Annotated in this window: 102 protein-coding genes, 3 tRNA genes, 1 other RNA gene, 1 pseudogene and 1 riboswitch (1 of these 108 cut by a window edge); of the genes and pseudogenes, 74 read left to right on the top strand and 33 right to left on the bottom strand. The window is 72.5% G+C overall.

Annotation, left to right across the window (positions count from 1 at the left end; all coding sequences use genetic code 11):
- From F0U47_RS04400 to F0U47_RS04410, 3 genes and pseudogenes are all read right to left on the bottom strand, one after another.
- Positions 1-376, bottom strand: a pseudogene (locus F0U47_RS04400) (hypothetical protein); the annotation flags it as partial.
- Positions 373-789 carry a 6-pyruvoyl trahydropterin synthase family protein gene (locus F0U47_RS04405; protein ID WP_246159444.1) on the bottom strand — a complete coding sequence of 139 codons (417 nt, stop codon included), beginning with the start codon at positions 787-789 and terminating at the stop codon, positions 373-375. The pseudogene F0U47_RS04400 and the gene F0U47_RS04405, both read right to left, overlap by 4 nt.
- Entirely contained in the window at positions 786-1,772 is a 987-nt protein-coding gene (locus F0U47_RS04410; RefSeq protein ID WP_149749134.1) for a zinc-dependent alcohol dehydrogenase, read from the bottom strand. The genes F0U47_RS04405 and F0U47_RS04410 overlap by 4 nt, the downstream gene beginning before the upstream one ends.
- Positions 1,773-1,869: 97 nt before the next feature.
- Here F0U47_RS04410 and F0U47_RS04415 point away from each other — a divergent pair, with 97 nt between their 5' ends.
- The gene (locus tag F0U47_RS04415) at positions 1,870-4,143 is read left to right on the top strand and encodes a CDP-alcohol phosphatidyltransferase family protein (protein ID WP_246159445.1); all 2,274 of its coding nucleotides are present in this window, start codon (positions 1,870-1,872) and stop codon (positions 4,141-4,143) included.
- Positions 4,144-4,147: 4 nt separating this feature from the next.
- Here the strand turns inward: F0U47_RS04415 and F0U47_RS04420 are convergent, their stop codons facing one another.
- From F0U47_RS04420 to F0U47_RS04440, 5 genes are all read right to left on the bottom strand, one after another.
- On the bottom strand, positions 4,148-4,858 hold the full coding sequence (locus F0U47_RS04420) for an anti-sigma factor family protein (RefSeq protein ID WP_149749136.1): 711 nt from the start codon (positions 4,856-4,858) through the stop codon (positions 4,148-4,150).
- Positions 4,855-5,367, bottom strand: coding sequence for a sigma-70 family RNA polymerase sigma factor (locus F0U47_RS04425; protein WP_149749137.1), 513 nt, complete (start codon positions 5,365-5,367; stop codon positions 4,855-4,857). The genes F0U47_RS04420 and F0U47_RS04425 overlap by 4 nt, the downstream gene beginning before the upstream one ends.
- 41 nt (positions 5,368-5,408) lie before the next feature.
- On the bottom strand, positions 5,409-7,391 hold the full coding sequence (gene acs / locus F0U47_RS04430) for an acetate--CoA ligase (protein WP_149749138.1): 1,983 nt from the start codon (positions 7,389-7,391) through the stop codon (positions 5,409-5,411).
- 152 nt (positions 7,392-7,543) lie between these two features.
- Positions 7,544-9,166, bottom strand: a complete 1,623-nt coding sequence (locus tag F0U47_RS04435) for a monocarboxylic acid transporter (RefSeq protein WP_149749139.1) — start codon at positions 9,164-9,166, stop codon at positions 7,544-7,546.
- Positions 9,166-9,543, bottom strand: coding sequence for a DUF485 domain-containing protein (locus F0U47_RS04440; protein ID WP_188111169.1), 378 nt, complete (start codon positions 9,541-9,543; stop codon positions 9,166-9,168). Before F0U47_RS04440 ends, F0U47_RS04435 begins: the two co-directional genes overlap by 1 nt.
- A gap of 252 nt (positions 9,544-9,795) precedes the next feature.
- Here F0U47_RS04440 and F0U47_RS04445 point away from each other — a divergent pair, with 252 nt between their 5' ends.
- From F0U47_RS04445 to F0U47_RS04515, 15 genes are all read left to right on the top strand, one after another.
- Positions 9,796-11,076: an alanine racemase gene (locus F0U47_RS04445; RefSeq protein WP_223162660.1), complete on the top strand. Its 1,281-nt coding sequence runs from the start codon at positions 9,796-9,798 to the stop codon at positions 11,074-11,076.
- A complete protein-coding gene (locus F0U47_RS04450; RefSeq protein WP_149749140.1) occupies positions 11,073-12,443 on the top strand; it encodes a diaminobutyrate--2-oxoglutarate transaminase family protein in 1,371 nt (456 codons plus the stop codon). Before F0U47_RS04445 ends, F0U47_RS04450 begins: the two co-directional genes overlap by 4 nt.
- A complete protein-coding gene (locus tag F0U47_RS04455; protein ID WP_149749141.1) occupies positions 12,440-13,816 on the top strand; it encodes a pyridoxal phosphate-dependent decarboxylase family protein in 1,377 nt (458 codons plus the stop codon). The genes F0U47_RS04450 and F0U47_RS04455 overlap by 4 nt, the downstream gene beginning before the upstream one ends.
- Positions 13,813-15,525 (top strand): IucA/IucC family protein, encoded by a 1,713-nt coding sequence (locus tag F0U47_RS04460; protein ID WP_149749142.1) that lies wholly within the window; start codon positions 13,813-13,815, stop codon positions 15,523-15,525. Before F0U47_RS04455 ends, F0U47_RS04460 begins: the two co-directional genes overlap by 4 nt.
- Positions 15,522-16,814 carry a lysine N(6)-hydroxylase/L-ornithine N(5)-oxygenase family protein gene (locus F0U47_RS04465; RefSeq protein WP_149749143.1) on the top strand — a complete coding sequence of 431 codons (1,293 nt, stop codon included), beginning with the start codon at positions 15,522-15,524 and terminating at the stop codon, positions 16,812-16,814. Before F0U47_RS04460 ends, F0U47_RS04465 begins: the two co-directional genes overlap by 4 nt.
- Positions 16,811-18,040 (top strand): MFS transporter, encoded by a 1,230-nt coding sequence (locus F0U47_RS04470; protein ID WP_149749144.1) that lies wholly within the window; start codon positions 16,811-16,813, stop codon positions 18,038-18,040. Before F0U47_RS04465 ends, F0U47_RS04470 begins: the two co-directional genes overlap by 4 nt.
- Positions 18,018-19,799: an IucA/IucC family protein gene (locus tag F0U47_RS04475; protein WP_149749145.1), complete on the top strand. Its 1,782-nt coding sequence runs from the start codon at positions 18,018-18,020 to the stop codon at positions 19,797-19,799. Before F0U47_RS04470 ends, F0U47_RS04475 begins: the two co-directional genes overlap by 23 nt.
- Positions 19,796-21,139: a glutamine synthetase family protein gene (locus F0U47_RS04480; protein ID WP_149749146.1), complete on the top strand. Its 1,344-nt coding sequence runs from the start codon at positions 19,796-19,798 to the stop codon at positions 21,137-21,139. The genes F0U47_RS04475 and F0U47_RS04480 overlap by 4 nt, the downstream gene beginning before the upstream one ends.
- Positions 21,140-21,382: 243 nt before the next feature.
- A complete protein-coding gene (locus F0U47_RS04485; RefSeq protein ID WP_149749147.1) occupies positions 21,383-22,939 on the top strand; it encodes an MFS transporter in 1,557 nt (518 codons plus the stop codon).
- A 115-nt stretch (positions 22,940-23,054) separates the two neighbouring features.
- Entirely contained in the window at positions 23,055-25,160 is a 2,106-nt protein-coding gene (locus F0U47_RS04490; protein WP_149749148.1) for a molybdopterin oxidoreductase family protein, read from the top strand.
- Positions 25,157-26,710 (top strand): FAD-dependent oxidoreductase, encoded by a 1,554-nt coding sequence (locus F0U47_RS04495; RefSeq protein WP_149749149.1) that lies wholly within the window; start codon positions 25,157-25,159, stop codon positions 26,708-26,710. Before F0U47_RS04490 ends, F0U47_RS04495 begins: the two co-directional genes overlap by 4 nt.
- Positions 26,710-29,298 (top strand): nitrite reductase large subunit NirB, encoded by a 2,589-nt coding sequence (gene nirB, locus F0U47_RS04500; RefSeq protein ID WP_149749150.1) that lies wholly within the window; start codon positions 26,710-26,712, stop codon positions 29,296-29,298. The genes F0U47_RS04495 and nirB overlap by 1 nt, the downstream gene beginning before the upstream one ends.
- Positions 29,295-29,654: a nitrite reductase small subunit NirD gene (gene nirD / locus F0U47_RS04505; protein WP_149749151.1), complete on the top strand. Its 360-nt coding sequence runs from the start codon at positions 29,295-29,297 to the stop codon at positions 29,652-29,654. The genes nirB and nirD overlap by 4 nt, the downstream gene beginning before the upstream one ends.
- Positions 29,655-29,665: 11 nt before the next feature.
- Positions 29,666-30,787 (top strand): uroporphyrinogen-III synthase, encoded by a 1,122-nt coding sequence (locus F0U47_RS04510; RefSeq protein ID WP_246159446.1) that lies wholly within the window; start codon positions 29,666-29,668, stop codon positions 30,785-30,787.
- Positions 30,784-31,485 carry a sirohydrochlorin chelatase gene (locus F0U47_RS04515; RefSeq protein ID WP_149749153.1) on the top strand — a complete coding sequence of 234 codons (702 nt, stop codon included), beginning with the start codon at positions 30,784-30,786 and terminating at the stop codon, positions 31,483-31,485. Before F0U47_RS04510 ends, F0U47_RS04515 begins: the two co-directional genes overlap by 4 nt.
- A gap of 63 nt (positions 31,486-31,548) precedes the next feature.
- Here F0U47_RS04515 and F0U47_RS04520 read toward each other — a convergent pair whose 3' ends face one another.
- The 5 genes from F0U47_RS04520 to F0U47_RS04540 are packed head-to-tail and all read right to left on the bottom strand — an operon-like array spanning position 31,549 to position 36,255.
- Positions 31,549-33,072, bottom strand: coding sequence for a sodium/solute symporter (locus tag F0U47_RS04520; RefSeq protein WP_149749154.1), 1,524 nt, complete (start codon positions 33,070-33,072; stop codon positions 31,549-31,551).
- Positions 33,069-33,452 carry a hypothetical protein gene (locus tag F0U47_RS04525; protein WP_149749155.1) on the bottom strand — a complete coding sequence of 128 codons (384 nt, stop codon included), beginning with the start codon at positions 33,450-33,452 and terminating at the stop codon, positions 33,069-33,071. The genes F0U47_RS04520 and F0U47_RS04525 overlap by 4 nt, the downstream gene beginning before the upstream one ends.
- Entirely contained in the window at positions 33,449-34,177 is a 729-nt protein-coding gene (locus F0U47_RS04530) for a LytR/AlgR family response regulator transcription factor (RefSeq protein WP_149749156.1), read from the bottom strand. Before F0U47_RS04530 ends, F0U47_RS04525 begins: the two co-directional genes overlap by 4 nt.
- The gene (locus tag F0U47_RS04535; protein ID WP_149749157.1) at positions 34,174-35,304 is read right to left on the bottom strand and encodes a sensor histidine kinase; all 1,131 of its coding nucleotides are present in this window, start codon (positions 35,302-35,304) and stop codon (positions 34,174-34,176) included. Before F0U47_RS04535 ends, F0U47_RS04530 begins: the two co-directional genes overlap by 4 nt.
- 9 nt (positions 35,305-35,313) lie before the next feature.
- A complete protein-coding gene (locus F0U47_RS04540; protein ID WP_149749158.1) occupies positions 35,314-36,255 on the bottom strand; it encodes a class I SAM-dependent methyltransferase in 942 nt (313 codons plus the stop codon).
- A gap of 36 nt (positions 36,256-36,291) precedes the next feature.
- On the opposite strand from F0U47_RS04540, the gene F0U47_RS04545 reads away from it, so the two are divergent.
- Positions 36,292-37,020, top strand: coding sequence for an oxidoreductase (locus F0U47_RS04545; RefSeq protein WP_149749159.1), 729 nt, complete (start codon positions 36,292-36,294; stop codon positions 37,018-37,020).
- Between the two features lie 275 nt (positions 37,021-37,295).
- On the opposite strand, the gene F0U47_RS04550 is transcribed toward F0U47_RS04545, so the two are convergent.
- The gene (locus F0U47_RS04550) at positions 37,296-38,090 is read right to left on the bottom strand and encodes an HAD family hydrolase (RefSeq protein ID WP_149749160.1); all 795 of its coding nucleotides are present in this window, start codon (positions 38,088-38,090) and stop codon (positions 37,296-37,298) included.
- Positions 38,091-38,247: 157 nt separating this feature from the next.
- Here F0U47_RS04550 and ssd point away from each other — a divergent pair, with 157 nt between their 5' ends.
- The 7 genes from ssd to F0U47_RS04585 all read left to right on the top strand — a co-directional run bounded on the left by ssd (position 38,248) and on the right by F0U47_RS04585 (position 43,077).
- Positions 38,248-39,324 carry a septum site-determining protein Ssd gene (ssd, locus tag F0U47_RS04555; protein WP_149749161.1) on the top strand — a complete coding sequence of 359 codons (1,077 nt, stop codon included), beginning with the start codon at positions 38,248-38,250 and terminating at the stop codon, positions 39,322-39,324.
- Complete coding sequence (locus tag F0U47_RS04560; RefSeq protein ID WP_149749162.1) at positions 39,321-40,499, top strand: TadA family conjugal transfer-associated ATPase; 1,179 nt, start codon at positions 39,321-39,323, stop codon at positions 40,497-40,499. Before ssd ends, F0U47_RS04560 begins: the two co-directional genes overlap by 4 nt.
- Positions 40,496-41,278, top strand: coding sequence for a type II secretion system F family protein (locus tag F0U47_RS04565; RefSeq protein WP_149749163.1), 783 nt, complete (start codon positions 40,496-40,498; stop codon positions 41,276-41,278). The genes F0U47_RS04560 and F0U47_RS04565 overlap by 4 nt, the downstream gene beginning before the upstream one ends.
- A 2-nt stretch (positions 41,279-41,280) precedes the next feature.
- Positions 41,281-42,009: a type II secretion system F family protein gene (locus F0U47_RS04570; RefSeq protein WP_149749433.1), complete on the top strand. Its 729-nt coding sequence runs from the start codon at positions 41,281-41,283 to the stop codon at positions 42,007-42,009.
- Positions 42,010-42,173: 164 nt separating this feature from the next.
- Positions 42,174-42,365 carry a DUF4244 domain-containing protein gene (locus F0U47_RS04575; protein WP_149749164.1) on the top strand — a complete coding sequence of 64 codons (192 nt, stop codon included), beginning with the start codon at positions 42,174-42,176 and terminating at the stop codon, positions 42,363-42,365.
- A gap of 2 nt (positions 42,366-42,367) precedes the next feature.
- Positions 42,368-42,727 carry a TadE family type IV pilus minor pilin gene (locus F0U47_RS04580; RefSeq protein ID WP_246159447.1) on the top strand — a complete coding sequence of 120 codons (360 nt, stop codon included), beginning with the start codon at positions 42,368-42,370 and terminating at the stop codon, positions 42,725-42,727.
- Positions 42,724-43,077, top strand: coding sequence for an Rv3654c family TadE-like protein (locus tag F0U47_RS04585; protein ID WP_149749166.1), 354 nt, complete (start codon positions 42,724-42,726; stop codon positions 43,075-43,077). Before F0U47_RS04580 ends, F0U47_RS04585 begins: the two co-directional genes overlap by 4 nt.
- A gap of 24 nt (positions 43,078-43,101) precedes the next feature.
- On the opposite strand, the gene F0U47_RS04590 is transcribed toward F0U47_RS04585, so the two are convergent.
- From F0U47_RS04590 to F0U47_RS04600, 3 genes are read right to left on the bottom strand one after another with little or no spacing between them, the layout of a single operon-like run.
- Positions 43,102-43,419 carry a hypothetical protein gene (locus tag F0U47_RS04590; protein WP_149749167.1) on the bottom strand — a complete coding sequence of 106 codons (318 nt, stop codon included), beginning with the start codon at positions 43,417-43,419 and terminating at the stop codon, positions 43,102-43,104.
- A 33-nt stretch (positions 43,420-43,452) separates the two neighbouring features.
- The gene (locus F0U47_RS04595; RefSeq protein WP_149749168.1) at positions 43,453-44,229 is read right to left on the bottom strand and encodes a class I SAM-dependent methyltransferase; all 777 of its coding nucleotides are present in this window, start codon (positions 44,227-44,229) and stop codon (positions 43,453-43,455) included.
- 9 nt (positions 44,230-44,238) lie between these two features.
- Entirely contained in the window at positions 44,239-46,581 is a 2,343-nt protein-coding gene (locus tag F0U47_RS04600) for a DEAD/DEAH box helicase (protein WP_149749169.1), read from the bottom strand.
- A gap of 296 nt (positions 46,582-46,877) precedes the next feature.
- Between F0U47_RS04600 and F0U47_RS04605 the strand changes: the two genes are divergently transcribed.
- The 14 genes from F0U47_RS04605 to F0U47_RS04670 all read left to right on the top strand — a co-directional run bounded on the left by F0U47_RS04605 (position 46,878) and on the right by F0U47_RS04670 (position 63,743).
- On the top strand, positions 46,878-47,210 hold the full coding sequence (locus tag F0U47_RS04605) for an STAS domain-containing protein (RefSeq protein WP_149749170.1): 333 nt from the start codon (positions 46,878-46,880) through the stop codon (positions 47,208-47,210).
- Between the two features lie 139 nt (positions 47,211-47,349).
- Positions 47,350-49,635 (top strand): sodium-translocating pyrophosphatase, encoded by a 2,286-nt coding sequence (locus F0U47_RS04610; protein WP_149749171.1) that lies wholly within the window; start codon positions 47,350-47,352, stop codon positions 49,633-49,635.
- A gap of 171 nt (positions 49,636-49,806) precedes the next feature.
- The gene (locus F0U47_RS22585) at positions 49,807-51,084 is read left to right on the top strand and encodes a thrombospondin type 3 repeat-containing protein (protein WP_149749172.1); all 1,278 of its coding nucleotides are present in this window, start codon (positions 49,807-49,809) and stop codon (positions 51,082-51,084) included.
- A 32-nt stretch (positions 51,085-51,116) separates the two neighbouring features.
- Positions 51,117-52,628 (top strand): DUF7059 domain-containing protein, encoded by a 1,512-nt coding sequence (locus F0U47_RS04620; protein WP_149749173.1) that lies wholly within the window; start codon positions 51,117-51,119, stop codon positions 52,626-52,628.
- A gap of 30 nt (positions 52,629-52,658) precedes the next feature.
- Positions 52,659-53,228, top strand: coding sequence for a hypothetical protein (locus tag F0U47_RS04625; protein WP_149749174.1), 570 nt, complete (start codon positions 52,659-52,661; stop codon positions 53,226-53,228).
- 51 nt (positions 53,229-53,279) lie between these two features.
- Positions 53,280-54,371: a DUF2510 domain-containing protein gene (locus F0U47_RS04630; protein WP_149749175.1), complete on the top strand. Its 1,092-nt coding sequence runs from the start codon at positions 53,280-53,282 to the stop codon at positions 54,369-54,371.
- A gap of 150 nt (positions 54,372-54,521) precedes the next feature.
- Positions 54,522-57,245 (top strand): type I DNA topoisomerase, encoded by a 2,724-nt coding sequence (topA, locus tag F0U47_RS04635; RefSeq protein WP_149749176.1) that lies wholly within the window; start codon positions 54,522-54,524, stop codon positions 57,243-57,245.
- A gap of 79 nt (positions 57,246-57,324) precedes the next feature.
- On the top strand, positions 57,325-57,990 hold the full coding sequence (tmk, locus tag F0U47_RS04640) for a dTMP kinase (RefSeq protein ID WP_149749177.1): 666 nt from the start codon (positions 57,325-57,327) through the stop codon (positions 57,988-57,990).
- Entirely contained in the window at positions 57,987-59,159 is a 1,173-nt protein-coding gene (locus tag F0U47_RS04645; RefSeq protein WP_149749178.1) for a DNA polymerase III subunit delta', read from the top strand. The genes tmk and F0U47_RS04645 overlap by 4 nt, the downstream gene beginning before the upstream one ends.
- A gap of 8 nt (positions 59,160-59,167) precedes the next feature.
- A complete protein-coding gene (locus tag F0U47_RS04650; RefSeq protein WP_246159448.1) occupies positions 59,168-60,733 on the top strand; it encodes an alpha/beta hydrolase in 1,566 nt (521 codons plus the stop codon).
- Between the two features lie 75 nt (positions 60,734-60,808).
- Positions 60,809-60,881: transfer RNA gene (locus F0U47_RS04655), tRNA-Thr, on the top strand.
- Between the two features lie 471 nt (positions 60,882-61,352).
- Positions 61,353-61,670 (top strand): hypothetical protein, encoded by a 318-nt coding sequence (locus F0U47_RS04660; protein ID WP_149749179.1) that lies wholly within the window; start codon positions 61,353-61,355, stop codon positions 61,668-61,670.
- A 444-nt stretch (positions 61,671-62,114) separates the two neighbouring features.
- On the top strand, positions 62,115-63,011 hold the full coding sequence (locus F0U47_RS04665) for a glycoside hydrolase family 16 protein (RefSeq protein ID WP_149749180.1): 897 nt from the start codon (positions 62,115-62,117) through the stop codon (positions 63,009-63,011).
- A 270-nt stretch (positions 63,012-63,281) separates the two neighbouring features.
- Positions 63,282-63,743, top strand: coding sequence for a MarR family winged helix-turn-helix transcriptional regulator (locus tag F0U47_RS04670; RefSeq protein ID WP_149749181.1), 462 nt, complete (start codon positions 63,282-63,284; stop codon positions 63,741-63,743).
- Positions 63,744-63,761: 18 nt separating this feature from the next.
- On the opposite strand, the gene F0U47_RS04675 is transcribed toward F0U47_RS04670, so the two are convergent.
- Positions 63,762-65,300: an FAD-dependent oxidoreductase gene (locus tag F0U47_RS04675; RefSeq protein ID WP_149749182.1), complete on the bottom strand. Its 1,539-nt coding sequence runs from the start codon at positions 65,298-65,300 to the stop codon at positions 63,762-63,764.
- A 27-nt stretch (positions 65,301-65,327) separates the two neighbouring features.
- Positions 65,328-66,392, bottom strand: a complete 1,065-nt coding sequence (locus tag F0U47_RS04680) for a GTP-binding protein (RefSeq protein ID WP_149749183.1) — start codon at positions 66,390-66,392, stop codon at positions 65,328-65,330.
- A 53-nt stretch (positions 66,393-66,445) separates the two neighbouring features.
- On the opposite strand from F0U47_RS04680, the gene F0U47_RS04685 reads away from it, so the two are divergent.
- Positions 66,446-67,636: a YibE/F family protein gene (locus tag F0U47_RS04685; protein WP_149749184.1), complete on the top strand. Its 1,191-nt coding sequence runs from the start codon at positions 66,446-66,448 to the stop codon at positions 67,634-67,636.
- A 1-nt stretch (position 67,637) separates the two neighbouring features.
- Here F0U47_RS04685 and eccCa read toward each other — a convergent pair whose 3' ends face one another.
- Positions 67,638-71,384 (bottom strand): type VII secretion protein EccCa, encoded by a 3,747-nt coding sequence (gene eccCa / locus F0U47_RS04690; protein WP_149749185.1) that lies wholly within the window; start codon positions 71,382-71,384, stop codon positions 67,638-67,640.
- 152 nt (positions 71,385-71,536) lie between these two features.
- On the opposite strand from eccCa, the gene F0U47_RS04695 reads away from it, so the two are divergent.
- Genes F0U47_RS04695 through F0U47_RS04710 form a run of 4 tightly spaced genes read left to right on the top strand, consistent with a single transcriptional unit; the run spans position 71,537 to position 73,384 of the window.
- Entirely contained in the window at positions 71,537-71,854 is a 318-nt protein-coding gene (locus F0U47_RS04695) for a WXG100 family type VII secretion target (protein WP_149749186.1), read from the top strand.
- 18 nt (positions 71,855-71,872) lie between these two features.
- Positions 71,873-72,175, top strand: a complete 303-nt coding sequence (locus tag F0U47_RS04700) for a WXG100 family type VII secretion target (protein ID WP_149749187.1) — start codon at positions 71,873-71,875, stop codon at positions 72,173-72,175.
- Positions 72,176-72,186: 11 nt separating this feature from the next.
- Positions 72,187-73,194: an EsaB/YukD family protein gene (locus F0U47_RS04705; protein WP_188111170.1), complete on the top strand. Its 1,008-nt coding sequence runs from the start codon at positions 72,187-72,189 to the stop codon at positions 73,192-73,194.
- A 1-nt stretch (position 73,195) separates the two neighbouring features.
- Positions 73,196-73,384, top strand: coding sequence for a hypothetical protein (locus tag F0U47_RS04710; RefSeq protein ID WP_149749189.1), 189 nt, complete (start codon positions 73,196-73,198; stop codon positions 73,382-73,384).
- Here F0U47_RS04710 and F0U47_RS04715 read toward each other — a convergent pair.
- Entirely contained in the window at positions 73,381-74,757 is a 1,377-nt protein-coding gene (locus F0U47_RS04715; protein WP_149749190.1) for a phospholipase D-like domain-containing protein, read from the bottom strand. The two genes, F0U47_RS04710 and F0U47_RS04715, sit on opposite strands and share 4 nt — an antisense overlap.
- Positions 74,758-74,983: 226 nt before the next feature.
- A tRNA-Ser gene (locus F0U47_RS04720) sits at positions 74,984-75,071 on the bottom strand.
- A 71-nt stretch (positions 75,072-75,142) separates the two neighbouring features.
- Here F0U47_RS04720 and ffs point away from each other — a divergent pair.
- The 7 genes from ffs to F0U47_RS04755 all read left to right on the top strand — a co-directional run bounded on the left by ffs (position 75,143) and on the right by F0U47_RS04755 (position 81,339).
- An RNA gene (gene ffs / locus F0U47_RS04725) (signal recognition particle sRNA small type) lies at positions 75,143-75,233 on the top strand.
- Positions 75,234-75,312: 79 nt separating this feature from the next.
- Positions 75,313-77,274 carry a DNA polymerase III subunit gamma and tau gene (locus F0U47_RS04730; protein ID WP_149749191.1) on the top strand — a complete coding sequence of 654 codons (1,962 nt, stop codon included), beginning with the start codon at positions 75,313-75,315 and terminating at the stop codon, positions 77,272-77,274.
- A gap of 22 nt (positions 77,275-77,296) precedes the next feature.
- Complete coding sequence (locus F0U47_RS04735) at positions 77,297-77,692, top strand: YbaB/EbfC family nucleoid-associated protein (RefSeq protein ID WP_149749192.1); 396 nt, start codon at positions 77,297-77,299, stop codon at positions 77,690-77,692.
- Between the two features lie 9 nt (positions 77,693-77,701).
- Entirely contained in the window at positions 77,702-78,298 is a 597-nt protein-coding gene (recR, locus tag F0U47_RS04740; protein WP_149749193.1) for a recombination mediator RecR, read from the top strand.
- The gene (locus tag F0U47_RS04745) at positions 78,295-78,912 is read left to right on the top strand and encodes a DUF5063 domain-containing protein (RefSeq protein ID WP_246159449.1); all 618 of its coding nucleotides are present in this window, start codon (positions 78,295-78,297) and stop codon (positions 78,910-78,912) included. Before recR ends, F0U47_RS04745 begins: the two co-directional genes overlap by 4 nt.
- A 58-nt stretch (positions 78,913-78,970) precedes the next feature.
- Positions 78,971-80,260 carry an aspartate kinase gene (locus F0U47_RS04750; protein WP_149749194.1) on the top strand — a complete coding sequence of 430 codons (1,290 nt, stop codon included), beginning with the start codon at positions 78,971-78,973 and terminating at the stop codon, positions 80,258-80,260.
- A 41-nt stretch (positions 80,261-80,301) separates the two neighbouring features.
- Positions 80,302-81,339, top strand: a complete 1,038-nt coding sequence (locus F0U47_RS04755) for an aspartate-semialdehyde dehydrogenase (RefSeq protein WP_149749195.1) — start codon at positions 80,302-80,304, stop codon at positions 81,337-81,339.
- 8 nt (positions 81,340-81,347) lie between these two features.
- On the opposite strand, the gene F0U47_RS20985 is transcribed toward F0U47_RS04755, so the two are convergent.
- The 3 genes from F0U47_RS20985 to F0U47_RS04775 all read right to left on the bottom strand — a co-directional run bounded on the left by F0U47_RS20985 (position 81,348) and on the right by F0U47_RS04775 (position 83,657).
- Complete coding sequence (locus F0U47_RS20985) at positions 81,348-82,367, bottom strand: hypothetical protein (protein ID WP_188111171.1); 1,020 nt, start codon at positions 82,365-82,367, stop codon at positions 81,348-81,350.
- 131 nt (positions 82,368-82,498) lie between these two features.
- A tRNA-Pro gene (locus F0U47_RS04770) sits at positions 82,499-82,572 on the bottom strand.
- Positions 82,573-82,715: 143 nt separating this feature from the next.
- Positions 82,716-83,657: a metallophosphoesterase gene (locus F0U47_RS04775; protein WP_149749197.1), complete on the bottom strand. Its 942-nt coding sequence runs from the start codon at positions 83,655-83,657 to the stop codon at positions 82,716-82,718.
- 26 nt (positions 83,658-83,683) lie between these two features.
- On the opposite strand from F0U47_RS04775, the gene F0U47_RS04780 reads away from it, so the two are divergent.
- The gene (locus F0U47_RS04780) at positions 83,684-84,142 is read left to right on the top strand and encodes a GatB/YqeY domain-containing protein (RefSeq protein WP_149749198.1); all 459 of its coding nucleotides are present in this window, start codon (positions 83,684-83,686) and stop codon (positions 84,140-84,142) included.
- 17 nt (positions 84,143-84,159) lie between these two features.
- Here the strand turns inward: F0U47_RS04780 and F0U47_RS04785 are convergent, their stop codons facing one another.
- Positions 84,160-86,589 (bottom strand): penicillin-binding protein, encoded by a 2,430-nt coding sequence (locus tag F0U47_RS04785; protein WP_149749199.1) that lies wholly within the window; start codon positions 86,587-86,589, stop codon positions 84,160-84,162.
- Between the two features lie 227 nt (positions 86,590-86,816).
- On the opposite strand from F0U47_RS04785, the gene F0U47_RS04790 reads away from it, so the two are divergent.
- Positions 86,817-87,113 carry a WhiB family transcriptional regulator gene (locus F0U47_RS04790; RefSeq protein ID WP_188111172.1) on the top strand — a complete coding sequence of 99 codons (297 nt, stop codon included), beginning with the start codon at positions 86,817-86,819 and terminating at the stop codon, positions 87,111-87,113.
- Positions 87,114-87,128: 15 nt separating this feature from the next.
- On the opposite strand, the gene bagB is transcribed toward F0U47_RS04790, so the two are convergent.
- The 3 genes from bagB to F0U47_RS04805 are packed head-to-tail and all read right to left on the bottom strand — an operon-like array spanning position 87,129 to position 89,785.
- Positions 87,129-88,319, bottom strand: coding sequence for an ArsA family ATPase (gene bagB, locus F0U47_RS04795; RefSeq protein ID WP_149749201.1), 1,191 nt, complete (start codon positions 88,317-88,319; stop codon positions 87,129-87,131).
- 25 nt (positions 88,320-88,344) lie between these two features.
- On the bottom strand, positions 88,345-89,343 hold the full coding sequence (gene bagA / locus F0U47_RS04800; protein WP_149749202.1) for an ATPase BagA: 999 nt from the start codon (positions 89,341-89,343) through the stop codon (positions 88,345-88,347).
- 28 nt (positions 89,344-89,371) lie between these two features.
- Positions 89,372-89,785, bottom strand: a complete 414-nt coding sequence (locus tag F0U47_RS04805; RefSeq protein ID WP_188111173.1) for a hypothetical protein — start codon at positions 89,783-89,785, stop codon at positions 89,372-89,374.
- A gap of 75 nt (positions 89,786-89,860) precedes the next feature.
- Here F0U47_RS04805 and sp36 point away from each other — a divergent pair, with 75 nt between their 5' ends.
- The 4 genes from sp36 to F0U47_RS04820 are packed head-to-tail and all read left to right on the top strand — an operon-like array spanning position 89,861 to position 92,177.
- The gene (gene sp36 / locus F0U47_RS20990) at positions 89,861-90,016 is read left to right on the top strand and encodes a Sp36 family protein (protein WP_162851546.1); all 156 of its coding nucleotides are present in this window, start codon (positions 89,861-89,863) and stop codon (positions 90,014-90,016) included.
- Between the two features lie 3 nt (positions 90,017-90,019).
- Positions 90,020-90,481 (top strand): RidA family protein, encoded by a 462-nt coding sequence (locus F0U47_RS04810; protein WP_149749204.1) that lies wholly within the window; start codon positions 90,020-90,022, stop codon positions 90,479-90,481.
- The gene (locus tag F0U47_RS04815; protein WP_246159450.1) at positions 90,478-91,359 is read left to right on the top strand and encodes an NUDIX hydrolase; all 882 of its coding nucleotides are present in this window, start codon (positions 90,478-90,480) and stop codon (positions 91,357-91,359) included. The genes F0U47_RS04810 and F0U47_RS04815 overlap by 4 nt, the downstream gene beginning before the upstream one ends.
- Complete coding sequence (locus tag F0U47_RS04820) at positions 91,356-92,177, top strand: MBL fold metallo-hydrolase (protein WP_246159451.1); 822 nt, start codon at positions 91,356-91,358, stop codon at positions 92,175-92,177. Before F0U47_RS04815 ends, F0U47_RS04820 begins: the two co-directional genes overlap by 4 nt.
- Positions 92,178-92,236: 59 nt before the next feature.
- Here F0U47_RS04820 and F0U47_RS04825 read toward each other — a convergent pair whose 3' ends face one another.
- Entirely contained in the window at positions 92,237-92,596 is a 360-nt protein-coding gene (locus F0U47_RS04825; protein WP_149749205.1) for a DUF1330 domain-containing protein, read from the bottom strand.
- 114 nt (positions 92,597-92,710) lie between these two features.
- On the opposite strand from F0U47_RS04825, the gene F0U47_RS04830 reads away from it, so the two are divergent.
- Together F0U47_RS04830 and F0U47_RS04835 are read left to right on the top strand one after the other, a co-directional pair.
- Positions 92,711-93,481, top strand: coding sequence for a helix-turn-helix domain-containing protein (locus F0U47_RS04830; RefSeq protein WP_149749206.1), 771 nt, complete (start codon positions 92,711-92,713; stop codon positions 93,479-93,481).
- A gap of 75 nt (positions 93,482-93,556) precedes the next feature.
- Positions 93,557-95,047 carry an NAD(P)-binding protein gene (locus F0U47_RS04835; protein WP_223162661.1) on the top strand — a complete coding sequence of 497 codons (1,491 nt, stop codon included), beginning with the start codon at positions 93,557-93,559 and terminating at the stop codon, positions 95,045-95,047.
- Between the two features lie 15 nt (positions 95,048-95,062).
- Here the strand turns inward: F0U47_RS04835 and F0U47_RS04840 are convergent, their stop codons facing one another.
- A complete protein-coding gene (locus tag F0U47_RS04840; protein WP_149749208.1) occupies positions 95,063-95,443 on the bottom strand; it encodes a YdeI/OmpD-associated family protein in 381 nt (126 codons plus the stop codon).
- A gap of 11 nt (positions 95,444-95,454) precedes the next feature.
- The gene (locus F0U47_RS04845; protein ID WP_149749209.1) at positions 95,455-96,132 is read right to left on the bottom strand and encodes a Crp/Fnr family transcriptional regulator; all 678 of its coding nucleotides are present in this window, start codon (positions 96,130-96,132) and stop codon (positions 95,455-95,457) included.
- Positions 96,133-96,297: 165 nt separating this feature from the next.
- Here F0U47_RS04845 and nth point away from each other — a divergent pair, with 165 nt between their 5' ends.
- Genes nth through F0U47_RS04870 form a run of 5 tightly spaced genes read left to right on the top strand, consistent with a single transcriptional unit; the run spans position 96,298 to position 100,343 of the window.
- On the top strand, positions 96,298-97,014 hold the full coding sequence (gene nth / locus F0U47_RS04850; protein ID WP_149749210.1) for an endonuclease III: 717 nt from the start codon (positions 96,298-96,300) through the stop codon (positions 97,012-97,014).
- Positions 97,014-97,604, top strand: coding sequence for a TlpA family protein disulfide reductase (locus F0U47_RS04855; RefSeq protein WP_149749211.1), 591 nt, complete (start codon positions 97,014-97,016; stop codon positions 97,602-97,604). The genes nth and F0U47_RS04855 overlap by 1 nt, the downstream gene beginning before the upstream one ends.
- Positions 97,601-98,362, top strand: a complete 762-nt coding sequence (locus tag F0U47_RS04860; RefSeq protein WP_246159452.1) for an NUDIX hydrolase — start codon at positions 97,601-97,603, stop codon at positions 98,360-98,362. Before F0U47_RS04855 ends, F0U47_RS04860 begins: the two co-directional genes overlap by 4 nt.
- Positions 98,362-99,543, top strand: a complete 1,182-nt coding sequence (locus tag F0U47_RS04865; protein ID WP_149749212.1) for a MarP family serine protease — start codon at positions 98,362-98,364, stop codon at positions 99,541-99,543. Before F0U47_RS04860 ends, F0U47_RS04865 begins: the two co-directional genes overlap by 1 nt.
- A 26-nt stretch (positions 99,544-99,569) precedes the next feature.
- Positions 99,570-100,343, top strand: coding sequence for an enoyl-CoA hydratase/isomerase family protein (locus F0U47_RS04870; protein ID WP_149749213.1), 774 nt, complete (start codon positions 99,570-99,572; stop codon positions 100,341-100,343).
- A gap of 6 nt (positions 100,344-100,349) precedes the next feature.
- Here the strand turns inward: F0U47_RS04870 and F0U47_RS04875 are convergent, their stop codons facing one another.
- Entirely contained in the window at positions 100,350-101,114 is a 765-nt protein-coding gene (locus tag F0U47_RS04875) for a hypothetical protein (protein ID WP_188111199.1), read from the bottom strand.
- A 70-nt stretch (positions 101,115-101,184) separates the two neighbouring features.
- Here F0U47_RS04875 and F0U47_RS04880 point away from each other — a divergent pair, with 70 nt between their 5' ends.
- The 11 genes from F0U47_RS04880 to F0U47_RS04930 all read left to right on the top strand — a co-directional run.
- Complete coding sequence (locus tag F0U47_RS04880; protein WP_246159453.1) at positions 101,185-102,375, top strand: oxidoreductase; 1,191 nt, start codon at positions 101,185-101,187, stop codon at positions 102,373-102,375.
- 160 nt (positions 102,376-102,535) lie between these two features.
- Positions 102,536-103,633, top strand: a complete 1,098-nt coding sequence (locus F0U47_RS04885; protein WP_149749216.1) for an NAD(P)H-dependent amine dehydrogenase family protein — start codon at positions 102,536-102,538, stop codon at positions 103,631-103,633.
- Positions 103,630-104,469 carry an SDR family oxidoreductase gene (locus F0U47_RS04890; RefSeq protein ID WP_149749217.1) on the top strand — a complete coding sequence of 280 codons (840 nt, stop codon included), beginning with the start codon at positions 103,630-103,632 and terminating at the stop codon, positions 104,467-104,469. Before F0U47_RS04885 ends, F0U47_RS04890 begins: the two co-directional genes overlap by 4 nt.
- 9 nt (positions 104,470-104,478) lie before the next feature.
- Positions 104,479-105,561 carry an MBL fold metallo-hydrolase gene (locus tag F0U47_RS04895; protein WP_149749218.1) on the top strand — a complete coding sequence of 361 codons (1,083 nt, stop codon included), beginning with the start codon at positions 104,479-104,481 and terminating at the stop codon, positions 105,559-105,561.
- Positions 105,562-105,568: 7 nt separating this feature from the next.
- A riboswitch (TPP riboswitch) is annotated at positions 105,569-105,677 on the top strand.
- Positions 105,671-106,720 (top strand): thiamine ABC transporter substrate-binding protein, encoded by a 1,050-nt coding sequence (locus F0U47_RS04900; RefSeq protein WP_149749219.1) that lies wholly within the window; start codon positions 105,671-105,673, stop codon positions 106,718-106,720. (Overlaps the previous riboswitch by 7 nt.)
- Positions 106,721-106,724: 4 nt before the next feature.
- On the top strand, positions 106,725-108,392 hold the full coding sequence (locus F0U47_RS04905; RefSeq protein WP_149749220.1) for an ABC transporter permease: 1,668 nt from the start codon (positions 106,725-106,727) through the stop codon (positions 108,390-108,392).
- Positions 108,392-109,408: an ABC transporter ATP-binding protein gene (locus tag F0U47_RS04910; protein WP_188111174.1), complete on the top strand. Its 1,017-nt coding sequence runs from the start codon at positions 108,392-108,394 to the stop codon at positions 109,406-109,408. Before F0U47_RS04905 ends, F0U47_RS04910 begins: the two co-directional genes overlap by 1 nt.
- Positions 109,409-109,418: 10 nt before the next feature.
- Entirely contained in the window at positions 109,419-110,615 is a 1,197-nt protein-coding gene (locus tag F0U47_RS04915; protein ID WP_246159454.1) for a phosphatase PAP2 family protein, read from the top strand.
- A 191-nt stretch (positions 110,616-110,806) separates the two neighbouring features.
- Entirely contained in the window at positions 110,807-112,060 is a 1,254-nt protein-coding gene (locus F0U47_RS04920) for a C40 family peptidase (protein ID WP_149749221.1), read from the top strand.
- A gap of 33 nt (positions 112,061-112,093) precedes the next feature.
- The gene (locus tag F0U47_RS04925; RefSeq protein ID WP_149749222.1) at positions 112,094-114,094 is read left to right on the top strand and encodes an acyl-CoA dehydrogenase family protein; all 2,001 of its coding nucleotides are present in this window, start codon (positions 112,094-112,096) and stop codon (positions 114,092-114,094) included.
- On the top strand, positions 114,087-114,703 hold the 5' portion of the coding sequence (locus F0U47_RS04930) for a class I SAM-dependent methyltransferase (RefSeq protein WP_188111175.1). 64 nt of this gene lie beyond the right edge of the window; the window shows 617 of its 681 coding nt (coding positions 1-617); its start codon is at positions 114,087-114,089; the stop codon falls past the right edge of the window. The genes F0U47_RS04925 and F0U47_RS04930 overlap by 8 nt, the downstream gene beginning before the upstream one ends.

Raw genomic sequence — 114,703 nt, forward strand, 5'->3', positions numbered from 1 at the left:
CAACCGCGGCGGCGCGTCGCGGGCGACGGGGGCGGAGCTCTTCGCGCCCGCCCGCGGGGGGGGGCGGGGGGAGGCGCACGGCGCCCCGCAGCCGCGCGGCCGGGGGGCCCAGCACGGCGGCGGCCGCCGAGCCGATGAGGCCGTCCACGAGCACCGGCGCACCGTCGGGCAGCTCGGCGAGCGCCTGGTCGAGGGCGGCGACGTCGGCCGGCGAGGGATCGGGCCAGGTCCCGGGGATCCGGTGCTGCTGCACCTGCCAGCCGAGCCCGGCCAGCTCGTCCAGCACCCGGCGGTCGTAGCGGTTGCCGCCGCTCGGCCGGGACGGGTCGTCGATCCCGGCCGGGACCACGGCGTGGACCACCTGGAACGGGCTCACAGCGGTCTCTCGTAGCTCGCCCACGCGATGTGGGACTCCCGCAGCGTGACCTCGATGCCGGCCAGCTCGTCCGCGGGCCGGCCGAGCAGCCCGTCGTGCACCTTCTCCGCGAGCCGGTCGGCGACCAGCCGGGCGAGCACCTCGGTCGTCGTGTTGACGCCGGCCAGGCCGACGGTGTCGGCCACGTCGTCGAGGTTCCGGTAGGTGAGGTCCGCCAGCACGGCCTTGAGCTGCTCGGTGGCCTGCCCGATGTCGACGACGATCCCCGCCGCGTCCACGTCGTCGGCGACAAAGGTGGCGTCCACGACGAAGGTGGCCCCGTGCAGCTGCTGCGCCGGCCCGAACACCTCCCCGCGGAGGCTGTGGGCCACCATCATGTGGTCGCGGACAGTGACACGGAACCGAGGGCTCAACGTTCCTCCTGGTAGTCGATGGTGTGGCACAGCGCGGTCCGGTCGCCGTCGGCGAGCCGGGCGAGGACGGTCGGCAGCTCGGGGAACGGCGAGCTGCCGGTGAGGAGCGCGTCGAAGGCCGGATCGGCCAGCAGGTCCAGGGCGAGCGCGAGCCGGTCCGCGGTGGTACGCCGCCCGCTCCGGGCGGGGGACACGGTGCCGACCTGGCTGGCCCGGATCGACAGCCGTGCGGAGTGGAAGGCTCCGCCGAGCGGCAGGGTGACCGACCGGTCGCCGTACCAGCTGACGTCGAGGACGCTGCCGTCCCGCGCCAGCAGCTCCAGGGAGCGCTGCAGCCCCTCCGACGTCGCGCTGGCGTGGACGACGAGGTCGCAGCCGCCCGGCGCGTCCTCGGGAGCGGCGAAGGTGACGCCGAGGGCATCGGCGACCGCCGCCCGTGTCGGCTCGGTGTCGACCAGCGTCACCCGGGTGCCGGGGATCCGCGTCAGCAGCCGGGCGACGCAGCAGCCCACCATGCCCGCGCCCACCACGGTGACCCGGTCGCCGACCAGCGGCGCGGCGTCCCAGAGCGCGTTCACCGCGGTCTCGACGGTGCCGGCGAGCACCGCCCGGTCCGAGGGGACGTCGTCGGGGACCTCGGCCACGGCGGAGGCGGGCACGACGTACGCCGTCTGGTGGGGGTAGAGGCAGAACACCCGGCGGTCCTGCAGCGCGGAGGGGCCGTCCTCGACGACGCCGACGCTGAGGTAGCCGTACTTCACCGGGCCGGGGAAGTCGCCCTCCTGGAACGGCGCCCGCATCTGCTGGTGCTGGTCGGGCGGGACGCCGCCACGGAACACCAGCGTCTCCGTGCCGCGACTGATGCCGGACCGGAGGGCACGGACCAGCACCTCGCCCGGACCTGGCGTCCGCAGGGGCTCGCTGCGGATCTCGCCGCGGCCCGGTTCGGCCAACCAGAACGCGCGTGCCTCGCGTTCGCCCACAGTGGCGTCTCCTCTCGCCCGCTCCGTCCAGGTGAACCGGAAGGGGTCCCGTCCCGTAGTACCCCGTATCCCGGTTATCCCTACACACGGAGGCGCGGTGGATTGGGTTCAGCTCGGGCCCGTCGGGTGGTCCGCCGCGGTGCTGTGCGGTGTCTCCCTCGCCGTGCTCCTCGACGGCGCCCTGGCGCGGCACGGCGTGTCCCTCGGCCCGGCCGGCTGGATCACCCTGACCCGGGGCGTGCTCGCCTGCGGTGTGGCCGGCCTGACCGCGGAGTCGTACGTCGGGGGCGACCACGTCGCACTCGTGGTCGCGGCCGCCACGATCGGCCTGTGCCTCGACGCCGTCGACGGCCGGGTGGCCCGACGGACCGGCACGGAGACCCCGCTCGGCGCGCGCTTCGACATGGAGGTCGACGCGTTCCTCATCGCCGTCCTCAGCGTGTACGTCGCTCCGACCGTCGGCTGGTGGGTGCTCGCGATCGGCGCTCTCCGCTACGCCTACGTCGCCGTCACCTGGGTCGTCCGCTGGCTGCGCCGGCCGCTGCCGCCCCGGTACTCCGCGAAGGTCGTCGCCGCGATCCAGGGGATCGTCCTGACCGTCGCCGCGTCCGGCCTGCCGCCCCCGGCCCTCACCCGGCTCGCCCTCGCGGTCGCGCTGGCCCTCCTCGTCGAGTCGTTCGCCCGGGACGTGCGAACGCTGTGGCGGCTGCGCGCGGAGGGCCTCCCGTCCGTCGGCAGGGCCCCGGCCGGTGCACTCGTCACTCCCGGTGCCCTCACCGCCGTCGCCGTCGCCGGCCTCTGGCTGGCGCTCGTGATGCCCGACCCGGCCGACGGGTTGGCCGCGGACGACCTGCTGCGGATCCCGCTGGAAGGGCTGGTCCTCGTCGCGGCCGCGCTGGTGCTGCCACCACGCCCGGGCCGGTGGGCGGCCGCCGGCTTCGGCGCGCTCGCCGGCGCGCTCGTCGTGCTGCGGGTGCTCGACAGCGGCTTCGCCGTCGTGCTGGACCGGCCGTTCGACCCGCTCGGCGACTGGTCCTACCTGGGCTCCGGAGTCGGCGTGCTCGGCGACTCGATCGGCGACCTCGGCGCCCGGGTCGCGGCGGTCGCCGCGGTGCTGCTGGTCGGCCTCGTGGTCGTCGGGCTCGCCCTCGCTGCGGCACGGGTCGCGCGGGTGGCGGCCGACCACCGGCGCGGGGCGGTCCGGGGCGTCGTCGCGCTCGGCACGGCGTGGGCGGTGTGCGCGGTCGCGAGCATCCACGTCGGTGGGGGCGCGCCGGTCGCCGCTGCCGGAGCGACCGGGCTCGCGGTCGACACCGTCGACCGGGTGCGGACCGGGTTCGCCGACCGGGAGGACTTCGCCGAGGAGATCGAGGCCGACCCGTTCGCCGACGTCCCGGCCGAGGACCTGCTGACCGGGCTGCGCGGCCGGGACGTGCTGCTGGTCTTCGTCGAGAGCTACGGGCGCACGGCGACCCGCGGGTCGTCGTACGCACCGGGGGTGCAGGACGTCCTGACCGACGGCACCCGCCGTCTTGCGGCCGCGGGCTACGCCACCCGGAGCGCCTACCTGACCTCGCCGACGTACGGCGCCGGGAGCTGGCTGGCCCACGGGACCGCCCAGTCGGGGCTGTGGGTCGACAGCGAGCGGCGCTACGGGCAGCTCCTCGACAGCGACCGGCTGACGCTCACGAGCGCGTTCGAGCGGGCCGGCTGGCGCACCGTCTTCGACGTGCCGGCCAACACCGAGGACTGGCCGGAGGGCGCGGCGTTCTACGGCTTCGACACGATCTACGACTCGCGCAACGTCGGCTATGCGGGACCGGAGTTCGGCTACGCCCCGGTGCCGGACCAGTACACGCTGGAGCACTTCCGGCGCGAGGAGCTGGCCCCGGCCGACCGGCCGCCGGTGTTCGCGGAGATCGACCTGATCTCCAGCCACCACCCCTGGACGCCACCGCCGCCGCTGGTGCCGTGGGACGAGGTCGGCGACGGCTCGGTCTTCCACGGGACCACCGAGGACGCCGAGCCCGTCGACCAGGAGGCGGACCCGACGCGCGCCCAGGACCTCTACGGCCGGTCGATCCAGTACTCCTGGGAGACCCTGGTCTCCTTCCTGGAGACCTACCCCGATCCGGACCGGGTGCTGATCGTGCTGGGCGACCACGAGCCGTGGTCCTACGTCAGCGGTGACCCTGATGACGGGGCCGGCCGCGACGTGCCGGTCACCGTGATCAGCCAGGACCGGGGCGTCGTACGCCGCATCGCCGACTGGGGCTGGCACCCGGGCCTGCTGCCGCCGGACGGCGCGCCGGTCTGGCCGATGTCCGACCTGCGCGACCGGGTGCTGGCGACGTTCGGCGCCGGCGGCTGAGCCGTCACTGGTCGAGGCGGAGGACGGCGTCCCCGTCGGAGGTGCGCACCTCGACCGCAGCGATCGCGTCCGGGCCGACGGCCGTCGCGCCGGTGACGTGCATCTCCTCGCCGGGCAGCGCCTGGAAGCTGGCGACCTTCTCGACCCGACCGTCGGTCGTCTCGACCACCAGGGTGTAGACCCGGTCCTCGGCGTAGCCGTAGGGCGCGTCGTAGACACAGGTCAGGTCGAGCCGGGTGCCCCACGGCACCTCGGTCAGGGACACCCACCCGGTCGACCTGCTCGAGCCGACCGGGTCGAGCTGCTCCGAGGGCGCTGTGCTGGGGGCGGTGGTCGGTGCGGTGACCGTGACGGGCGGGGACGCCGCCGGGGTCTCGTCGCCGTCGAGCGCGACGAGCGCCGCGACGGATCCTCCGGCGATGACCGCGACGGCGGCCGCGGCGCCGAGCGCGGCGCGCGTCGTACGCCACCGCTGGTCGCGGCGGACGGCGGCGACCAGGCGGGGGAGCAGGGTCTCCGGGACGGGTACGGCGTCGGAGGGCTCCAGGACCTCGGCCGGCACCTTGGCCAGGAGCCCCGGCATGCCGGCGAGCTCGCGCACGGCCCGGGCGCACTCCTCGCAGTCCGCGAGGTGGCGCTCGTAGTCGGCGCGCTCGGTGGGCGAGAGCGACCCGAGGACGTAGGCGGCGTCGAGGGTGGCGTAGGGACAGCTCATGCGCCCACCCCCAGCTCCTCGAGCGCGAGCCGCAGCGAGCGCAGCGCGTAGTGGGTGCGGGACTTCACGGTGCCCTCGGGGATCCCGAGCCTGCGGGCGACCTCCGCGACCGAGCGGCCGCGGTAGTAGCACTCCAGCAGCACCGACCGGTGGTCGTCGGACAGGTGGCTGAGGGCCTCCGCGACCACCCACGACAGCAGCAGCTCGTCGGTCCGGTCGTCGACGGCAGGCAGCTCGCCGAGGTCGTCGGTCGGGAACTCGCTCCGCGCCCGCCTCGACCGCCACTCGTCGATGACGATGTTGCGGGCCACGGTGAACAGCCAGGACCGCACCGACCCGCGCGACTCCTCCAGGACCGCCGCGTTGCGCCAGGCCCGGAGCAGCGTCTCCTGCGCGACGTCCTCCGCGTGCGCCCGGTCGTTGCCCGTGAGGTGCAGGCAGAACGCCCACAGCGCGGCGGCATGCTCGTCGTGCAGCTGTCGCATCACCGCGGCGGGGCTCTCGGCCATGACACCTCCCACCTCTCACACGTAGGCGGGGTGGGAGAGGTTCAGTCCTCGGAGCTGGAGCTCATCCCCTGGGAGATCAGGTCCATCACCGAGCTGTCGGCGAGGGTCGTGACGTCCCCGACCTCCCGGTGCTCGGCCACGTCACGGAGCAGGCGCCGCATGATCTTGCCCGAGCGGGTCTTGGGCAGCTCGGGAACGATCATGATCTGGCGCGGGGTGGCGATCGGACCGATCTCCTTGCGGACGTGGCCGCGCAGCTCCTGGACGATGTCGGCGCCACCGTCACCGGCGTTCTCTCTGAGGATGACGAACGCGCACACGGCCTGGCCGGTGTCCTCGTCCTTGGCGCCGACCACGGCGGCCTCGGCGACCTTGGGGTGGGAGACCAGGGCGGACTCGATCTCGGTGGTCGAGAGCCGGTGGCCGGAGACGTTCATGACGTCGTCGACCCGGCCCAGCACCCAGATGTCGCCGTCGGTGTCCTTCTTCGCGCCGTCGCCGGCGAAGTAGTAGCCCTGCTTCTTGAAGCGGGACCAGTAGGTGTCGACGTAGCGGTCGTCGTCGCCCCACAGCGTGCGCAGCATCGAGGGCCACGGCGCGGTCACCACGAGGTAGCCACCCGAGCCGTTCGGGACCGGGTTGCCGTCGTCGTCGACGACGTCGGCCGCGACGCCGGGGATCGGGGTCATCGCGGAGCCCGGCTTGCCGTGGGTGACACCCGGCAGCGGACTGATCATGATCATCCCGGTCTCGGTCTGCCACCAGGTGTCGACCACCGGGGTGCGGTCGCCGCCGATGACGTTGCGGTACCAGATGTAGGCCTCCGGGTTGATCGGCTCACCCACCGAGCCGAGGATCCGCACCGACGACATGTCGCGCTGGTCGGGGATCTCGCGGCCCTGCTTCATGAACGAGCGGATCGCGGTGGGGGCGGTGTAGAAGACCGTGACGCCGTACTGCTCGATGATCTGCCACCACCGACCGCGCTCGGGGCTGTCGGGGGTGCCTTCGTAGAGCACCTGGGTCACGCCGTTGGCCAGCGGCCCGTAGACGATGTAGCTGTGCCCCGTCACCCAGCCGATGTCGGCGGTGCACCAGTAGACGTCCTCGTCGGGCTTGAGGTCGAAGACCGCGTGGTGGGTGTAGGACGTGCCGACCAGGTAGCCACCGGTCGTGTGCAGGATGCCCTTCGGCTTGCCCGTGGTGCCGGAGGTGTACATGACGTAGAGCGGGTGCTCGGCGTCGAACGCCTCCGGGGTGTGCTCGGTCGACGCGTTCGCCACGACGTCGTCCCACCACACGTCCACGTCGTCGTCCCAGCCGTCCGGACCCAGGTCCTGGCCGGTACGACGCACGACCAGCACCTTCTCCACGACGTCGGTCTTGGTGCGGGCCTCGTCCACCGCCGGCTTGAGCGCCGACGGCGCACCTCGGCGGTAGCCGCCGTCGGAGGTGATGACGACCTTCGCCTGGCAGTCGTCCAGACGCGAGGCCAGTGCATCGGCGGAGAAGCCGCCGAAGACCACCGTGTGCGGGGCGCCGATCCGCGCGCAGGCGAGCATCGCGACGATCGCCTCCGGGATCATCGGCATGTAGATCGCCACCCGGTCACCGGTCGCCACACCCAGCGAGGTCAGCGCGTTGGCCGCCTGCGACACCTCGTCCTTGAGCTGGGCGTAGGTGATGTCGCGGGTGTCGTCCACCGGCTCGCCCACCCAGTGGATCGCGACCTTGTCGCCCCGCCCGGCCTCGACGTGGCGGTCCACGCAGTTGTAGGCAGCATTGAGCTTTCCGCCGGTGAACCACTTGAAGAACGGCGGGTTGGAGTCGTCGAGGACGGTGTTCCACCGCTCGGCCCAGGTGAGCCGCTCGGCCTGCTCGGCCCAGAACGCCTGCCGGTCCTTGGCGGCGTGCTCGTAGGCGTCTGCGGTGACGTTCGCGTTGGCCGCGAGCTCCGCCGGGGGCTCGAAGCGCCGGTCCTCCTGGAGCAGGTTGGCAAGGGTCTCGTGGTCGGTCACGGTCATCTCCTGAAGATCCTCCGGGTGTCTCGCCTCACACTAGGCCGGTTGCGCCGAGTGTGACCACGGACGGGTTGCTGACGGGTTGCATCGGTCGCTGGTCGAGGTGCGAGCGCAGCGAGCCTCGAGACCGAGGCCCGCTGCGCCCCCGTGGATCGCTAGTGCTCGATGGCCTGCTCGGACCCCGCGCCGGTGAGCGCGCGGACCTCGAGCTCGGTGAACCGCTCCTCGGCCTCCGGCTCCCGGGACGTGATCGTGCCGAGCCAGCCGAGCACGAAGCCCAGCGGGATCGAGACGATGCCGGGGTTGCTGAGCGGGAACCAGGACCAGTCGGAACCGGTGACCAGCGAGGTCGGCTCGCCGGAGACCGTCGGTGAGAAGAACACCAGGCCGACGCAGGAGACCAAGCCTCCGTAGATGCTCCAGACCGCGCCACGGGTGTTGAAGCGGCGCCAGAACATGTTGTAGACGATCGCCGGCAGGTTGGCCGACGCCGCGACCGCGAAGGCCAGCGCCACCAGGAACGCGATGTTGAGCTCCTGAGCCGGGATCGAGAGCCCGATGGCGACCGCGCCGATGCCGACCGCGGCGAGCTTGGCCATCCGGACCTCCTCCCGCTCGGTCGCCTGTCCACGACGGATGACGCTGTTGTAGATGTCGTGCGCCACCGAGGTCGAGGACGCCAGGGTGAGGCCGGCAACCACCGCAAGGATCGTTGCGAACGCGACCGCAGCGATGAGAGCGAGCAGGATCGCGCCGCCGTTCGAGCCCTCGCCACCGCCGACCGCCTCGGCCAGGAGCGGCGAGGCGAGGTTCCCGCCGGAGGCGGCGACGTCGGCGAACTTGTCGCCCGTGAGCAGTGCGGCCGCGCCGAAGCCCAGGACCAGGGTGAACAGGTAGAACACGCCGATCAGGACGATGGCCCAGAGCACCGACTTCCGGGCGTCGCGCGACGTCGGGACGGTGTAGAAGCGGATCAGGATGTGCGGCAGGCCCGCGGTGCCCAGCACCAGGGCGAGGCCGAGGGACAGGAAGTTGATCTTCGAGGTGAGGTCCGCGCCGTACTGCAGGCCGGGCTCGAGGAACGCCGCGGAGTCCTTGGCGTCGGGACGCTCGCCGTAGTTGCCTGCGGCGGTGCCGAGCAGCTCGGAGAGGTTGAAGCCGAACTCACCGAGCACCAGCACGACGATCAGCGCGGAGCCTGCCATGAGCAGGACGGCCTTCACGATCTGCACCCAGGTCGTGCCCTTCATGCCGCCGAAGGTCACGTAGAAGATCATCAGCGCGCCGACGCCGAGGATGGTCAGGTTCTTCAGCCACTGGTCGTCGACGCCGAGCAGCAGCGCCACCAGGGCACCGGCACCGACCATCTGGGCCAGCAGGTAGAAGATCGACACGACCACCGTCGAGGTGGCCGCAGCGGTGCGGACCGGCCGCTGCCGCATCCGGTACGCGAGCTGGTCGGCCATGGTGAAGCGACCGGAGTTGCGCAGCATCTCGGCGACGAGCAGCAGCGCGACCAGCCACGCGACGAGGAACCCGATCGAGTACAGGAATCCGTCGTAGCCGTAGATCGCGATCGCGCCCGAGATCCCGAGGAACGACGCGGCGGACATGTAGTCGCCGCCGATGGCGAGACCGTTCTGGATGCCGGAGAACGAGCGGCCGCCGGCGTAGTAGTCGGCGGCGTCCTTGGTCTGGCGGCTGGCCCAGATCGTGATGCCGAGGGTCAGCGCGACGACCGCGAGGAACAGGATCGCGGTGAGTGCCTGGTGATCCATCAGTGGTCACCCCTTCCGCGGGAGGACCTGCCGTTGAGCGCGATGAACCGTTCGTCGAGCTCGCGGGCCAGCGGGTCCAGCTTGCTGGCCGAGAACCGGCTGTAGAGCCAGGCGAGCAGGAAGGTCGTGAGGAACTGCAGCAGCCCGAAGACGAGGGCGACGTTGATGTTCCCGACGACCTTGGTGCTCATCAGGTCACCGGCCCAGTTCGATGCGACGACGTAGAGCAGGTACCACGTCAGGAACGCGAGCGTGGCGGGGAACACGAAGCCGCGGTAGCGGCGGCGCAGTTCCTGGAACTCTGCTGACGCATGGAGCTCGTCGTAGACGGGATCGTGCGGCTCAGCCTGGTGGTGCGGAGCGGTGTCGTGGGACACGGGAACCTCCAAGGGATGTGTGACGGCCGTCACGGGACGTTAGGGGTCGCGTAGTCCTACCGGCAGGGGTGTGGTCGGAACACGCGCCCGACGGGGGAACGGTGTCGACGAGCGGTCGGTGCGACGGGACGAGCGGTCGGAGCGCGGATGACCGGGCGACCGCCGTGCGGCGAGGGCCACAAGGACTTGACCAGCAGGCTGCAGCCTCGATTAGGTGAACCTTACTAAGGCAAGCCTTACTTAAGGAGAGCTGTGCTCCAACCGCCCACGAGCTCGGGAACCGCCTGCGCCCTGGCGCTGGACCCCGAGGCTCTTCCCGCTGGTCTGCGCGAGCGGCTGCTCGCGAGCGCCCGGGCCGGGATGGTGAGCGGTTACGTGTACGACCCCGAGGTCGCGGCGGCGCGGGCGCGGGAGCTGCGCGCTGCGCTGCCGTCGTGGGCGACCCTGCTCTTCGCCCTCAAGGCGAACGGCTTCCCGCCAGTGGTGCAGGCGCTCGCCGCCGAGGGGGGCGTCGACGGCCTGGAGGTGGCCTCCTCGCAGGAGGCGCGGCTGGCCCGCGACCTCCTCCCTGCCGGATCCGTGGTCGCCGCGGCCGGGCCGGCGAAACATCCGGGCCTGCTGGTGGAGCTCCTGGCCCACGGCGTCGACGTCGTCCACGCGGAGAGCGCCCTGGAGCTGCGCCGCCTGTCGCGTGCCACCCAGCAGACCGGCACGCGGGTGTCCGTCGCACTGCGGGTCAACCCGGCCAGGGTGGACGTCGCCGGCACGCTGGCGATGGGCGGGCGCGCCTCCGCCTTCGGGTTCCCCGAGCCCGAGGTCCCGGCGGCGATCGCCCTGGCCACCAGCCTTCCGGGCCTGGACCTGGTCGGCTTCCACGTCCACGCCGTGTGCGGCAACCGCGACGCGCGCGCGCACGCGGCGTACGTCGGATGGTGCTTGGACTGGGCGGAGCGCACGGCGTCGGCGCACGGCGTCGACCTGGGCTGGCTCGACGTCGGGGGAGGTCTCGGAGTGTCGTACGACGGCGAGTCGCCGCTCGACCTCGCGGTGCTGGCGACCGAGCTCGACCGGCTCCGCCCCCCGCAGGGTGCCCGGGTCGTCCTCGAGCCGGGGCGCTGGCTCGCCGCCGACTGCGGCTGGTACGCCGCCGAGGTCGTCGACGTGAAGCAGTCGTACGGCGAGACCTTCGTCGTCGTGCGCGGCGGCATCAACGCCTTCGCGCTCCCCGGCACCGAGGACTTCCCCCTTCCGCTCGTCGTGCTCCCGGTCGACGAGCCGAGAGAGCCCGGGCCGCGGGCCGAGGCGCGCGACACCCGCGTGACGGTGGCCGGCGAGCTGTGCACCCCGGAGGACGTCCTGGTCCGCGACGTCCACGTCCCGCAGGTGCGGAGCGGTGACCTGGTGGTGATGCCCAAGGCGGGCGCCTACGGCTGGGAGTTCGCCCTGCACGCATTCCTCGGCCATCCACCCCCGACCCGCGACGTCCTCACAGCCACCCTTCCCGCCGACCTCACCCTGGAGCCCACGCCATGACCCTGTCGACCCATCCGACCCGTCAGCTCGACCGCGGGGCGATCATCGACCGTCAGCGGGCCCGTGAGTCCTCGGCCCGCACCTACGCCCGTACCCTCGCGATGGTCCCTGTGCAGGCGCACGGCATGACCGTGGTCGGCGCGGACGGCCGTCGGTACCTCGACTGCCTCTCGGGTGCCGGGACGCTCGCCCTGGGGCACAACCACCCGGTCGTCGTGGAGGCGGTGCGTCGGGTGATCGACGCCGGCGCGCCCTGGCACAGCCTCGACATCGCGACGCCCCAGAAGGACGAGTTCACCGACGAGCTGTTCGCCACCTTGCCCCGCTCGCTGGCGGAGAACGGGCGCATCCAGTTCTGCGGGCCGGCAGGCACCGACGCCGTCGAGGCAGCGCTGAAGCTGACGCGCACCGCGACCGGTCGGCAGTCGGTGCTCGCCTTCACCGGCGCCTACCACGGGATGACCGCCGGCGCACTGGCGGTGAGCGGCGGGGTCGCCGCCAAGAGCCCGATGGCCGGCGCTGCGACGGAGGCGGTCCGACTGCCGTACCCCTACGAGTACCGGTGCCCCTTCGGCGTCGGGGCGGGACGGACCGCCGAGCTCTCCGCGAGCTTCGTGGAGCGGTTCCTCGACGACCCGAACGGGGGTGTGGTCGACCCCGGCGCGATGATCCTCGAGGTCGTGCAGGGCGAGGGCGGCGTCGTCCCGGCTCCGCACGCCTGGTTGCAGCAGATGCGCCGGATCACGGCCGACCGCGACATCCCCCTGATCCTCGACGAGGTGCAGACCGGCGTCGGTCGCACCGGAAGCTTCTGGGCCTGCCAGGGCGCTGGTGTGGAACCCGACGTCATGGTCCTCTCCAAGGCCATCGGCGGCACCCTGCCGCTGGCCGTGGTGGTGTACGCCGACCACCTGGACTCCTGGGAGCCCGGCGCGCACGCCGGGACCTTCCGTGGCACAACACTGGCGATGGCGGCCGGTGCCGCGACCCTGAGGTTCGTGCGCGAGAACGAGCTGCACCGCCGCGCAGCGGAGGTCGGTGACCAGTTCCTCGCCGCTCTCGGCGGCCTCGCCCACGCGCACCGTTGCATCGGCGACGTCCGCGGACGCGGTCTCATGCTGGGCGTCGAGATCGTCGAGCCCGACAGCACCCCGGACGCCACCGGTGCCCGTCCGGCTGCCCCGGCGCTCGCGCTGAGGATCCGGCAGGAGTGCCTGGCGCGGGGCCTCATCGTCGAGCTGGGCGGACGTCACGACGCCGTCGTCCGGCTGCTTCCGCCGCTGGTCATCACCGACCAGGAGGTCGGCGCTGTGCTCGACCGGCTCGGGGAGGCCGTCGCGGCGGCGGAGCGGGCGGTCGCAGCATGACGGACCGGTCGCTGAGGTCGCTGGTCGACACCGCGCTCGCCGCGCTCGCCAACGGGCGCGAGCAACGGGGCGGCCCACTGCCGGCGGCGACTCCGCGGCAGGTCGAGCAGACCGTCGACGCGGCGCTCGGGCACGCCACCCTTCCCGCCGAAGGGATCGGGGACGAAGCCGCGCTGGCGGACCTGGTGACGGCGGTCGCCGCCGGCGCCGCGGACCCCACCGACCCGGCGTGCACGGGCCACCTGCACTGTCCACCGCTCGACGTCGCGGTGGCCGCCGATCTCGTCGCCAGCGCCCTCAACCAGTCCCTGGACTCCTGGGACCAGGCGCCCGCGGCCACCGTGCTGGAGGAGCGGGTCATCGAGACGCTCGGCGACCTGGCCGGGCTCCCGGGGGCGGCCGGTGTCATCACGACGGGCGGCACGGCGAGCACGTACACCGCGCTCCTCCTCGCCCGCGACGCCGCGCCGAGCCCGGTGCGGGTCTACAGCTCCGAGATCGCCCACTTCTCCGCTGACCGGGGCGCCCACCTCCTCGGGATCGGGGAGGTCGTCAAGGTGCCGGTCGACGAGCAGCACCGGCTCGACGTACCGCACCTCGCGCGGCTGCTGGCGGACGCCCCCGCGGACTCCCGGCCCGTTGTCGTCGCGACGGCCGGGACCACCGACTTCGGCAGCATCGACCCGCTGCCGGCGCTCGCGGCGCTGGTGCGGACCCACGGCGGCTGGCTGCACGTCGACGCGGCGTACGGCGGAGGCCTGCTCTTCTCCGACACCCACCGGGACCTGCTCACCGGCGTCGAGCTGGCGGACACCGTCTCGCTCGACCTGCACAAGCTCGGCTGGCAGCCGGCCGCCGCGGGCGTGCTGCTGGCGCGGGACCCAGCGCTGTTCGAGCCGCTGGCGCGGCGCGCCGCCTACCTCAACCCGGTCGATGACGAGGACGAGGGCTACACCTCCCTGCTCGGCCGCTCCCTGCGCACCACCCGGCGCGCCGACGTGCTCAAGATCGCGGTCACCCTCCGCGCGCTCGGCCGCCGCGGGCTCGGCGAGAAGGTCGATGCCTGCCTCCGGCTGGCCCAGTACTCCGCGGCCGCTGTCCGCGCCCGCGTGGACCTGGAGCTCGTCGCCGACCCGGTCCTCAGCACGGTCGTGTTCCGCTACGCCGGGCCGGACGGTACGGCGGACGACCAGATCAACGGTCGGCTGCGCCGCGCGCTGCTGTCCTCCGGACAGGCGGTGGTCGGCCGCACGGAGCACCGGGGCAGGGTGCTGCTCAAGCTGACCCTCCTCAACCCCGACGCCACCGAGGCCGACGTCGACCGGGTCCTCGACCTCGTCGTCGCCGCCGGCCGGGCGGAGCTGGAGTCATGACCGCTGTCGCGACTCCGTCGCGCTCCGCGGAGGTGGCCCGGGAGCGGGCCACGCGCGTTGCCGTGGACGTGCTGCTGCGGTGCTGGTTGCGGGAGACCGGCGAGGTCGTCACCGGCACCGGCGAGGTGGTGGTCCCGCTGCCCGGTGCCCGCTCGAGCCTGCGGGTCCAGGTGGCCGCCTTCTCGCCGAGCGGCGCTCACACCTTCGGGACCGTTCTCGACGAGCGCGGTCACCCGGTCGCGCCTGCCGAGCTGGCCGACCTGCTCGCCCGGGAGGCGGCCCGGCGCACCGGTCGGGCCGACCACACCGAGGCCCGCGACCGGATGGTCGAGTCCGTCCGCCGCGCCGAGGGCTACGCGGCCCGCCGTGCCCTGGAGGAGGACCCTCCGAACCTCCCGGGCTGGCTCCTGGCCGAGCAGGACCTGCTCTCCGGCCATCCCTGGCACCCGATGACCAAGAGTCGGGACGGGCTGGCCGACGACCTCGACGCCCGGTTCTCCCCGGAGGCCCGCGGCACCTTCCCGCTGCACTGGTACGCCGCCTCGCCCGAGGTCGCCGCGTCCGGTGGGGCGGGTCTCGACGTGTCCGCGTGCCTGCGAGAGCTCGCCGGCGCAGCCGCCGCAGACGTGCCCATGGACTGGCTGATGGTGCCCGCCCATCCCTGGCAGGCCGCCGACCTGCCCGCCCGTCCTGCCGCGGCCGACCTGCTCGACCGCGGGCTGCTGCGCGACCTCGGCGCGCACGGCGACCCCTGGTGGGCGACGTCCTCGCTCCGAACGGTGGCGCGTCCCGGCGCCCACGTCATGCTCAAGCTGAGCATGGGCCTGCGCGTCACCAACAGTCGCCGGGAGAACACGCGGGACGAGGGACTGCTCGCCGTCCACACCGCACGGCTCGTCGATGCCGGGCTCGGGTGCGCCCTGGCCGCTGCCCACCCGGCCTTCGGGCTCGTGCTCGACCGGGGCTGGCTCGGCGTCGACGGCCCCGGTCCGGTCGGCCTGGAGACCGTCCTGCGGGACGTGCCGTTCGACCCGGCTGCCGACGTCCGCTGTGCCGGCTCCGTGCTCGATCCCCGGCCGGACCTCGCCCGGCCACCGGCCGCGGACCTGGTGCGGCGAGCGGCGAATGCCCACGGGATCGCCGCCGACGAGGCAGCTGTCCTCTGGTTCCGCCGCTGGCTGGACGTGGTGGTCGAGCCACTGCTCTGGCTGCACGGCACCTGGGGCATCGGGCTGGAGGCGCACCTGCAGAACGTCCTCGTCGGGTTCGGTGACGACGGCGTGCCCACCCACGGCTGGTATCGCGACAACCAGGGCTGGTACGCCGCCTCCTCGGCCGTCGACCGCCTGGCCCAGCTCATGCCCGACGTCGGCCGCGACGCGCCGCTGGTCTTCGACGACCGGTTGGTCATCGACCGCGTCGCCTACTACCTGGGGGTGAACCACGTTCTCGGCGTGGCCGCAGCGGTCGCGCACGCGACCGCCGTCGCCGAGGAGCGGCTGTTGGCCGAGCTCGCCGGGATGCTCGACCGCCACCTGGGTCGGCCGTCGGCGTCGCCGGTCGCCGACCTGCTGCTGCACGCCGACACCCTGCCCACCAAGGCCAACCTGCTGACCGGCGTCGACGGGCGTGACGAGGTCGAGTCCCCGGTCGAGACCCAGTCGCTCTACGTCGAGATCCCGAACCCCCTGCGCGAGGTGCGCCGATGACCATGACCTACGACCTGCTCGGGATCGGACTGGGCCCGTTCGGCCTGTCCCTGGCCGCGCTGGCCGACGGCGTCGACGACCTCGACGCCATCTTCGTCGACCAGCGGGAGTCCTTCTCGTGGCACCCGGGGCTCCTGATCGAGGGAGCGACGCTCCAGGTGCCGTTCCTCGCGGACCTGGTGACGCTCGTGGACCCCACCAGCCGCTGGTCGTTCCTCTCCTACCTGCGAGAGCGCGGTCGGCTGTTCCGCTTCTACTTCGCCGAGCGCTTCCTGGTCCCACGCCGGGAGTACGACGCCTACCTCCGCTGGGTGGCCGAGTCGCTGCCCAGCTGCCGGTTCGGCACGCAGGTGGAGGAGGTCACCTGGGACGGCGACGCCGGGGCCTTCCGGGTGACCTGCCTGGACGTCGCCACCGCGCGCAGGAGCACCCTCGCCGCCCGCAACGTGGTCCTGGGGGTCGGCACCGAGCCCTCGGTCCCCGCCGCCTTCGCCGCGGTCGGCGGCAAGCAGGTCGTCCACGTCGCCGACTACCTCGACCATCGTCCCCTTCTCCACGACGCCGGCAGTGTGACGGTCGTGGGCTCGGGACAGTCCGGCGCGGAGGTCTTCCTCGACCTGCTCCAGGCGCAGCCGGCGACCGGTACCTCGCTGCGCTGGCTCAGCCGAACATCCGCGTTCGCGCCGATGGAGTACTCCAAGCTGGGCCTGGAGCACTTCACCCCCGACTACACCGCCTACTTCCACGGCCTACCGGAGCAGACCCGCGACGCGCTCGTCCCCGCGCAGTGGCAGCTCTACAAGGGCATCAGCGCGAGCACCATCGCCGACATCTACGACCTTCTCTACGAACGCACGGTGGACGGGCGGCGGGTGCCGGCCGAGCTGCGGCCCGGAGTCGCAGTCCAGGCGTGTCGGCGCGACGCCGACCGGCTGGTGCTCGACTGCGAGCACGTCGAGCAGGGCGAGCGCTTCGAGGTCACCACCGACGCGGTCGTCCTGGCGACGGGCTACGCCGCGCGTCGCCCGGGTTTCCTCGACCCGCTGCTGCCGGCGCTCGACCTGGACGAGCGGGGCCGCTACCGGGTCGCTGCCGACTACCGGATCGCCCTCGACCCAGCGGTGACCGGCGGTGTCTTCGTCCAGAACGCCGAGGCCCACACCCATGGCGTCGGAGCTCCCGACCTCGGGCTCGGCGCCTGGCGCGCCGCCACCATCCTGTCCGCGATCACCGGGAGCGACGTGCTGCCCGCCCACGAGGGCGCCTTCACCAGCTTCGGTGCGCCGTGACCAGAGCCGGTCGTGCCCAGGCCGTGCTCGCCGGCGTGGTCGCCCTCCAGCTCGTCGCCGAGACCGCCCTGACGCCGTACTGGCCGCTGGTGTTCCGGCGCCTGTTCGGCCTCGACGAGCTGGCCGCCACCGGCAGCTTCCTCACCGTGTGCCGGGTCGTGGGCCTGGCCGCCCTCCCGCTGTGGGGCCTCGCCGCCCTGCGCTGGCCGGTCCGCAACCTGCTGGTGGCCGGCCTCCTCGGCTGCTCCGTGTTCGACCTCGCGCTCGCGGTCGCGCCGACCTGGTGGCTGTTCACCGCCAGCTCGGCGGCCGTCGTGGCGTGCGGCGCGGTCCTGGTGCTCGCCTATCCCGCCCTGGTGGCCCTCGTCGAGCGGGACGGGCGAGCACCACGGCGTACCGCCGTCGTCACGTTCTGGGCGGTCTTCCACACGGCCGCCGTGCTCTCGACGCTCATCGGCGCCACCATCGTCGCCCTGTCCGAGCCGCGCTGGGGCCTGGCTGCCTTCGCCGTCGTCGACCTCGGGCTCGCCGTGCTGGTGTGGACGGCGCTCCCCGCGGGCGCCCCGACGCGCCGGGCCGCCGAGACCCTCGGCCAGGCCGTGGGCACGCGGGCCGAGCGCTGGCACCGTCTTCGACCCTGGCTGGTGCTCGTCGTGGCCGTCGTGGCCGTCGACGCCGCGATCGCCGTGCCGCGACCGTTCCTCGTCGAGCTCCTCGTCAGGGACGGCGTCGACGCGACCACCGCCGGCTGGCTGTTCCTCGCCCCGGCGGTGGCCTCGCTCGCCGTTCTTCCGGCCGCGTCCCCCCTCCACCGGCGTCTGGGCGGGCGCTGCGCGCCACTCGCCGCGGGTGCTGCCGCGGCGGGACTGCTGGGCCAGGCGGCGGCGGTCGCCCTGGGGGAGCCCTGGTGGTTCCTCCTGTGCCGACTGCTCTTCGGCGCCGGCACCGGGGTCCTGCTGGTGGTGCTCGACCTCGCGGTCTTCGCCCGGGTCGGCACCACCGGCGCCGCCTTCAGCGCCGTCGAGACCGGCCGGGCGGCCGCGCTGCTGGCGGCACCCGTGATCGCCACGGCCGTGGCGGGTCACTGGCTCGGCGCGCCTCTGGTCACCGGTGCCGTCCTCCTCTTCGCGGCCGCAGTGCTCCTCACGCGGGACGTGCCCCACACCGAACCCGACCATCACGACGACTCCCAGGAGACCGAGCATGTCCTCGACCCTGTCCGCTGAGCCCCGCAGCGCCACCCCTGGGGCCACCGCCGAGGTGTGGGCCCGCGCCGGTGCCCGCCTCGTGGCCCGGGCGATCGCCGAGCTCGCCCACGAGCAGCTGGTGGTGCCCGAGGCCGACACCGGGGCCGGCGGCTACCGGCTTTCGCTGGGCGCCGCCGACTACGCCTTCCGAGCCGAGCGCGACGGTTTCTCCGCCTGGCACGTCGACGCCGCGAGCGTGCGTCGGGACGGTGCCCCGGCGACCGACCTGGCGCGGTTCTTCCTCGACGCCCGTGTCGCCGCGGGTCTCGACGCGGTCAGCCTCGCGGAGGTCGTCCGCGAGGCCACGGCGACCCAGGCTGCGGAGGCCCACGTCCTGGCCGGCGCCCGGACGGCGGACGAGCTCCTCGGGCTGGGTTACGCCGAGCTCGAGCAGCACCTCGGCGGGCACCCGGTGATCGTGCTCAACAAGGGCAGGATCGGGCTCGACGCCATCGACCTCGAGCACTTCGCCCCCGAGGCGCACGGGACGATCACCCTGGTCTGGTACGCCGCCCACCCCGACCTCGCCACCTACTCGGCGCTCCCCGGGCTCGACGCGTCGAGCCTCCTCGCCGAGGAGCTCGGTGCCGCGGAGAGGGCAGCGTTCGACGCGGCGCTCGCGACCGCCGAGCCGGACGCCGACCGGTACGTCTGGTTCCCTGTCCACCCCTACCAGGACGCCACCGTGGTGCGCACCCTGTTCGCCGGGGAGCTGGCGACCGGTCGCCTGATCAGACTGGGGCACGGCACGACCGCCCACCGTCCCGTGCAGTCGGTGCGCAGCCTGGTCGCGCCCGGCCGACGGGACGTGAAGATGTCCCTCCTGATGCGCAACACCCTCGTCTGGCGCGGCCTCGGAGCCGAGGCGACCCGGGCCGCTCCCGCGGCCAGCCGCTGGCTGGGGGAGCTGTACGCCGGCGACCCCGAGCTCCAGGCCACCGGGATCGGCTTCCTGCGCGAGGTCGCCAGCGTCGTCGTACGACACCCGCACTTCGCCGACCTTCCCGACGCGCCGTACCGGTACACCGAGCTGCTGGGCGCGGTGTGGCGCGATCCGGTGGAGCAGCACCTGACCGCCGGCGAGTCGGCCCGGTCACTGGCGACGCTGCTGCACGTCGACCGCGACGGCCGCGCCCTGGTCGCCGAGCTGGTCGCGCGGTCCGGACTGGACGTCGAGGGGTGGCTGCGCCAGCTGTTCCGGGCCCTGTTCCCCGGCCTGCTGCTGTGCCTGACCCGGCACGGTGTGGCCTTCTGCCCGCACGGTGAGAACACCATCCTGGTCTTCCGGGAGAACGTGCCCGCCCGGATCCTGGTCAAGGACTTCGCCGAGGACATCACGCTGCTGCCCGGCCGGGACTACCGAGGACTCCCGCCCGAGGCCGACCGGGTGCTGGTGCGTTGGCCGCTCGCTGAGATGGCGCACAGCATCATCAGCGCGATCCTCACCGGTCACTTCCGCTACCTGGCGCCGCTGCTGCGGGAGCACACCGGCCTCCTCGAGAACCGGTTCTGGTCGCTGGTCCGCGAGGCCCTCCTGGAGTGGCGGGCCGCGCACCCGGACCTCGCCGACGCCTTCGACGAGCTCGGGCTGTTGGCACCGACGTTCGAGCGGATCGCGTTGAACAGGGAGCAGCTGACCGGTGGTGGCTTCCACGACCGGGCGGAGCGCGACGCGGAGCCTGACCTGACCTACGGCCACATCCCCAACCCGCTCCACGTGGCGGGGGAGCCGGCATGACCCCGGACGAGCTCCGTGCGGCCGTCGCCGCCGGCGAGGTCGAGGAGGTGGTGCTGGCCCTGCCCGACCTCACCGGCCGCCTCCAGGGGACCCGCCTCGGCGCGCAATTCTTCCTCGACCACGTCGCCGCCGCCGGGTTCGGCGCGTGCACGTACCTGCTCACCACGGACGTCGACATGCGGGTCGTCGCGCCGGTCCCGGAGCTGGACCCCGACGGCACCGGCTACGGCGACATGACCCTGCTGCCCGACCTGGAGACGCTGCGGCGACTGCCCTGGGATCCTGGGTCGGTCCTCGTCATCGCCGACGCCTGCCGACCGGACGGAGCCCCGGTCGGCGTCGCGCCGCGCCAGGTCCTGAGGGAGCAGGTGACGGCTCTCGCGGGGCACGGGCTGGTGCCCTACGCCGGGTTCGAGCTGGAGTTCCGGGTGTTCCGGGAGTCCTTCGCCACCGCCGCCGACCGCGGGTGGCGGGGGCTCACCCCCGCGTCCCGGGGCAACGTCGACTACGCGCTGGTGGGCTTGGAGCAGCTCGAGCCCTTCACCCGCCGGGTCCGGCGTGAGATGGGGCAGGCCGGCCTGGTCGTGGAGTCGGCCCGTGGCGAGTGCGCGCCCGGTCAGTACGAGGTCGTCTTCCGGTACGACGAGGCGCTCGTCACCGCCGACGCCGCCGCCTTCTACAAGACCGGCGTCAAGCAGATCGCCGCGCAGGAGGGAGTGGCCGCGACGTTCATGCCGAAGTTCGACGAGCACGAGGGCAGCTCCTGCCACTTCCACGTGAGTCTCCGCGGGCTCGACGGCGAGCCGGTCCTCGCCGGGGACGGCGCAGACGGGACGTCGCCGTTGCTGCGTCGCGCGCTGGCAGGCCAGGTGGCGCTGCTCCCGGAGCTGACGCTGCTGTTCGCGCCCACGGTGAACGCGTTCAAGAGGCTCCGACCCGGCGCGTTCGCTCCCACCCGGGCGGCGTGGGGCCGCGACAACCGACTGACCGCCCTGCGCCTGGTCGGGGCCGGTCCGTCGCTGCGCGTCGAGCACAGGGTGCCCGGAGCCGACGCCGACCCCTACCTCGCGCTGGCCGGGATCCTGCTGGCGTTCCGCCACGGGCTGGAGCACGACCTGCACCTGCCGCCTGCGGTGACGGGTCCGCCGGACGCCACCTGTCCGCGCCTGCCCGCGTCGCTGCCGGAGGCCGCCGATCTCCTCGCCGGCAGCGACGTCGCCCGCAAGGGACTCGGCGACGCGGTCGTCGACGCGTTGGTGGCGGCGGCGCGCGCGGAGTGGGAGGGCTACGGTGCGCAGGTCAGCGAGTGGGAGCGGGAACGCGGGTTCGAGCGGCGCTGAGAAAACCTGTGAGAACTCTCGTCACGGGTGTCGAAACCGGCGGCGCGACTGCGCAGCAGCACGAGGAGCGGACCGTCGTCGCTGCCGCCCATCCGGGTCCGGATCACGCCGCGAGGCTAGCGGTCGGTGTGGCGCGCGCCACGCAGGTGAGCGCGTGAGACGCGTGAGGCCGTGAGGAGATTTTGACGCCCGTGCTACTGGCTCGCGCAGCGATGCGAAACAGCGGCGGCCCACGATCGCGGCATGACGCTCACCGACACTGCTGCTCCGACGCGGCATCGCACCGGCCGCTGGATCGACGACTGGCACCCCGAGGACGAGGAGTTCTGGGACAAGACCGGCGCGAAGGTCGCCAAGCGCAACCTGGTGTGGTCGATCTTCGCGGAGCACCTCGGCTTCTCGGTCTGGCTGATCTGGAGCGTCAGCTCCGCGATGCTCCTGGCGCAGGGCTTCGAGTTCACCCCGCAGCAGCTGTTCTTCCTGGTCGCGATCCCCAACCTGGTCGGCTCGCTGATCCGGGTGCCCTACACGCTTGCGGTGCCGAAGTTCGGCGGTCGGAACTGGACCATGATCAGCGCCGGGCTGCTGCTGATCCCGACGCTGTCGTTCGCGTTCTTCGTGACCCGGCCGGAGACGCCGTACTGGGTCTTCTGCGTGATCGCCGCGACCGCCGGCTTCGGCGGCGGCAACTTCGCCTCCTCGATGGCGAACATCAACTTCTTCTACCCCTCCCGGCTCAAGGGCGCGGCCCTCGGCCTCAACGCCGCAGGCGGCAACCTCGGTGTCGCGATCATCCAGTTCTGGCTGCCGGTGATCGTCGGTGGCGCCGGCATCTTCGGCCTGGTGAAGGCGTCGGAGGGCGGCATCCACCTCGAGCGCGCGGCCCTGGTCTACGCCGCGCTGGCGGTCATCGCGGTCCTGGCGGCGTACTTCCGCATGGACAACCTGTCCAACGCGAAGTCGCCGGTGAAGGAGCAGCTCGCCGTCCTGAGGAACAAGCAGACCTGGGTGATGTCGTTCCTCTACATCGGCACCTTCGGCTCGTTCATCGGCTACTCCGCCGCGATGCCGCTGCTGATCAAGCTCAACTTCTGGCGGCAGCCGGTCCCCGACGTCGTCGGCATCGGCATCAACTTCGCCTTCTTCGCGTTCCTCGGCGCCCTCGTGGGCTCGATGGCGCGGCCGCTCGGCGGCCACCTCGCCGACCGGTTCGGCGGTGCGCGGGTCACCCTGGTCTCCTTCGGCGGCATGGCCCTCGGCACGATCGGCGTGCTCTGGACGCTCAGCCTCCTCGAGACCTTCCCGCCGCCGCCCGAGGGCGAGCAGCTCGCCGCGATCAAGGCCGACCCGTCGTCGTTCGTCTACCCCGACGTGCTGCAGAGGGCCGTCGACGCGAACGCCGACGTGTTCCCGCTGTTCCTCGGCATGTTCCTCGTGATCTTCCTGTTCAGCGGCATCGGCAACGGCTCGACGTACAAGATGATCCCGGCGATCTTCCGCACCGACGCGGAGCGGGCCTCCGAGCCCGGCACCCCGGAGCGCGAGGAGGCGCTCCTGGCCGGCACCAAGAAGGCCTCTGCTGCGGTCGGCATCATCGGTGCCGTCGGCGCCATCGGCGGCTTCCTGATCCCGATCACCTTCGGCTCGCCCTGGGTCACCGATCCCCTGGCCGCCACCAAGACGGCGTTCCTGGTGTTCCTCGGCTTCTACGTGATCTGCGCCGGCGTCACCTACGCCGTCTACCTCCGCAAGCCGCACCCCGCCAAGGCGCACCTCAGCTACGCCGGGGTGGGCATCTAGTCGAATCGGGTCGCGTGGTGGGTCGAATCAACTTCGTGAGGCCGTGAGAACTAGTTGACCTTCCGGGCCAAGTGCGCGATCCGAACGTGAAACCGGCAGGCACTGGAATGGACACATGACCGCCGACCGAGGGATCCAGGGCGAGCGCGGGACGCGCACCCACTGTCCCTACTGCAGCCTGCAGTGCGGCATGACGGTCCAGAAGTCGGGGCGCACCGCCCTCGAGGTGCTGCCCTGGGCGGAGTTCCCGGTCAACGAGGGCGGCCTGTGCCGCAAGGGCTGGACCGCCGCCGAGCTCCGCGGGCACCGCGAGCGGCTCACCACCCCGATGATCAAGGACCGCGCCAACGGCGAGCTCCGCGCCGCCGGCTGGGACGAGGCGCTCGACCTCGTCGCCGGGAAGATCCAGGACCTGCAGGCGTCGTACGGCGCCGACAGCGTGGCCGTCTTCGGCGGTGGCGGGCTCACCAACGAGAAGGCCTACCAGCTCGGCAAGTTCGCCCGAGTCGCGCTCGGCAGCAGCCAGATCGACTACAACGGCCGTTGGTGCATGTCGTCGGCGGCGAGCGCCGGCAACCAGGCGTTCGGCATCGACCGCGGGCTGCCGTTCCCCCTCGCCGATGTCGAGCAGGCCGACGTCGTCGTCCTGGTCGGCTCCAACATGGCCGAGACCATGCCGCCGGCCGCCCGCCACCTCGACCGTCTCCGCGCGCAAGGCGGCAAGCTGGTCGTCATCGACCCGCGGCTGACCGCCACCGCCGAGCGCGCCGACCTCTTCCTCCAGCCCGTCCCCGGCACCGACCTCGCCCTGGCCCAGGGTGTCCTGCACCTTCTGGACGCGGCCGGCGCCGTCGACGAGCAGTACGTCGCCACCCGCACCACCGGGTGGGACGAGGTCCGCCGCTCGGTCGCCTCGTGGTGGCCCGAGCGGGTCGAGCGGGTCACCGGGGTGATGACCGCCGAGCTCCGCGAGCTGGTCGACCTGCTGGCCAACAACGCGAAGGTCATGATCCTCACCGCCCGCGGGGCGGAGCAGCACAGCCAGGGCACGGCGACCGTGCTCGGCTGGATCAACGTCGCTCTGGCGCTCGGCCTGCCCGGGCGGGAGCACGCGGGCTACGGCTGCCTCACCGGCCAGGGCAACGGCCAGGGCGGGCGCGAGCACGGGCAGAAGGCCGACCAGCTCCCCGGCTACCGGATGATCGACGACCCGGCAGCGCGCGAGCACGTCGCGAGGGTATGGGGTGTCGCGGCGGAGTCGCTACCGGGCAAGGGGCGGTCGGCCTACGAGCTGCTGGACTCCCTGGGACAGGGCGGCGGCGCTGATGGTCCGAGGGCGCTGCTCGTCTTCGGCAGCAACATCGTCGTCTCCGCGCCGCGCGCGACCCACATCACCCAGCGGCTGGAGTCCCTCGACCTGCTGGTCGTCTGCGACATGGTGATGAGCGAGACCGCGGCGCTGGCGGACGTCGTGCTCCCGATCACCCAGTGGGCCGAGGAGTCCGGCACGATGACCAACCTCGAGGGGCGGGTCATCCTGCGCGAGCAGGCCGCCGAGCCGCCCAAGGGCGTGCGCAGCGACCTCGACGTGATCGCCGGCCTGGCGGAGCGGCTCGGGTCGCCGATCCCGTTCAGCACCGACGTCGAGGAGATCTTCGCCGAGCTCGGTCGCGCATCGGCCGGCGGCAAGGCCGACTACAGCGGCATCACCTACGACCGGATCCGCGACGAGCACGGCGTGTTCTGGCCGTGCCCGGCTGCGCCCGACGGTGCGGAGGACCACCCCGGGACGCCGCGGATGTTCGCCGACTCCTTCGCCACGCCCGACGGCAGGGCCCGGTTCCTCGTCGTCGAGCACGCGGGCCCGGCCGAGGAGCCCGACGCCGAGTTCCCGCTGCACCTGACGACGGGTCGGGTGCTCGCGCAGTACCAGTCCGGTGCCCAGACCCGCCGCGTCCGCTCGCTGCCCGACGCCGGCCCGTTCGTCGAGGTCCACCCGATGCTCGCGAACCGGATCGGCGCCCACGACGGCGACCCGGTCGTCGTCCGCACCCGCCGCGGCGAGATGAAGGCACCCGCCCGGGTCGTCTCCACGATCCGCCCCGACACGGTGTTCGTGCCGTTCCACTGGGTCGGCGCCAACCGGCTCACCAACGACGCACTCGACCCCTCCAGCCGGATGCCGGAGTTCAAGGTCTGCGCCGCCGAGGTGACGGCATGACCGCCGAGAAGCGCCTCGTCATCGTCGGCAACGGCATGGCCGCGACCCGGCTCGTCGAGGAGCTGGTCGCCCGCGGCGCGGTCTCGGCAGGCTCGACCAGCGGCGGGTGGAAGATCACGGTCCTCGGTGACGAGCCGCATGCGCCGTACAACCGGATCCTGCTCTCGGCCGTGCTGGAGGGCAGCCACCGGCCGGAGGCGCTCACCCTCCGCAGCGAGGAGTGGTACGCCGAGCACGGCATCGACCTCCGCCTCGGAGCGCGCGTCCTCGAGGTCGAGCGCGAGCTCAAGGACGTGATGCTCGTCGACGGCACGATCATCGAGTACGACGCGCTGGTGCTCGCCACCGGCAGCATCCCCACGCTGCCGCCGATCCGCGGCCTGGTGCGGATGGACGGTTCGCTGCACGAGGCCGTGCATGCGTTCCGCTCGCTCGAGGACTGCGAACGGCTGCTCGAGGCGGTCACCGCGACCGACGAGGACGGCGAGCCCCTCAACCGTCGCGCCGTCGTCGTCGGCGGCGGCCTGCTCGGTCTCCAGGTGGCGCGCGCGCTCGGCGCCCGCGGCATCGACACCGAGGTCGTCGAAGGCGCCGACCACCTCCTGCACCAGCAGATCGGCACCGCGGCGGGCGCGATCCTCGCTCGCGACATGAAGAAGCTCGGCGTCGCGGTCTACACCGGCGCCCGGGCCGTGAGGCTCACCGACACGGCACCGCGAGGCGGCACCGGCGGTATCGATCTGGCCGGGGCGGTCAAGGTGCTCGACCCGCTGCCGACCAACCCGGGCCGGGTCGCGCTGCGGCTCGACAACGGCTTCACCCTCGACACCGACCTGGTGATCCTCACCGCCGGCGGCCGCCCGTCCACCGCGCTCGCCCGCCGGGCCGGGCTCGAGGTCCGCCGGGGCATGGTGGTCGACGACCGCCTCGCCAGTGTCAGCGACCCCGACATCTTCGGCCTCGGCGACTGCGTCGAGCACGACGGGCGGGTCACCGGCTTCGTGCCCCCGGCGTGGGAGCAGGCCGGCGTCCTGGCGCGCGTCCTGTCCGACGAGCCGGCGAAGTACGACGGCAGCCGCATCGTCGCCCGGCTCCGTGCGACCGGCCTCGACGTGGCGGTCCTCGGCGACCCCGAGCACGAGGTCCGGGGCGGGGGCGACGTCGTCGAGATGTCCAACCCGGTGCGGGGATCCCACCGCAAGCTCGTGGTCCGCGACGGCCGGATCGTCGCCGGCGCCCTGGTCGGCGACCTCAACCGGATCGGCCTCATCACCCAGCACTACGACCGGCAGACCGTCCTCGGGCCGACCGAGCCCGGCGACCTGCTGCTCGCTGAAGCAACCGGGCGCTCCTCCTTGGTCTCGCAGCTCCCCGACGACGCGGAGGTCTGCAACTGCGCCGGTGTCACCGCCGGCGCCATCCGGTCCTGCTCCTCCTTTGAGCAGGCCCGTGACACCACCCGCGCGACCACCGGCTGCGGTGGCTGCGCCTCTACCGTCCGCCAGCTTCTGGCCGAACGGTCAAGCCTCACCCCGGAAGGAATCACGTGATGGCATCGCACCCCAGGCACCTGAGGAAGCAGCTCGTCGTGGTCGGCCACGGCATGGTCGGCCACCGGTTCGTGGAGTCCGCGATCTCGCGCGGGCTGACCGAGACCTACGACATCACCGTCATCGGCGAGGAGCCGCGGCCGGCGTACGACCGGGTCGCGCTGACCTCGTTCTTCGAGGTGGGCGCCCAGGCGCTGAGCTTCCTGCCCTCGGGGAGGTACGACGACCCGCGGGTCACCCTGCGCGTCAACACCGAGGTCGTCGCGGTCTCGCCGCGGCAGCGGATCGTGACGCTGGCCAGCGGCGAGGACCTGCACTACGACGAGCTCGTGCTGGCGACCGGTGCCGCGCCGTTCGTGCCGCCGGTGCCGGGCCACGACCTGGAGAACTGCTTCGTCTACCGCACCATCGAGGACCTCGAGGCGATCCGCGACGCGGCGAAGAAGGCTGGCAAGTCGGGGGTCGGTGCGGTCATCGGCGGTGGCCTGCTCGGCCTCGAGGCCGCGAACGCGCTCCACCAGCTCGGCCTGGAGACCCACGTCGTCGAGCTCGCGCCGCGGCTGATGGCGGTGCAGGTCGACGACATCGGCGGCAAGACGCTGAGCCGTCACATCGACAGCCTCGGCCTGACCGTCCACACCGGCGCCATGACCGAGGCCGTGCTGGGCGACAAGAAAGGCCGGGTCGACCGGCTGGCGCTCAAGGACCGCAACCCGCTCGACGTCGACATCGTCGTCTTCTCGGCCGGCATCCGGCCGCGCGACGCGCTCGCCCGCGCCGCGGGGCTCGACGTCGCCGAGCGCGGCGGCGTCCTGGTCGACGAGTCGCTCCGCTCGTCCGACGAGCACATCTGGGCGATCGGCGAGTGCGCCGCGGTGGGCGGCATGATGTACGGCCTGGTCGCGCCCGGCTACGACATGGCGGAGATCGTCGTCGACCGGCTGCTCGGCGGCGAGGGCTCCTTCACCGGCGCCGACATGTCGACCAAGCTGAAGCTGCTCGGCGTCGACGTCGCCTCCTTCGGTGACGCGCACGGCCAGACCGAGGGCGCGCTCGAGCTGACCTACCAGGACGCCGTCTCGGGCGTCTACAAGAAGCTCGTCATCAGTGAGGACGGCAAGCGGCTGCTCGGCGGCGTGCTGGTGGGCGACGCGGCGGCGTACGGAATCCTCCGGCCGATGGTCGCCTCCGGCATGGAGCTGCCGGCGAATCCGGAGGAGCTGATCCTCCCGACGTCCCGCGGCGGTCTGGAGATGGATCTGCCTGACGACATGCAGGTGTGCTCCTGCAACGACGTCACCAAGGGCGAGATCAAGGAAGCGGTCTCCGACGAGGCCACGCTCAACGACGGCGGCCCGTGCGTCGACGCCGCGTGCGTCACGGCCCACACCCGCGCCGGCGCGACGTGCGGCTCCTGCAAGGTCGTGGTCAAGAAGATCGTCGAGGACCACTTCGCCGCCACCGGCAAGGAGGTCGACCGTTCCCTCTGCCAGCACTTCAGGATGACCCGCCAAGAGCTCTTCGACGTCGTCGCCGTGCACGGCTACACGCGCTTCGACGACATCATCGAGGGCCACGGCACCGGCCGCGGCTGCGACATCTGCAAGCCCGCGGTCGCCTCGATCCTGGCCAGCCTGCTCAACCACCACGTGCTCGAGCCGGGCAACCGCCAGCTGCAGGACACCAACGATGCCTACCTCGCCAACATCCAGCGCAACGGCACCTACTCGGTGGTGCCTCGGATCCCCGGCGGCGAGATCACGCCGGACAAGCTGATCGCGATCGGCGAGGTGGCCCGCGACTTCGGCCTCTACACGAAGATCACCGGCGGCCAGCGGATCGACCTGTTCGGCGCGCGGATGGAGGACCTGCCCGCGATCTGGAAGCGGCTGGTCGACGCCGGCATGGAGTCCGGCCACGCCTACGGCAAGTCCCTGCGGACGGTGAAGTCGTGCGTCGGCTCCACCTGGTGCCGGTACGGCGTGCAGGACTCGGTCGGTCTCGCCATCGAGCTCGAGCTCCGCTACCGCGGCCTCCGCTCGCCGCACAAGCTCAAGGGCGGCGTCTCGGGCTGCGCCCGGGAGTGCGCGGAGGCGCGGTCGAAGGACTTCGGGATCATCGCGACCGAGAAGGGCTGGAACCTCTACGTCTGCGGCAACGGCGGCGCCATCCCGGCCCACGCCCAGCTCCTCGCCGGCGACCTCGACAAGGACACGCTGATCCAGTACCTCGACCGGTTCCTCATGTACTACATCCGCACGGCCGACCGGCTGCAGCGGACGTCGTACTGGATGGACTCGATCGACGGTGGCCTCGACCGGATCCGGGAGATCGTCGTGGACGATGCGCTCGGCCTCGGCGCCGAGCTGGAGGCGGCGATGGACAAGCACGTCGAGTCGTACTTTGACGAGTGGAAGGCCACCATCGAGGACCCCGAGAAGATGGCTCGGTTCGTGTCCTTCGTGAACGCGCCCGGCGTGCCCGACCCGAACATCTCGTTCCGTGACGAGCGCGGCCAGATCGCACCCGCGGACAACGAGGGCCCGGTCGCGCTCGGCCCTACCATTCCCGTAGGAGCCCCTCGATGACCGTGAACACCGAGACGACGTACGAGGTGGTCTGTCGGCTCGACCAGATCGAGCGCGAGGGCGGCGTGACCGCCCTCGTCGGTGGCGAGGCCGTCGCGGTCATCCGCACGTTCGATGACCAGGTCCACGCACTTTCGAACTACGATCCTTACTCCAGGGCATCGGTCCTCGCGCGCGGGATCGTCGGCACCAGAACGGTGGATGGCGAGGACGTCCCGTTCGTGGCCAGTCCGATGCACAAGCAGGCGTTCGACCTGCGCACCGGACAGTGCCTCGACGACCCGACCGTCACCGTGGCGACGTACGACGTGCGGGTGGTGGACGGGGTCGTGGAAGTCGGCCCCCGTCGGGCGTGATGGAAGTGAAGGTGGAGTCGGTGCCGGACCGGCCGCTGGCGGGATTCAAGGTGGGCGTCACTGCTGCGCGCCGCGCGGAGGAGCAGATCGCCCTCCTCGAGCGGCGCGGCGCGGAGGTCGTCCACGCGCCCGCGCTGTCGGTCGACCCGAACCGGATCGACGAGGTCGCCCTGCTCGCGGCCACCAAGAACGTGCTGTCGGCGCCGGTCGACATCTTCCTCGCGACGACCGGCATCGGCATGAAGTCCTGGCTGACCGCAGCCGAGCGGTGGGGGTTGCTGGACGACCTGGTGACCCACCTCGGCAAGGCCGAGATCCTGGCCCGGGGGCCGAAGAGCGTCGGCGCGCTCCGTCGCTTCGGGCTCCGTGAGCTGTGGGCGCCGGAGTCGGAGGAGTTCGAGGACGTGCTGGCGCACCTGCGCGGGCGCGACCTCGGCGGGCTGCGGATCGTGGTCCAGGAGCACGGCCAGTCGCTGTCGATGGCCGCCCACGCCCTGCGCCGGCTCGGTGCGGAGGTCACGACCGTGACGGTCTACCGGGTCGACGCGGCGGAGGACCTCGAGCCGATGTTCGACCTCGTCGAGGCGGTCGTGGAGGGCCGGGTCGACGCCGTCACCTTCACCGCCGCGCCAGCCGTCGCGGCCATGATGGAGGCCGCGGCGACCGCTGGCCATCGCGACGACGTGATCAGCGCGTTCCAGGCCGATGTCGTCGCCGTCTGCGTCGGGCCGGTCACCGCCGCGGCCTTCGAGATGTGGGGCGTGCCGTCGATCTGGCCCGAGCGGTCGAGGCTCGCCGCCATGGTGAAGCTGATCGAGACCGAGCTGCCCTCCCGCGCCACCGGCACCGCGCTCCAGGTCGCCGGCCACACCCTGCTGCTGCACGGTGACGAGGTGCTCCTCGACGGCGTCGAGATCAGGCTCTCGCCGGCCCCGTTCGCCGTGCTCCAGGCGCTCCTCGTCAACCCCGGCACGGTGGTGTCCCGCCGCGATCTGCTCGCAGCCCTGCCGTCCGGCACGGCCGGCTCCGAGCACGCCGTCGAGATGGCGGTCGCCCGCCTCCGCGCCGCGATCGGCACCCGCTGCATCCAGACCGTCGTCAAGCGCGGCTACCGGCTGGCGGTGAGCGCATGAGCGCGCTGGTCACCGTCGCCCACGGGACCCGCAACGCCGCCGGCAACCAGGTCGCGGCCGAGATCACCGCCGCGGCCGGCCGTCGCCTCGGCATGACCGCGACGGCGTCGTACGTCGAGCTCTGCGAGCCGCTCTTCGCCGATGTCATGGGCGGGCTGCGGGACCGGGTTGTCGTCGTACCCCTGCTGCTGTCGACGGGCTACCACGTCCGCAACGACCTGCCGGCCGCCGTCGCCGGAGCGTCGGTCCCGGTCGCCCTCGGCGGCCCGCTCGGACCCGACCCGCTGCTCGCCGCCGCCCAGGTCGACCGGCTCCTCGACGCTGGTGCGGTCGAGGGTCAGCCGGTCGTGATGGTCGCCGCCGGGTCCACCGACCCCGAGGCCACGGCCGACCTCGGCGGCGCCGCCCGCCTGCTCGGCGAGCTCTGGGGCGCGCCCGTCCGCCTGGCCACGCTGGCCGGCATCGGCCAGCGACCGGCCGACGTGGTGCGCCCGGGAGACGCCGTCTCGCCGTACCTCCTCGCGCCGGGGTTCTTCGCCGGCCGCGCCCGAGCCGACGCCCGCGCCGCCGGTGCCGCGGTCATCGCCGGCGCCATCGGTCCCCACCCCCGGGTCGTCGACCTGGTCTGTCAGCGCGCCACCCGCATCGCGTTGAATCCGCCCTCGTGGTGGGTCGAATCCGGACTTGTGGTGGGTTGAGCCCGGCCTTGTGGTGGTGACTGCCCACCACAACTCCCGACTCGGGCCACCACCATCCCCGATTCAACCTCCGTGGCCGACCTCGAGCACCTCCGGCGTGTGCAGCCGGACGAGGAAACGGCGGGCGTGGGCGGGGGTCTGGGAGGCGGTGGCGAGGGACACCAGGATCATCGTCGCGAACGCGATCGGGACGCTCCATGCGGCGGGCTGGACGAGGAGGGCGCCGAGCCAGCCGGAGGCCTCCACGCCGACCACGTTGAGTACGGCGGCGCCGCCCGCGCCGAGACCACCGGCGGCCAGGCCGGCGAGCGCGCCGGCGGAGGTCAGGCCCCGCCACCAGATCCCGAGCATCAGCAACGGGCAGAACGTCGAGGCGGCGACAGCGAACGCGAGGCCGACCGACTGCGCGACGCCGACGTTGGTGTCGAGGAGCGCGACCAGGACGGGCACCGTCACCGCGAGGGCGGCGGCCAGCCGGAACGCCGCCGCGACCGACGCGGTCGGGCCGCGCTCACCCACGAAGCGGCTCGTCACGTCCTGGGTCAGCACGCCGGAGACCGCGATCGCCAGCCCCGACGCGGTCGACAGGAACGCCGCGAACGCGCCCGCGGTCACCAGGCCGGTGAGCAGCTCGCCACCGATCCCGTCGACCATCAGCCGCGGCAGCTCGAGCACGAGCACGTCGGCGTGCCCGTCCGCGACCAGGTCGCCGCCGTACACCCGGCCGAGCGCGGCGAACACCGGCGGCCAGAGGTAGAAGAGCCCGAGGAGGGCGAGCACCACCAGCGTCGTACGACGCGCGGCCCTGCCGTCCGGGTTGGTGTAGAACCGCACGACCACGTGCGGCAGCCCCATCGTCCCGAGGAAGAGCGCGATCATCAGGGAGTAGGTGCCGTAGAGCCCGATCGCGCCGCCGCCCTCGACCGGCACCGACCAGCCGTCGCCCGACCCAGACCCGCCAGGGCGCCCGTCGCCGGCCCACACCGCCAGCAGCACCATGGCCGGGACCAGCAGCGCGGTGAGCTTGAGCCAGTACTGGAACGCCTGCACGAACGTGATCGACCGCATCCCGCCGGACATCACGTTGACCAGAACCACCGAGCCGACGATGAGCGGGCCGACCCAGCGCGGCGCGCCGATCGCGGACTCGAGCGTGAGCCCGGCGCCCTGGAACTGCGGCAGCAGGTAGAGCCACCCGACGCCGACGACCAGGACCGAGCACGCCGCGCGGACGGTCGGCGATCCCAGCCGTGCCTCCGCGAAGTCGGGCAGCGTGTAGGCGCCGGACCGGCGCAGCGGAGCGGCGACGAGCACCAGGAGGACGAGGTAGCCGGCGGTCCAGCCGACGGGGTACCAGAGCATCTGCGCGCCGCCGACGAGCAGCAGCCCGGCGATGCCGAGGAAGGAAGCAGCGGAGAGGTACTCCCCGCCGATCGCCGACGCGTTGAGCCGCGGGTTGACGGTGCGGGAGGCGACGAAGAAGTCGCTGGTCGTGCGCGAGAACCGCAGGCCCCAGGTGCCGATCGCCAGGGTGGCGACGGTGACCGCGACGACCGCGACCAGGCCGGGTACGGCGTCGCCGGTCACTCCGTCGGCCTCTCGGATCCCGCGACCAGGTCGGTGAAGTCCCGCTCGTTGCGCTCGACGCTCCGCACGTAGCGCCAGCCCATGAGGAGCAGGAACGGGTAGACCAGCCCGCCGAGCACCACCCAGGCGACCGGAAGACCGGCGACCTCGAGGTCGGCGAGGCCGGGCCAGAGGTGGAACACCAGCGGGAGCAGGCCCAGGGTCAGGCCGACCAGGACCAGCACGCGGATCGCCAGCGCGAGCTGCTCCTTGAGGAGGGACCGAAGGAACACGTCACCGAGCGGCGTCTGGTCGTGCACGTCCCCGATCCGGCTGCGCGGACCGCTGGCGTAGCGCGGCGGCCCGGTGACCCGGACCCGCTGCGGGCGGTGGTCACTCACGAGGTCCCCCGGGCCCGTCGTACCAGCACGTCGCGGAGCTCGCGGGTGTGCCGCCGCGCCACCGGCAGCTCGGCGTCGCCGACCAGCACGGTGCAGCGGCCGGCCTCGGTGCGCAGCTCGTCGATGTGGGCGAGGGCGACCAGCAGCGAGCGGTGGATCCGGTGGAACCCGGCGGAGCGCCACTCCTCCTCGAGCGTCGAGAGCGGGATCCGGACCAGGTAGGCGTCACCGGCGCGCGTGTGCAGCCGGGCGTAGTCGCCGTGCGCCTCGACGTAGGAGATGTCGCCCCGGTCGACGAACCGGGTGACGCCGCCCCGCTCGACCGGGATCTGGGTGTCCTCCGGCGCCGACCGGCGGTCGGTGCCGGACACCACCCGGCGCACCGCCTCGGCCAGCCGCTCCGCCCGCACCGGCTTGAGCACGTAGTCGACCGCGTGGAGGTCGAACGCGTCCACCGCGTGCTGCTCGTGGGCGGTCACGAACACCACCGGCGGCGGCTCCTTGAACCGGCTCAGCACCTCAGCGAGCTCCAACCCGCTGAGGCCGGGCATCTGGATGTCGAGGAAGACCGCGTCGACGTCGGTCTCGCGCAGGATCCGCAGCCCCTCGGTGGCCGTCGAGCAGGCGACCACCTCGCCCACGCGACCGTCCGCGCCGAGGAGGAAGCAGAGCTCGTCCAGCGCGGGCCGTTCATCGTCGACGACGAGGACGCGGAGGCCCGTCATTGGGCGGAGACCCCCGGCGCGAACTTCGGCACCCGCACGATCACCTTCGTGCCCGCTCCGGGCGCGGTCTCCACGACCAGCCCGTAGTCGTCGCCGAACGTCGCCCGCAGCCGCGCGTCGACGTTGCCCAGGCCTACGGAGTCGAGGGCGGCGTCACCGGCCAGCGCCCGTCGTACCTTCTCCGGGTCCTCGCCGACGCCGTCGTCCTCGACCTCGACCACGCACTCGTGGCCGCGGTCGTGCGCGACGATCCGGAGGTGCCCGACGCTCGCGGAGGACTCGAGGCCGTGGCGGACGGCGTTCTCGACGAGCGGCTGGATGCAGAGGAAGGGCACGACGACCGGCAGCACCTCGGGTGCGATGTTGAGGGTCACCTGGAGCCGGTCGCCGAAGCGCGCCTGCTCGAGGAGGAGGTACCGCTCGATCGAGCGCAGCTCCTCGGCGAGGGTCGTGAACTCGCCGTGCCGGCGGAAGGAGTAGCGGGTGAAGTCGGCGAACTCCATCAGCAGCTCGCGGGCCCGGTCGGGGTCGGTGCGCACGAAGCTGGCGATCGCGCCCAGCGAGTTGTAGATGAAGTGGGGGCTGATCTGGGCCCGCAGCGCCCGCACCTCCGCCTCCATCGCGCGGTTGCGGCTCGCGTCTAGCTCGGCCAGCTCGAGCTGGCCGGAGACCCACTGCGCGACCTCCTCCGTCGCCCGGATCAGCCCGGCCGTGGTGGTCGGCGCGAAGGCCTGGACCGTGCCGACCACCCGACCGTCGACGACGAGCGGGCTGATCACACCCATCCGGACCGGGCACCCGGCGGTCCGGCACGGGATCTGGTCGGGCTCCACGGTCCTGGTCCAGCCGCGGGCGGAGTCGTCGCCGGTGGGCGCGGTCAGCATCGTGGCGAGTGCACCGGCCTGCGCCTGGTGGTGGGCGCCGGTGCCGTCCCAGGCCAGCGTCGACGCCGTGTCGGTGATCGCCAGGGCCGGCGTCCCGAGCAGCGTGCGCAGGTGCTTGATCGCCCGGTCCGCGCTGTCGGCGGTCAGCCCCTCCCGGAGCGCGGGCGAGGCGAGCGACGCCTGGTGCAGCGCCCGGAAGGTGGCACGGTCGGCCTCGCTCCCCAGGTGCCGACGCCGTCTCATGCGCCCTGTCTAGCGGAAGTCGATGAGGAGCATCCCGGAGTCGTCGTCCGTCGGCGGCTCGACGACCTCTGCCAGCTCCGGCAGCTCGGACAGCTCGGCAGCGTCGGAGAGGGCGACCGGCTCGGTCGCCTCGCCGACGTACTCCTCCGTGCCGGGCTCGGCCGACGCGACCAGCGTCTTCGGCGCCGACTGCGGCTTGATGCCGACCACCGCGCGGTAGCACTCGGTGACGTAGGGGAGCTGCATGCCGTCCATGCCACGGCCGAACTCGTCGTAGAACGCGAGCACCTCGCGGATCTTCGACTCGCGGGCCTCGGCCGGGAGCGTGGCGACGCTGGAACGCGACAACACCAGGTCCTGGATCGTCTCGCGGTCGACGACCTGCCACTGCTTGAAGCGCTCGTGCTCGACGGGTCCGAAGTACGGCGACGACTCGAGCTCGTCGCCCGGACCGGCGCCCTGCTCGGGGTTGGCGAGGATCCGTCCGAGCCGCTTCACCCACGGGATCCGCTCGTCGCGGGCGTTCCAGACCAGGCTCAGCGAGCCGCCGCGCTTGAGCACCCGTGCGATCTCGGGCAGCGCCTTGTCGTGGTCGAACCAGTGGTAGGACTGCGCGGCGATCACGATGTCGAAGGTGCTGTCCGGGACCGGGATCTCCTCGGCCGTGGTCTGGGAGATCCGGGTGACCACGTAGTTGCGGGCGAGGAAGTCGAGCATCGCCGGGTCGGGGTCGGTCGCGTGGACGTCGTGGCCGAGCGCCACCAGCTCACGGGTGAGCTTGCCCGTGCCGGCACCCAGCTCCAGCACCGAGAGCGGCTCGTCGCCGGTCAGCCACCGCACCGCGTCGATCGGGTAGCCCGGGCGGCCGCGCTCGTAGGCGCCGACCACGCTGCCGAAGCAGAGCGCAGGATCGGGGCCTGGAGCGGTGGGGGTGGAATCGTCGGGTGCCATCGGGGGCCACGTTAGTCGCTCGGTAACGTACTTCCGGTGAGCGCGGACCCGTTGGCCTGGTTGGTGTCGCTCGAAGGCGTCCCGTCGGCCTTCGCCGGTGCCCGCGACGGCATCGACGCGGTGCTGCGGGATCGGGGCCTCCGTCGTACCAGCCCGGAGATGACGGCGGAGTCGCTGCTCCGCGGCGCGCATGCCAGCGCCGTCCTCGAGGGGTCCGGGTCCAGCCTCGCCGAGGTCCGTGAGGGCGAGGCCGACGAGATCGCCGCCGACGCGGTCCGGGTGTCGACGGAGCTGCTGAGCCTCGTGCCCGTCGTACGACGCGCGCCGCTGCAGGCGTTCGCCCGGCTGCACTCCCTGGCCGGTCACGGCTCGGTGCCCGACGACCGGCTCGGCCGGCCGCGTGACGCCGAGTCGGCCGGTCTCCTGCGCACCGTCGCCGACCTGGTGACGGCCGCGACCGAGGCACCCGCGCTCGCCGTCGCCGCCGTCGTCCACGCCGAGCTGGTCGTCAACACCCCCTTCGCCTCCCACAACGGGATCGTCGCCCGCGCTGCCGAGCGGCTGCTGATCGCCGCCAAGGGCGTGGACGAGAAGTCCCTGGTCGTGCCTGAGGCGGCCCACCTGGCGCTGCGGGCGGAGTACGAGTCGAACCTCCGCGGCTACTCCAGCGGCAAGTCCTCCGGCATCCACTCCTGGCTGCTCTACACCGCCGAGGCCTACGCCGCGGCTGCCGAGGCCAGTCCGCTGGTCCGCGCCGCCGAGTAACTCCCGCTACATGCAGGTGGCACCCGAGTTATCGAAATCTCTCGGGTGCCACCGCTGACACATGATCCCGTGGCTACCAGGCGTGCATCTCTATCTGCCGCTCCGGAAGTTTTCCGGTGACGTGCGCCCTGTTAGGAAGGGTGGATCGCCGCGTGGGTACCTGGGCCATGTGTTGATCTGGAGTTCTGCCACCCTTTCTACGCTGGTCGGCGGCCACCTTCAAGGGTTGTCTTTTCCGGCGAGCGGGAGAACCCTGGGGGGTTGGGACGGCCTGTTCACGCGCTGAGGTTGCGACGGCGCGCGCCGACCCACACCGCGGCACCGACCGCGACGACACCACCCACCGCGATCGCGGCGAGGGTCGGCCTCGGCGGGGGGAGCGGCACCCGGCTGCGCAGGGTGACCGGCCGGCTGAACGTGAGCACCGGCCAGCTGTTCGCCGCGGCCAGCCTGCGCAGCTCCCGGTCCGGGTTCACGACGTGGGGGTGGCCGACGGCCTCGAGCATGGGGATGTCGGTCGAGGAGTCGCTGTAGGCGTAGCAGTCGGCGAGGTCGTAGCCGCGCTCCTCGGCGAGCGCCCGGATCGCGTTGGCCTTCTCCTCGGCGTAGGCGTAGTAGTCGATCTCGCCGGTGTACTTCCCGTCGACGATCTCGAGCTTCGTCGCGACGACCCGGTCGGCGCCGAGCATGGCACCGATCGGCTCGACCACGTCGGTGCCCGAGGACGACACGATCACGACGTCGCGCCCGGCGGCGTGGTGCTCCTCGATCAGCTGGACCGCCTCGTCGTAGACCAGCGGGTCGACGATGTTGTGCAGGGTCTCGGCGACGATCTCCTTGACCGTGGCGACGTCCCAGCCGGCGACGAGCTGCGACATGAAGTGCCGCATCTTCTCCATCTGGTCGTGGTCGGCCCCGCCGACGAGGAAGACGAACTGGGCGTAGGCCGACCGCAGCACGCCACGGCGCGAGATCAACCCGCCGGCCTGGAACGGCTTGCTGAACGCAAGCGCACTCGACTTCGCGATGATCGTCTTGTCGAGGTCGAAGAACGCCGCCTCGGGGGCCATGCGCCCAATCGTAGGGGCGCGCACCCTGCCTCCGTGGCGCAACTGCGGTTGTCGGCGCGGCCCACCAGCCGTCCACAGGCCCGCCGTGCGGCGCGGCCCTCCACAGCCGCGGAACACCCCGGCATGGCGGTACGACGCCGCGGCGACATCTTCGTCCATGACCACGATCACCGCGCCCCCTGCCGGCGCCGCACCCGCACCGCTCCTGCTCACCGCCGACGAGGGTCTGCTCGGCGAGCTGCTGCCGCTCACGGCGGCGGCGGACGTCGTACCCACCACGGCGCGCGAGCCTGTCGCCGCCCTCGCCGCCTGGAGCCGCGCGCCGGTCGTGCTCCTGGGGGCCGACCTCGCCGACGAGGTCGCCCGGGTCGGGCCGGGCAAGCGGCCGCACGTCTACGTCGTGACGCACCAGCGGGCCCCGGACGAGCTGTTCCGCACGGCGCTGGCGGTCGGTGCGGAGCAGGTCGTCGAGGTGGCCGGCTCGTCGGCCTGGTTGGTCGAGCTGCTGGCGGACCTGACCGAGCGACGCACCGCCCGCGGCCGGGTGATCGGCGTGATCGGCGGGTCGGGCGGCGCCGGCGCGACCACCCTCGCGTGCGCGCTCGGCCAGTGGTCGGCACGCAGCGGCGAGGCGATGGTGATCGACTGCGACCCGCAGGGACCCGGCCTGGACCGGATGCTCGGGCTGGAGCGCACCGACGGCTTCCGCTGGGACGCCCTGTGCCAGACGACGGGGCGGCTGAGCGCCCGCGCCCTCCGGGAGGCGCTGCCGCGGGCGGGGTCGCTCGGGGTGCTGTCGTGGTACGTCGGCGCCGGCCCGCAGACCCTGCAGGCGTTCGCCGTGCGGGAGGCCCTGTCGGCCGCGCGCCGCGGCCACGACACCGTCGTGGTCGACCTGCCGCGGACGCCCGACCGGCTGGTCGACGAGGTGGCGGCCCGCTGCGACCAGCTGCTCGTGGTGACCGTCGGCACCGTGCCCGGGGTGAGCGCGGCGGCGCGGATGCGGGCGCGGTTCGCCGACCATCCCGGCGTCGGCGTGGTCCTCCGCGGTGAGGACGTCGACGCGAGCGACGTCGAGGCGGCGGTCCGGCTGCCGGTGCTCGTGCAGATGCGTGACCAGCCCCGGCTGGGGGAGTCGCTCGACCTCGGGCTCGGGCCGCTGCGCTCGCGGCGCGGGCCCCTCGCCCGCGCGGTGGCGACCCTGCTCGGCACGCCCTTCCCGGAGCCGGCATGACGACGGCCGGCCTGGAGGACGGGTCCGGCCTGGTCGAGGACGTCCGCAGCCGGCTGGCCCGGTCGCCGGGCGACCTGACGCCGCACCGGGTGGCCGAGGCGCTGCGCGCGGCCGGCCGCCCGGTCGGCGACGCGACGGTGCTCGCCGTCTACGAGGCGCTGAGGCGCGACGTGGTCGGCGGCGGCCCGCTGGAGCCGCTGCTGCGGCAGCCGGGCGTGACCGACGTGCTCGTCAACGGCGCCCGCGAGGTCTACGTCGACCGCGGCGGCGGCCTCGAGCGGACCGAGGTGCGCCTGGAGGGCGAGGACGCCGTACGCCGGCTCGCGCAGCGGCTCGTCGCCAGTGGCGGGCGGCGCCTGGACGACGCGGCGCCGTACGCCGACGTGCGACTGCCGGACGGGACGCGCTGCCACGCCGTGCTGGCGCCGCTCGCCCGGCCGGGCACGGTGATCTCGCTGCGGGTGCCGCGGCGGGGTGGGTTCAGCCTCGCGCAGCTCAGGGACGCCGGCACCCTCACCGCCGAGTCCCTCGAGCTGGTGCGGCTGGTGGTGGGCGCGCGGCTGGCGTTCCTCGTCACCGGCGGGACCGGCACCGGCAAGACGACGCTGCTGTCCGCCCTGCTCGGCGCGGTCGAGCCCGCCGAGCGGATCGTGGTCGTCGAGGACGCGACCGAGCTGCGCCCGGACCATCCCCACGTGGTCGGGCTCGAGGCCCGGCCCGCCAACGTCGAGGGCACCGGCACCGTGGTGGTGCGCGACCTCGTTCGGCAGGCCCTGCGGATGCGGCCCGATCGGCTGGTGGTCGGCGAGGTGCGCGACGGCGCTGTCGTCGACCTGCTGGCCGCGCTGAACACCGGCCACGAGGGCGGCTGCGGCACGCTCCACGCCAACTCCGCAGCCGACCTCCCGGCGCGCGTCGAGGCGCTCGCGCTCGCCGCCGGGCTGGGCAGGGACGCCGCGCACAGCCAGCTCGGGTCGGCGCTCGACGTCGTCCTCCACATGACGAGGGACCGCGACGGCCGACGCCGGCTGAGCGAGGTGGCGGTTCTCGAGCGCGACGAGTCCGGATGGGTGCGCACGGTGCCCGCGACCAGGGTCGACCGGGAGGGGGTCCTGTCGGCCGGTCCGGCGGCGGGGCGGCTCCTCGACCTCATCGAGTCGCGGCGGCAGCGATGAGCGGGTCGGCGCTGGCAGCCTGCGCGCTGGCGGCATGCGCCGCCGCGCTCCTGGCACCGGCCCGCGCCGCACCAGCGCGGCGGGGCAGGCGGGGGCGGTCGGCGTACCTCGTCGCGGGGGTGGGGCTCGTCGGCGCGGCCTGGTTGCTGGCGGACGAGCCCCGGCTGCTCGTGCTGGGCGGGGTCGCGGTCGGCGCGGTGGTGGCAGGAGGTCGACTCGTACGCCGGCGCCGGGCTGACGGGGTCGCGGGCCGGGTCCGCGCGCGGGTGGTGGAGATGTGTGACGGGCTGCAGGCCGAGCTCGCGGCCGGCCAGACCCCCGCCACCGCGCTGGAGCGGGCCGCCGGCGACTGGCCGCTGCTCCTGGCCGCGAGCCGGGCCGGGTCGGCCGGCGGTGACGTGCCCTCGGCGCTCCGTGAGCTCGCGACCACGGCAGGCGCCGGGGACCTCCGGATCGTCGCCGCGGCGTGGCAGGTGGCACACCGGACCGGTCACGGGCTCGCCGGCGCGCTCGGCCGGGTCGCCCAGGAGCTGCGGGACGCCGAGCAGACCCGGCGGGTGGTGACCGGCGAGCTGGCATCGGCCCGGGCGACGGCCAGGCTGGTGGCGGCGCTGCCCGTCGTCGCGCTCCTGATGGGCAGCGGCTCGGGCGCCGATCCGTGGTCGTTCCTGCTCGGCCACCCGGTCGGACTCGCGTGCCTCGCCGGCGGGGTGGGCTGCGGGATCGCCGGGCTCGCGTGGATCGAGGCCCTTGCGCGCGACGTCGAGCGGGGGCGGTGACGATGGTCGCGACGGCCGCCGTTCTCGCGGCGCTGGCGGCGTTTCTCGTGGTGCCGGGTCGGTCTGCGGTGCCCCCACCTGCGCTGCGGGGTCTGCCGGGCCGGCCGGCGACGGCGCCGGCCGCCGAGGGTGCGCTCCGCCGGTGGCGGGCGGCCTGGGCCTGCCTCGCGGGCGTCGGAGCGGCGACGCTCCTCGGCGGCGCGGCGGCCCCGCTCGCCGGGATCGGTGTCGCCGCCGCGGTGTGGGTGGTGGCGGGCCGGATCGAGCCGCGCGCCGAGCGCCTGCGGCGCGAGGACGTACGCCGCGACCTCCCGCACGTGGTGACCCTGCTCGGTGCCGCGTTGCGGTCCGGCGCCGCTCCGGGCCCGGCGATCGACCTGGTCCGCCGGGCGCTGCCGGGTGCCGCCGCCGACGTCCTCGGCCCGATCGCCGCCCGCCTGGCCCTCGGCGCCGACCCGGTCGAGGTGTGGTCCGGCCTCGCCGACGACCCGGCCATCGGGCCCCTCGGACGCACGATGGCCCGCGCCCACCGCTCGGGCGCGCCGGTCGTCGCGGCCGTCGAGCGGCTGTCCGAGGAGCTCGCGCGGCGGGCCCGCGCGGAGGTCGAGGACCGCGCCCGGGCCGTCGGCGTCCGGGCCGCGGTGCCGCTCGGCGTCTGCCTGCTGCCGGCGTTCCTCCTCCTCGGCATCGTGCCGCTGGTCGCCGGCCTCGCCCGCTCGATCGCGTGGTGACCGCCGGTGAGCGCCTGCGAGCCACCTGCCGTCCACAGGACCGACGCGCACCGCCGGGTTCCCCAGGTCGGCGTCCGTCGTACCGGACTCGTCGGCCCGGTCCCGCAGGCTCTTCCCGTCGGCGGGCCGCATCGGGCGGCCCGCCCCGGAGGTAGGAGACGTTCATGACCCGACCCAGCACCCTGCGAGACCGCCGCGCCGACCAGCGCGGCATCACCACGGCGGAGTACGCCGTGGGCACCGCCGCCGGCGCCGGCCTGGCCGGCCTGCTCTACAAGCTGCTGACCGGCGGGTTCGGCGACCGCATGCTGCGCACGCTGTTCGACCACGTCTTCGGCCTGCTCGGCATCGGCTGACCGTGGCCCGCCGCTCTGAGCGCGGCGCCGTCACCGCCGAGCTCGCGCTCGGCCTGCCGGTGCTGATCGCGGTCACGACCGGGCTCGTGTGGCTGCTGGCGGTCGGTGCCGCCCAGGTCCGCACCGTCGACGCTGCGCGCGAGACCGCCCGGGCCGTCGCCCGCGGTGACAACCCGGGCGCGGCGGTGGCCGTGGGGGAGCGGGTAGCACCCGACGGCGTGCAGGTGGAGGTCGTCACCCAGGGCGGCCGGGTGACGGCCCGCGCTCGCGGTCACGTGCCCGGCCCCGGCGGCCTCTTCGGCTTCCTGCCCGGCGTCGAGGTCAGCGCCGAGGCGGTGGCCGTGGCCGAGGAGGAGTCGTGAGGTCGCCGCGGCGGCGCGACGACGAGGGCGCGGCGACGCTCCTCGTGACCGCGTGCCTTGGGCTCCTGCTCCTCGTCGGCTGCGCGCTGGCCGTCGTCGCGGCGATGGTCACTGCCCACCGCTCGGCTCAGGCCGCCGCAGACCTCTCCGCGCTGGCGGGCGCGGCTGCGGTCCGCGACGGCGGCGACCCGTGCGGAGCGGCCGGGGGCGTGGCTGCCGCCAACGGGGCGCGACTGACCAGCTGCGCGGTCGCCGGCGTGGAGGTCGCCGTCGTGGTCGAGGTGACCGGGCCACGCTGGCTCGGTCAGCGGCACGACCTTTCGGCGCAGGCGCGCGCAGGCCCTGCGTGACCGGCCGAGGGCCGCCGCCCAGGTCTACTTCTTGTCGTCCGCGTCCGACTCGGCGCGCCGCTCCGCCTCGACCCGGTCGAGCTTCTCCGAGAGCTCGGTGAGGCGCCTCTGCTCCTTGCGGTGCCTCCACCCCTGCTTGGCGCCGAGCTTGATCGCCCAGAGGCCGACCAGGATCAGGGCAGCAGCAGCAACCCCCACCAGGAACAACGCCTCGGTCGTCAGCTCGATGTTCGCGAACTCGACCGACCCCTGGTTGTCCTCGAACTTCACGTCGGAGGTGAAGAGCCCGAGCACGACGAGCACGGCTCCGACGCCGACGAGGATCAGACCGAGGATCACCATGGTGAGGACATTAATGCCTCGGACGGGCCGCGACTACGAGCGCGACTTCCGCGCTGTGACCAGCAGGAACTCGGCGACCAGGCCGTCGGGCCCCTGGTGCCGGACGGCGATCCGGGTGCGCTCGGCACCGATGTCCACCCCCGCGAGCAGCGACCCGAGGTAGCGCGCGGCGCAGTCGGCGGCGCCGGCCGCGCTCCGAGCGGCGGGATCCCAGACGAACGACCGACGCTCGGTCGTCACCTCGTCGGCGTACGGCGCGCAACGCGCACTCGCCGTCTCCGGGACGCCCCAGTCGAGCTCCTGGTCGGGAAATGCAGCGGGGTCGGGCGCGGCCGCCCGCACCGCCGCGTTGAGCTCGCCCATGAAGCTGTCGGGCGGCCACGCGGTGAGCACGACGAGGCCGCCGGGACGGCACACCCGGAACAGCTCCGCCGCTGTGGTTTCCGGGTCCGGCGCGATCACCGCGCCGAAGCTCGAGAGGACCGCGTCGAACGACGCGTCCGCGAACGGCATCCGGCCGGCGTCGCCTGCGACGGCCGGCATCCCCGGGCACCGTGCCACCGCGCGCACCATCTGGACGGGCGACAGGTCGCACGCGACCACGTCCGCGCCACGGTCTCGACACAGCGCTGCCACCGAGCCGTCGCCGGCGCCGACGTCGAGGACGCGCTGCCCCGGTTGCACTTCTGCCGCCGCGACGAGCTGGGTGGCGGCGGGCAGGAGTGCTGCCGAGACGCCGTGGTACTCGCCGGCCTCGTAGAGGACCCGGTTGGCCCTCAGCACACCGCCCGCGTCGACCGTCCCGTCCATCAGTGCAGGTTAGGACGCGAGCAGCGCGTCGAGAAGCAGCACGGCACCTTCCTTGTCGAGCGGGTCGTTGCCGTTGCCGCACTTCGGGGACTGGATGCACGACGGGCAGCCGCTGACGCACTCACAGGCGGCGATCGTCGCCCGGGTCGCGGACAGCCAGTCGCGCGCCGTGGCGTAGCCCCGCTCGGCGAAGCCCGCCCCGCCGGGGTGGCCGTCGTGGACGAAGACCGTCAGCACGCCGGTGTCGGGGTGACGGGCGGTCGACACGCCGCCGATGTCCCAGCGGTCACAGGTCGCGAACAGCGGCAGCAGCCCGATCGAGCAGTGCTCGGCGGCGTGGGCCGCGCCGGGCAGGTCGAGCCGGTCGAGCCCGGCCTCGACGAGCACGTCGTCGGGCACGGTCCACCACACGGCGCTGGTGCGCAGCGTCCGGACCGGCAGGTCGAGCGGCGTCTCGTCGATCACCTCACCCGTGCGGCTGCGCCGGCGGAGGTACGACGTCACCTGGTTGCTCACGTCGACCGACCCGAACGACACCCGGCACCGTCCCCACCTCTCGTGGGCGCGCTCCTCGACGATCACGATGTCGGCGACGTCGCGGGCGGTGGTGGTGTAGTCGACGTCGGTCCGCCGGATCTCGGCGACGTGTCCCTCGAGGTCGAGGTGGTCGACCTGCCAGGTCTCGCCGCGGTGGAGGTAGATCGCGCCGGTGTGGGCGGTCGTGTGGGCGCGGGCGCCGTCGACCGTGCCGACCACGCGGCCGGTCACCGCCTCGACGAGCTGCACCTGGGCGCCGCCGGTGGAGCGGATGTCGGCGAGGTCGGCCGCCCGTCGCCGGTCGGTCCAGAACCACCCGTGGGGGCGGCGGCGCAGCAGTCCGGCCTGGACCAGCTCGTCGAGCAGGCCGCGCGCGGTCGGGCCGAAGAGCGGGAGGTCGGCCAGGGTGATCGGCAGTTCCTGCGCCGCGGCGCACAGGTGCGGCCCGAGGACGTAGGGGTTGTCGGGGTCGAACACCGTGCCCTCGACCGGGCGGCCGAGCAGGGCCTCCGGGTGGTGCACGAGGTAGGTGTCGAGCGGGTCGTCCCGTGCGATCAGCATGCCGAGTGCGCCGCCACCGGTCCGCCCGGCCCGGCCCACCTGCTGCCAGAAGGCCGCACGGGTCCCGGGGTAGCCCGTCACCAGCACCGCGTCGAGCCCGCTGACGTCGATGCCGAGCTCGAGCGCGTTGGTGGCGGCCATCCCGAGCAGCCGACCGCTGCGCAGGTCGTCCTCGAGCGCTCGCCGCTCCTCCGGGAGGTAGCCGCCGCGGTAGGAGTCGACGCGGCCGGCAAGAGCCGGGTCGACCTCGGCGAGGAGGTCGGAGGCCCGCTGGGCGACCTGCTCCACGCCACGCCGCGAGCGGACGAACGCGAGGGTCCGCACGCCCTCGACGACGAGGTCGGCCAACAGGTCGGCGGTCTCAGCGGTGGCGGGGCGCCGGACGGGGGCGCCCTGCTCCCCGGAGTACGACGTCAGCGGCGGCTCCCACAGACCGACCGCCACCTCGCCGCGCGGCGAGTCGTCGTCGGCGACGGCGACCACGTCGAGCCCGGTCAGCCGTCGCGCCGCGACCTCCGGCTCCGCCACGGTGGCGGACGCGAGCACGAACGTCGGCGAGGAGCCGTGGGCAGCGCACACCCGCCGGAGCCGCCGCAGCACCTGGGCGACGTGGGCGCCGAAGACCCCGCGGTAGTGGTGGCACTCGTCGACGACGACGTAGTCGACGCATCCGAAGAACCGCGCCCACCGGTCGTGGGCGGGAAGCAGCGAGCGGTGCAGCATGTCGGGGTTGGTGAGGACGTACTCCCCGTGGTCGCGGGTCCAGTCGCGCTGCTCGTGCGAGCTGTCGCCGTCGTGGGTCGCGACCCGGACGTCCAGCCCGAGGGCGTCGATGGACGCCCGCTGGTCCTGGGCGAGCGCCTTCGTGGGCGCCAGGTAGAGGGTGCTCGACCCGCGCTGGCCGCGCGGCCCCCGACCCGCGCGGATCGCGGTCAGGGCGGGCAGCAGGTAGGCCAGCGACTTGCCCGACGCCGTGCCGGTCGCCACGACCACGTGCTGCCCGTCGTGGGCGTGCTCGGCGGCGCGGACCTGGTGGCGCCACGGCCGGATCACCCCGCGGTCGGAGTACGACGCCACGACCGACTCGTCCGCCCACGCCGGCCACTCCTCGACGACCGCCGGCCGCGCCGGGAGCCGCTCGAGATGGGTGAGCCGATCGGCGCGGGTGGACCCGGCAGCCAGCCGCTCGAGGAGCGCCACCGGGTCGACACCGGGCGCGGAGCCCGGGCGCGCGACGGTCGGCGAAGCGGTCATGCCTGCCATTGTCCTCGCCGGTGCCGACAGATCGCCGGCAGATCGCCGGCAGATCGCCGGCAGATCGCCGACAAGTGGCCCGACAAGTGGCCCGACAAGTGGCCCGACAAGTGGCCCGACAAGTGGGAGAGAACCGGCGGTCAGGTCGCCGACATGTGCTCGAGAGGCGGTCAACGCCGCGCGCTCGTGCGCCGTTGGGTCGGTCGTGGTTTGATATCACCGCTGGTAAACCCGCCCTGGGGCCTCCCGCTCGGGTCGGGTTTCGTCGAGAAACACCGAATTCACTGGGGTGGCACGTGGACCTGACACTTACAACGCGCGAGGTCGGTGGGCGCACCGTCGTTGCCGTGGGTGGCGAGATCGACGTCTACACCGCGCCCAAGCTGCGTGACACCATCACCGAGCTGGTCGCCGCCGGCACCTACGACATCATCATCGACATGGAGCAGGTCGAGTTCCTCGACTCCACCGGTCTCGGTGTGCTCGTGGGCGGCCTCAAGAAGGTCCGCGCCCACGACGGCTCGCTCCACCTGATCTGCAACCAGGACCGGCTCCTCAAGATCTTCCGGATCACCGGCCTCGCCAAGGTCTTCACCATCCACGAGTCCGCCGACGCCGCACTGGCGTAGGTCCGCCGGGGGCGCAAAGTCCCCGAGTGACTCGCATCACACCGGTGGTGTGTCCTGGAACACACCGTGCGTAGACTCCGGCGCGTTCCCTGACGTGGGTCCTCGGACCCACCCCTGAATCCCCCCTTGGAGGAAACGCATGCCCGGGATCCTTCCCGCTGTCGTTGAGGTCGATGGCGGTGACTTCGTGCTGGTTTCGCTGGTGGCGGTGATCGCGCTCGGCTCGCTCGCGATGGCCGCCATCTTCCGCCAGCAGGTGCTCGCCGCCGGCGAAGGCACCGAGAACATGCGCCGCATCGCGCAGGCCGTCCAGGAAGGCGCCAACGCTTACCTGACCCGCCAGTTCCGGACGCTCGCGGTCTTCGCGGCGATCGCCTTCTTCGCGCTGATGGCGCTGCCGGCCGACGACGCCACCGTACGGATCTTCCGCTCCGTCTTCTTCCTGGTCGGCGCCGGGTTCTCCGGCGCCATCGGCTACCTGGGCATGTCGCTCGCGGTGCGCGCCAACCTGCGCGTCGCGGCGGCAGCCAACGAGCTGGGACGCGACCCGGCCATGAACATCGGCTTCCGCACCGGCGCGTTCGTCGGCATGGCGACGGTGGGCCTCGGCCTGCTGGGCGCCAGCGTCGTCGTGCTGGCGTTCCAGGACGAGGCGCCGCACGTGCTCGAGGGCTTCGGCTTCGGCGCGGCGCTGCTCGCCATGTTCATGCGGGTCGGCGGCGGCATCTTCACCAAGGCTGCCGACGTGGGTGCCGACCTGGTCGGCAAGGTCGAGCACAACATCCCCGAGGACGACCCGCGCAACGCGGCCACGATCGCCGACAACGTCGGCGACAACGTCGGCGACTGCGCCGGCATGGCGGCCGACCTGTTCGAGTCGTACGCCGTCACCCTGGTCGCGGCGCTGATCCTCGGCTCGCAGGCCTTCGGTGACAAGGGCCTCGTCTTCCCGCTGATCGTCCCCGCGATCGGCGCCCTCTCGGCGATCGCCGGTGTCTACCTCACCAAGCCCCGCGCCGGTGAGAACGGCCTGAAGACGATCAACCGCGCGTTCTACATGTCGGCGGCCTTCGGTGCCGTCGCCAGCGCGATCGCCGCGTTCGTCTACCTCCCGGGCGAGTGGAGCGAGCTCGGGACCGGCATGGAGGCCGACCTGGCTCCGCCGGTCTTCGCCGCCGGCGCCGTCGTCATCGGCATCGTGCTCGCCGCCGCGATCCTCGCGCTGACCGGCTACTTCACCGGCACCGACCACCGGCCGGTCAAGGACGTCGCCCAGACATCCCTCACCGGCCACGCCACGGTGATCCTCTCCGGCCTCTCGGTCGGCTTCGAGTCGGCCGTCTACACCGCCATCGTCATCGGCGCGGCCGTCTACGGTGCCGCCCTGCTGGCAGGCGGCGCCACCGGCCTGGCGCTGTTCGCGGTTGCTCTCGCCGGCTGCGGCCTGCTCACGACCGTCGGCGTCATCGTCGCCATGGACACCTTCGGTCCGGTCTCCGACAACGCGCAGGGCATCGCCGAGATGTCCGGCGACGTGAGTCCCGAGGGCGCGCAGATCCTCACCGAGCTCGACGCGGTCGGCAACACCACCAAGGCGATCACCAAGGGCATCGCGATCGCGACCGCCGTGCTCGCCGCGAGCGCGCTGTTCGCGTCGTACACCCAGAGCGCGTTCGAGGAGGTCGGTGACGAAGGGTCGCTCGACCTGCTCAGCGAGTTCCTGGTCTACGACGCCAAGCTCATCGTCGGCGCGCTGCTCGGCGCGGGCGTGGTGTTCCTGTTCTCCGGGCTCGCGATCAACGCGGTCGGCCGTGCGGCCGGTGCGGTGGTCTTCGAGGTACGGCGCCAGTTCCGCGAGATCCCCGGGATCATGGAGGGCACCGGCCGGCCGGAGTACGGCAAGGTCGTCGACATCGTGACCCGCGACTCGCTCCGCGAGCTGGCCACCCCGGGCATCCTCGCCATCCTGGCTCCGGTCGCCGTCGGCTTCGGCCTCGGCGTCGGCCCGCTGGCGGGCTTCCTGGTGGGCGCGATCGCGAGCGGCACGCTGATGGCGGTGTTCCTGGCCAACTCCGGTGGCGCCTGGGACAACGCGAAGAAGCTGGTCGAGGACGGCCACTACGGTGGCAAGGGCTCCGAGGCGCATGCCGCGACGGTCACCGGTGACACGGTGGGCGACCCGTTCAAGGACACCGCCGGCCCGGCGATCAACCCGCTGCTCAAGGTGATGAACCTGGTCTCGCTGCTCATCGTCGGCGCGATCGTCAGCCTGTCGTACGGCGAGGACGAGAACGACGTGGTGCGGATCCTGATCGCGGTCGCCGCGGCGTCCGGGATCGCGATCGCGGTGTACGTGTCGAAGCAGCGCCAGTCCCAGCTGGGCGACGACATCGACACCCCGGCGCGCCCGGTCGAGGCTTCCTGACCACGGCTCCACCGACACCGAACCGGCCCGGTCTCCTCACGGAGGCCGGGCCGGTTCTCACATCCGGGGCGGTCTGGCCATTCCCCCGTGCGGACCCGGCGGGTGCCCTACGATCCGCCGGAGGGGCGCCGGCGGACGGCCAGGCGTGGGGCATCGGGAGACGGTGGAGTGATGAAGACACGCAGGGGGAGCGTCCGGACGCTCGGACTGGTAGCTGCGACGACGCTGGTGGCGAGCGGGCTGTGCGTGCTCGCCGCGCCGACCGCGCACGCCGCGGACCCGGTCCTGCCGGGACCGGGCAGCGACCACTGGTCACCGGTGCTGAAGACGGCCGACGGCAGGACGGCGCCGATGAGCGACGCCGGCGGCGACTACTCCGTGACCCACCTCGACCTGACTCCCGTCGACGCCACCGTGGATCCGCCCACCGGCCTTCCGGTCGACCCGGCGACGGTGTTCATGTCGGCCGACCTCGACCACGTCTACGTGCGCTTCCACGTGGCCGCTCTGCCCGGCAACGGCGCCGGGGGTTACGTCCTCCAGATCGACACCAACGGCGACCAGGCGGGCTGGGAGCGGGCGGTGCGCTACAGCGATGCCACCGACACCATCACCTACTGGAACGGTGGAGCCGACGCCGGCGTCAAGACCGCCGGCACCCAGGTCTCGTCCGTGCCGGCGACCGCGCTCAACGCCGTCAACTACGCCGGCGGCACCAGCGGAGGGTTCGTCGCCTGGGCGATGGCCCGCACCGACCTCGCCGCCGCCGGGATCGACCTCGGCGGAGCGGTCCGGATGGTGATCGGCGCGACGAGCGAAGCCGGCGCGAAGCTGGATGCGGGCGGCTTCCTGGGCCTCAGCCCGAAGGCCGACGTCCTCGGCGCCGGCCAGTTCGGAGCTGCCGCGCCGGCGTGGAACACCCTGGTGACCGACCCGATCGACCTGCGGCCGACCGACAACGACGGCGACGGTGTCGTCAACGGCGTCGACAACTGCCCGGCGGTCCCCAACCCGAGCCAGGCCGACGACGACAACGACGGTCCGGGCAACGCCTGCGACCCGACCCCGCGCGGACCCGACCCCGACGGCGACGGCGTGGGCGCGTTGGACGACCAGTGCCCGGAGCAGTACGGCGCGCTGGCCAACGGGTGCGTCGCGCAGTCGACGACGAGCGCGACCCTGCGGTACGTCGCGCGGCGCAAGACGTTCAAGGGCGTCGTCCGTGCCGACTACGACCAGTGCGTGCCCCGGCGGAGCGTCACCGTCTTCAGGTCCGTCAGCGGGCCCGACCGCGACCTGGGCACGGTGCGGACCGACAGCGCCGGCAAGTACGCCCTGGGGCTGTCCCGGCGCGCCCGGGCGGGCAAGTACTACGCCCAGGTCGACTCCAAGTGGACCCTCGGCGCCCGCTGCTTCGCGGTCAGGTCGCCGAGGATCCAGGTCGGCTGACCGCCGGCTGAGTGGGCCACTACGGTGGCCCGGTGACGCCTGCCTCCGTCGCGCTCGCGGGCCCGTTCCGCGACGCGCTGATCGCCGCCGACTACACCTACGACGCGGTCGCCGACCTGCTCGGCGCCGAGGCGCACGCGGCGCTGTCCCGCAACGAGACCACGCCCGCCCTCCGCCGTACGGCGCAGGCAGGACCCCTCGCGACGCTGGTCCGGCTCTTCCTCCTGCAGCGGCCGGTGCCCTTCGGCGACGCCGAGCAGGCGCTACCGGGACTGGTCGAGCGCCTCGCCGCCGAGGGCATGCTCGCGCAGTCCGTCGGAGAGGTGGCCGCCCGGCTGGACTGCCGGCCCTACGGGTCCGATGTCCCTTCGACAGGCTCAGGGGAGTCCGGCACCGACCTCTGGATCGTCAGCGACCTGACACCCGGTCTGGACGGGGCGCCGCAGCAGGTGACGGCCGACTACGTGCTCGGCATCAGCCCGGCCTCGACCTCCCTCGCCCAGCTCACCCTGCGGCACGACGTCGGCTCGGCCCTCGACCTCGGCACCGGCTGCGGCGTGCAGGCGGTCCACCTCGCCGGCCACGCGGACCGGGTAGTGGCGACCGACGTCAACCGGCGCGCGCTCGACCTCGCCCGCTTCAACGCCGAGCTCAACGAGGTCGGCGGGCGCGTCGACGTCCGCGAAGGCTCGTTCTTCGAGCCGGTCGCCGGCGAGCGCTTCGACCTGATCAGCACGAACCCGCCGTTCGTGATCTCGCCCGCGACGGGGGAGCGGTTGGTCTACCGGGACTCCGGGCTGCCCGGCGACGGCGTCGTCGAGCACATCGTGCGCACCGCTCCCGATCACCTCACCGACGGCGGCTGGTGCCAGGTGCTGGCGAACTGGGCGATCCTCGCCGACCAGCCGTGGGACGAGCGGCTGGCCGAGTGGCTCCCCGGCGACTGCGACGCGCTCGTGGTGCAGCGCGAGGTGATCGACCCGGCGGCGTACGTCGAGCTGTGGCTCAAGGACTCCGGCCACCACCCGTCGACGGGGACCGGGACGGCGGCGGACTACACGCGGCGCTACGACACCTGGCTCGGGTGGCTCGAGGAGCAGGGCGTCAGCGCAATCGGCTTCGGCTGGATCAACCTGCACCGGACCGGCGGCGGCAGCACCGACCTCCTCGACTGGCCGTACGACGTCGAGCAGCCCATCGCCCCCGCGATCGCCGAGTGGGCGCGCGCCGCCGCCGACCGGGTCGACCCGGGCACCACCCTGGTCGTCAGGCCCGACGTCCAGCAGGAGACGGTCGGCGCGGTCGGCGCCGAGGATCCCGCCACGATCCTCCTGCGCCAGCAGCGGGGCCTGCGCCGCGCGCGGCAGGTCGACACCGTGACTGCCGCCGTCGCCGGCGCCTGTGACGGCGACCTGCCGGTGGGAGCGATCCTCGACGCGGTCGCCCAGCTGCTCGACCTCGACCCGGCTGCGACGCGGGACCGCTACCTGCCCGAGGTCGTCTCGCTCGTCCGCGAGGGCTATCTGGCCGTCCACGGCGGATAGCGGCAGGCAGGGTACGTCGTTGGCCATTGCGTGCCCTACCGCCACCACTACCGCAACTCTCGCCGCAAGGCGTACTGGGCGCTGGGGGCGGTCGCGGTGGTCGTGCTCGTCGTCGTAGGGCTACTGGTCGTCTCGCAGCGGGACGGCCCCGACGGCGACTCCTCGACGATCGCCACCGATCGACCGACGGAGCGCGGGACCGACCGGGACGACCAGCGCAGGCGTCACGACAAGAAGCGCCGCGACAAGGCCGGCTCGAAAGGACAGGAGGACCCCCCGAGCTGGCTGGCAGGGGCCCCTGACCAGGGCGCATTCGTTCCCGGTGGGGCGCACCGTGCCGTGCTCACCGTGACCTCCGCCCAGGGGACGCCCGTCGGGGTCAAGTACGCCTTCCGCACCGGAGCGACCTACCGCGACGGCACGGTCACCGCCAACGGGTCGTGGAGAGCGGCGGAGACCGTGCGCGGGCACGAACCGCTCGCCGGCGTCATCGGTCAGGTGGCGTCGGGCTCGGTGACCTGCACCGCGACCCTCGACGGACGGGTGATCTCCACCAGGACCAGCTCCGGGCGCTTCGCCACGGTGCTCTGCGCCGCCTGACCCCGATCGGCCCGTCGGCAGGCTGCGGCCGCCTGGTGCAGACTTGGCGCCGTGACCCAAGCCGGCTGGTACCCCGACCCCGCTGGTCAGCCCCAGACCTTCCGCTACTGGGACGGTTCCTCGTGGAGCCAGGAGACGACCAGCAACCCCTACGCGCCCCCGCCCGCTGCTGCGGGAGGGCCGCCGCCACCACCGCCCCCGCCGGCCGCACCGCCGTCCCAGCAGCCGCAGACCGTGTTCTCCGGCGGGCCGACGCCGCCGTCGCCGTACGGCCAGCTCCCGCCGCAACCCCAGGCCTTCGGTGCGGGCTACCCGCCCTCCCCGGCCGGCAGCTCCCGCGGCTCGGCCCTGACGATCCTGCTCGTCGTCGCCGCGGTGCTCGCGCTGGTCGGCCTCAGCGTCGGAGGGTTCTTCGGCTACCGCGCGTTCACCGACGACGACGACAGCGACGCGGACGCGAGTGAGCAGCCCAGCGCGACCGACAGCGCCACGACCGAGCCGACGGAGCCAACGGGGTCCACCGACCCGACCGATACGACCGGGACGAGCCCCACCGAGTCCGCCTCCACGGGCGTCGAGACCACCGAGCAGCAGTGCGCCGGCGGCCGGCCGCAGCCCTCGAACGAGCCCCCCGCCGGTGCGCAGCGGGTCACCGGGGGCGGCTTGAGCATCCCGATCCCGGACGGCTACACGGCCGACATCTCCTACGCCGAGCAGTTCACCTTCGCCGACGACTTCACGCCGCTGCAGAAGGTGATCGAGCAGACCGACCAGTCCGGGTGGGTGTCGATCTACGGCGTCGGCGGTCTCAGCAAGGGCAACGGGTTCACCGACCCGGAGCAGGCCGCGGAGGTGGTGATGAGCTGCATGGCGCAGTCGACCGACCTCTACGCGTTCTTCACCGGGCGCGAGGACCTCAGCTCCGGCGAGATCACGATCGACGGCAACGAGGCCTACCAGATCACAGCCGAGCTCCGGGTCGACAACCCCGACCTCACGGTCGAGGGCGACGTCGCCCAGGTGATCGTGGTCGACATGGGCGACGCGGAGACCTTCGGTCTCTACATCACCGTCGTGCCCATCGGCGACCAGGCGCTGATCGACCAGCAGGAGGCCGCGGTCGGCCAGATCAGGGCAGACTGAGGGTGGGCTGACGGGAGCCTCGCCCGGTCCACCGGGACCCGCGGAGAGTGGCGGACTGGACACGACGCGCTACCGTCTTGGGCCGTGAGCCCCCTTGCGGTGGGCGTCCGCTGTCCAGAATCCCTGTCTGCGTTGTGAAGTAGGTCCCGAGTGCCACACAAGTTGGTGATCGTCGAGTCACCGGCCAAGGCCCGCACGATCGGCGGGTACCTCGGCGACGGCTACGTCGTCGAGTCCTCCATCGGTCACATCCGCGACCTGCCCAACAACGCCGCCGACACCCCCGCGAAGATCAAGGACAAGCCGTGGGGGCGGCTGGCGATCGACGTCGAGCACGACTTCACGCCCTACTACGTCGTCCCGCGGGACAAGAAGAGCCACATCAGCAAGCTCAAGAGTCTCCTCAAGGACGCCGACGAGCTCTACCTCGCCACCGATGAGGACCGCGAGGGCGAGGCGATCGCCTGGCACCTGCTCGACGAGCTGAAGCCGAAGAACATCCCGGTGAAGCGGATGGTCTTCCACGAGATCACCAAGTCCGCCATCCAGGAGGCGGCCGCCAACCCGCGCGACCTCGACATGGACCTGGTCGAGGCGCAGGAGACCCGCCGCATCCTCGACCGCCTCTACGGCTACGAGGTCTCTCCCGTCCTGTGGCGCAAGGTGATGTCCGGCCTGTCCGCAGGCCGCGTCCAGTCGGTGGCGACGCGCCTGGTGGTCGACCGCGAGAAGGAGCGGATGGCGTTCCGGGTCGCGTCGTACTGGGACCTCGAGGGCACCTTCGACAGTGGAGTCGCCGGCGCCGACTCCGGTCCGCGGATGTTCCCCGCCAAGCTCTACTCCCTCGACGGCACCCGGGTCGCGTCCGGCTCCAACTTCGGGCCGGACGGACAGCTGAAGGGGCGCGCCGACGTCGTCCACCTCGACCGGACCCGCGCCGAGTCGCTGGTGTCGGCGCTCGCCGAGACGTCGTACGACGTCCGCTCGGTCGAGGCCAAGCCCTACAAGCGGTCGCCCTACCCGCCGTTCCGCACCACCACCCTCCAGCAGGAGGCGAGCCGCAAGCTCGGCATGAGCGCCAGCGTGACCATGTCGGTCGCGCAGCGGCTCTACGAGAACGGCTTCATCACCTACATGCGCACCGACTCGACCACGCTCTCGGGCAGCGCGATCGGCGCGGCGCGGTCGCAGGTGCGGGAGCTGTACGGCGCCGAGTACCTCCCGGACTCACCGCGGACCTACACCAGCAAGGTCAAGAACGCCCAGGAGGCGCACGAGGCGATCCGGCCGGCGGGCGAGTCGTTTCGCACCCCCGCCCAGACCGGGCTGACCGGCGACCAGTTCCGCCTCTACGAGCTGATCTGGATGCGCACCGTCGCCTCCCAGATGAAGGACGCGGTCGGCCAGTCCGTCTCGGTGCGGATCGGCGGCCGGGCCGCGACCGGCGCGGACGTCGTGTTCTCCGCGTCCGGCCGGGTGATCACGTTCCACGGCTTCCTCAAGGCCTACGTCGAGGGCACCGACGAGGGTGCCGCCAAGGACGACCAGGAGACCCGCCTCCCGGCGCTGTCCGAGGGCGACCCGGTCTCGGCCGCGTCCCTGAGCGCCAACGGCCACGAGACGAAGCCGCCGTCCCGCTACACCGAGGCCACCTTGATCAAGGAGCTCGAGGACCGGCAGATCGGCCGGCCGTCGACGTACGCCTCGATCATCGGCACCATCCTCAACCGCGGCTACGTCTACAAGAAGGGCACCGCGCTGGTGCCGGCGTGGATCGCGTTCTCCGTGGTCCGGCTGCTCGAGGAGCACTTCACGCGGCTGATCGACTACGACTTCACCGCGCTGATGGAGACCGTCCTCGACGACGTCGCCCGCGGCGAGAAGGACCGGGTCACCGAGCTCAGCGAGTTCTACTACGGGTCCGAGAAGCTCGCCGGTCTCAAGCCGCTCGTCGACGGGCTGGGCGACATCGACGCCAAGGAGCTGGCGACGTTCCCGGTCGGATCGCCGGAGGACGGGATCGCCCTGCGGGTCGGCAAGTACGGCCCCTACTTGGAGACCACTGCGGGCCCCGACGACGACGGGTCCTTCGTGTCTCAGCGCGCGAACGTGCCCGACGACCTGCCGCCGGACGAGCTGACCCTGGCCAAGGCCAAGGAGCTGCTGGCCAACCCGGCGGGCGAGGAGATCGACCTCGGCAACCACCCCGAGACCGGGCTGCGGGTCGTCGCCAAGAACGGCCGGTTCGGTCCCTACGTCACCGAGGAGCTCCCCGAGGACGCTCCGCGGAGTGGGAAGAAGGGGCAGGCGAAGCCGCGCACCAGCTCGCTCTTCAAGTCGATGTCGCTCGACACCGTCACCCTGGCCGACGCGGTGAAGCTGCTGTCGCTGCCGCGGATCGTCGGCACGGCCGAGGACGGTGAGGAGATCACCGCCCAGAACGGCCGCTACGGCCCCTACCTCAAGAAGGGCACCGACTCCCGCTCGCTGCAGTCCGAGGACCAGCTCTTCACCATCACGCTCGACGAGGCGCTGGCGATCTACGCCCAGCCCAAGCAGCGCGGGCGGGCGGCCGCGGCGCCGCCGCTCAAGGAGCTCGGCAACGATCCGGTCTCCGGGCAGCCGATCGTGGTGAAGGCCGGCCGTTTCGGCGAGTACGTCACCGACGGCGAGTTCAACGCCACCCTCCGCAAGGACGACTCGGTCGAGGCGATCACCCTCGAGCGGGCTGCCGAGCTGCTCGCCGAGCGGCGGGCGAAGGGCCCGGCGAAGAAGACGGCCAAGAAGGGCGCGAAGAAGGCCCCGGCCAAGAAGAGCACGGCCAAGAAGACTGCGAAGAAGACGGCGAAGAAGACGACCGCCAAGAAGAAGTGAGCCGGTCGCCGAGGTGCGAGGCCGCCCGCGGTCGAGCCTCGAGACCTCCGGCGTCGGGCCGGTCGTCTAGGTTGCTCCCGTGAGCTCCTCGTGGCCCGGCCGCTACAGCGACACCGGTGTGTTCGTCTGCCTCGAGGGCGGCGAGGGATCGGGCAAGTCGACGCAGTCGCGGTTGCTCCGCGACGCGCTGGTCGCGCAGGGCTACGACGTGCGCCTCACCTTCGAGCCCGGTGACACCGTGGTCGGCAAGGAGGTGCGCCGGATCGTGCTCAGCCCCGAGACCGGCGACCTCGACGACCGCACCGAGGCGCTGCTCTACGCCGCCGACAAGGCCGAGCACGTCGCGACCGTCGTGCTGCCGGCGCTGGCGCGCGGCGAGGTGGTCATCACCGACCGCTACGTCGACTCCGCGCTCGCCTACCAGGGCGCCGGCCGTGACTCGCTCGACCTGGCCGAGTTGGAGCAGGTCGCCCGGTGGGCGACCGGCGACCTGCGTCCCCACCTGACCGTGGTGCTCGACCTCGAGCCGGAGGCGGGCCTCGGCCGCTTCAGCGAGCGGGACCGCATCGAGGGCGAGTCGCTGCAGTTCCACCAGCGGGTGCGGCAGGCGTTCCTCGATCTCGCTGCCGCCAACCCCGACCACTACCTCGTCCTGGACGCGCGGGCTCCCGTCGACGAGATCGCCACCGCCATCCGCGAGCGCGTCGCGCCGCTGCTCGTGCAGGCGGAGCGGAGGTCCGCATGACGGTGTGGGACACCCTCGTCGGCCAGCGCACGGTCATCGGGCAGCTGCAGACGGCGGTCGCCGGGCAGGGGATGAGCCATGCCTGGCTGTTCACCGGCCCGCCCGGATCGGGCCGGTCCAACACCGCGGTCGCGTTCGCGGCGGCGCTGCAGTGCGAGCACGCGGGCCTCGGCTCCGACTGCCCGGACGGCTGCCACGACTGCCACACGGTGCTCGCCGGCAGCCACGCCGACGTCGCCCTCGTCCGCACCGAGAAGCTGACCATCGGTGTGAAGGAGGTCCGCGACCTGGTCCGGCGGGCGTCCCTGACGCCGATGGGCAGGCGCTGGCAGATCCTCATCGTCGAGGACGCCGACCGTCTCACCGAGCAGGCCTGCAACGCCCTGCTCAAGGCGATCGAGGAGCCCAACGCCCGCACCGTGTGGATGCTCTGCACCCCCACGGTCGAGGACGTCTTGCCGACGATCCGGTCGCGCTGCCGGCTGGTCTCCCTCAGCACGCCGACCGCCACCGACGTCTCCGGCTTCCTGCAGTCGCTGGGGTGCGACGCCGAGCGCGCGTCGTACGCCGCCCGTGCGAGCCAGGGCCACATCGGCCGTGCCCGCGCCCTGGCGTTCGACGACGCGGTGCGGGCGCGTCGCCAGGACGTCGTCTCCATGCCCGCCCGGCTCACCACCCTGAAGGCGTGCCTCGCCTCGGCCAGCCGGCTCGCCGAGGTCGCCAAGGCGGAGGCCGACGAGATCACCGCCCAGCTCGACGCCCGGGAGAAGGCCGACCTCGACTCGGCCTACGGCGTGGTGGAGCGCGGCCGCCGGCCGAAGGAGTACGCACCCGCGCTGCGCGACCTTGAGCAGGCGCAGAAGACCCGCGCGAAGCGGCGCCAGCTCGACGTCGTCGACCGCGGTCTGGTCGACCTGGTCTCGGTCTACCGGGACGCCATCGCCCTGGCCACGGGCGCGCCCGGCGAGCTGGTCAACGAGGACATCCGGCCGGACATCGAGCGGATCGTGGAGACCTCGTCCCCCGGGTTGAATTTGCAGCGGATCGGTTGGATCTTCGAGGCGAGGGAACAGATGCTGGAGTTCAACGTGCCTGTTCCTCTCGCGTTGGAGTCGATGATGGTCGCGCTTCGCACGACCGACGTGCTGTCCGGTGCCGACCGGAGCTGAGGAGAGTCGTGAAGAAGCTGATCATCGCCGTCGTCGTGATCTGGGTGCTCGTGATCACCGCTGGCGTCACTGTCGGCATCGTGCTGCTGTCGGGCGACGACGACTCGGACAACGACGCCGACCGTGACCCGACGCCGTCGCAGACCGAGTCGTCCCCGTCGTCCCCGCCGACCACGGGCGGGTCCGTGCCCGACGGCCTGGAGTCGTTCTACGGCCAGCAGATCGCCTGGGAGTCGTGCGGGCCGAACCAGTGCGGCGTGCTGGAGGTCCCGCTCGACTACGCCGACCCGGCGGGCGAGACGATCGAGGTCGCGCTGGAGATGGCGCCGGCGACCGGCGACCGGATCGGGTCGCTCGTGGTCAACCCCGGCGGCCCGGGAGCGCCCGGCACGTCGGTGGCCGAGGACGCTGACTCCTACTTCGCCGACGAGCTGCGCCAGCGCTACGACATCGTCGGTTTCGACCCGCGCGGCACCGGCGACTCGAGCCCGGTCGACTGCCTCACCGACAGCGACCTCGACGCCTACATCGCCGCCGACCCCGACCCCGACGACAGCGGTGAGGTCGAGGAGGTGGTCGAGAACCAGGAGGAGTTCTGGACGGGGTGCGAGCAGAAGTCCGGCGACCTCGCCTCCCACGTGAGCACGATCGAGGTCGCTCGCGACATGGACGTGCTCCGTGCGGTGCTGGGGGAGCGGAAGCTGCCCTACTTCGGGTTCTCCTACGGCACCCGCCTCGGTGCGACGTACGCCGAGCTGTTCCCCGACAACGTCGGCCGGTTCGTGCTCGACGGCGCCGTCGACCCGAGCCTGCCGACCCTCGAGGGATCGCTCAGCCAGGCCGAGGGCTTCGAGACCGCGCTGCGTGCCTACCTGGAGAACTGCGTCGACAGCGGCGACTGCTTCCTCGGCAGCTCGGTCGACGAGGGACTCACCACCATCAGCGACCTGCTGGCCGACATCGACGACGAGCCGCTGCCGACCGACCAGGAGCGCGACCTCACCATCGGCAACGCCTTCTACGGCCTGGTGACGCCGCTCTACTCCGAGGACAACTGGCCCTACCTCGATCTCGGGCTCGAGGAGGCGCTCGACGGGGACGGCAGCACGCTGCTGCTGCTCTCGGACTTCTACGGCTCGCGCGAGGGTGGCGAGTACGTCGACAACAGCCTCGAGGCGATCAGCGTCATCAACTGCCTCGACGATCCGTGGTCGGTCTCGGCCGAGGAGGTCCCCGACTACTTCGACGAGTTCGAGGACGCCTCGCCGACCTTCGGCCGGGTCTTCGCCTGGAGCCTGGTGACCTGCCACGGCACCCCGTTCGAGACCAGCGAGCCCGAGATCGAGATCGACGGTTCGGGCGCGGCGCCGATCGTCGTCATCGGCACCACCCGCGACCCGGCCACGCCCTACCACGAGGCCGTCGCGATGGCCGAGCAGCTCGACTCCGGCGTCCTGCTGAGCCGCGAGGGCGACGGCCACACGGCCTACAACCGCGGCAACGACTGCATCGACGACGCCGTCCACGCCTACCTCATCGAGGGCACCGCCCCGGCCGACGGCAAGGAGTGCTGAGCGCGGCCGTCCTGTCGGTTTCGTGACGGCGTCGGCCCGCCGGTATGCTTCCGCAGGTTGCTGCCCCGGCAGCACGCCGCCTTAGCTCAGTCGGTAGAGCGGCTCACTCGTAATGAGCAGGTCGTCGGTTCGATTCCGACAGGCGGCTCGGCGTTAAACCCGGTCCGAGAGGGCCGGGTTTCGTCGTTCCTGTCGCCATTGCTGCAGCCAGGTCGGAGCGGAAGCGTGAACACGAAGCGTCAGGTTCTGTACAACCTGAGCGGCAGGTAAATCCGCAAGCTCCGCGTGATCCACAAGACCAACGAAGATTGGCACAGAGGGCTGGTCAGTGGCAGTCAGGAACGCAAAGAAGGACGACGGAACGCTGGCGCTGAAGGCCGATATCGCATCGTCATTTACGGCGCTCGCGAGGACCCGAACCGATGACGGGAAATGGGTCGAGATCGAGGGGACTGCTGCCGTTGAGCGCCCCCAACCCGGCTCACCCGAGTGGGGCGGGTCACGTCTCGACCCGGGCCTATTCGAGGATAGCCGTCGTCACCGCGGGTATTGGAGAGCCACGACGCTCTCAGTTCAGAACCAGCTGAGGCACCGTGTGACAGAAGCAAGGAACACAACCATGGCTACCTCCAGCCCGTCCCAGCAGTACGGAACGGCCGCCACGACCACGACCGGCCGCCGGGTCAGCACCGAGACGAAGGCGTCCTTCAAGACGTCCGAGCTTGCCGTCTACATCCTCGCGGTGATCGGTGTGCTGATCGCGTCCGCCGTGGCCGACAGCACCGACTTCGGCACCCAGGAGGCGTGGTGGTTCATCACGCTCCTGACCATCGGCTACATGATCAGCCGTGGCCTGGCCAAGTCCGGCAGCCGCGACTTCTACGACGACAACCACGACGACGTCAACCGCGGTCAGCGCAACCACACGACCGCGTAAGGCGCATCCGCGAAAACCCGCCCCATCTGGCTACGGCCAGGTGGGGCGGCGTTTGGCTGGGGGCGGCGTCGTTGGTCTGGGGGACAGGCGACGCCGCCCAAGGTCTAGAGGCCCGGGGCATAAACCCGACCCCGGCCGCTGATCGTTGAGCGACGGGTCCTCGGTCAAAGACAAAGGCGCCGAAGAGAACCGACATTCGGCCGACGTTAGGCCTTATGTCCGAACGATCTTCCGAGAACGACCAAGACCTGCCTTCGACGACTCCCGGGGCCTGAATCACGAAACCGCATTGCCGCCTACCCCGCGACCACCTTTCGCTGCCCGGTCTAGTCCGTTTAGACCATCTAGGCGCGGCCGACCTCCTGATGGAACGACCCCGGCTTCTCTTTACCTTTGAAGAAGTCAGTTGGTTCGTTTCAAACTTCCCCCAGGAGAGTCCGCGCCATGCGGTTCATTCGTCTTATCGTCCTGTTCGCCTGTGCCGTCGCCGGCGGTGCGATCTCGGTCCTCGGCCCCGCCGCGGAGGCGGCTCCGGTCGCCTCCTCGGTCTCGATGGAGCCGGATGCATGCGGTCCCCGGCTGGTCAAGGAGGACGGCACCGCGTGGGAGTGCACCTTCGTCGACAACTTCGAGGGCACCGAGCTCGACACCACCAAGTGGATGGTGGCCGAGACCGCGTTCAGCGGTATCACCAACGGCCACACGGGCTGCTTCGTCCGTAAGCCGTGGACCGTCAGGGTGATCGACGGCCGACTGCGGCTGACCGCTCGGCGGCTCCGGACGAGCGTGCCGTGCGAGAGCCCGCTGGGCGACTTCCGCACCGACCTGGCCGCCGCGGCCGTGACGACCCGGGGACGGTTCAACCAGGCCTACGGTCGCTTCGAGTTCCGGGCGCGGATGCCCGTCACCCGCGTCGGAGGATCTCACTCCACGCTGTGGCTCTACCCGAACAAGCACACCTACGGTCCGTGGCCGCTCTCGGGTGAGATCGACGTCGCGGAGTGGTTCAGCGCGCTGCCGGACAAGGTCTACCCCTCCGTCCACTACGTCGACGGACTGAACGACGTCAACACCGGTCACGATGCCGGCTTCGCCAACGTGAGCAGGTTCCACACCTACGCGCTCGAGTGGACCCCGACCGAGATGCGGTTCTACTACGACGGCCAGCTCACGTACTCGCACGCAGCGAACCCGCTGCTGCCGCTGCTCGGGTCGCAGCCGTTCGACCAGCCGTTCAACGTGGTGATGAGCCAGGCCTGGGGCGGTCTGTGGAACGCGCCGACTGCGGAGACCCCCACCCGGAACATGATGGCCGTCGACTGGGTCCGGGTCTGGCAGTGACGACCTCGGGCCGAGGCCCGCTGGAGTATGGCCCTTCGAGTGACGACCCCGGCGCCAACGTTAGGGGCGCCGCCGCCGGGGCCGCCCGGCCCACGCCCAGGAGGGAACCAAGCGGCGGGACCTCACCGATCCCTTGCCGCTGTTCTCTCTAGGGACCGGCTTGTTGGGCCTGATACCCGGTCGGCCGCGGCCCAATCGCCATCGTCAGACTGGCGCAGCAGCAGGGCCGGGCATAGTGGATACGTCAACCAAGCCCACTAGAATGGTGGCGTGACCGAACCCTGGCTCGACGACGAACAGCAGCAGGCCTGGCGCGCCTGGCTCGAGGTCAACACGCAGCTCTTCGCGCGGCTCAGCCGCGAGCTGCAGGCCGCCAACGGGCTGTCGCTCCAGGACTACGACGTGCTGGTCGCGCTGACCGAGGTGTCCGAGCCGAGCGTGCGGATGCGGGACCTCGGCGTGAAGCTGGAGTGGGAGAAGAGCCGGCTCTCGAAGCACCTCGCCCGGATGGTGGCGCGCGGCCTGGTGGCCCGACGCGACTGCGACGACGACCGGCGGGGTGCCTTCGTCGAGATCACCGACGAGGGGCTCGCGGCCATCCGTGCCGCAGCGCCGGGGCACGCGGCCCTCGTCCGCGAGGTCTTCTTCGACGGGCTCAGCCGGACCCAGGTCCGTGAGCTGCACGCCATCTGCCGGACGGTGCTCGACCGGTTGGAGACGGTCGAGGCCTGATCCCGTCGGCTCGTCGCGTCAGTCGAGCAGGTCGCGCACCGCGAGCGAGGCGAAGACCATTGCCGCTCCGAGCGGTGCACCGGGTGCCGGGTAGGCGGCGCCGAACACCGACGCCACCGAGTTGCTCGTCGCGTAGAGGCCGGGGATCGGGTCCCCGGTGCCCGCGTCGAGCACGCGGCCGGCGGGGTCGGTGACCAGGCCGCCCTTGGTGCCGAGGTCGGAGAGCACGAACCGCGCGGCGAAGTACGGCGGCCGGTCGATCGGCGTGAGCGCCTTGTTGGGGCCCTGGCCGCCCGCGAAGAACGTGTCGTACTCGTCCGCGCCGCGCCCGAAGTCCTCGTCCACGCCCGACTCGGCGAACCCGTTGAACCGGTCGACCGTGGCGGTGAGCACCGCCGTCTCGACGCCGATCGCCTGCGCGAGGTCCGCGATCGTCCCGGCGGTCACCCAGGTCCCGGCCGCGAGGTGCTCGGCGGGATCTCCCTCGGGCATCGCGATCGCCGGGAGCCGGCCGCCCTCGCGGTCGTCGAAGACGAACCAGGACGGGATCCGTTCCGGAGCGTCCGCCATGATCCGGCCGAACCGGTCGTAGGGCAGGCACTCGTTGGCATACCGCCGGCCGGTCTGGTCGACCATGAGGCCGCCGCGGAAGCCGAGGGTGAAGGTGCCGCTCCCGTCGGGGTGGGCGAGGCCCGGGCAGAACCACCCCTGCCCGGAGTAGTCGGTGGCGGCGCCGACCTTCGCGCACGCCTCGATGACGTCGCCGGTGTTGGTGCCGCGGGGCGCCATCGTCCACTCGGCCCGGCCGGGCGTCCCGTGCAGCGAGCGGAGCTCCGGGCTGCCCTCGTAGCCGCCGGCGGCGACGACCACCCCACGACGGGCGGCGACCTCGACGGTGCCGGTCGGCGTGTCCGCGACCACGCCGGTGACGCGGCCGTCCGCGTCCCGTCGTACGGCGACGACGTGGTGGTCGGTCGCGACGGTGCCGCCGTCCCGGACGACCATCGCAGCCAGCCGGCCGATCAGGGCCTGCCCGCCGGACAGCGTCGACCTCCCCGTGCCGCCGACCCGGTCGCGCTCGACCGGCGGCCGGACCAGTGCCGTGACCGCGGGGTCGAGCTCGTCCCGCCGGATCGAGACCGGCTGGATCGAGCGGCCCATCGGCACCCGGCCGGGGGCGTCGTAGTACTCCGCGAACGGGATCCACTCGAAGTCCATCAGCACGTCGTCCTCGAGCGTCGCGACCAGCTCGGGTGCGTGGCGGAGGAACGCCTCGACGCGCTCGAGGTCGGGGTTGTCGAGCACGGCGGCGAGGTAGGACCGGGCGCCCTCGGTCGAGTCCGGCAGTCCCGCGCGCTGCTGCACCGCGCTTCCGGGCAGCCAGCAGGCACCGCCGGAGTACGCCGACGTCCCGCCGATCAGCGGCGTCCGCTCGAGCACCACCGTCGACAGCCCGGCGCGGGCGGCCAGGGCGGCGGCGGTCAGGGCGCCTCCGCCCGATCCGACGACCACCAGGTCGTAGGCGGGCTGGAGCGGGCTGGGGGGTACCGTGGTCACGGCAGAACTGTAACGCGTTCTAGTTTGCTAGGCAGCGTCCCGGATCGGCCCGAGCCACGGCTCGAACCCGTCCTCGCTCAGGTCCCCGCTCCGCACGTCCTCGGCACGCGCGAGCATCGCGGCGAAGGCACGCCGCGCCTCCTCGGGCGCAACACCCACGCCGGTGAGCACGATCCGGGTGAACGGCGGGGTGCTGCCCCACGGGCCGTGGTCACCGATGCTGAGCTGGCCGCCGGCGCCGTCCCAGGCGACGACCCGCCCGGGCCGGGTGGGCAGCCAGAAGCACCCGCGCGAGCGGTGGTGGCCGGTGCCGAGCACCTCCAGCGAGTCGAGCAGGCGGCCCGGGTGGAACGGCAGAGGCGAGCGGAGGTCGAGCTGCCAGACTCCCTCGGCGCCGGTCCGGGGCAGCGGGTCAGTGCGGGTCGGCGCCGTCCAGGCCTCGGTGCGGGAGTGGTCGTGCAGCCGGCCCACCAGCGCGGCGGAGTCGACCTCGCTCGCGCCGTGTGCGAGCACGGCGTCGGGCCTGGCGATCGTGCGCACGAGACCCACGGCGACCGGGTCCGCGGGGCCGTCGAGAACGACAGCGTCGGCATGCTCGACCATGGCGCCGAGCACCTCGCCCACGCCCCGGCGGTCGTCCTGCGAGCTGTGCAGCCCGCGCTCGACCAGCAGGTCGTCGCCGAGCAGGTCCCGCACCGGGTGGTGGGTGCCGAGGGCCGCGACCACCGCGGAGATCCGCAGCACCCGCGCGATCCGGGTCTCCCGGGCGACGATCCAGCAGATGCCGCCCGCCGGAGCGCCCACCGGCAGGTGCGTGACGATGCTCTGCCAGCGGCCGGTCCGCGCCAGGCGCTCGAGCGTGGGCAGGATGTCCTCGCGGATCGCGCAGGTGACGCACGCGTGCTCCAGCGGGACCTCGTGCTTCTCGACCACGCCGGTCAGGTCGCTCACCGTGCGGATCAGCAGCTGCTGCTCGACATCGATGCGGTGGTGGACGGCGACCGCGCCGGGCATCCCGAACTGGAGCCCGATCATCGTTGCGGCCATCGCGTCGGGGTCGACCCCGGTCAGCAGGACCACGGGAGTCCGCATGTGTTGCCTCCGGCTGTAGTTGAGAATGATTCTCAAAACTATACTGAGGTCCCATGGCACACGGACACCCCCACCGCGCATCGTCCGGAGTCGACGAGGAGGTGGAGGTCGCCGGCCCGGCGCGGACGGCGCTCCTCGTGAGCCTGGGGCTCGCCGCGGTCGCCACCGTCGCCGGGCTGATCGGGTGGTGGCCGTCGGGCGACGCCTCGGAGGTCGAGTCCGCACAGTTCGCCGCCGAGGGCGTGACCTTCCCCAGCGGCGAGGTGCGGGAGGTGGGCGAGCCCTGCCCGCTGCAGGAGGCACCACCCGAGGGCTGCGGCCTGCTCACGGTCCGGGTCGAGGACCGGACGGTCGACGTCATGGCCCCGCCCGAGGTCTTCTCCGCCGGCATCGCGCCCGGCGACAGCGTCGAGCTGCAGAAGGTCCCGGGCGCCGACGGCGACGAGCCGACGTACTCCTACTTCGCCACCGACCGCGACAGCACGCTGCTCTGGCTGCTGGTGCTCTTCCTCGTGGTCGTCCTCGCGATCGCCCGCTGGCGCGGGCTGTTCGCCGTGATCGGCCTGGCGTTCGGGGCCACGGTCGTCTGGTGGTTCCTGCTGCCGGCGCTGCTCGAGGGCGCGTCCGGCGTCGGCGTCGCGCTCACCGGCGCGTCCGCGATCATGTTCGTGGTGCTCTACATGACCCACGGGCTCTCGTTGCGGACGAGCACGGCGCTCGCCGGCACCCTCGTCGGGATCGTCATCACCGGTGTCCTCGGCGTGATCGCGGTGTCCGGCGCCCGGCTGACCGGCATCTCCGACGACACCGGCGGTCTGCTCCGCGCGTACGGCGGCGGCCTCGACTTCCCGTCCCTGCTGGGCTGTGCCCTCGTGATCGCCGGGCTGGGCGTCCTCAACGACGTGACGATCACCCAGGCCTCGGCGGTCTGGGAGCTCCGCGCGGCGTCCCCGGAGGCGTCGCGGTGGGAGGTGTACGCCGGCGCGATGCGGATCGGCCGCGACCACATCGCGTCGACGATCTACACCATCGTCTTCGCCTACGTCGGCACGGCACTTCTCGTCCTGATGCTGCTGAGCATCTACGACCGCTCCATCCTGGACCTCCGGTCGACCGAGCACCTCGCCGAGGAGATCGTGCGCACCCTGGTGACGTCGATCGGGCTGGTGCTGGCGGTCCCGATCACGACCGCGGTCGGGGCGCTGGTGGCGGCGCCGAGTCGTCCGGCCGGGAGTGACCTGTAGGTCACGCTGACGATGACGACCAGGCGACCTGCAGGACCTGGGTGCCGCCCTCCCGGGTGACCAGCTGGGCGCGCCCGGGCACCGCCGGCCGCGGCCGCACCGAGCCGACCAGCGGTCCCTCCTCGCGGCTCCCGCTGAGCAGCACGCCCGGTATCGCGAGGTCCCGAAGCGACTGGATGACCGGCTCGAAGAGCGCGCGGGCGGCACCGCCGCTGCGCCGCGCGACCACGACCCGCAGGCCGACGTCGCCGGCCTGGGCGAGCAGCGGCTGGAGGGCGGCGACCGGTGACGCCTGCGGCGTCGCGACCAGGTCGTAGTCGTCGACGACCACGAACACCTCCGCGCCGCTCCACCACGAGCGGCGCCGCAGCTGGTCCGGGGTGACGTCGGGACCGGGCAGCCGGGAGCGGAGGTAGGCCGCCAGCTCCTCCAGCGCCGGGCGCGCCTGGTCGGCGGAGGTCAGGTAGTGCAGCAGGTGGTCCTCGGGCACCTCGCCGAGCAGTGACCGGCGGTAGTCCACGACCACCACCTGCGCCTGCCCCGGCGTGCGGGTGCGGACGACCTCGTGCAGGTAGGTGCGCAGCAGGGTGCTCTTGCCGGACCGGCCGGCGCCGAACACCAGCAGGTGCGGCTCGTCGCTGGGATCGAGCGCGACCGGCGCCAGGCGCGCCTCGTCGACGCCGAGCAGGAGCCCGGGAGCGTCGGCACCGGCCTCGCGGCGTACGACGTCGAGGGGGATGCGCTCCGGCAGCAGTCGCAGTCGTGGCGCCCTCGTGCCCGCCCAGGCCGCCGTCACGGAGGCGACGAGGTCCTCGACGCCGGGCGGCTCCGCGGCGAGGAAGTGGAGCGGCCCGGGCACGAGGCCGCGGCCGGGGCGGTCCTTGGGCACGCTCGCCGCGACCTTCCGGTCCACCTCCGAGTCGATGGGGTCGCCGAGGCGCAGCTCCAGCCGGGTGCCGAGCTGGTCGCGCAGGGCTGCGCGGAAGTCCGACCAGCGGGCGGCCGACACGACCAGGTGGATGCCGAGGCCGAGCCCGCGCTGCGCCAGCTGCTGGAGGGCCGGCTCGAGCTCGTCGTACTCCGCGCGCAGGGTGCCCCAGCCGTCGACGCAGAGGAAGATCTCGCCGCGCCCGTCGTCGGGCTGGCCGGCCTCGCGCCGGTCCGCGATGTCCTGCACCTCCGCCACGATCCGGCGTACGACGTCGCCCTCGGTCCGCCCGGCGAGGCCGGCCACGTGCGGCACGTCGGCGAGGGGAGCGAGAGCGCCGCCCAGGTCGAGGACGTACCACTGCGCCTCGCGCGGGCTGCTGACGAGGGCGGCGGCGCTGATGATCGTGCGGAGCAGCGTGCTCTTCCCGCTGCGCGGCCCGCCGACCACGGCGACGTGACCACCGGCCCCGCGGAGGTCGAGCACCAGCGGGTCGCGCCGTTGCTCGCGCGGCCGGTCGAGGGTGCCGACGGGCAGCTGCAGCGGGCCGGGAGCGGCCGGCAGCAACCGCTCGAGCGGGTCGGGCCGGTCGAGCGGAGGCAGCCAGATCCGGTGCGCCGCCGGTCCGTGGCCGCGCATCGCACGCACGGCGAGGTCGAGGACCGAGTCGCTCCCGTCGACGAGCCCGGTGGGGGGCGGAGGCTCGGGTCGCGGCTCGGTCGCGGACACCGGACGGGCGACGAACGGCAGCACCAGCGGGGCTCGGCGGCGGCCCCGGCGTACGGTCGCGGCGACGGGCCCGGAGACGTACGCCGCCTGGAACCGGGTGAGCGTGGCCGGGTCCGGCCGGAGGTAGCCGAGGCCGGGCACCGGCGGCAGCGCGTAGGCGTCGGGGACGCCGAGCACGGTGCGGGACTCCTGGGCGCTGAAGGTCCGCAGGCCGACCCGGTAGGAGAGGTGGGAGTCGAGGCCGCGAAGGCGTCCCTCCTCCAGGCGCTGCGACGCGAGGAGCAGGTGCAGGCCGAGCGAGCGGCCGAGCCGTCCGACCGCGACGAACAGCTCGGTCAGCTCCGGCTTCGCCGCCAGCAGCTCCGAGAACTCGTCGACCACGACCAGGAGCGACGGCAGCGGCGCGAGGTCCGCGCCGCGCTCGCGCGCCGCCTCGTGGTCCCGCACCGAGGCGAGGTTTCCGGCACTGCGCAGCAGCTCCTGGCGGCGGACCATCTCGCCCGCCAGCGCGTCGTGCATCCGGTCGACGAGGGTGAGGTCGCCGGCCAGGTTGGTGATCACCGCCGCCACGTGCGGCAGGTCGGCCATTCCTGCGAACGTGGCGCCGCCCTTGAAGTCGACGAGCACGAGGTTGAGCCGGTCGGGCGGGTGGGTCATCGCCAGGCCGAGCACGAGGGTCCGGAGGAGCTCGGACTTGCCGCTGCCGGTCGCGCCGACGACCAGGCCGTGCGGGCCCATGCCCTGCTGTGCCGACTCCTTGAGGTCGAGGTGGACGACGCCGTCGTCCCCGACGCCGATCGGCACCCGGAGGCGGTCCCGCGCGGGCCGGGGTCGCCAGGCGCGGGCGGGGTCGTAGGCGCCGGTGCCGCCCAGGCCGCTCCAGCCCAGCAGGGTGGGAAGGTCGGCCGGCCCGGACGGCGTCTTGGGCGACGACCCCTGCGGGGCGTGCCGGGCGCTCAGACGCCGCGCCAGCGCCTCGGCGGTCGCGGTGTCACAGTGGTCGGCGCGGGCGGCGACCGGCTCCGCACGGAGGCGTACGGCGCGCGCCGGCACGCCGTGCTCGAGGCCCCGGCCGTCCCCAGCCAGCTCGAACCGCAGCACCCCGGACGTCGGCGGCTCGTCGGGTGCGGCGAGCTCGAGGACGGTCAGGCCGCGCCTGCCCTCCGGTGGCACCAGCAGGTGGGCGGACGCGGGCCCGTCGAGGACGAGCAGGACGTGGGGCCCGCCGGTCGTCCCCGGCAGCAGCTCCGCCAGCTCGGTCGCGCGCGTGCTGATCAGGCGGACCGGCCCGACCGCGTCGGTCCGGTCGGCGCTCCAGGCGTGCGGGAGCCACTTCACCCACTCCCACTCGGCGACGGTGTCGTCGTCGGCCAGCACCGCGACCACGAGGTGCTCGGGGGAGTGCAGCGCGGCGACCGAGCAGACGAGGGCGCGCGCCAGGCCGCGGCCGGCCGCCGGCCCGCCCGTCAGCGCGACCCGGTGGAACCTGCGGAGGTCGACCGCCGCGGGCAGGTCGGGCTGTCTCCGATGGGTCTCGAGCAGGCGTCGTACGGCCGACACAGCCGCAGGGTCGGCGTCGTCCGCCGCCATGCCGGCCGGATCCGACAGCTCGACGGAGAGCGGCTGGCTGCAGACGCCGTACCGCACCTGGAGGAAGGCGGGATCGTCCGGCGCCCGCTCCCCCACCCGCGAGCCGTCGGCGGCGAGGGCCGGCAGCGCGGCCGGGTCGGGATGGAGCCAGCAGAGTGCGTGGCGCTGGGCCGCTGCCGCCTCGTGGACCGTCGCGCGCACGCCGGCGAGGTGCCGCAGGTAGGCCCGTCGCGCGGTCGTCACCTGGCGGTGGCGCTGGCCGCGCTGACGGTCCAGCTGGATGCCGAGGTAGGCGACGGTCGTCAGCAGGAAGAGCCCGGCGGCGACCACCCGGACCTCCGAGCTGCCGCCGCCCAGGGACGCGACCAGCACCACCGAGCCGAGACTGCCGAGCATCGGGAGGGCGCTCATCGCCACGCCGCCGGCGCCGTCGGACGTCGGCAGGCGGGGCGGCTCGTCGAGGACGATCCGGCCGGTCGGCGGCTCGGGACGTGGCGTCATGCGGCCGAGTCAACCCCGGTGCGGAGCACCGCGGAACCGGCATCGACGCCGCCTGTGGACAACCCCGGACGCCGGTTTCGCCGTGCGGACCGCACGGGCACACCGGGCTCGTCGGCACCACCCGGTGCCGCCCGACCAGAAGGAGCACCACCATGGCTCAGCCCGACGAGTTCGGCCAGGGGGACGGCACCCTCAGCCGCGCCGCCGGCCTCGTGACCGACGCGAGGACCGACTTCACCACCTACAGCGCGCGCCTCGACGGCCAGATCGCGGCCGTCCAGGGCCGGTGGGGCGGGCGGGGCGCCCAGGCGTTCTTCATCCTCCACCAGGCCTGGACCGAGAAGCAGCGGACGATCGTCAGCGCCCTCGACGACTTCGCCGGGTCGCTGACCTCGACCGAGCAGGACAACACCGCCACCGACGACGAGATCGGCGCGAGCTACACCCAGCTCCGCGGCCGGCTCGGCTGACCAGCAAGGAGACACGAGATGGGCACCAACCTCGACGGACTGCGCGTCCAGCACGGCGCGCTCGACCAGGCCGCGGCCGACATGCACCAGACGGTGAAGGACATCGACGACCGGATGAACCGGCTCGAGTCCGAGCTCGAGCCGCTGCGCAGCGAGTGGGCGGGCCACGCCCAGGAGGCCTACCTCCAGGCCAAGGCGACCTGGGACCGGGCGATCCGCGAGATGCGCGACCTGCTCGACGAGAGCCACCGGACGGTCTACGAGTCCAACGCGGAGTACCAGGCCGTCGACCGGCGGGGCGCTGCGCGCTTCGGCTACTGACCGGCGGGTCCGTGTCCGACCGACTGCTGCGGGTCACCGCCGCCGCCGGGCGTCGGCGCAGCGACCTGGCCGTCCCGGGCGGGGTGGCGCTGGCCGAGCTGGTGCCCGACCTCGCCCGGGCGGTCGGCCTGCTCGATCCCGCGGCCGCCTACGCGGGCTACCAGGTGCAGGTCGGGGGTCGGAGGCTCCGGGCCGACCAGGGGCTCCGCGAGCAGGGCGTCGACGACGGCGCCCTGCTCGCGGTCGCGGCGGTGGCCGACAGTCCGCCGCCGGCGCCCTACGACGACCTCGTCGACGCCACCGCCGATGCCGTCCGGCAGCAGCGCGGGTGGCAGCCGGCCGACACCCGCCGTACGACGCTCACCGCCGGCCTGGCTGCCTCGGCGCTCGGACTGGCGCTCGGGGTGGGGGTCGTGGCGGCCGGGGCGGCGCCCCGTGTCCCCGGGGCCGGATGGGATCCGGGCCTGGTCGCCGCGGTCGCGTTGGTGCTGGTCGTCCTCGCGGGCAACGCGCTGCCGGCGCTCGCGGTCGCGGCGGGCGTCGCCCGGGCCGACGGAACCTCCGTCGACCCCGGCCTCGTCGGCGCGATGGTGCGGCGCTCGGGCCGGGTGCTGGTCGCCGGCTCCGCCGTCGTCGGCGGCCTCGCCACCCTGCTGGCGCCGCTGGTCGCGACCGACGCGCCGGGCACCGCGCTGGTCGCCACCTGCTGCGGGGTGCTGCTGCTCCGCGCCCGCCGCCATCACGCGTTCGTCCCGGCGCTCGCCGACGTGACCGGCGGGCTGGCTGTGCTGGCGGCAGCGGTCGCCACCGTCGTCGTCCGCCACCCGGACGACCGCTCCACGGTCGCCGCCGCGCTCGTGGTCGGGGGCTGCGCGACTTGTGCGGTCTCTCGACTGCCCGCCACGCCGACACCGCTGCGGGCCCGCGCGCTCGACGTGCTCGAGACGCTCGCCGTGGTCGCCCTCGCTCCCCAGCTGCTGGTCGCGACCGACGGGCTCGCTGTCGTCGCGGGGTCCTGACGTGGCGACCAACAAGGAGCTGCTCGCCGCCGAGGCGTTCCATCGCCGGCGACTGGTGGCGGCACTCCTCAGCGGCTCGGCGTACGCCGACCCGCCCGGTGTGCTGCGGGCCGTCGTCGCCGGCGTCCTGGTCGCGCTGGCGGTCGCCGGCGGGGTGCTGGCCGCCGGCTACCTAGGAGCGCGCGCCTAGTCGTCCTGGCAGCCCACTCCGGGGGTGTAGCTCCGGTCGAGCGTGGAGTGGTTCTGGACGGTGTTCCAGTACGAGACGTACTTCCGCCAGAGGGTGCCGCTGCGGACGTTCAGGGTGTTCTCGTCACCCCTGGTGAGCGAGCCGGTGGCCCAGTTGGCGGTGCCGGTCCAGACGCCGTGGTAGCGCCGGTTGGTCCCGTAGGTGCCGCGGACCGCGACCGCCTTCATGTGGGTGCGGGTGTTGACGCAGCCGTCGCCGTCCGTGTCGACCCGGCTGTCCCAGAGCTCGATCAGGCCGGCCCGCCGGGCGTCCTTCATCCTCGACAGCAGGCCGCTGTCCACGGCGCCGAAGATGATCTTCACCTTGCAGCCGTCGCGGGCGAGGTTGCGGATCTTGTCCCAGATGTAGTTGCCGCGGTGGCCGTTCCACCAGAACTGCTGGATGTGGAGGGAGGTGGGACCGAGCGCGCTGGAGCAGCGGATCTTGCGCAGGTCCTGCATCAGGGGGTCGCGCCTCTTGCCGACGCCGATCATCGGGAAGATCCGCGTGGTGTAGGGGCCGTCCTTGAACTCGACGAGCTTGCGTCCGGCGCGCTTCTGGGCGGTCATCAGGCGGTGGATGCGCACCATGAACGCGAAGGTCTTGGGCCGGTTCTTCATCGTGACGAGGTCGTTCCAGCCTGAGTTGGTGCCGCCGGAGTTGAGGTTGGACGAGGACACCATGACGACGTTGTTGGCCGTGCCGCTGTTCGACATGGCGTAGATCTTGGAGTGCATGTTGGCCTCGTCGCCGCCGCGGCAGCTGCCGTCGCACTTGAGGACGTAGCTGGCGTCCTTGCCCCACGTGACGTTGTTGCCGGTGGGCTCGCGGAGGCTGGTCCTGACCTGGGTGCTGGTCATCAGCGGGATGCCGGTGGCGCCCGTGCGGAGGCCGCCGTTGTCGGCCGGGAGGGACCGGTTGCAGCGTCCGGCGCGGGGGTCGCGGTCGGGGATGCCGTCCCGGTTGCGGTCGGGGACGTTGTCGGCGTTGAGCGCGGTGACGATGCGGCGGAACGGCTTCGACACGACGGCGCGATCGATGATCACCCGGACCGAGACGCCGCGCCGACAGGCGGCGATGATCGCGTCCGCGCTGGCCGGGCGGTCGAACAGGTAACCCGTCACCAAGATGATGGGCCGCGGGTCCCGCGCGGTCGGCCGGACGTGCCGGATGGCGTCCTCGACCTTGTTGACGATCCGGTTGTTCTCGGCCTCGGAGCCCCACGGGTTCGGGACGTTGAAGGTCGCGCCCCCACCGGGCTCGTAGGCCATCGCAGGGACGGTCAGCAGGGTGAACGGCAACAGGATCGCCATGACGGCGGCGGCTCGGCGCATGAACTGACTTCCCCCAAGTTCCGGGTCACGGGCCGCGGGAGGGCGACCCGCCGGGCAGCAAGCATGCTAACTGTCTGCCCTGTACGTGTTGTGACGGTAATCGAACCGCGGTCCCTCGGGGTGCGGAACGCTGATCTCCACCCGTAAAGACGCCGTACGGCGGGCGCAGGTTGCTCCCCGATCCGAAACGGCGAACGGCGCTGAGGTCTGGTCAGCGCCGTCCGGGTGGCGGAGGTAGGGGGATTCGAACCCCCGAGGGCGTTAACCCAACCCGCTTTCCAAGCGAGCGCCATAGGCCACTAGGCGATACCTCCAACGGAGGAGGCTACCGGTCGGCCGAGCGGCCGATGAAATCGCCCGGGCCACCATCCTCTAGAGTGGTGACAACCCCCCGTGCGGCGGCATCTCGCCCAACTCCCCCAGGGTCGGAAGACAGCAAGGGTAAGTGAGCTCTGTCGGGTGCATGGGGGGCCTTTTGCTTGGTGGGTGCGACCACCTCGGGACGAACTCGCCACTCGGGTGTTGGCCGTCGGTAGGGCCGTCTAGGGTTCAAGCGTGGATTCCCCGCTGGCGCTCTACCGCCGCTACCGGCCCGAGACCTTCGCCGAGGTCATCGGGCAGGAGCACGTGACCGAGCCGCTCCGCGCCGCGCTCGCCGGCAACCGGGTCAACCACGCCTACCTGTTCTCGGGTCCCCGGGGCTGCGGCAAGACGACGAGCGCCCGGATCCTGGCGCGTGCCCTCAACTGCGAGCAGGCGCCGGTCGCCGACCCGTGCGGCGAGTGCGACAGCTGCCGTGACCTCGCCCGCAACGGGCCCGGGTCGATCGACGTGATCGAGATCGACGCGGCGTCCCACGGCGGGGTCGACGACGCCCGCGACCTGCGCGAGAAGGCCTTCTTCGCTCCGGTGAGGAGCCGCTACAAGGTCTACATCATCGACGAGGCGCACATGGTGACCACGCAGGGCTTCAACGCCCTGCTCAAGCTGGTCGAGGAGCCGCCGCCCCACCTGCGCTTCATCTTCGCCACGACCGAGCCGGACAAGGTGATCCCGACCATCCGGTCGCGCACCCACCACTACCCGTTCCGGCTGATCCCGCCGCGCCTGCTGTCGTCGTACCTCTCCGAGCTCTGCGATAAGGAGGGAGTGACGATCGAGCCCGCCGCGCTGCCGCTGGTGGTGCGGGCCGGCGCCGGGTCCGCGCGCGACACCCTCTCGGTGCTCGACCAGCTGCTCGGGGGAGCGGGGCCGGCCGGGGTCACCTACGACCTGGCCAGCGGGCTGCTCGGCTACACGCCCGACACCCTGCTCGACGACGTCGTCGACGCGTTCGCCGCCGCCGACGGAGCGTCGGTGTTCGGCGTGGTCGACAAGGTGATCGAGACCGGACAGGACCCTCGTCGCTTCACCGAGGACCTGCTCCGGCGGCTCCGCGACCTGGTCATCGTGTCGGCGGTGCCCGACGCGCCGGCCACCGGCCTCATCGACGTGTCCCACGACCAGGGCGAGCGGCTGGTCGCCCAGGCCGCGCGGTTCGGTCGCGCCGACCTGACCCGGGCTGCCGACCTGGTCGCCGCCGGGCTCACCGAGATGCGAGGCGCGACCGCGCCCCGGCTCCTCCTGGAGCTCATCTGCGCGCGGGTGCTGCTGCCCTCCGCCGACCACGGCACCGAGGGCGTGCTCGCCCGCCTCGACCGGCTCGAGCGGCGGATGTCGATCGCAGCGATGCCGGCGGAGAGCGCCGCGCCCGCCCCCGCGCCGGCCGCAGCCCCCACACCGGAGGCCGCGTCGGCCCCGGCTCCTCCGGTTCCCGAGCAGCGGGCGCCCGAGCCGGAGCCCGAGACCGCGCCGGAGCCCGAGACCGCGCCGGAGCCCGAGCGGACGCCCGAGCCGGAGCGGCCCACGGCCGCCGTACCCCCGGAGCCGCAGGCGGCGGCACCGGCGGCGCCCGAGCCCCCTGCACCCGCTGCCGCGCCCGGCGCCCTGTCGCTGGTCGACGTCCGCCGTCTGTGGCCCGACGTCATCGCAGCGACCCAGCGCAAGCGCCGGGTCACCTGGATCCACCTCACCCAGAACTCCCAGGTCGTCGGGTTCGACGGCACGACGCTGACCCTGGGGTTCAACAACGCCGGCGCGCGCGGCAGCTTCGAGAGCGGGAGCGTCGAGGTGCTGCAGGAGGCCATCCGGGAGATCGTGGGCGCGGAGTGGCGGATCGAGACGATCCTCGACCCCGGCGCCGTGAGCGGCGGGGATGCCCCGCCGCCGCCACCGGAGCCAGCGGCGCCGTACGCCCCGGCCCCCCCGGAGCCGACCGAGACCGTCCTGCCGCCCGAGCCCGAGCCGGTCGCCCCGCGCCGGCCGCGGATGGCGGACATCCAGGCCGAGGCTGCGGAGGCGCACGACCCGGACGCGGCCGTCGACCGGGACGACGCCGACGTCGACGCCGAGGCAGGCGCCGAGCTGCTCGCCCGGGAGCTCGGTGCCCAGGTGATCGAGGAGATCCGCCACCAGTGACGACACGGAAGGCAAGCCGGCCATGACTCAGAACCCGTTCGACGCGCTCGGCGGAGGAGGCCTCGACCTCGGGGCGCTCCTCCAGCAGGCGCAGCAGATGCAGGAAGACCTCCAGGAGGCCCAGGCCCGGCTCGCGGACGCGACGGTCGAGGGCTCGGTGGCCGGCGGAGCCGTCAAGGTCACCGTCAGCGGCACCGGCGAGCTGACCGGGGTGACGATCAGCCCGGCCGCTGTCGACGATCCCGGGCAGCTCGCGGACAACCTCGAGGAGATCGGCGACCTCGTCGTCGCGGCCTACCGCGACGCCCGTGCGAAGGCCGACGCCCTCGCGGAGCAGACCCTCGGGCCGCTCGCCGGAGGACTGCCGGGCATGCCCGGCGGCGAAGGCGGGGCGGGTCCCGGCCCGCTCGGCTTCTAGGGCCTCGCCGTGTACGAGGGCGTGGTCCAGGACCTCATCGACGAGCTCGGCAGGCTGCCGGGCGTCGGCCCGAAGAGCGCCCAGCGGATCGCGTTCCACCTGCTCCAGGCCGACCCGGCCGACGTGAAGCGGCTGGCGGACGTCCTGGTCGAGGTCAAGGCGCGGGTCAAGTTCTGCGCGACCTGCTTCAACGTGTCCGAGGACGACCAGTGCCGGATCTGCCGTGACCCGCGCCGGGACCAGAGCGTGATCTGCGTCGTGGAGGAGTACAAGGACGTCGTGGCGATCGAGCGGACCCGCGAGTTCCGGGGTCGCTACCACGTCCTCGGCGGCGCGATCTCGCCGATCGACGGCATCGGCCCCGAGCAGCTGCACATCAAGGAGCTGCTCACCCGGCTGGGCGACGGCGCGGTCACCGAGGTGATCCTGGCCACCGATCCGAACCTGGAGGGGGAGGCCACAGCGACGTACCTCACCCGGATGCTGGGACCCTTGGGGTTGCGCGTGACGCGGTTGGCGAGTGGACTCCCGGTAGGCGGGGACCTCGAGTACGCCGACGAGGTCACTCTCGGACGAGCTTTTGCAGGAAGGCAGGCGGCAACGTGACCGATCAGCTTCCGGGCCAGGCGGCCCTCGAGGCCTTGCTCGCGGTCGAGAGCGAGACCGTGCGGTTCGCCGACCAGATCGCTGCCTCCGTCGGCTCGTTCCTCGAGTCGTTGCGCGTGATCGCCTTCCAGGCCACACCGGGGCAGGCGATCTCGCTGCTGCTGCTCCAGATCAGCGAGATCGCGCTGACCGGTGCGCGGCTGGGGGTGCAGCGCGACTTCGCGCCGCGCGACGAGTACCAGCCCGACGTCGGGCCCGACGCCGACCTCGACGACCTCCGGATGCGGCTCGCCGAGCTCCTCGGCAACGTCGACACGATGAGCTACGTCTTCGACCCCTACCAGCCCGAGGTCGTCGAGAGCCAGCTCTCCGACGATCTCGCGAGCATCGCCAGCGACCTCGAGCACGGCATGCGCCACTACCGCGCCGGCGACGTCGAGGAGGCCCTCTGGTGGTGGCAGTTCTCCTATGTCTCGTCGTGGGGATCGCTCGCCGGAGCCGCGATGAAGGCGCTGCTGTCCGTCGTCGCCCACGACCGGCTCGACGTCGACAACGAGTCTGAGCTCGACCAGATCGAGGCCGCCGAGGCAGCCTTGGACCGAAGCGGGTCCTAGCGGCCTCCGCCGTTAGGATCGACGGGCATCGTCCCCCGTCGATCAGGAGTGAGCCCCAGTGGGCATTGTCGTGCAGAAGTACGGCGGCTCGTCGCTGTCGGACGCCGACGCCATCAAGCGCGTGGCGCGTCGGATCACCGACGCCAAGAAGGCCGGCAACGACGTCGTCGTCGCGGTCTCCGCGATGGGCGACAGCACCGACGAGCTGCTCGACCTCGCCGCCGAGGTGAGCCCGCTGCCGCCGGCGCGCGAGCTCGACATGCTGCTCACCGCGGGTGAGCGGATCTCGATGGCGCTGGTCGCGATGGCGATCTCGGACCTCGGCCTGACCGCGCGCTCGTTCACCGGCTCCCAGGCCGGCGTCATCACCGACGACGTCCACGGCAAGGCGAAGATCCTCGACGTCACGCCGGGCCGGATCCGCAGCGCGATCGCGGAGGGCCACATCGTGATCGTGGCCGGCTTCCAGGGCGTCAGCCAGCAGACCAAGGAGATCACCACCCTCGGTCGCGGCGGCACGGACACCACGGCGGTGGCGCTCGCCGCCGCCCTCGAGGCCGACGTCTGCGAGATCTACACCGACGTCGACGGCGTCTTCACCGCCGACCCGCGGATCGTCCCGACGGCGCGCAAGCTCGACAAGGTCACCTACGAGGAGATGCTCGAGCTCGCCGCGTCCGGCGCGAAGGTCCTCCACCTGCGCTCGGTCGAGTACGCCCGGCGCCACAACATCCCGATCCACGTCCGGTCGTCGTTCAGCACCCTCGAGGGCACGGTTGTTTCGGGCAGCATCAACGACCCAGACAGTGACCAAAGTGAGGCCACCATGGAAGCACCGATCATCGCCGGCGTCGCCCACGACCGCAGCGAGGCCAAGATCACGGTCGTCGGCGTCCCCGACAAGGTCGGCGAGGCAGCGGCGATCTTCAACGCGCTGGCGGACGCCCAGATCAACATCGACATGATCGTGCAGAACGTGTCGGCTGCGGCCACCAACCTCACCGACATCTCCTTCACCCTGCCCCACTCCGACGGCCAGACCGCGATGACGACGCTCGCCTCGCTCAAGGACCGGGTCGGCTTCGAGTCGCTGCTCTACGACGAGAAGATCGGCAAGATCTCGCTCATCGGCGCCGGCATGCGCTCGCACCCCGGCATCTCGGCGAAGTTCTTCACGGCGCTCGCCGAGGCCGGCGTCAACATCGGCATGATCTCGACCTCGGAGATCCGGATCTCGGTCATCGTCGACCAGGACGACGTCGACCGGGCGGTGCAGGCGACCCACACGGCGTTCGACCTCGATGCCGACGAGGTCGAGGCCGTCGTCTACGGCGGCACCGGCCGCTAAACCACTCGCGGCGCCGCAGCGCGCCCGGAAGGATTGCCCCCATGAAGCTCGGAATCGTCGGCGCGACCGGTCAGGTCGGCGTCGCCATGCGCCAGATCCTCCTCGAGCGCGGCTTCCCCGCCGACGAGGTGCGGTTCTTCGCGTCGGCCCGCTCCGCCGGTACGGTGCTCCCGTTCGGCGACCGCGAGGTCGTCGTCGAGGACGCCGCGACCGCGGACCCGACCGGCCTCGACATCGCGCTCTTCTCCGCGGGCGCGACCACCTCGCGCGCGGTCGCCCCGAAGTTCGTCGACGCCGGCGTGATCGTCGTGGACAACTCCTCGGCATACCGCAAGGACCCGGAGATCCCGCTCGTGGTGTCCGAGGTCAACCCCGACGCTGCCCAGGCCGTGATCGCAGCCGGCCGCGGCATCATCGCCAACCCGAACTGCACGACCATGGCCGCGATGCCGGTCCTCAAGCCGCTCCACGACGAGGCTGGGCTGGTCCGGCTGATCGCGTCGACCTACCAGGCCGTGTCGGGCTCGGGCGTCGCCGGCGTCGAGGAGCTTGCCACCGGCATCTCCGCCGCCGGCGACAAGGCGCGCGAGCTGGCCTACGACGGCGAGGCCGTCGCGTTCCCCGAGCCGGGCGTCTACAAGCGGACCATCGCCTACAACGTGCTGCCCTTCGCCGGCAACCTCGTCGACGACGGTCTCAACGAGACCGACGAGGAGCAGAAGCTCCGCAACGAGTCACGCAAGATCCTCGGCATCCCCGACCTCCGGGTGTCCGGCATCTGCGTGCGGGTCCCGGTCTTCACCGGCCACTCGCTGGCGATCAACGCCGAGTTCGAGCGGTCCCTGCCTGTCGAGCGGGCCCGCGAGCTGCTGAGCACTGCTCCCGGCGTGGAGCTGGCGGAGATCCCGAACCCGCTGCAGGCGGCCGGCAAGGACCCGTCGTACGTCGGCCGGCTCCGCCAGGACCCCGGCGTCGACGGCGACCGCGGGCTGGCGCTGTTCGTCTCCAACGACAACCTCCGCAAGGGCGCCGCCCTCAACACGGTGCAGATCGCCGAGCTGGTGCTCGCCTCGCGCTGACCGCGACCCTAGGCGTCGGTCTCGATCGAGCCCGGCTCGACGAAGGTCTTGGTGACCCAGACGCTCGCCAGGAACCCGCCGACGCTGATCAGCGGGATCACGATGAGCATCGACCAGTGGTCGAGCGCGTCGATGAGGAACAGCAGCGCGATCACGGCGACCAGTCCCACCGCCAGGAAGCTGCTGCTTCCCGGATCGGGGATCGAGAACGTCTTGAGCAGGGTGCTGCCGAGCAGGATGCACACCACGAACGTCGCCACCAGCAGGAGGAAGCCGGGGCCGCCGCCGCAGGACGCCGTCCCGCGGATGGCCTCGCAGCCGCGCAGGGACAGCCAGGTGAGGACCACCATCGCCACGCCGACCACTGCACCGGTCACCGCCGCGGCGGGGTAGAGCGGCAGCAGCGGCACCTCCTCGTGGGCGACGAGCTCGGCGTCCTCGCGTTCGATGGGGGACACCGGCTCCGGCTCGATCTCGGGAGCCAGCTTGGCGCGCGGCCGTGCCGGCTTCTTCGCGGGCTCGGCCGGCTTCGGTGCGGCTGTCCGCGCAGCGGCGCCGCTCGGGGCGGCGGCCTTCACCGGGTCCTTCGCCGTCGTCTTCGCCGTTGTCTTCACCGGCTTCTTTACTGGCTTCTTCACCGGCTTCGTCGCCGGGGCTGCCGCCTTCTGCGGCACCACCACCGGGGTCTCGGGCTCGGGATCGGGCGCCGGGGTGACCTCGGGCTCCGTCGTGGGCTCGGCGACCGGCTCCGGGCCGATCTCGTCGGCGGCGTCGATCTGCGTCGTCTCGTCAGCCTCGATCTGCGTCGTCTCGTCAACCGGCTCGGACTCGGGCGCCTCCTCGACGACCGGCTCCGGAGCGATCTCCTCCGTGTGCCCGTCGTTGACGGGCTCCTCGGCCGGGTGGGACAGGTCGGCGGGCGCCGGTGAGGTGCGCTTGGAGGTCCCCATGGCGTCCGACTTCTTCTTCCGCCCGAACAGCTTGGGCGGCTCCAAGCTGAGCTTCAGCTTGTCCTGCTCGTCAGACATGGGGGCAGTGTGTCACGAAGGACTGCAACGCGTTACGAGAGTTCGCCCAGGGGATGGCGCGCGTCCTCCCACGCTCCCAGCAGGGAAAACAGCGACAGGCGGATCCGTTTCCGGATCCGCCTGTCGATCGGTCGGGCTGACAGGATTTGAACCTGCGGCCTCCTCGTCCCGAACGAGGCGCGCTACCAAGCTGCGCCACAGCCCGCCGTGCTCGTTTCCCTGCCCTCGGAGCCACCTCGCGGTGGGTCCCGGGTGGGGTCCCGCTCACCAGCGGGGAGCATACCCGAGCGCCTCCGCGCCCCCACAATCGATACCCCTGAGCACGAGAAGGGTCGCGCGGAGGACCTCTCAGTCCCGCGGGACGAGCGTCAGCAGGGTGGCCTCGGGGCGGCAGGCGACCCGGATGCGGGCGTAGGGGCTCGTGCCGAGCCCCGCGGAGACGTGGAGCCACGCAGAGCCTGCGTCGCCGGGCCGGGAGTCCGCCGGGTGCCGGTGGAGCCCGCGGGCGCGGGCCGGCTCCAGGTCGCAGTTGGTGGTCAGCGCGCGTCCCGCGCGGCTCGGGTTCGACAGCCGGGGGAGGCACACCTGGCCGCCGTGGGTGTGGCCGGCGACGATGGCGTCGTACCCGTCGGCGGCGAACTGGTCCAGCACCCGGAGGTACGGCGCGTGCGCGACCGCGAGCCCCACGTCCGCCGTCGCGTCGGGTGGTCCGGCGACGGCAGCGAGGTCGTCGTACCCGAGGTGCGGGTCGTCGACCCCGGCGAAGGAGAACCGGGTCTCCCCGACGACCAGCGACGCCGTGCGGTTCGTCAGGTCCAGCCAGCCCGCACCGGCGAGCCCGGTGGTCAGGTCGCCCCACGGCAGCGCCGGGACGTTCGTGTGCCGCTTGCCGTTGTCGGGCAGCAGGTAGCCGAACGGGTTGCGGATGCCGGGCTCGAAGTAGTCGTTGGAACCGTGCACGAAGACGCCCGGTCGGTCCAGAAGGCCGCCGAGGCTGTCGAGCACGACCGGCACCGAGTCGCGGTGCGCCAGGTTGTCGCCGGTGTCGATCACCAGGTCGGGCTCGAGCGCGGCCAGCCCGCGCAGCCACTCCTGCTTGCGGGTCTGGCCGGGCGTCATGTGGATGTCACTGAGGTGCAGCACCCGCAGCGGCCGCATGCCCGCCGGCAGCAGCGGCACCTGCAGCCGGCGCAGCGTGTACTGCCGCGCCTCCCAGGCGGCGTACGCCGTCGCGGCCACGCTGGCAGCCGCGCCGGTGCCGAGAAGTCCGAGAACGCGTGAGGAGGGCACAGGGGAAGGCTGCCACAATCGTCACCATGAACTCGCTGAAGGACCGTCTGCGCACCGACCTGACCACGGCCATGAAGGCCCGCGACGACGTGCGCTCCTCCACGATCCGGATGATCCTGACCGCGGTCACCAACGCCGAGGTGGCGGGCAGCGTCGCGAAGGAGCTGTCCGACGAGGAGATGCTCAGCGTGCTCGCCACCGAGGCCAAGAAGCGGCGGGAGGCGGCGGTCGCGTTCGAGGAGGGCGGCCGCCCCGAGAGCGCGGCCAAGGAGCGCGCCGAGGCCGCTGTCATCGCCGACTACCTGCCGGCCCAGCTGAGCCCGGAGGAGATCGCGGAGATCGTCACCAAGGCCGTCGAGGAGAGCGGCGCCGCCGGCGCCGGCCCGAAGGCCATGGGCAAGGTGATGGGGCTCGTCCAGCCGCAGGTCAAGGGCCGGGCCGACGGCGCCGCCGTTGCCGCGGAGGTACGACGCCAGCTCGGCTGAGCCTCACCCGGCTGCGGTCAGCCGCGACCACCGCCGCGACCACCGCCGTTGCCGTTGCCATTGCCATTGCCGTTCCCGTTGCCGTTGCCGTTGCCGCCACCGCCACCGCCGCCGCCACCGCCGCCGCCGCCGCCACCGTTGCCGCCGCCGTTCTGGTCGGGCTGCGGGGGCGGGGGAGGCGGCGTGCCGTCGGAGATGTAGATCGTCACCGTGTCGCCGGAGCCGAACTGCGCGCCCGCCCCGGGCGAGGTGTAGGCGACCAGGCCCTCGGCGTAGCCGGAGTCGACGTACCCGCCGTTGGCGACCGAGAAGCCCTCGGCCTCGAGCGTGGCGGTCGCCGTCTCGACGGACATGCCGCCGACGGACGGGACCAGGTTGAGCACGCCCGCGATGTCCTCCCCGGACGGGGTCACGAACGTCTCGTCCTCGAGGAAGGGCGCAACGGCGCGGAAGACGTCGCCCCAGATCGGCGCGGCGGTCTGGGACCCGGAGGTCTCGTAGTAGGTGACACCGCCGATGGTCTTGCCGTCGAGCGACTCGGGGTCGCCCACCTCGTTGACACCCGCCACGGCGACCGCGCCGGCCAGGTTGGGCGTGTAGCCGGCGAACCACACCGACTGGTTCGAGGTCGACGTACCGGTCTTGCCGGCCGCCTGCTGGCCCGGGTACTGGTCGTCGGCGAAGCCGCCCGGCTCGATCACGCCCCGGAGCACGTCGTTGACGGCGTCGGCGACCGGGCTCGGGAGCTCCTGCGTGCACTTCGGCTCGAAGTCCTTGAGCAGGTTGCCCTGGTTGTCCTCGATCTTGAGCACCGGCATCGGGTCGCAGTGCTTGCCGCGCGCGGCGAAGGTCGCGTAGGCCTCCGCGAGCTCGAGCGGGCTGGTGTCGGGAATGCCCAGCGTGAACGCCGGGACCATCTCGGACGCCGGGTCGGTCAGCCGGACGCCGAGGCGGCGGGCCAGGTTGTAGGGCTCGCACAGTCCGGTGCGCCGCTCCAGCTCGACGAAGAACGTGTTCACCGACAACTGCGTGCCGGTGTAGAGGTTGACCGTGTGCGAGGTGCTGTCGAAGTTCTTGAAGTCCTCGATCTCGGTGCTCTGGTAGGGGCCGTCGCAGGTCTCGAACTCGCTCAGGTCGAAGTTGCGGACCGCGGGCGCCTCGATCGTCGTGGTCAGCGGGATGCCCTGGTTGATGGCCGCAGCGAGCACGAAGGTCTTGAACGTCGAGCCCGGCTGGAAGCCGTTGGCCTTGCCGTACTCCTTCGGCACCGTGTAGTTGAGGAACGTCTGGCCCGGGCCCTTGCCGAGGTCGCGTGACTGGGCGAGCGCCTTCACCTCGCCGGTGCCGGGCTCGACCAGCGCCATCGCGCCGATCACGCCCTCCTGCGGGAAGACGTGGGAGGTGACCGACTCGTTGGCGGCGGTCTGGACGCGCAGGTCGACCGAGGTGGTGATCGTGAGGCCGCCGTTCTCGATCAGCCGCCAGCGCTCGCGGGGGGTGTCGCCGAGGCTGGGGTCCTGCTTCAGCCAGGCGATGACGTACTCGCAGAAGAACTGCGCGACGGAGTTGACGCAGCCGCGCTCCTTGCGCTGCACGTCGAGGTCGAGCGGCCGGGACTTGGCCTTCTCGGCCTGCTGGTCGCTGATGACGCTCAGCTCGGCCATCCGGTCGAGCACCACGTTGCGGCGCTCGCGGGCGCGGTCGGGGTTGTCCGTCGGGTCGAACGCACCGGGGCTCTGGACGATGCCGGCGAGCATCGCCGACTGACGCAGGTCGAGGTCCTTGGCATTGACGTTGAAGTAATGCTGGGCGGCGGCCTGGATGCCGTAGGCGCCATCACCGAAGTAGGCGGTGTTGAGGTAGCGCTCGAGGATCCAGTCCTTGGAGTACTTCTTCTCCAGGGCGATCGCGTAGCGCAGCTCACGGAGCTTGCGGGCGTAGGTGTCGTCGGTCGCGGCCCGGCGCTCCTCCTTGGTGTCGGCCTGGTTGAGGAGGGTCAGCTTCACCAGCTGCTGGGTGATCGACGAGCCGCCCTGGACGACGCCGTTGGCCGCCTGGTTGGTGAAGAGCGCGCGCAGCGTGCCCTTCACGTCCAGCGCGCCGTGCTGGTAGAAGCGGTAGTCCTCGATGGAGACGATCGCCTTGACCATGATCCGCGAGATCTGGCGCAGCGGGACGATCACCCGGTTCTGGTCGTAGATCGTCGCGATCGGGTCGCCGTTGTTGTCGAGGATCTCGGTCCGCTGCGGCAGGAGCTCGGTCTCCAGCTCCTGCGGCAGGTCGTCGATCGACTCCGACACGTTGCGGGCGGTGAACCCGAGGACCCCGGCGAACGGGATCGCCAGCCCGGACACCACGACGCCCAGGACGACGGAGACGAGCAGCATCACGCCGAGATGGGAGATCACCTTCGACGTGGGCAGACGGTCGGTCCTGGGGCGGGCCATGGCGTCAGGGTACGTGACGGACCCGCTCGCACCGGAGTCGGCGAACCCCCCGTGGGCAGGCCCGGTCGGGGGGTCACCACCCGGGGCGGCCTAGCCAAATGTGACTAGACAGGTTGCGCACAACGAGGGATGTGCCGGACCAGACCAGTACTTTACTTTGGATCCAACGAGGAGGAACCAGCGACGCTGTGGGGGTGTCGCCCTCCTTCGAATGACGGGGACACATCATGTGGGTAGACGATTGGGCACTGCGGGCGGCCTGTAGGACCGAGCAGCCGGACGAGCTGTTCGTGCGCGGCGCGGAGCAGAACAAGGCCAAGCAGGTTTGCGCCGGCTGTCCGGTACGCACCGAGTGCCTCGCCGAGGCTCTCGACAACCAGATCGAGTGGGGCGTCTGGGGTGGGATGACTGAGCGCGAGCGCCGTGCTCTGCTCCGCCGCCAGCCGCACGCCTCGTGGCGCAAGGTCCTGGAGACCGCGAGGGACCGCGAGATCGCGCGGACCACCGCCCAGGCACCTGCCTGACCCGACTGCCTGACCTCAGCGGCGACCGGCCTCGGCGAGCAGTTCGCCGATCCGCCGCAGCCGGTCGAGGTCGTGCACGTCGCCCGCGAGCGCGGGTACGACGGCCGTCGGCACCTGCGGGTGCGCGGCCGCGAACCGCTCCCGAAGCGTGCGCTCCCGCTCGACCAGGCGCACCTGGTCGGCGTGCAGCCGCAACAGGCCGGCCGTGACCGAGCCGTTGCCGTCCCGGCGGAGCCGGCCGGCGCCGGCCAGCGCGTCCTCGGCCGGGAGGCTGCTCTCGGGTGCCGGGCTCGCCCGGTTGACGATCAGCCCTGCCAGCGGCATGCCGTCCTCGCTCAGCCGCTCGACGAAGTACGCCGCCTCCCGGAGCGCGTCCGGCTCCGGCGCGGCCACGACCAGGAACGCGGTGCCGTCCGCCTGCAGCAGCGAGTAGGTCTTCTGCGCCCGCTGCCGGAACCCCCCGAACACCGTGTCGAGCGCAGAGACGAACATCTGCAGGTCCTTGAGGAACTGCGCGCCGAGGATCCGGGTGAGCGCGTTGGTGATGATGCTGAACCCCGCCGTCATCAGCTTGGCCGGCCCGCGTGCCGGCGCGAGCAGCAGCCGCACGAACCTCCCGTCGAGGAAGCTCGACAGCCGCTCCGGGGCGTCGAGGAAGTCGAGCGCCGACCGGGACGGAGGGGTGTCCACGACGATCAGGTCGTAGGTGCCCTCCTTCTGGGCGTCCCGGTGGATCTGGCCGAGCTTCTCCATCGCCATGTACTCCTGCGTGCCCGCGAACGAGCTCGAGAGCGCGATGTAGAACGGGTTGGCGAGGATCTGCTGGGCCTTCTCCGGGCTGGCCTGCGACTCGACCACCTCGTCGAAGGTGCGCTTCATGTCGAGCATCATCGCGTCGAGCCGGCCGTCGCCGACGACCCCCGTCACGGGGCGCGGGGTGTTGTCGAGCGCCTCGATGCCCATCGACTGGGCGAGCCGGCGGGCCGGGTCGATGGTGAGAACGACGACCTTCCGCCCCTGCTCCGCGGCCCGGAGTGCCAGTGCGGCCGACGTGGTCGTCTTGCCGACGCCGCCCGAGCCGCAGCACACGATGATGCCGGTGGCGGGGTCGGCCAGCAGCGCGTCCACGTCGAGCGGTCCCGCCTGCCGGGCGCGGGGTGAGGTCGGTCCGACCCGGGTCTGGTGCTCCGTCGTACGCCTCGCCATCACACCTGTCCTCGTCGCGTGGTGTTCATGCCATCCCCTGCTCGCGGAGCAGCCCGGCGAGCTCGTAGAGGGCGCCGAGGTCGACGCCACCCGCCATCCGGGGGAGCTCGTAGGTCGGCACCCCGAGATCGCCGACCACCCTCCGCTGTGCGTCCTCGAGCGCGCGGCGCTCGGCGTGCTCGCGCGCCTCGTGGAGCAGCCCGTCGACGAGCGCCGGCGTCACCTCGAGGCCGGCCGCCTTCACCTCCGACTCGATCCGCTCCCGGTCGAGGCTGCCGGCGCGGGCGGCGGCGAGGTCGTCGTAGGACAGGTCGCGCGGCCGCACCATGTTGACCACGACGCCGCCGACCGGCAGCTGCGCCTTCCGCAGCTCGGTGATCCCGTCGATGGTCTCCTGGACCGGCATCTCCTCCAGGAGCGTGACCAGGTGCACCGCGGTCTGCGGCGACTGGAAGAGCTTCATCATCGTGTCCGACTGCGCCTTGACCGGACCCACCTTCGCCAGCCCGCCGACCTCGCCGCCGACGTTGAGGAACTGGGTGATCCGGCCGGTCGGGGGAGCGTCGAGCACCACGGCGTCGTAGGTGATCGCGCCCTTGTTGCGGCTGTTGCGCTGGACCGCCTCGTAGACCTTGCCGCTCAGCAGCACGTCGCGCACGCCCGGCGCGATCGTCGTCGCGAACTCGATGACACCGAACCGGTCGAGCGCGCGGCCGGCGCGGCCGAGCCGGTAGTACATCGAGAGGTACTCCAGCAGCGCCGACTCCGCATCGATGTGGAGCGCGTGCACCACGCCCCGACCACCGTTGTCGTCGGGCAGGCCCGTCGTCAGCCGGCGCTCCTCGTAGGGGAGCGGGTCGACGTCGAACATCCGGGCGATGCCCTGGCGGCCCTCGACCTCGCAGAGCAGCACGTTGGTGCCCTTGTGGGCGAGGGCCAGCGCGAGCGCCGAGGCGACGGTCGACTTGCCGGTGCCACCCTTCCCGGTGACCACGTGCAGCTGAACCCTCGACCAGTCGCTCACCCGGGCAGCGTAGCGAGAGTGCGGTGGGCTAGGTCGAGAGCTTGTCCGCGATCACGACCCAGGTGAAGAACGAGATGCCCAGCAGCATCCCGACGTGGCCCAGGATCGACAGCGCCGGACCCTGCGCCCAGCTGTCACCGGTGGCGTCCGCGGCGTGCTTCCCCGGCCGCGACAGCCACCGCCCCAGGATCAGCAGCCCGATGGCGACCTCGACCCACCAGGCGACGAGGGCGATCACGCCCACCAGGTCGTCCGGCGAGGTCAGGTAGTAGATCCACACCGCCAGCGCCACTACGCCCATCACCGTGTGGGCGTTGACGATGCTCCTCGGCACCAGCGCGTGCCCCGACTGCTGGTTCTCGTTGGACAGCCGCATCCGGGTCAGGAGCACGACGACGGCAGCGAGGCCGGTCAGCATCCAGACGGCGTTGTCGAGGTTCACGGGTCGCATCGTGGCACACCTGTGAGGCCGACCACACCGAGCAGCGGCGCGGCGGTGCTGAGTAATGTGCCGGGCATGACCAAGTGGGAGTACCAGGTGGCGCCCGTCCTCAATCACGTCGCGGCGCAGATCCTCAACAACTTCGGCCAGGACGGGTGGGAGCTCGTGACGCTGGTGCCGGGGCAGGGCGGCAACGACATCGCCTACTTCAAGCGCCCGGCCGAGGGCTGAGGCGTGACCACCCCCGAGGAGCGGCTCGCGGAGCTCGGCCTCACGGTCCCGGAGGTGCCGGCGCCGGTCGCGGCGTACGTCCCCGCCGTGCAGGTGGGCTCGCTCGTCTACACCGCCGGCCAGCTGCCGATGCTCGACGGTGCGCTGATCGCGACCGGCAAGGTCGGTGCCGAGATCACGCCGGAGCAGGCCGGCGCGTGCGCGCAGCAGTGCGCGCTCAACGCGATCGCCGCGATCCGGTCGCTCGCAGGCGACCTGTCCAAGGTCCGCATCGTCAAGGTGGTCGCGTTCGTCGCCTCGACGCCCGACTTCACCGGCCAGCCGGCGGTCGCCAACGGGGCCTCTGAGCTCTTCGGCGCGGTGTTCGGCGACCACGGCGTGCACGCCCGGTCGGCGGTCGGCGTACCGGTGCTGCCGCTCGACGCCCCCGTCGAGGTCGAGGTCATCGCGGAGATCCTGAGTTGACCGGTACCCCGCCGGCGAAGGGCTTCGCCCGGATCCCGCTGCCGCAGAGCCTGGTCGACCAGGCCCGTGCCCACAGCGAGGGCACGACGGAGCCGGCCGAGCCCCGGAACGCCGCGACCGTTGTGCTCATGCGGGCCGGCGACGCGGGACCGGAGGTCTACCTCCTCCGTCGACACCGGGTGATGGAGTTCGCGGGCGGGATGGCGGTGTTCCCCGGCGGCGGGGTCGACCCGCGGGACTTCGACAGCTCGGTGGCGTGGGCCGGACCGTCGCCGACCGCGTGGGCGGAGCGCCTCGGCGTGGAGGAGGAGCTGGCGCGGGCGATCGTGTGCGCGGCGGTGCGGGAGACGTTCGAGGAGTCGGGCGTCCTGCTCGCCGGGGAGTCCGCCGACACCGTGGTCGCCGACACGACGGGTGCGGACTGGGAGACCGACCGCGAGGCGCTCGAGTCGCGCGAGCTGTCGATGACCGACTTCCTCACCCGGCGCGGGCTGGTGCTCCGCACCGACCTGCTGGGCGCCTGGTCGGGTTGGCTGACCCCGACGTTCGAGCCGCGCCGCTACCGCACGTGGTTCTTCGTGGCCGTGCTGCCGGAGGGCCAGGTGACCCGCGACGTGTCCACCGAGTCCACCGAGGTGCTGTGGCTGCCGGCGGCCGAAGCCCTCCGGCGGGCGGAGTCGGGCGAGCTGATGATGCTGCCGCCGACGTACCTCACCTGCCTGGAGGTGCTCCAGCACCCCGACCCGGACGCCGTGCTCGCCGCGGCGGGGGCGCGCGACGTGGCGATGTTCATGCCCGAGGTCGTCGCCGATGGCGAGGAGTTCGTGCTCTCCCGCCCGCCCCACCTCGACCCGCTGCTGAGGGAGCGGTTCGGGTGAGCGAGCCCTGGGCCGGAGGGGAGTACGGCGACCGCGGTCGCTGCGTGCTCGCACCCAACCCGGGGATCATGACCCTCGACGGGACCAACACCTGGGTGCTGCGCGAGCCCGGCGCCGACCGGTCGATCGTCGTGGACCCCGGTCCGCTCGACGACGGCCACCTCGACGCGGTCGCGGCGACGGCTGGGCAGGTGGACCTCGTCCTGGTGACCCACCACCACCTCGACCACACCGAGGCCGCACGTGACTTCGCGGAGCGGATGGGCTGCCGCGTACGCGCCCTCGATCCCACCCAGTGCTGGCGGTCGGACCCGGTCACCGACGGCGAGGTGCTCGACGTCGCCGGGCTGCGCGCCCAGGTCCTGACCACGCCCGGCCACACCGCCGACTCGGTCTCCCTGCTCATCGAAGCCGACCGGGCGCTGCTGACCGGCGACATGGTCCTCGGCCGTGGCACGACGGTGATCGTCCACCCCGACGGCGACCTCGGCGGCTACTTCGACTCGATCGCCAAGATGCGAGCGCTGGTCACCGACGGCCGCGTCGACACGCTGTGGCCGGCCCACGGCCCGGTGCTCCCGGACGCCGCCGGCGTGCTCGACCACTACGTCGTCCACCGGCGCGAACGCCTCGCCCAGGTGGAGTCCGCCCTGTCCGCGCTCGGGCTCTCCCCGGCCGATCTCCCGCCCGACGTCGCCGAGCACCCCACCCTGCCGCGCCAGGTCGTCGAGGTCGTCTACTCCGACGTCGACGAGTCCCTGTGGGGCGCGGCAGAGTGGTCGGTCCGGGCCCAGCTCGCCTATCTCGCCTCTCGTTGAATCGGGAGGTGTGGTGGGCCGAATCGGGACTTGTGGTGGGCCGAGTCGGCGTTGTGGTGTCAGCTCATGTTCGCGAGGGCCAGAACCTCGGGCACCTTCTCGATCGCCCGGTAGCCCTCGGGCACACCCTCGACCATCGCAGCGATCGACTGCGAGTGCTCGGTGCGCAGCGGCAGGATCGCCTGGTAGGCGGGCGACTCGTACCACTCCCGCGCGGCGTCGGACGACGGGAACTCGATGATCACGATCGCGCCGTCCCACTCGCCCTCGGCCGGGGTCAGCTCTCCGCCGTGGACGATGAAGTGGCCGCCGTACGGCGCCAGCGTCTCGTCGATCCGCTCGAGGTACTCCGCGATCTCCGGACCGAAGTCGACCTCGCGGAGGTAGGCGATGGCGTAGGCCTTGGTCCCCTTTGTCATGGGGGTGCTCCTCTCGATGGGTTGTCGGCCCCGATCAGACCCCGGAGCGGCGTCGGGCGTCGATGACCTCGGAGGTCATGTCCCCGCGCACCTGCAGTGGCTACGGTCGGCGGCATGACGCAAGCGATCGCGGCGACACACGTCGGCGAGCTGCTGCGCGGGTGGCGGCAGCGCCGCCACCTCTCGCAGCTCGACCTCGCGAGCCGGGCGGGCGTCTCGACCCGGCACCTCAGCTATGTCGAGACCGGCCGGTCACAGCCGACCAGTGCGATGATCCTGCGGCTCTGCCGCCACCTCGACGTACCCCTCCGGGAGCAGAACCGGATGCTGCTCGCCGGCGGCTTCGCCCCTGCCCACCCTGAGCACCAGCTGTCGGACCCGCCGATGGCCGAGGCCAACGCCGCCCTCGAGGCGATCCTGCAGGCCCATCTGCCCTACCCGGCTCTGGTGGTCGACCGGCACTGGGAGCTGGTCGCGGCCAACGACGCGGCCTTCGCCCTCTTGGACGGCATAGACGCCGACCTGCTCGAGCCGCCGGTCAACGTCATCCGGCTCTCGGTGCACCCTCGCGGGCTCGCGCCACGGATCGCCAACCTCGACGAGTGGCGTGGGGCTCTGGCCGCCCGTCTCCGGAGGGAGTACGACGTCACCGCGGACCCCGCGCTCGGCGAGCTCGCCGACGAGGTGGCGGGCGATCTCGACATCGTCCCGGCATCGGCCGCCCTCGTCGTACCCCTCCAGCTGCGGGCGGGCGACGCCGTCCTCTCGTTCATCTCGACGACCACCGTCTTCGGCACCCCCCGCGAGGTCACCCTGTCCGAGCTCGCGATCGAGGCGTTCTATCCCGCCGACGAGGCGACGCGGAAGGCACTCAACGGCGTCTGATTCGCTGTTCGGCTGATGCCATCGGCGCCCTCGCGCCACACTGGACGCACTCTCGGGACCGAGAGGAGGCTGTCCGTGTCAGCAACCGGGGACGAGTCGGTGATCAGGGCGGATGTGTGCGTGGTCGGCGCCGGCATCGCCGGACTGAACGCGCTGTACGTCGCCAGCCGATACCTGCGGCGCGACCAGAGGATCGTGCTCGTGGACCGCAACGATCGCGTCGGAGGCATGTGGGTCGACACCTACGACTACGTACGGCTCCACCAGCCGCACGCGTTCTTCACCGCCGGCGACGTCAAGTGGACCTTCGGCAAGCCGCCGGGGCACCTCTCCACCAAGACCGAAGTCCTCGACCACCTGCGCCACTGCCTCGACGAGGCCGCGAAGGCCGTACAGGTGACCGAGCTGTTCGGTCACGAGTTGGAGCGTGCGGAGGAGGACGGCGACGTCGTCGTCGCCACCTGCCGCGGCCGGGACGGCAGCCCCGTCCGGGTGGTGGCCGACAAGTTGATCAACGCCGTCGGGCTGAGCATCGAGGCGAACCCGTCGCTCGCCTTGTCGAGCAAGCGGGTGCGATCGGTCTCACCGGAGAACTGCGACATGCGTGACGGTCCGATCGCGGCCGACGACGCCCCGGTGTGGGTGATCGGGAGCGGCAAGACGGGCATGGACACCGTCCACGCGCTGATCACGAACCACCCGGGCCGCGACGTGAACCTGATCGCCGGCACGGGCACGTTCTTCGTCAACCGCGACCGGTTCTACCCGACGGGTGCGAGCCGGTGGTGGCGCGGCACGCGCCCCAACTGGTTCGTCGCGGAGATGGCCAACCGCTTCGACGGCACCAACGAGGCCGAGGTCGCCACCTGGGCCCGGGAGACGGCCGGCCTCTGGGCCACGCCTCGGGCGGACCACCTGTTCATCGGTCTGATCTCCGAGGCCGAGATCGAGCGCATCCGTGCGGGCCTCCGCCGGGTCGTGATGGACCACCTCGTCGATGCCGTCGATCCTGACAGCACCGACGGTCCGGTCCGGGTCATCCTCCGCAGCGGCGACCACGTCGACATCGAGCCAGGGAGCTGGATCGTCAACTGCACGAGCCACTTCGACTTCACCGGCCGGCCGACTGAGCCGCCCTACGTCTCGCCGAGCGGCCGGTCGGTCCGCATCGGGGCGACCGGCATGTTCGGGTTCTCCTCCTTCGCGGGCTACTTCCTGACCCACCTGCTGTTCCTCGACAAGATCACCACCGTGCCGCTCTACACGCTCGACGGGATCGCGCTGTTCCAGAGGTCGCCGCTGGCCGGGGTGACGGCGGCGATGACCCTCGCGCAGTACAACCTCGGACAGGTGGCCGACCACGTGCCCGCCAAGGTGTTCCAGCAGTGCGGGCTCGACTTCGACCGGTGGTATCCGTTGCCGAGGCGCTTCGCGGGGCAGGTGCAGTTCCTGGTCGCGCACAAACGGCGGCGCGCGCAGTACCGGCGAGCGCTCGACGTCGTGGGTGAGCGGTTCGGGATCGCGCACGGACCGGTGGTCGACGCGGAGGCGTCAGCCGTCGGGTGACGCGACGAAGCCGGCTCAGCTGCCGGCAGCGACCGCCGCGTCCCAGCGGCCGTCGGCCTTGGCGGCGTCGATCGCGGCGCGGCCGGCATCGGTCATCAGGCCTTCGCGCTCGAGGAGGGCGACCCGGGTGACGTTGGAGGGGGACCACTTGCTCTTCGGGCCGCGCGGGGTGAACCGGATGAACGTCGACTCCGCGTCCCGGCTGCGCGCCTGCCCGTCGATCCACCCGAAGCAGAGCGCCTCGAGCACGGCCTCCTCGTAGGCCAGCGCGGTCACCGTGCCGCCCTTCTTGGTCAGCACGACCCACGCCGCGGGCTGCGTCGCGTGGTTGTCGGCCAACCAGGCCCGCCACCCCGCCCGGTCGGGAACCAGGACCTCGTCACCGCTCAGTGCCATTCTCAGCAGGGTCAGCGGGCCCTGCGGGTCATCCGCTCCATGTCCATGATCACGACCGAGCGGGGCTCGAGGCGGAGCCAGCCGCGGGAGGCGAAGTCGGCGAGTGCCTTGTTGACCGTCTCGCGGGAGGCGCCGACCAACTGGGCGAGCTCCTCCTGGGTGAGGTCGTGGTGGACGTGCACGCCGTCGTCGGCCGAGCGGCCGAAGCGCTCGGCGAGGTCGAGGAGCGCCTTGGCGACACGACCGGGGACGTCGGAGAACACCAGGTCCGCGACGACGTCGTTGGCCTTGCGCAGCCGGCCGGCGAGCTGGGTGAGGAGGCCGCGGGCGACGGCGGGCCGGCCGTCGAGCCAGCGGAGGAGGTCCTCGTGCGACAGCGAGACGAACTCGGCGTCGGTCACCGCGGTCACCGTGGCCGAGCGCGGGCCGGGGTCGAAGAGCGAGAGCTCGCCGAACATCGAGCCGGGTCCGAGGATCGCCAGCAGGTTCTCGCGGCCGTCGGAGGAGGTGCGGCCGAGCTTCACCTTGCCGTCGAGGACGATGTAGAGCTTGTCCCCGCTGTCGCCCTCGTGGAACAGCACCTCGCCGCGGCGCAGTCGGGTCTCGGACATGGACGACCGGAGGGCCGACGCAGCCTCGTCGTCGAGCGCGCTGAACAGCGGGGCCTGACGGAGCACGTCGTTGTCCACGATTCCTCCAAGGAATAGGTACGGCGGAACCGGTCCACCCAGGCGAGACCGATCCAAGCGTGGCGCATGGCACGCCGCGTCAGGCCGCATCCTAGCCAGTGGGCCAGGTCACACCTAGCCAACGCGGCTCGCTGCGTGGTCGGCGGCTACCCGTAGGCTGACCGCGTGCGGGCGATCACGACGGAGGCCGAGACGCCGACCGGTCTCATCCGCCGGGCGCGCAAGATCGACCGCGTGCTGGCCCAGACCTATCCCGACGCCAAGTGCGAGCTCGACTTCGACAACCCGTTCGAGCTGCTCGTCGTCACCGTGCTCAGCGCGCAGACCACGGACAAGCGGGTCAACATCGTCCGGCCGACGCTCTTCGCCGCCTATCCCGACGCCAGGGCCATGGCCGCCGCCGACCGCGCCCACCTCGAGCAGATCATCGGGCCGCTGGGCTTCTTCCGGGCCAAGACCGAGTCCCTGCTCAAGCTCAGCGCCACGCTCGTCGAGCGCCACAACGGTGAGGTCCCGCAGCGGATGGAGGACCTGGTCGCACTCCCGGGCGTCGGCCGCAAGACCGCCAACGTGGTGCTCGGCAACGCCTTCGGCATCCCTGGCATCACCGTCGACACCCACTTCGGCCGGCTCATCCGCCGCTTCGGGTGGACCGAGGAGACCGACCCGGTCAAGGCGGAGCACGCGGTCGGCGCACTCTTCCCCAAGCGGGACTGGACGATGCTCAGCCACCACCTGATCTGGCACGGCCGGCGCGTCTGCCACGCCAAGAAGCCGGCGTGCGGCGCCTGCTCGGTCGCGCGGTGGTGCCCGGCCTACGGCACGGGCCCGACCGATCCCGTCGAAGCGGCGAAGCTGGTCCGCACCGAGGGGCCCAACTGATGCGGGCAGCGGTGCTGGTCGCGATCACGGTGCTCCTCGCCGGCTGCGACCAAGGTGAGACGGCTGCGTCGTGCAGCATCGACGTCGACACGCAGGAGCTGCGTGAGCTCAAGGCCTCGGCGGCGATCGAGGACTGTCCGCCCGGCGGCGGCGACGCCGACCTCCCCGACGTCGAGCTGGCCTGCTTGGGCGGCGGGACCGCCGGATCCCTCGCCGAGGTCGAAGGTCCGGCTCTCATCAACTTCTGGGCGTCCAACTGCGGACCGTGCGTCAAGGAGATGCCGGCGCTGGCCGAGTTCGACGAGCAGTACGGCGACCAGGTGGCCGTCCTCGGCGTCGACTACCTGGAGACCTACCCCGGTGCTGCTCTCGAGCTGGCGAAGCGCAGCGGCGTGACCTACCCGTCGTTCGCCGATCCCTGCGGTGACCTGCAGGAGAGCGACCTGGTCCTCCCCGGTCTGCCGGTCTTCGTGTTCGTCAGCGCGGACGGCTCGGTCGCGCAGTCCGCAGGTGGTGTCGAGTCCGTCGAGGAGATCGTCGAGCTCACCGAGAAGCACCTCGACGTCGAGCTGGAGCAGGAGCCGGCGTGACCGACCAGCCCGCGTACGCCGTACCCGACGACCTGCCTGACTGGCTGCGTCCGGTCGCGGAGGCCGCCCAGGCGATCGAGGGCAGCGACCTGACGGCGTTCCTGCCGCCGCCGGGGTCGAACCCGCGCCGCGGTGCGGTCCTCATGCTCTTCGGCGAGACGGACGGCCGGGGTGACCTGCTGCTGACCGAGCGGGCCCACGACATGCGCTCGCACCCCGGCCAGGTCTCGTTCCCGGGCGGGACGATCGACCCCGGCGAGTCCGCGGTCGAGGCCGCCCTGCGCGAGGCGCAGGAGGAGATCGGCGTCGACCCCTCCGCCGTCGAGGTCTTCGGCGCCCTCCCCGAGCTGTGGCTGCCGCCGTCGAACTTCGCGGTGACCCCGGTGCTCGGCTGGTGGCGCGACCCCCACCCGGTCGAGGTCGCCTCGCCCGACGAGGTGCACGAGATCCACCACGTCGTGCTCGACGAGCTGTTCAGGGCCGACCGCCGGATCGCCGTACGCCACCCGAGCGGCTGGACCGGTCCCGGCTTCCTCATCGGCGAGGACCGCGACGTCATCCTGTGGGGCTTCACCGGCGGGATCATCACCCGCTTCTTCGACTACCTCGGCTGGCTGCCGCCGGTGACCGACCCGCCGGTCCACGAGCTGCCCGACTACATGCTGGCGGAGTACCAACGCCGCGTCGACGACGCGGAGGGTGGCGACGAGCCCGACAGTCTCGACATCCTGGAGCCGGACGAGCGAGGGGGCGCGTGATGGGACTCAACCTGCTCGACTGGCTGCTCGTGGTGTTGGTCCTCGTCTACGCCCTCTCCGGCTACTGGCAGGGGTTCGTCACCGGAGCCTTCGCGACGGTCGGGCTGCTGCTGGGGGGCCTGTTCGGCATCTGGCTGGCTCCGGTGGTCCTCGGCGGCGCGAGCCCGTCGCTCGGCGTCTCCCTGGGCGCCCTCTTCATCGTGATCCTCGGCGCGTCGCTGGGCCAGGCGCTGCTGCAGTACGCCGGCGCCCGGGTCCGTGAGCGGATCACCTGGCAACCGGTGCGGGCGGTCGACGCGATCGGCGGCGCGGCTCTGTCCGCGGTGGCCGTGCTCCTCGTCGCCTGGGCGCTCGGATACGCGATCTCCGGCACCCGGATCGGCCCGGTCACCGAGCAGGTCCGCAGCTCGTGGGTGCTCGGCCGCGTCAACACCGCGCTGCCGGCGTCGGCGCCCAACGTGCTGCAGGCGTTCAACCACGTGGTCGGCATGGGGTTCTTCCCCCGCTACCTCGAGCCGTTCTCGCCGGAGCGGATCGTCGAGGTCGCGCCGGGCCCGAACAAGCTGAAGAACGACGCCCAGGTGCTCGGGACCGAGGACAGCATCCTCAAGATCCGCGGCTCCAACGACTGCGGTCGCGGCGTCGAGGGCACCGGGTTCGTCTTCGCTCCCAACAAGGTGATGACGAACGCTCACGTCGTGGCCGGCGTCGACGACCCCGAGGTCGAGATCGACGGCGGCACCGAGCTGGCCCGGGTCGTGCTCTACGACCCCGACCTCGACGTCGCGGTGCTCAGCGTCGACACCGGCAACGCGCCGATCCTGCAGTTCGACGAGTCGCTCGGGGCCGAGGACGCGGTGGCGATCGTCGGCTACCCGCAGGACGGGCCGTTCGACGTCCAGCCGGGCCGGATCCGCGACAACCCGACCCTGCGCTCGCCCGACATCTACGGCGCAGGCACCGTCCTGCGCGACGTCTTCTCGCTGCGCGGCCTGGTCCGCCCCGGCAACTCCGGCGGTCCGATCATCACGCCGTCCGGCGACGTCGGCGGCGTGGTCTTCGCCGCGTCCGTCGAGGACCCCGACACCGGCTACGCCCTCACCGCGCAGCAGGTCGCCGACAGCGCCGACGAGGGTCGCACCAGCAACACCGAGGTCGACACCCAGGACTGTGCCGCGTAGACGCTCGCCCCACCGGAAGGACCCCCATGCCTGACAAGTACGTCGACTACGCCTTTGCCGACGGGGCGGCCCGGATCACGCTCGTCGCCGCCGACAGCGGCAACCCGATCGCCCCGGACCCGGTCGAGCAGCTCCACGCCGCCGTCCTCCGCGCCAAGGCCGACGGCGCCCGCGTGATCGTGCTCGCGGCCGAGGGCCGGTTCTTCTCCGTCGGTGGCGACCTCGGCATCTTCTCGGACGCCGACGACCCGGGCGCGCTGCTCCTCGACCTCGCCGAGTCGGTCCACCGGGTCATCACCGAGCTGGTCCGCGGCGACGCGGTCGTGGTGAGCGTCGTCCAGGGCACCGCAGCCGGTGGGGGCTTCCCGCTCGCGGCGGCCGCCGACGTCGTCCTCGCGGCCGACACCGCGAAGTTCAGCCTCGCCTACGCGAAGGTCGGGCTCAGCCCCGACTGCGGCGGCAGCCTGCTCGTGCACACGCTGGGGCTCCACCGTGTGCTGCGGCTCGCGCTGCTGGGCGACCTGCTGACCGCCCAGGAGGCCTACGACGCGGGGCTGGTGGCGCGCGTCGTACCCGCTGCGGACCTGGCTGCAACCGCCGACGACCTCGTCGCGACGCTGCTGGCCGGCTCGCCCGAGGCGTTCGCTGCCGCCAAGCGCCTGGTGCGCGACGCGGCGGACGCCACGACTGAGTCGGCGCTGCGGCGCGAGGCGCAGTCGATCAGCGCGCTCGCCGGCTCGCCGAACGGCCGGGAGGGCATCGCCGCCTTCCTCGAGAAGCGGGCGCCCCGGTTCTCCTGACGGCGCTCAGGCGGGCGCCGGCGCAGTGGTCGCATCGGGCTCCTCGCCCTCGGCGACGGCGGCGAGGCGGTCGACCGCGATCTCGGCCCAGGTGGCGTGCTCCGTCGGCCGCTCCTGGGTGTCGATCGTGGCCACGGTGCCGATGTTCGGACCGAGCCGGACGCTGGTCCACTCGATGAAGATCTCCACCGGGTCGCCGCCCGGCTGGGTGAGCGTGCCGGTGGCGGAGGCGTGGAACTGGTCGTCGACGTCGTCGAGGGTCGCGGAGTCGTCGAAGACCATCGCGAGGTCCCAGATGACGCCCTCCTCGTCGGTGTCGGTGATCGTGGTGCACGCAGCGAGGACGGTCTGGACCTGGTCGAACACCGCTGCGATCGCCGTCTCGTCGTCGTAGGCCGTCACCGAGCTCTCGACGAAGGGCAGCTCCGCGTCGCCGTACGCGAACTCCGTGCCGGCCTTGGCCTTCTCGGGCAGCCCGTCGGTCAGCGCGTCGATGTCACCGAAGCAGCCGGGTCCGGACGAGTCGTCCTCGGACGACGGCGTCGAGGTCCAGCCCTCGCCGATGTTGTCCTCCTGGAGGACCGCCTCGCTGATCTGCTCCTCGGTCAGCGGCGCGACCGCGACGTCGCTGTCGTCGTCCTCCGCGTCGGAGTCGGCGTCCCCGTCGTCGCTGCACCCGGCGGCGAGCGCGGAGACGAGCGCCGCGACGGCGACGGGCGCGAGGGCGCGGGCCATGGCACGACGCGGGCGGAAGACAGCGGTACGACGCACGGGGACCTCCGGGGACAGGGTGAGGCTGAATCAAACCACGCTCAGAAGTAGAACAGGTTACAGTTCTGGGGTGATCCCGTCGGTGTTCAGTCCGGTCGACCTCGGCCCGGTGCGACTGCGCAACCGCACGGTCAAGGCCGCGACCTTCGAGGGCCGGACCCCGTACGGCGAGGTCACCGACGAGCTCGTCGACTACCACCTCGCCCCTGCCCGCGGCGGGATCGGGCTGACCACGGTCGCCTACCTCTCCGTCGCGCCGGAGGGCCGCACGCACGCGGAGCAGATCGTGGTCTCGCCGCGCACGCGCGCAGGGCTTTCGCGGCTGACCGCTGCGGTCCACGCCGAGGGAGCCGCCGCCGCGGCCCAGGTCGGTCACGCCGGCCCGGTCGCCAACGGCCGGTCCAACGGCGTCCGCGCGATCTCGGCGAGCGCGATGCCCAGCCCGCTGTCGATGCAGATGATCGCGGCGGCGAGCGAGAAGGACCTGACCCGGGTGACGCGGGCGTACGTCGACGCCGCTCGGGTCCTGGTGGCCGCCCGGTTCGACGTCCTCGAGCTGCACATGGCCCACAGCTACCTGATCTCCTCCTTCCTCGCGCCCGGCCTCAACCGCCGCAAGGACCGCTGGGGCGGGCCGCTCGAACGGCGGGCCCGGCTCGCCCGGCAGGTCGCGCGCGCCGTACGCGAGGAGGTCGGCGACGCCGTCGCCCTGACCGCGAAGGTGTCGGTCTCGGACGGGTTCCGCGGCGGGGTCACGACCGACGAGGGGGTCGCGTTCGCCCGGCTGCTCGAGGCCGACGGCCACCTCGACGCGCTCCAGCTGTCCGGCGGCTCCTCCCTGATGAACCCGATGTACCTCTTCCGCGGCGAGACCCCGGTCGCCGAGTTCGCCGCGGCGATGCCGACGGTCGTCCGGTGGGGCATGCGGACGCCGGTCGGCCGCAGCTTCCTCAAGCGCTACGCCTTCGAGGAGGCCTACTTCAAGGAGAAGGCGATGCGGTTCCGCCAGGAGCTGTCGATGCCGCTGATGCTGCTCGGCGGCATCAACCGGCTCGACACCATGGAGCAGGCGATGGCCGACGGGTTCGACTTCGTGGCGATGGGGCGCGCGGTCCTCCGGGAGCCGGACCTGGTGAACCGGCTCCAGGCCGGCGTCGTGCAGGAGGGGATCTGCACCCACTGCAACCGGTGCATGCCGACGATCTACACCGGCACCCGCTGCGTGGAGTGGTCGCCGGGCGAGGCGATCCCGGTCGTGTGACCTGGGCCGGGGCGCGCGCGGCCGGCGGGTCCTGTAACTACGTGTTATGGCCACTACCCGGGTGGTCGACCACCCGGGTATTGGCCATAACACGTAGTTACATGCCCGCTCCACCGCCGCGCCCATTCCCAGGAACTAGAACGTGTTCTACTCTGTGCCCATGCCGCAGGTCATCCCCGAGAAGCCCCTCCGTGTCGTCGTCTGGTCCACCGGGACCATCGGGCGGCACGCCATCGCCGGCGTGGACGCCCATCCGGACCTCGAGCTGGTCGGGGTCTGGACCTCGACGCCGGCCAAGCACGGGAAGGACGCGGGGGAGCTGGCCGAGCTCGGGCGCGAGCTCGGCATCAAGGCCACGACGGACCGCGACGAGCTGATCGCCCTGCGGCCGGACTGCATCGTGCACGGCGCGATGACCGACGACCGGGTGTTCGAGTCGATCGACGACCTGACCGGGTTCATCCGGGACGGCGTCAACGTGGTGTCGAGCGGGCCGGTCATCCTGCTGCACCGCATGGGCACCCTGCCCGACGAGATGATCGCGGACATCGACGAGGCGGGGCGGCAGGGGAACGCCAGCCTGCACGTCAACGGCATCGACCCCGGCTTCGCGAACGACGTGCTGCCGCTGGTGATGACCAGCCTCAGCCAGCGGATCGATCACATCAGGGTCAGCGAGATCGCCGACTACTCGACGTACTACCAGCCCGTCGTCATGCGCGACCTGTTCGGGTTCGGGCAGCCGATGGACGCCAAGCCGATGCTGTGGGAGCCCGGCATCCTGTCCACGGCGTGGGGCCCGGTCGTGCGCGTGATCGCCGCCGGGCTCGGGGTCACCCTCGACGAGCCGCTGGTCGAGCAGGTCGACCGCCGGCCGGCGCCGCGCTCGGTGAGCACCGTCTCCGTCGACATCGAGGAGGGGACGATGGGCTCGGTGCTCTTCCGCGTCGTCGGCATCGTCGACGGCGTCCCGCGGATCACCCTCGAGCACGTCACCCGCACCGACGCCGAGGCCGAGCCCGAGTGGCCCCGACCGCTCGAGGGCGACGGCTGCTACCGGATCGAGATCACGGGGGAGCCGGCGATGAAGGTGGAGTTCACCCACCACGGCGAGCACGGCGACCACAACGTCTCGGGGATGATCGTCACCGCCCAGCGGCTGGTGAACGCGGTCCCGGCCGTCGTCGCCGCCGAGCCCGGCCTGGTCACGGCGCTGGACCTGCCGCTCGTCACCGGCCGGGGACTGGTGAGCAAGTGAGCATCCTCGACAGGTTCCGCCTCACCGACCACGTCGCCGTCGTCACCGGCGCCGGCCGCGGGATCGGCGCAGCGACGGCGGTCGCGCTCGCGGAGGCGGGCGCGGACGTGGTGATCTCGGCCCGCACCGAGGACCAGCTCGAGCAGGTCGCGGAGCGGATCCGGGGCGCAGGGAGGCGGGCCGTCGTCGTTGCGGCCAACCTGGCGCACACCGACGCCGTCGCCGGCCTCGCGCAGGCGGCGTACGACGAGCTCGGGCGGCTCGACGTCGTCGTCAACAACGTCGGCGGCACCATCCCCAACGCCTTCCTCGACACCGACGTGGACTACCTCGAGGAGGCCTTCCACTTCAACGTCGCCACCGCGCACGCGCTGACCCGCGCCGCCGTGCCGCTGATGCTCGCGTCGCTCGGCGACCCCGAGGAGCAGCGGCAGAAGTCGGTCGTCAGCATCAGCTCCACGATGGGCCGGACCGCCGGCCGCGGCTACCTCGCCTACGGCACGGCGAAGGCGGCGCTCGCACACTGGTCCCGGCTCGCCGCGACCGACCTGGCGCCGCGGATCCGCGTCAACGGGATCTACGTCGGCTCGGTGATGACGAGCGCGCTGGAGTTCGTCGCCGGCGACCCGCAGATGAAGCAGCAGCTGGAGCACGGCACGCCGCTGGGCCGGATCGGCGAGCCCGAGGACATCGCGGCGGCGGCGCTCTACCTCGCGTCGCCGGCGGGGAAGTACGTCACCGGCAAGATCCTCGAGGTCGACGGCGGTCTGCAGGGCCCGAACCTCGACCTGGGCCTGCCCGACCTCGCCCCGGACGCCGTGACAGCCCCTCAGTAGGGTGCCGGGATGACCTCAGGAGTCAGCACCGGCCTCGCCGTCTCGCCCGACTCCGGCGAGCACTGGGCCGCCGAGGGCGCCTGGGAGGTGGCGCCGGGCATCCACCGGATCCCGCTGCCGCTCCCGATGGACGGCCTGAAGGCGATCAACGTCTACGTCGTGCAGAGCCCTGACGACGAAGACGGGCTGACGCTGATCGACGGTGGCTGGGCGATCCCGGTCGCCCGGGAGCTGCTCGACAAGTGCCTGCGCTCGATCGGCTCCGGGTTCGGTGACATCAAGCGGTTCCTGGTGACCCACATCCACCGCGACCACTTCACGATGGCGACCGTCCTCGGCCACGAGTACGGCGCCGACGTCGCCCTCGGTCTCCCCGAGAAGCCCGGGCTCGACCTGCTGCACGCGGCCGGCCGCGGCGAGCTCGGCGGCGGGAACCCGTTCAGCAGCGTGCTCCGCTCGGCCGGCGCGATCGAGGTCGCCGAGGCGTGGGAGCTGGGCCGCCGGGTGGAGGACCTCCCCGACCCGGTCGACTGGGCCTACCCCGACACCTGGCTCGACGGCGACGTGACCGTCGAGGTGGGCAGCCGCACGATCGACGCGGTGCACACGCCCGGCCACACGCCGGGGCACTACGTCTTCGCCGACCGCGCGGACGGGCTGCTGTTCGCGGGCGACCACGTGCTGCCGACCATCACGCCGTCGATCGGGTTCACGGTGCCGCCGGAGCCCGACCCGCTCGGCCACTTCATGGCCTCGCTGTCGAAGGTCCGCGCGCTGCCGGACCTGCGGATCCTGCCCGCCCACGGCCCGGTCGCGCCGTCCTCCCACGCCCGCGTCGACGAGCTCCTCGCGCACCACGAGCAGCGCCTCGAGCAGTGCGCCCGGTCGCTGCGGTCGCGCGGGCCGTCGGTCGCCGCCGCCGTCGCCACCGACCTCGGCTGGACCCGCCACGAGCGCTCCTACGACGAGCTCGACCTCTTCAACAAGGGCATGGCCGCGATGGAGACCAAGGCCCACCTCGACCTGCTCGTCGCCCGCGGCCAGGCCACGTGCACCGGGACCGGCGACGGGGACGTCTACACCGCGGACTAGTCTGGCCCGGAACAGACAGGGGAGCACGACCAGCGTGCTGAGAGTGCGGCCGTAGCCGCAGACCCTCCGAACCTGCTCCGGCTAGCACCGGCGAAGGGAGTCCGCACCCATGCGTATCCGTCCTGCCATCGCCCTCTCGGCGGTCGCGCTCGTCAGCGCCGGCTGCTCGCTCGCGACCGAGAACGACGACGACAGCGCAGCAGCACCGGGCGAGTGCGGCGAGGTCGTCCTCGTCACCCACGACTCGTTCAACCTCCCGAAGAAGGTCGTCACCGCCTTCGAGAAGGACTCCGGCTGCACGGTGCAGCACAGCCCGGCCGGCGACGGCGGCGAGCTCACCAGCAAGCTGACCGTCACCAAGGGCGACCCGATCGGTGACGTCGCCTTCGGCGTCGACAACACCTTCGCGGGTGCCGCGCTCGAGGAGGACGTGTTCGCGCCGTACGACGCGGACCTGCCGGCCGGCGCCGACCAGTACCTCCTCCCCGGCGACGACGACCGCATGCTGACGCCGATCGACAACGCCAGCGTCTGCGTCAACATCGATCGGACCTGGTTCGCCGACAACGGGATCGAGCCGCCGACCGGACTCGACGACCTCACCGACCCCACCTACCGCGACCTCTTCGTCACGCCCGCGGCGACCACGAGCACGCCCGGTCTCGCGTTCCTGCTCGCCACCATCGGTGCGTACGGCGACGACTGGACCTCCTACTGGGAGGACCTGGTCGCCAACGGTGCGAAGGTCGTGAAGGGCTGGGAGGACGCCTACTACGTCGACTTCACCTTCTCCGGCGGCGACCGCCCCATCGTCCTGTCCTACGACACGTCGCCGGCCTACACCGTCGCGGGCGGGAAGTCCTCGACCGCGGCGCTGCTCGACACCTGCTTCCGCCAGGTCGAGTACGCCGGCGTGCTGGAGGGCGCCGCCAACCCCGAGGGCGCCGAGCGGGTGGTCGACTTCCTGCTCAGCCCCGAGGTGCAGGCGGCGTTGCCGTCGAGCATGTACGTCTTCCCGGTCGATGCCGATGTGGAGCTTCCGCCGGAGTGGGCGGAGTTCGCCCAGCAGCCGGCGGAGCCGATCGAGGTCGCTCCCGAGGACATCGCCGACCACCGTCGTGACTGGCTGACGGAGTGGACGGACATCACCTCCGGGTGACCGGATGAAGAGGGTCGCCGGCCTCTTCGCGCTGGCCGCGGTGCCGACCGCGGTCCTCGCGGTCTTCTTCCTGCTCCCGGTCGCCGGGATGCTGGAGCGCGGGCTCTGGAGTGACGGCGACCTCGACCCGGGTGCGCTCCTCGACGTGCTCGGCCGCGAGCGCACCGGGAAGGTCGTCTGGTTCACGCTCTGGACGAGCACGGTCTCGACGGTCGTCGCCGTCGTGCTGGGCATGCCGGCCGCCTACGTGCTGCACCGGCTGGCCGTCCCGCTGCGCGGCGCCGTGCGGGCTGCGCTGCTGGTGCCGTTCGTGCTGCCGACCGTCGTCGTCGGCATCGCGATCCGGGAGCTGGTCGCGCCGTCCGGACCGCTCGGGTTCCTCGGGATCGACGGCACGCCGGTGGCGATCCTGATCGGGCTGGTGTTCTTCAACGTGGCGGTGGTCATCCGCACCGTCGGCACGGCGTGGGAGAGCCTCGACCGGCGGCCCGCCGACGCTGCAGCGGCGCTGGGCGCATCGCCGCTGCAGGTGCTCGCGACGGTCACGCTGCCGGCGCTGCGGCCTGCGATCGTGTCGGCCGCCGCCGTCGTGTTCCTGTTCTGTGCGACCGGGTTCGGCGTGGTGCTCCTGCTCGGCGGCACCCGCTACGCGTCCGTCGAGACCGAGATCTACCTGCTCACCACCGGCGCGCTCACCGGCGCTGTCGAGTACCAGGCGGCCGCAGCCCTCTCGCTGCTGCAGCTGGCCGCGGTCGTCGTGCTCCTGGCGGTCGCGGCGCGCCTCCGCGCCGTACCGGACCCGACCGTACGACGCGCGCGGCCCGCTCCCGCCCGCCCCCGCATCCACGACACGCCGGCCCTCGTCGCGACCGGGCTCGTGCTGCTCGCGATCGCCCTCCCCGTCGTCACCCTCGTGGTCGGCTCCCTGCGCCGGGACGGCGCGTGGACGCTGGTGCACTACCGCGCGCTCCAGGGGGCCGGGGACGCCGGCGGGAGCGGCGTCGGCAGCGGGCTGCTGCGGGTGCCGGTCAGCGAGGCCCTGACCAACTCGCTGCGGATCGCGGTCGACGCCACCTGGATGGCGCTGCTGCTGGGCCTGCTGGTCGCGATCGTGGTCACCCGGCGCGCACGCAGCCGCACCGAGGCGTCGGTCCGCAACGCGTTCGACGGCCTGTTCATGCTGCCGCTCGGCGTCTCCGCCGTGACGCTCGGCTTCGGGTTCCTGATCGCCCTCGACGAGCCGCCTCTGGACCTGCGGTCGAGCCCACTGCTGGTGCCGATCGCCCAGGCCCTGGTGGCGCTCCCGCTCGTCGTCCGCGTCCTCGTGCCGGTCCTGCAGGGCATCGACGACCGGCAGCGACAGGCGGCCGCCTCCCTGGGAGCCGGGCCGCTCCGCGCCGTCCTCACCGTCGACGTACCCGTCCTCTGGCGGCCCCTCCTCGCCGCTGCCGGCTTCGCCTTCGCCGTGTCGCTCGGGGAGTTCGGGGCGACCTCGTTCATCGTGCGGGCGGACGTCCCGACGCTGCCGGTCGTGATCTACCGCCTGATCGGCAGTCCCGGCCCGCTCAACTACGGCACCGCCATGGCAGCGTCGGTCGTGCTCGCCGGCGTGACCGCGCTGGTGATCCTGCTGGTCGAACGGCTGCGCGTGCCCGGAGTGGGGGTCATCTGATGCTCACCGTCGAGGGGCTGACCGTGACGTTCGGCCATCACGCCGCCGTCGACGACGTCGACCTGCACGTCGACGACGGACACGTCCTCGCCGTGCTCGGCCCGTCCGGCAGCGGCAAGTCGTCGCTGCTGCGGGCGATCGCGGGCCTCGAGCCCCTGCACGCCGGCGCCGTCCGGTGGGACGGCGAGGACCTCGCCAACGTGCCCACCCACCGGCGCGGGTTCGCGCTGATGTTCCAGGACGGCCAGCTCTTCGACCACCTGACCGTCGCCCGCAACGTCGGCTACGCCCTGCGGCTGCGCGGCGTCGGCCGGGCCGCTGCGCGGTCCCAGGTCGACGAGCTCCTCGACCTGGTCGGCCTCGGTGGCTACGCCGCGCGGATGCCGCGGACCCTGTCCGGAGGGGAGCGCCAGCGGGTCGCCCTCGCCCGCTCGCTGGCGGCCGAGCCGCGGCTGCTCCTCCTCGACGAGCCCCTCTCCGCGCTCGACGCGGAGCTGCGGGTGCGGCTGGCCGCCGACCTGCGGCGGATCCTGCGCGAGGCCGGCACCACCGCGCTCCTGGTCACCCACGACCAGGAGGAGGCGTTCGCGATCGCCGACCGGCTCGCGGTCATGCGCGACGGTGCCGTCGTCCAGGAAGGCAGCGCCGAGGAGGTCTGGGCCCGTCCGATCGACGCCGCGACCGCGCTGTTCCTCGGCTACGCGCGGGTGCTCACCGGTCGAGCCGCCGAGCTCGTGCTGGCTGCCGCCGGACGTCCGGCAGCACCTGCGATCGCCGTACGTCGATCGGCGCTGGCCGCGCGCCGCCCCGACGCCTCGGGTGCCGGGGGACTGACCGCCGTCGTACGCGCCGTCCGGGCGACGCCCGACGAGGTTCGGCTGGTGGTCGACGTCGACGGGATCGGAGAGGCCGACGCCGTTGGCGCGCCCGGGTGGCTGCCCGTGCCCGGCGACCCGGTGGCGCTGCGGGTGGACCCCGCGCGCCTCGCGGTCCTCCCGCCCGGAAGCAACCCCTAAACTCTCCCGGGTGTACCGCCGCGCCTACAGCCTCCTCATCGGCACGGCGGTCGCGATCTGGGCGGCCACCGTCTTCGTGTCGTTCGCCTACGACCGTCGGCCGATCGAGCCGGAGGGCAAGCTTCTCGGCCCGTCGCTGACCTGGCTCCTGGAGATGCTGGGCGCGGTGCCGACCAGCATCGCGTGGCTCAACGTCGTGCTCGTCATCGACGTCCTCCTGCGCGCGGTGACGGTGCTGCTCGCAGCGCTCGCGGTCGACCTCGGGGTCGGCACCCTCCTCTCGAGGCGCGGGGAGCTGTTCCGCCGCAACGGACGGGACGAGGAGGAGTCGACCTACGCGCTGTTCCGCCGCGGCGTCCGCGACCGCTGGCGGACGAGGTGGACCCGCGAGCGCACGACGCTCGTCGTGATGGGCACCTTGTGCTTCTACATGACCTACGTCTGCTACCGGAACCTGAAGTCGAACCTCCCGTTCGTGCGGCCGGATCCCGACCGCGACCCGGGCACGACGAGGGCGCTGTCCTACGACCGTGAGCTGCACGTCATGGACCGGGTGCTGTTCTTCGGCAACGACCCGTCCGACGTGCTGCACACGGTCCTCGGCACCACGTTCAGCGCCCACATCCTGTCCCAGATCTACCTGACCTACCTGCCCCTGGTGATCACCCTGGTGATCGTCTGGCTGGTCTGGTCGCGCAACGTGTCGTTCGGGTACTGGTTCGTCACCTCGCAGGTCGTGGCCTGGACCCTGGGCACGCTGTCCTACTACCTGCTGCCGACCCTCGGTCCGGGCATCGAGTACTACCCGGAGTACGCCGACCTCGCCCACACCCCGACCACCGATCTGATGAAGTCGATCACCGACGGCCGCGCGGGTGTCCTCTACGACCCCACCATCCAGGACGCCCTCAACTCCGTCGCCGGCTTCGCGAGCCTCCACGTGACCATCACGATGCTGTGGGCGCTGATGGTGCAGTACACCGTGCGGTCGAAGGTCCTGCACTGGGTGTTCTGGGTCAACTTCGGCCTGACCGTGATCGCCACGCTCTACTTCGGCTGGCACTACGTCGCCGACGACATCGCCGGGGTCGCGATCGCGATCTTCTCCTTCTACGTCGGCGCGATCGCGAGCGGCCAGAAGTTCGACCGCGGGATGACGTCGCACCCCACGACCACCACCTCCAAGGTCCCCGTCGACCGGTCCTGATCGCGGGGCGTCGGCGCTCGGCCGAGAACTACATCGTTGTAGTTCGCAAGCCGACACGCCGGTGGCTCCTGAGAAAACTGAGATTTTTGTTTCCTTTGTGACGTAAGCGCACTAGCGTGCTTCGAGTTGCGCGGGTGACGGTGAAGTCGATCCGGGCAACTCCGCTGCCGTCCATCCGGAGGAGACCTCCTGTGCGCCGCCCCGTGATCGGGACCGCCCTGCTCGCCCTCGTGCTGGTGACAGCCCCGGCGAGCGCCGACCCCACCGACCCGGCGCCGTCGAGAGGCGACGTGCGGAAGGCCGAGCGCCGCGCCCAGGGCGCCGCCGCCGACGTCGACTCGATCCAGGCGCAGATCGACGCCGCCAACGCGAATCTCGAAGCCGCGGCGGTCGCCGCGCAGCAGGCCGCCGAGGCCTACAACGGCGCCCGGTGGCGGCTGCAGGAGGCGCGGAAGGCCGAGCGCCGGGCGGAACGCGCGTCGCGCCGCGCCGACCGGGAGCTGGGTCGCGTGCGGGAGGACTACCGGGACACCCTCCTGACGACCGCGGGCAGCAGCCCGGACCTCGACGCGTTCAACGCGGCGCTCGACTCGGACGGGTTCTCCTCGCTGCTCGACCAGCGCAACGCGGCCGACATCGTGCAGGGGGAGTTCGAGGAGGAGCGAATCGCCTTCGAAGCCGCCGCCGACGACGCGGAGGACGCCGAGCAGGTGGCCGAGGACGCAGCGAGCGACGCGGAGGACGCCGCCGCCGACGCCCTGGTCGCGAAGCAGGACGCCGAGGCCGCCGTCGCCGCGGCCGCCACCGCTGCCCAGAGCGTGACCGCCGAGAAGACTCGGCTGCTACGCCGCCTGGCCCGCCTCGAGGGCATCAGCATCGAGCTCGCCGAGCAGCGCCAGGCCGCGCTCGAGCAGGAGGCGCTGGAGCAGGCCGCGCTCGAGGCGCAGCACGAGCAGGCTCCGGGTCCCGAGCAGCCCGCGCCGCAGCAGCCCACGCCCGAGCAGCCCACCCCTGAGCAGCCCGACGACACCGAGCCGTCCGACCAGGACGACCCGGTGCCGGCACCCCCGCCGGCCGACGAGGGGGGTGCCGCGGCGGCCGTCTCGTTCGCCCGCGACCAGATCGGCGAGCCCTACGTCTGGGCTGCCGCCGGCCCCGACGCCTGGGACTGCTCCGGCCTCACCATGGGCGCGTGGAACGCAGGCGGCAGGTCCCTGCCGCACTACTCGGTCGCGCAGTACGACCAGTCCTCGCCGATCTCTGCGAGCGACCTGCGTCCCGGGGACCTGGTGTTCTGGGGCTCCTCCAGCAGCTCGAGCTCGATCTACCACGTCGCGCTCTACGCCGGCGACGGGCTGATGATCCACGCCCCGCGCACCGGTCGCCCGGTGACGGAGGAGTCGATGTACTACTGGATCCCGCCCAACTTCTTCGCACGGCCCTGACGCGGGGGTAGGTCGCGTCGGTAGGTTGCCTGCATGGCCAGCGAGGTGCAGGAGCCCACGACCACACCCGAGTCGGACGAGTCGCCGTACGGCGAGCTCCAGGTCGACCTCCCCGCATTGACGGCGCTCCTCGACGGGCCGTACGCCGAGATCCGCGCGATGGTGCGCGAGGGGCTCGTCGAGTACGCGTCCGTGCTCGAGGACGCGGAGACGATGACGCGCGACGAGTTCCGTGACCGGGTCCGCGACGTCGTCGTCGAGCTGGCGGCGACCGGCCAGACCGGCATGGGCTTCCCGAAGGAGTACGGCGGCGGGGGCGATATCGGCGCGTCGGTCGCGGCCTTCGAGACGCTGGGGTTCGGCGACCTGTCGGTGCTGGTGAAGGTCGGGGTGCAGTTCGGGCTGTTCGGCGGAGCGATCCTCCAGCTCGGCACGCAGCGGCACCACGACGCCTACCTCGCCGGCCTGGTCAAGGGCGACATCCTCGGCTGCTTCGCGATGACCGAGACCGGCCACGGCAGCAACGTGCAGGCGCTGGGCACGACCGCGACCTACGACCCGGCGACGCAGGAGTTCGTGATCCGGACCGAGACACCGTCGGCCACGAAGGACTACATCGGCAACGCGGCGAAGCACGCCCAGCTCGCCGTCGTGTTCGCCCAGCTGGTCGTGGACGGCGCGACCCACGGGGTGCACGCGCTCGTCGTACCCCTGCGCGACGGCGACACGGTCCTGCCCGGGATCACCATCACCGACGACGGTCCCAAGATGGGCCTCAACGGCGTCGACAACGGCCGGATCGCGTTCGACGGGGTGCGGGTGCCGCGGGACGCGCTGCTCGACCGGTTCGCGCAGGTCACCGAGGACGGCGAGTACGTCAGCGAGATCGACAACGCGAACCGGCGCTTCTTCACGATGCTCGGCACGCTGGTCCAGGGCCGCGTCTGCGTGGGCGCCGCCGGTCTCAGCGCCTCCAAGGTGGCGCTGACGATCGCGGTCGAGTACGCCCTGCGCCGCCGCCAGTTCGAGGCGACGGAGGACGAGCGGGAGGAGCTGCTCCTCGACTACGGCATGCACCAGCGCCGCCTGCTCCCGCTGCTCGCGCGGACCTACGCCCTGCACTTCGGGCAGCAGGTCCTCTCGTCCCGGCTGCACGACGTCTTCTCCGGGATCACCACCGACGAGGTGGCGCGGCGCCAGCTCGAGTCGCGGGCCGCCGGCACCAAGGCGCTCGCCACCTGGCACGCCACCCGCACGATCCAGGAGTGCCGCGAGGCGTGCGGCGGGGCGGGCTACCTCGCGGAGAACCGGTTCGCCGCGCTCAAGGCCGACACCGACGTGTTCACCACGTTCGAGGGCGACAACCACGTCCTGCTGCAGCTCGTCGCCAAGGGGCTGCTCACCGACTACGCGAGCGACTTCTCCGACCTCGACCAGTTCGGGATGGTGCGGTTCGTCGCGGGTCTCGCGGTCGAGACGGTGCTGGAGCGCTCGCGAGCCCACAAGCTGCTCGAGCAGCTGCGCGACGCGTTCGGCGGCGACAAGTGGGACCAGGACACCGGGCTGCTCGACCCGAACTACCACCGCGCGATGTTCGAGTTCCGCGAGGAGCACATGATCGGCGGAGTCGCGCGCCGGCTGAAGCGCGGCATCGACGCTGGGATGAACCCGGGCGAGGTCTTCTCGCGGGTCCAGGACCACGTCGTCGCGGCTGCGCACGCCCACGTCGAGCGGCTGGTCCTCGACGCGTTCCTCGACGCGGTCGACGCCCAGCCCGAGGGCGAGCTCAAGTCCGTCCTCAACCTGGTGTCCGACCTGCACGCGCTGTCGTCGATCGAGGCCGACCGGGGGTGGTTCATGGAGCACGGCCGGCTCACGTCCCAGCGGTCCAAGGCGATCTCCCGCGAGGTCAACATCCTGTGCCGCCAGGTCCGGCCCCTGGCCGGCGACCTGGTGCGCGCGTTCGGCGTGCCGCGCGAGATGCTGCGGGCGGAGAGCCTGTTGTCGTGGGGCGAGGAGGATGGCCGTGGTTGACCTGCGCGCGCGGATCCCCGGTCTGGGCGGGTGGTCCGACGACCCGCTGTGGGCGAGCGTCTACGACTGGACCGTCGAGCACCGCCGGCTGGGAGGCCTGGCCTGGCGGGTCGGCATCCAGAGCGACCTGCAGCGGCTCTACGACGCCGCGGCCGAGATCGGCCGGCAGCCCTGGGGCGCGCGGGTGCTCGACATCCCCTGCGGGGGCGGGGTCGCGCTGCGCGGCCTGAAGCCCGGCCAGGGCGTGGAGTACGTCGCCGCCGACATCGCGCAGGCCATGCTGGACCGCACGATGCGGGCTGCCGAGAGGCGCGGCGTGGCGGATCAGGTGCTGCCCAGGCTCGCCGACGTCGGCGACCTGCCGTTCGCGGACGCGGAGTTCAACCTCGTCGTCTCGTTCACCGGGCTGCACTGCTTCCCCGACCCGGCGCGCGCGGTCGTGGAGATGGTGCGGGTGCTCAAGCCCGGTGGGGTGTTCACCGGCAGCGCCCTGCTCAACGACAGCGGCATCCACCACGAGCCGATGCGCCGCATCGGCCGGATCGCCGGCCTGCTCGGGCCGGGTTGCACCGGCCCCCAGCTGGTCAGCTGGCTCGAGGCACAGCTGAT

Origin of the sequence: Nocardioides antri, assembly GCF_008373765.1 — a bacterium.
GTDB lineage: Bacteria > Actinomycetota > Actinomycetes > Propionibacteriales > Nocardioidaceae > Nocardioides > Nocardioides antri.

Excerpts from the sequence above, each read along its gene's own strand:
- F0U47_RS04420 (WP_149749136.1), bottom strand. The coding sequence starts at position 4,858 with ATGAGCTGTCCCTACGCCACCCTCGACGCCGCCTACGTCCTCGGGTCG.
- F0U47_RS04425 (WP_149749137.1), bottom strand. The coding sequence starts at position 5,367 with ATGGCCGAGAGCCCCGCCGCGGTGATGCGACAGCTGCACGACGAGCAT.
- acs (WP_149749138.1), bottom strand. The coding sequence starts at position 7,391 with ATGACCGTGACCGACCACGAGACCCTTGCCAACCTGCTCCAGGAGGAC.
- F0U47_RS04435 (WP_149749139.1), bottom strand. The coding sequence starts at position 9,166 with ATGGATCACCAGGCACTCACCGCGATCCTGTTCCTCGCGGTCGTCGCG.
- F0U47_RS04450 (WP_149749140.1), top strand. The coding sequence starts at position 11,073 with ATGACCCTGTCGACCCATCCGACCCGTCAGCTCGACCGCGGGGCGATC.
- F0U47_RS04455 (WP_149749141.1), top strand. The coding sequence starts at position 12,440 with ATGACGGACCGGTCGCTGAGGTCGCTGGTCGACACCGCGCTCGCCGCG.
- F0U47_RS04460 (WP_149749142.1), top strand. The coding sequence starts at position 13,813 with ATGACCGCTGTCGCGACTCCGTCGCGCTCCGCGGAGGTGGCCCGGGAG.
- F0U47_RS04465 (WP_149749143.1), top strand. The coding sequence starts at position 15,522 with ATGACCATGACCTACGACCTGCTCGGGATCGGACTGGGCCCGTTCGGC.
- F0U47_RS04475 (WP_149749145.1), top strand. The coding sequence starts at position 18,018 with ATGTCCTCGACCCTGTCCGCTGAGCCCCGCAGCGCCACCCCTGGGGCC.
- F0U47_RS04480 (WP_149749146.1), top strand. The coding sequence starts at position 19,796 with ATGACCCCGGACGAGCTCCGTGCGGCCGTCGCCGCCGGCGAGGTCGAG.
- F0U47_RS04485 (WP_149749147.1), top strand. The coding sequence starts at position 21,383 with ATGACGCTCACCGACACTGCTGCTCCGACGCGGCATCGCACCGGCCGC.
- F0U47_RS04490 (WP_149749148.1), top strand. The coding sequence starts at position 23,055 with ATGACCGCCGACCGAGGGATCCAGGGCGAGCGCGGGACGCGCACCCAC.
- F0U47_RS04495 (WP_149749149.1), top strand. The coding sequence starts at position 25,157 with ATGACCGCCGAGAAGCGCCTCGTCATCGTCGGCAACGGCATGGCCGCG.
- nirB (WP_149749150.1), top strand. The coding sequence starts at position 26,710 with ATGGCATCGCACCCCAGGCACCTGAGGAAGCAGCTCGTCGTGGTCGGC.
- nirD (WP_149749151.1), top strand. The coding sequence starts at position 29,295 with ATGACCGTGAACACCGAGACGACGTACGAGGTGGTCTGTCGGCTCGAC.
- F0U47_RS04515 (WP_149749153.1), top strand. The coding sequence starts at position 30,784 with ATGAGCGCGCTGGTCACCGTCGCCCACGGGACCCGCAACGCCGCCGGC.
- F0U47_RS04530 (WP_149749156.1), bottom strand. The coding sequence starts at position 34,177 with ATGACGGGCCTCCGCGTCCTCGTCGTCGACGATGAACGGCCCGCGCTG.
- F0U47_RS04535 (WP_149749157.1), bottom strand. The coding sequence starts at position 35,304 with ATGAGACGGCGTCGGCACCTGGGGAGCGAGGCCGACCGTGCCACCTTC.
- F0U47_RS04540 (WP_149749158.1), bottom strand. The coding sequence starts at position 36,255 with ATGGCACCCGACGATTCCACCCCCACCGCTCCAGGCCCCGATCCTGCG.
- F0U47_RS04550 (WP_149749160.1), bottom strand. The coding sequence starts at position 38,090 with ATGGCCCCCGAGGCGGCGTTCTTCGACCTCGACAAGACGATCATCGCG.
- ssd (WP_149749161.1), top strand. The coding sequence starts at position 38,248 with ATGACCACGATCACCGCGCCCCCTGCCGGCGCCGCACCCGCACCGCTC.
- F0U47_RS04560 (WP_149749162.1), top strand. The coding sequence starts at position 39,321 with ATGACGACGGCCGGCCTGGAGGACGGGTCCGGCCTGGTCGAGGACGTC.
- F0U47_RS04565 (WP_149749163.1), top strand. The coding sequence starts at position 40,496 with ATGAGCGGGTCGGCGCTGGCAGCCTGCGCGCTGGCGGCATGCGCCGCC.
- F0U47_RS04570 (WP_149749433.1), top strand. The coding sequence starts at position 41,281 with ATGGTCGCGACGGCCGCCGTTCTCGCGGCGCTGGCGGCGTTTCTCGTG.
- F0U47_RS04575 (WP_149749164.1), top strand. The coding sequence starts at position 42,174 with ATGACCCGACCCAGCACCCTGCGAGACCGCCGCGCCGACCAGCGCGGC.
- F0U47_RS04590 (WP_149749167.1), bottom strand. The coding sequence starts at position 43,419 with ATGGTGATCCTCGGTCTGATCCTCGTCGGCGTCGGAGCCGTGCTCGTC.
- F0U47_RS04595 (WP_149749168.1), bottom strand. The coding sequence starts at position 44,229 with ATGGACGGGACGGTCGACGCGGGCGGTGTGCTGAGGGCCAACCGGGTC.
- F0U47_RS04600 (WP_149749169.1), bottom strand. The coding sequence starts at position 46,581 with ATGACCGCTTCGCCGACCGTCGCGCGCCCGGGCTCCGCGCCCGGTGTC.
- F0U47_RS04610 (WP_149749171.1), top strand. The coding sequence starts at position 47,350 with ATGCCCGGGATCCTTCCCGCTGTCGTTGAGGTCGATGGCGGTGACTTC.
- F0U47_RS22585 (WP_149749172.1), top strand. The coding sequence starts at position 49,807 with ATGAAGACACGCAGGGGGAGCGTCCGGACGCTCGGACTGGTAGCTGCG.
- F0U47_RS04645 (WP_149749178.1), top strand. The coding sequence starts at position 57,987 with ATGACGGTGTGGGACACCCTCGTCGGCCAGCGCACGGTCATCGGGCAG.
- F0U47_RS04660 (WP_149749179.1), top strand. The coding sequence starts at position 61,353 with ATGGCTACCTCCAGCCCGTCCCAGCAGTACGGAACGGCCGCCACGACC.
- F0U47_RS04665 (WP_149749180.1), top strand. The coding sequence starts at position 62,115 with ATGCGGTTCATTCGTCTTATCGTCCTGTTCGCCTGTGCCGTCGCCGGC.
- F0U47_RS04680 (WP_149749183.1), bottom strand. The coding sequence starts at position 66,392 with ATGCGGACTCCCGTGGTCCTGCTGACCGGGGTCGACCCCGACGCGATG.
- F0U47_RS04685 (WP_149749184.1), top strand. The coding sequence starts at position 66,446 with ATGGCACACGGACACCCCCACCGCGCATCGTCCGGAGTCGACGAGGAG.
- eccCa (WP_149749185.1), bottom strand. The coding sequence starts at position 71,384 with ATGACGCCACGTCCCGAGCCGCCGACCGGCCGGATCGTCCTCGACGAG.
- F0U47_RS04695 (WP_149749186.1), top strand. The coding sequence starts at position 71,537 with ATGGCTCAGCCCGACGAGTTCGGCCAGGGGGACGGCACCCTCAGCCGC.
- F0U47_RS04700 (WP_149749187.1), top strand. The coding sequence starts at position 71,873 with ATGGGCACCAACCTCGACGGACTGCGCGTCCAGCACGGCGCGCTCGAC.
- F0U47_RS04715 (WP_149749190.1), bottom strand. The coding sequence starts at position 74,757 with ATGCGCCGAGCCGCCGCCGTCATGGCGATCCTGTTGCCGTTCACCCTG.
- F0U47_RS04735 (WP_149749192.1), top strand. The coding sequence starts at position 77,297 with ATGACTCAGAACCCGTTCGACGCGCTCGGCGGAGGAGGCCTCGACCTC.
- F0U47_RS04755 (WP_149749195.1), top strand. The coding sequence starts at position 80,302 with ATGAAGCTCGGAATCGTCGGCGCGACCGGTCAGGTCGGCGTCGCCATG.
- F0U47_RS20985 (WP_188111171.1), bottom strand. The coding sequence starts at position 82,367 with ATGTCTGACGAGCAGGACAAGCTGAAGCTCAGCTTGGAGCCGCCCAAG.
- F0U47_RS04780 (WP_149749198.1), top strand. The coding sequence starts at position 83,684 with ATGAACTCGCTGAAGGACCGTCTGCGCACCGACCTGACCACGGCCATG.
- F0U47_RS04785 (WP_149749199.1), bottom strand. The coding sequence starts at position 86,589 with ATGGCCCGCCCCAGGACCGACCGTCTGCCCACGTCGAAGGTGATCTCC.
- F0U47_RS04790 (WP_188111172.1), top strand. The coding sequence starts at position 86,817 with ATGTGGGTAGACGATTGGGCACTGCGGGCGGCCTGTAGGACCGAGCAG.
- bagB (WP_149749201.1), bottom strand. The coding sequence starts at position 88,319 with ATGGCGAGGCGTACGACGGAGCACCAGACCCGGGTCGGACCGACCTCA.
- sp36 (WP_162851546.1), top strand. The coding sequence starts at position 89,861 with ATGACCAAGTGGGAGTACCAGGTGGCGCCCGTCCTCAATCACGTCGCG.
- F0U47_RS04825 (WP_149749205.1), bottom strand. The coding sequence starts at position 92,596 with ATGACAAAGGGGACCAAGGCCTACGCCATCGCCTACCTCCGCGAGGTC.
- F0U47_RS04830 (WP_149749206.1), top strand. The coding sequence starts at position 92,711 with ATGACGCAAGCGATCGCGGCGACACACGTCGGCGAGCTGCTGCGCGGG.
- F0U47_RS04840 (WP_149749208.1), bottom strand. The coding sequence starts at position 95,443 with ATGGCACTGAGCGGTGACGAGGTCCTGGTTCCCGACCGGGCGGGGTGG.
- F0U47_RS04855 (WP_149749211.1), top strand. The coding sequence starts at position 97,014 with ATGCGGGCAGCGGTGCTGGTCGCGATCACGGTGCTCCTCGCCGGCTGC.
- F0U47_RS04865 (WP_149749212.1), top strand. The coding sequence starts at position 98,362 with ATGGGACTCAACCTGCTCGACTGGCTGCTCGTGGTGTTGGTCCTCGTC.
- F0U47_RS04870 (WP_149749213.1), top strand. The coding sequence starts at position 99,570 with ATGCCTGACAAGTACGTCGACTACGCCTTTGCCGACGGGGCGGCCCGG.
- F0U47_RS04885 (WP_149749216.1), top strand. The coding sequence starts at position 102,536 with ATGCCGCAGGTCATCCCCGAGAAGCCCCTCCGTGTCGTCGTCTGGTCC.
- F0U47_RS04895 (WP_149749218.1), top strand. The coding sequence starts at position 104,479 with ATGACCTCAGGAGTCAGCACCGGCCTCGCCGTCTCGCCCGACTCCGGC.
- F0U47_RS04900 (WP_149749219.1), top strand. The coding sequence starts at position 105,671 with ATGCGTATCCGTCCTGCCATCGCCCTCTCGGCGGTCGCGCTCGTCAGC.
- F0U47_RS04905 (WP_149749220.1), top strand. The coding sequence starts at position 106,725 with ATGAAGAGGGTCGCCGGCCTCTTCGCGCTGGCCGCGGTGCCGACCGCG.
- F0U47_RS04910 (WP_188111174.1), top strand. The coding sequence starts at position 108,392 with ATGCTCACCGTCGAGGGGCTGACCGTGACGTTCGGCCATCACGCCGCC.
- F0U47_RS04925 (WP_149749222.1), top strand. The coding sequence starts at position 112,094 with ATGGCCAGCGAGGTGCAGGAGCCCACGACCACACCCGAGTCGGACGAG.